The following is a 113,627-nucleotide window of genomic DNA, read 5'->3' as shown; positions in this document are numbered from 1 at the left end:
CTGGGAGTGAGCCGCCGGGCGCGCACGGGGGCGTAACTTGCGTCACAGATGGCCCAGTTACGTCCCCCTCGTGAAGCCGTGCACAAGCGGCCGCCTACGATGGGCCCGTGCCAAAGCTGACCCCCACCGACGCCGCGCGGGCGCTGCGCAATCCGCTCGCCTTCATCGCCGAGTACTGGACTCCCACCCAGCGGACCGTCCAGCGCGCGGCCATGTCCGCCGTCGTCATGACGGTGCTCATCGTCTGCACCGGCGGCGCGGTGCGCCTGACCGGCTCGGGCCTCGGTTGCCCGACCTGGCCCAAGTGCACCGACCAGTCGCTGACCGCGACGAGCGAGATGGGCTTCCACGGAGCCATCGAGTTCGGCAACCGCATGCTCACCTACGTGCTGTGCGCCGCGGTCGGCTGGGCGATCATCGCCGCCCGCTCGCAGAAGCCGTGGCGGCGTCCGCTGACCCGGCTGGGCTGGGCCCAGTTCTGGATCGTGATGGGCAACGCGGTGCTCGGCGGCATCGTCGTCCTGGTCGGCCTCAACCCGTACACGGTGGCCGCCCACTTCGTCCTGACCACCACCCTCCTCACGGTCGCCGTCGTGATGTGGCAGCGCACCCGTGAGGGCGACTCCGAGCCGCGCCCGCTGGTCGGCAAGGCCATCAAGCAGCTGGTCTGGGCCCTGGTCGCGGCGGCCGCGCTGCTGATCCTCGTCGGCACGGTGGTGACCGGAGCGGGCCCGCACGCGGGCGACTCCAGCGACGTCCACCGGATGCCGCTCGACTGGGAGACGGTCGCGAAGGCGCACGCGGTCCTGGCCTGGATCGTGGTGACGCTGACCTTCGCGCTGTGGTTCGTCCTGAAGGCGGTCGACGCCCCCAAGGGCCCGCTGCACCGCACCCGCGACCTGTTCCTGATCCTGCTCGCGCAGGGTGTCATCGGCTACGTCCAGTACTTCACGGACCTGCCGGAGGTCCTGGTCGGCCTGCACATGCTGGGCTCTGCGCTGGTGTGGATCGGGGTGCTGCGCGTGGTGCTCTCGCTGCGCGAACGCCCGGTGACGGAGCCGGACCTCCTGTCGAAGCCGGGCCAGGAACTCTCGGCGGTCTGACGCCCCCGTACGGATTGGTCTGACGCCTCGTACGGGTTCGGAAACGCTCAGGCGGCTCCGAGCCCGTACACCCTCCGCGCCGTCCCGGACGCGATCATCCCGGCGACCCGCTGCGCGTCGCTCAGCGACCACGCCCCGTCGGCGACCCACTCCCCGAGCACCCGCCCGAGCGCCTGCCGGAACAGCCGCGCGCCCACGACATGCAGCTCGGGCAGCCCCTGCGCGCCGGTCGAGAACAGCAGCTTCCCGAACGGCGCCAGCTCCAGGAACTCCGCGAGCAGCCCCGCCGCCCGCGCCCCCGTACGGGCGAGCGCCGGCCCCAGGTCCGCGTAGACGTGCGGGAAGACGCCCGCCAGATGCGCCGCGTGCCGGTGGTACGGGTAGCCGTGCAGCAGCACCACGTCCGTGCCGAGCCCCGCCGTGGCGCGGGCGAACTCGGCGAGCGCCACCGGGTCCGTGTGGTCGAGGTGCCCCCAGCGCAGTTGCAGCGGGCGCCCTGATGCGACGGCGATCCACAGCAGGTGCCGCAGCAGCACCGGGTCCGTCAGGGCGCCGCCGACCTGCCGCCCCGCCAGCCACCGCCCAGCCGCGCCGCGCACCTCCCCGGGCCCCGGCGGCTGCGGCGCGAGCGCGAGCCCGTGGCGTACGCCGGCGACCGAGGTGAAGGCGACCGCGCCGGAGGCCGCGGCGTGCACCGATTCGGCGAGGTTGGCGAGGAAGGAGTCGACGGTCCCCGAGGTGTCCGCGACCTGCTCCGCGAGGAGTTCGAGGCGGATGATCTCGTGGGCCTCGCTCTGGGCCGCGGAGGCCAGCTCGGCGGGCCCGGTCAGATCGTCGGCGAGACCCGTGTCCACGAGATACGTGGTGATGCCGCTGCCGCGCAGCAGCCTGCGCCCCGCCTCGACGACGCCCAGCTCGCGGCGCCTTGCCAGATAGCGGGCGGGCGGACAGTGGGGTTCCAGACCGAGCAGCGGCGGGCACCAGCGGCGCACCGCGAACCCGGTCTGGGTGTCGAAGAAGGTGGTGCCGGGAGCGGGCGGCCCCTCACCCCGGCCGAGGTGGGCCTCGAAGGTGCCGAGGCCCAGCTCCGTACGCAGCACCCCATGGCAGTACTGATCCACGAGGGACGGCGTTTCGATCATCCGGGCTCCCCGTAGGTGGACCGTGCTCCTACAGTCCTAACGGGTGAACGGGCGCCTGGTGTTGCTCGACATCGGCCCCGCACAAACGCCCGATTCAGCCGCCGAGCTGGATGCCCGCCATCCGCTTCCATTCGTACGGGCCCGTCTCGACCTTGGCCGCGAAGTCGCCGTCGAAGTCCTCGTGGACGGTGATGCCCGCCTTCTCGACGGCCTTCTGCGCGACCTCGTACGTCGACGCGACCAGGTCGCCCCAGCCGCCGTCCTCGCCGACGAGCACGATGCGGGTGCCGTGCTCACCGATGTACGCGAGCTGTCCCTCGGCACCGCCGTGCGCCTTGGCGAACGCGCCGATCTGCTGGGCCAGCCTGGCCGCCCGGCGCTCGTCCTTGGCTGCCTTGCGGGGCGCCTCAATCGTCTGAGTCTCTGCCATGGACAGGATGCTACCGACGAGTAGCCGAACAAGCGATAAGTGGGGTGCGTGGCCTGGGCCACGCACCCCACTTATCGAGGACTTCTTATGAAGTTCAGCGCAGGAACGGATCCACCGCGATCGCCACGAACACCAGCGACACATAGGTGATGGACCAGTGGAACAGCCGCATCTCCTTGAGCTTCGCGCCCGTGACCTCGGCCTTGGCGCGGTTCTGCAGACCGTGCGCCTCCCACAGCCAGAACCCGCCGGCGAGCAGCGCGACCGCCGTGTAGAACCAGCCCGTGTAGCCGAGCGGCTGGAGCAGCAGCGAGACCGCCACCATCACCCAGCTGTAGGCGACGATCTGCCTGGCCACCACCTTGTTGGAGGCGAGGACCGGAAGCATCGGAACGCCCGCGCGCGCGTAGTCGTCCTTCACCTTCATGGAGAGCGGCCAGTAGTGCGGCGGCGTCCAGAAGAACATGACCCCGAAGAGGATGATGGGCGCCCACGACATGGAGTTCGTGACCGACGACCAGCCGATGAGGACGGGCAGGCAGCCCGCGATGCCGCCCCACACGATGTTCTGCGCCGTACGGCGCTTCAGGATCATCGTGTAGACGACTACGTAGAAGAGCAGTGCGCCCAGCGACAGCCAGGCGGACAGCCAGTTCACCGCGAAGCCGAACAGCAGCGTAGAGATCACCGCGAGGGCGATACCGAACGCCAGGCACTCGTTCGGGCTGACCATGCCGGTGACCAGCGGACGCTGCGACGTGCGCTCCATGAGGGCGTCGATGTCGCGGTCGTACCACATGTTCAGGGCGTTGGCGCCGCCCGCCGACAGGTAACCGCCGAGGCAGGTGATCAGCACGAGCCAGAGGTCGGGCACACCCTGTTCGGCAAGAAACATCACCGGAACCGTGGTGATGAGAAGCAGTTCGATGATTCGCGGCTTGGTCAGCGCCACGAATGCCTTGACTCGGGCCCCGAACGGCCGCTGACCCCGGCTGCTGCTCGTGCTGCTCGTCCCGAGCGCTCCCGGTGGACGGGATTCGACGGCCGTCACGCACACCCCTGACAGAGACTCCAGCGAGCCCCCGTTGCGGACCACTTGATGTGAAGTCCCGGTAAAGGCTCGCGCGTACCACGCCACTCTAGACGTTGCCCATACCCAGCCCTTCGTGGGGGTGGGTCGTGTTGGCCCGCATGCCGTAACGCCCCTTCCCACCCCACTTCCGGAGCCCGTCCGGATGAGCAATTCCGGCTACGAATGAGCCCCCATCTGAGCGGCCGCGTATTCACGTGTCGAAAGCGCGCCGATCCGCGTCAGGAGGCGGATCCGACAGACTCCCGGCAGTCTGGAATGACTCGAAAAAAAGCACGTTCCAGCGAGGGTAGGCTCGACAACGGCTGGTGACAGACGTCACCGGCATGAGACATGTGGAGAGGAGCCCTGACTCAGGGTGAGCACCAAGCCGACCACCACAGACTTCGAGTGGACCGATGTGGACCAGCGGGCCGTTGACACCGCTCGCGTCCTGGCCGCCGACGCCGTACAGAAGGTCGGCAACGGCCATCCCGGTACGGCGATGAGCCTGGCCCCGGCCGCGTACACCCTCTTTCAGAAGGTGATGCGACACGACCCGGCGGACGCCGACTGGGTCGGGCGGGACCGTTTCGTCCTGTCCGCGGGGCACTCGTCCCTGACCCTTTACATCCAGCTCTACCTGGCCGGCTTCGGCCTGGAGCTGGACGACCTGAAGGCGTTCCGCACCTGGGGCTCCAAGACGCCGGGCCACCCGGAGTACGGGCACACCACCGGTGTGGAGACCACCACGGGGCCGCTCGGCCAGGGTGTCGCCAACGCGGTGGGCATGGCCATGGCCGCCCGCTACGAGCGCGGCCTGTTCGACCCCGAGGCCGCCGCGGGCGAGAGCCCCTTCGACCACTACATCTACGCGATCGCCGGTGACGGCTGCCTCCAGGAGGGCATCTCCTCCGAGGCGTCGTCCATGGCCGGTCACCAGCAGCTCGGCAACCTGATCCTGCTGTGGGACGACAACCACATCTCGATCGAGGGCGACACCGAGACCGCGGTCTCCGAGGACACCTGCAAGCGCTACGAGGCCTACGGCTGGCACGTCCAGCGCGTCGAGCCGAAGGCCGACGGCGACCTCGACCCCGAGGCCCTCTACAACGCCATCGAGGCCGCCAAGGCCGTGACGGACAAGCCGTCCTTCATCGCGCTGCGCTCGATCATCGCCTGGCCCGCCCCGAACGCGCAGAACACCGAGGCCGCGCACGGCTCGGCGCTCGGCGACGACGAGGTGGCCGCCACCAAGCGCGTCCTCGGCTTCGACCCGGAGCAGTCCTTCGAGGTCGCAGGCGAGGTCATCAACCACACGCGCGGCGCCCTGGAGCGCGGCGCGCAGGCCAAGGCCGAGTGGGACAAGCAGCTCGCCGAGTGGCGCACCGCCAACCCGGAGCGCGCCGCCGAGTTCGACCGCATCAACGCGGGCGAGCTGCCGGCCGGCTGGGAGGAGAAGCTCCCCGTCTTCGAGACCGGCAAGGGTGTCGCCACCCGCGCCGCCTCCGGCAAGGTGCTCCAGGCGCTCGGCGGTGTGATCCCCGAGCTGTGGGGCGGCTCCGCCGACCTCGCGGGCTCGAACAACACGACGATCGACAAGACGTCGTCGTTCCTGCCCAAGGGCAACCCGCTGCCTGAGGCCGACCCGTACGGCCGCACGATCCACTTCGGTATCCGCGAGCACTCCATGGCCGCGGAGATGAACGGCATCGCGCTGCACGGCCACACGCGCATCTACGGCGGCACCTTCCTGGTGTTCTCCGACTACATGCGCAACTCCGTGCGCCTGTCGGCCCTCATGTCGCTGCCCGTCACCTACGTGTGGACGCACGACTCCGTCGGCCTCGGTGAGGACGGCCCGACGCACCAGCCGGTCGAGCACCTGGCCTCGCTGCGCGCGATCCCCGGCCTGAACGTCGTCCGCCCCGCGGACGCCAACGAGACGGCGATCGCCTGGCGCGAGATCCTCAGGCGCGGCAAGAAGGAGTACGGGGTCTCGCACCCGCACGGCCTGTCGCTGACCCGCCAGGGCGTGCCGACGTACGAGGCGAACGAGGACACCGTCAAGGGCGGCTACGTCCTGGTCGAGGCCTCCAAGGCCACGCCGGACCTGATCCTGATCGCCACCGGCTCCGAGGTGCACCTGGCCGTCGAGGCCCGCGAGCAGCTGGAGTCCGAGGGCATCGCCACCCGCGTCGTCTCGATGCCGTGTGTCGAGTGGTTCGACGAGCAGGAGCAGGGGTACCGGGACAGCGTCCTGCCGCCGTCGGTCAAGGCGCGCGTCGCGGTCGAGGCCGGGATCGGTCTGACCTGGCACCGCTTCGTCGGGGACGCCGGTCGCATCGTTTCGCTGGAGCACTTCGGCGCGTCCGCCGACGGCAAGGTCCTCTTCAAGGAGTTCGGCTTCACTGCGGAGAACGTGGCCGCAAAGGCCAAGGAATCTCTCGCCGCGGCCAAGCGCTGACGCCCATACACGACCTGTAGGAGATGCAATTTCCATGACAGACGCACTCAAGCGCCTCTCCGAAGAAGGCGTCGCGATCTGGCTGGACGACCTGTCGCGCAAGCGGATCACGTCCGGCAACCTCGCCGAGCTGATCGACGAGCAGCACGTCGTGGGCGTCACCACCAACCCCTCGATCTTCCAGAAGGCGATCTCGCAGGGTGACGGTTACGAGCAGCAGCTCGCCGACCTCGCCGCTCGCAAGGTCACCGTCGAAGAGGCCGTCCGCATGATCACGACGGCGGACGTCCGCGACGCCGCCGACATCCTGCGCCCGGTCTTCGACGCGACGGGCGGCCAGGACGGCCGCGTGTCGATCGAGGTCGACCCGCGCCTGGCGCACAACACCAAGGCGACGGTCGCCGAGGCCCGCCAGCTCGCGTGGCTGGTGGACCGGCCGAACACGCTGATCAAGATCCCGGCGACCAAGGCGGGCCTGCCCGCGATCACCGAGACGATCGGCAACGGGATCAGCGTCAACGTCACGCTGATCTTCTCCCTCGAGCGCTACCGCGAGGTCATGGACGCCTACCTGGCGGGCCTGGAGAAGGCCAAGGCCAAGGGCCTGGACCTGTCCCAGATCCACTCGGTCGCGTCCTTCTTCGTGTCCCGCGTGGACGCGGAGATCGACAAGCGGATCGACGCCCTCGGTACGGACGACGCCAAGGCGGCGCGCGGCAAGGCCGCCCTCGCCAACGCGCGGCTCGCCTACGAGGCGTACGAAGCGGTGTTCGGCAGCGACCGCTGGGCCGCGCTCGACAAGGCGCAGGCCAACAAGCAGCGCCCGCTGTGGGCCTCGACGGGCGTCAAGGACAAGGCGTACAAGGACACCCTGTACGTCGACGAGCTGGTCGCCCCGAACACGGTGAACACCATGCCGGAGGCCACGCTCGAGGCGACGGCCGACCACGGCCAGATCACGGGCAACACCGTCGCGGGCACGTACGACCAGGCCCGCGCCGACCTCGAGGCCGTCGAGAAGCTGGGGATCTCGTACGACGAGGTCGTGCAGCTCCTGGAGGACGAGGGCGTCGAGAAGTTCGAGGCGTCCTGGAACGACCTGCTGAAGTCGACCGAGGCGGAGCTCAAGCGCCTCGCCCCCTCGGAGGGCTGATCCCTTGACCGCACACGGAGCGAACAGCAACCCGCTCCGTGACGCCGCCGACCGACGGCTCCCGCGCATCGCGGGGCCGTCGGGTCTGGTGATTTTCGGCGTTACGGGCGATTTGTCACGTAAGAAGCTGATGCCTGCCGTTTACGACTTGGCGAACCGGGGTCTGCTCCCGCCCGGCTTCTCGCTCATCGGGTTCGCCCGTCGCGAGTGGCAGGACGAGGACTTCGCGCAGGAAGTGCACGACGCGGTCAAGCAGCACGCGCGCACGCCGTTTCGCGAGGAGGTCTGGCAGCAGCTCATCCAGGGGATGCGCTTCGTCCAGGGCAACTTCGACGACGACGAGGCGTTCGAGAACCTCAAGGCGACGATCAACGACCTGGACAAGTCGCAGGGCACGGGCGGGAACTTCGCGTTCTACCTCTCCGTACCCCCCAAGTTCTTCCCGCAGGTCGTGCAGCAGCTCAAGAAGCACGAACTCGCGGACGGCACCAACGGCTCGTGGCGGCGCGCCGTCATCGAGAAGCCGTTCGGCCACGATCTCGCCTCCGCCAAGGAGCTCAACGCGATCGTGCACGAGGTGTTCGACCCGGACCAGGTGTTCCGGATCGACCACTACCTCGGCAAGGAGACGGTGCAGAACATCCTGGCGCTGCGCTTCGCGAACCAGATGTTCGAGCCGATCTGGAACCGGTCGTACGTCGACCACATCCAGATCACGATGGCCGAGGACATCGGCATCGGCGGCCGCGCCGGCTACTACGACGGCATCGGCGCCGCCCGTGACGTCATCCAGAACCACCTGCTCCAGCTGATGGCGCTGACCGCGATGGAGGAGCCCGCCTCCTTCGACGCGGACGCGCTCGTCGCCGAGAAGGCCAAGGTGCTGGGCGCCGTGAAGCTGCCGAAGGACATCGGCAAGGACACGGTGTTCGCGCAGTACGCCGCCGGGTGGCAGGGCGGCGAGAAGGCCGTCGGCTACCTCCAGGAAGACGGCATCGACCCCAAGTCGAAGACCGACACGTACGCGGCCGTCAAGTTGGAGGTGGACAACCGCCGTTGGGCGGGCGTGCCCTTCTATCTGCGGACCGGCAAGCGACTCGGCCGCCGCGTCACCGAGATCGCCGTCGTCTTCCAGCGGGCGCCGCACTCCCCCTTCGACCACACGGCGACGGAGGAGCTGGGGCAGAACGCGATCGTCATCCGCGTCCAGCCGGACGAGGGCATCACGGTCCGCTTCGGCTCGAAGGTGCCGGGCACGTCGATGGAGATCCGGGACGTCTCGATGGACTTCGCCTACGGCGAGTCCTTCACCGAGTCGAGCCCCGAGGCGTACGAACGGCTCATCCTGGACGTCCTGTTGGGCGACGCCAACCTCTTCCCGCGCACGGAGGAGGTCGAGCTGTCCTGGAACATCCTCGACCCGATCGAGGACTACTGGGACAAGCACGGCAAGCCCGCGCAGTACCCGTCCGGCACGTGGGGGCCCGCCGAGGCGGACGAAATGCTCGCACGAGACGGACGGAGCTGGCGGCGCCCATGAAGATCGACCTGACGGACACCACGTCCAGCAAGATCAACAAAGCCTTGGTGAAGGGGCGCCGGGCGATCGGCACCCCCGCCGTCGGCATGGTGCTGACCCTCGTCATCGTCACCGACGAGGAGAACGCCTACGACGCCCTGAAGGCCGCCAACGAGGCCTCGCGCGAGCACCCCTCGCGCACCCTCGTGGTCATCAAGCGCATCTCGCGCTCCCCTCGCGACCGCACGAAGTCCCGGCTCGACGCCGAGGTTCGCGTGGGCGTCGAGGCGGGCACCGGCGAGACGGTCGTCCTGCGCCTGTACGGCGAGGTCGTCAACCACGCCCAGTCGGTCGTGCTTCCGCTGCTGCTGCCCGACGCCCCCACGGTCGTCTGGTGGCCCGTGGACGCGCCTCTGGACCCCGCGAACGACCCGCTGGGCGCCCTGGCCCAGCGCCGCGTCACGGACACGTACGCGGCCGAGCAGCCGGTTCACGAACTGGAGGCCAGGGCCGAGTCCTACGCCCCCGGGGACACGGACCTGTCCTGGACCCGGATCACGCCGTGGCGCTCGATGCTGGCCGCCGCGCTCGACCAGGTGACCTGCGACGTCACCTCGGTCGAGGTCGAGGGCGAGGAGTTCAACCCGAGCTGCGAGCTGCTCGCGATGTGGCTCGCGGACCGGCTCGACGTCCCGGTGCGGCGCAGCCTCTCGGCGGGCCCGGGCCTGACCGGCGTACGCCTGGAGTCCACCTGCGGCCCGATCGTCCTCGACCGGGCCGACGGCACCCTCGCCACGCTCTCCATCCAGGGCCAGCCGGACCGCGCGGTCGCGCTCAAGCGCCGCGAGACGTCCGAGCTGATCGCGGAGGAGCTGCGCCGGCTCGACCCGGACGACACGTACGCGGCCGCGCTGCGGTTCGGCGTGGACCGGCTGGGCGAGCCCGAGGAACAGACGACGGTGCCGGAGTCGGTGTCGTCGGCGGCCTCGGCCGCTCCGGCGGCGGCGCCCGCCCAGAAGGCGGCCGCGAAGAAGGCGCCGGCCAAGAAGGCCTCCACCAAGAAGGCCCCGGCCAAGAAGACAACGACGAAGTGAGCGCAGACAAGTGAGTGCAGCACCCCAACTCGTCGTCCACCGCGACAAGGAGCTGATGGCGCAGGCGGCCGCGGCCCGGCTGATCACCAAGATCGTCGACGCCCAGGCCGCCCGCGGCTCCGCCTCCGTCGTCCTGACGGGTGGCCGCAACGGCAACGGTCTGCTGGCCGCGCTGAAGGCGGCGCCCGCCCGGGACGCGATCGACTGGGGCCGCCTCGACCTGTGGTGGGGCGACGAACGGTTCCTGCCGGACGGCGACCCCGAGCGCAACTACACGCAGGCGAAGGAGGCGCTGCTCGACGCGGTGCCGCTCGACCCCGCGCGCGTGCACCCCATGCCCGCGTCGGACGGTCCCTTCGAGGTGGAGGCCGCGGCCGAGTCCTACGCGGCCGAGCTCGCGAACGCCGCGGGGCCCGAGGACCACGGCCCCGTGCCGACCTTCGACGTCCTGATGCTCGGCGTCGGCCCGGACACGCACGTCGCGTCGCTCTTCCCGGAGCTTCCGGCGGTCCGCGAGAGCGAGCGCACGGTCGTCGGCGTGCACGGCGCCCCCAAGCCCCCGCCCACCCGCACCACGCTCACGCTCCCGGCGATCCGGGCCGCGCGCGAGGTGTGGCTGCTGGCCGCGGGCGAGGACAAGGCGAAGGCGGCGGCGATCGCGCTCTCCGGCGCGGGCGAGATCCAGGCCCCGGCGGCGGGCGCGTACGGCCGCTCGCGCACGCTGTGGCTGCTGGACGCGGCCGCGGCTTCGCAGCTGCCGCCGGAGCTGTATCCGCCGGCTGTCGCGTAACAGCGGCTTACGTCATCGCGCAACAGCGGCTTACGTAGTCGAAGGGCCCCGCTTCTTTAAGAAGTGGGGCCTCACGCGTACTGCGGCACCCGGTAGTCGGACCCGTCGTTCTCCCGGACGAGGAGGCCGTCCGTGACGCAGTAGCGGCGCAGCGCCGCCGTGTCGTCGTGGACCGTACGCAGCGCCTCGTTGACCTCGCGCTCGCTGTAGGTGCGCTCGGCGTCGAAGAGGGTGCCCGTGAGGTGCACCAGGAGTTCGTGCCGGACGGCGGGCCGTACCGGTATGGCCGTCAGCCTGCCCCGGGAGAAGAATCCCGTGAGGTGGCGCGGAACGCCCGTGGTGGGCTCGGGGAGCCTGTGGTGGCGGAAGATCTCGGGCCCCGCCCGCAACGAGCCGTCGTCGAGGCGCTCGACGAGGCCGGCGCCGATCAGCCTGCCGAGGTGCTTGCGGGCCACCGGGGAGTCGGCCTCGCGCGGCGGGAGGTCGTCGAGGACGATGCGCGCGTAAAGCCTGAGTCGTTCGGGGTCGGCGAGCGCCGACATGAGCTGATCCACAGGGTGCCTCCCGGCAGGGTCACGGACGGGCAGTCTCACCCGCCGGAAGGACTTTGCGCACCCCAATAATGATTAAGGTCCCTAACGCCCCCGCAGCTCGCGGTACTTCGCGACCAGCGCCTTCGTCGACGTGTCGAGCCCCGGCACGTCCGCGCCCTCGGTGAGCGCCGGCTCCACCCGCTTGGCGAGCACCTTGCCGAGTTCGACGCCCCACTGGTCGAAGGAGTCGATGTTCCAGACGGCGCCCTGCACGAACACCTTGTGCTCGTAGAGGGCGACCAACTGGCCGAGCACGGACGGCGTGAGGTCCTTCGCGAGGATCGTGGTCGTCGGGTGGTTGCCCTTGAACGTCTTGTGCGGCACCAGCTCCTCGGGCACCCCCTCGGCGCGCACCTCGTCGGGCGTCTTGCCGAACGCGAGCGCCTGGGTCTGCGCGAAGAAGTTGGCCATGAGGAGGTCGTGCTGGGCGACGAGCCCCGGCAGCAGATCGGCGACGGGCTCCGCGAAGCCGATGAAGTCCGCCGGGATCAACTTCGTTCCCTGGTGGATGAGTTGGTAGTAGGCGTGCTGCCCGTTCGTGCCCGGCGTGCCCCACACCACGGGACCGGTCTGCCAGCGGACCTCCTCGCCGTTGCGCTGCACGTACTTGCCGTTCGACTCCATGTCGAGCTGCTGGAGGTACGCCGTGAACTTGGAGAGGTAGTGCGAGTACGGCAGCACGGCGTGCGACTGGGCGTCGTGGAAGTTGCCGTACCAGATGCCCAACAGGCCCATCAGCAGAGGGACGTTGGACTCGGCGGGTGCCGTGCGGAAGTGCTCGTCGACGAGGTGGAATCCGTCGAGCATCTCGCGGAAGCGGTCGGGACCGATCGCGATCATCAGCGCCAGGCCGATCGCGGAGTCGTACGAATAACGTCCGCCGACCCAGTCCCAGAACTCGAACATGTTGGCCGTGTCGATGCCGAACTCCGACACCTTCTCGGCGTTCGTCGAAAGCGCCACGAAGTGCTTGGCGACGGCTTCCTGACCGGCCCTCAGCTCGGTGAGCAGCCAGTTGCGCGCGGACGTCGCGTTGGTGATCGTCTCGATCGTGGTGAAGGTCTTCGAGGCGATGACGAACAGCGTCTCGGCCGGGTCCAGGTCCCGTACGGCCTCGTGCAGATCGGCCCCGTCGACGTTCGACACGAAGCGGACGGTGAGGTCGCGGTCGGCGAAGGAGCGCAGCACCTCGTACGCCATCGCGGGCCCGAGGTCGGAGCCGCCGATGCCGATGTTGACGACGTTCCTGATCCGCTTGCCCGTGTGCCCGGTCCACTCCCCCGACCTGACCCGGTCGGCGAAGGCGGCCATCTTGTCGAGCACGGCGTGCACGCCCGGCACCACGTTCTCACCGTCGACCTCGATCACCGCGTCACGCGGAGCACGCAGCGCGGTGTGCAGGACGGCCCGGTCCTCGGTCGTATTGATCTTCTCGCCGCGGAACATGGCGTCGCGCAGGCCGAACACATCGGTCGCGGCGGCCAGCTCGCGCAGCAGCCGCAGCGTCTCGCCGGTGACCAGGTGCTTGGAGTAGTCGACGTGCAGGTCACCGACCCGCAGCGTCCAGTCGGACCCGCGCGCGGGATCGGCCTCGAACAACTCCCGCAGCTGTACATCGCCCAGCTGTTCCCGGTGCTTGGCGAGCGCCTGCCATTCGGGCGTCTGGGTGAGTGCTGCCTGCTTGTCGGACGCGTTCATCTCGAACTTCAGCCTTCTCTCGTACCTGCGTACGTACGGTGCCCCGCTGCTCCCGTCCAACCTAATTGATCAGGGTGAATCGGGCCTTTCCGCAGCCACACGAAAGAGGTACGAGAAAGGGCCGGGCACCTTCTCAAGTGCCCGGCCCTTTTCGGTCGGTCAGATCTCGCCCCGCAGTTTCGCGAGCGCCTCGGCGAGGATGGCCTCGCCGTCCGCGTCGCTGCGCCGCTCGCGCACGTAGGCCAGATGCGTCTTGTACGGCTCCGTACGCGGCGGGTCCGGCGGGTTGTCCCGGTCCTGCCCGGCAGGGAAGCCGCAGCGCGGACAGTCCCAGGTCTCCGGCACCTGCGCGTCGGAGGCGAAGCTCGGCTGCGTCTCGTGCCCGTTCGAGCACCAGAAGGAGATGCGCAGGCGCGGCGCGGACTCGCCGCGCTCGGCCTCGCCCATCGGCCCCGCCCCGACCCGACTTCCTCGGATCGCGTTGCCACTTGCCACGGTCGTAACTCCCTGCGTGATGGTGCCGCGAAGCGTGTCGGCGTTCGCGCTTCGCCGCGGAGCGCCTCAGTCTACGTAAGGCCCAACGCGCGTCCAGTGCTTGGAGTTACATCGCTCCCCAGACGCAAGCCCCATGATAGGCCGCGTTGTTGAGCGCGTACCGAACATGGGGCTTTACGTGGGAGATATGCGGTTGTGCTGGGCCGGCCCGAAGGGTCGGGGCCCAAAAGTCAGTTGTTGATCTTCATCAGAATGCCGAGCACCACGATGCACGCGAACCACAGGAGACCGATCACGATCGTGATCCGGTCGAGGTTCCGCTCGGCGACCGAGGAGCCACCGACCGAGGACTGCATGCCGCCACCGAACATGTCGGAGAGGCCGCCACCCTTTCCCTTGTGCATCAGCACCAGGAGCATCAGCAGCAGGCTGAAGACGATCAGGGCGATCGAGAACCCCATAACCACGGCTGGACCAACTTCCTCGGAACTTTTCGGACGACGGGGCCGAAGCTCGGTGATGAGCCTCGGCCCCGCCAGGGTACGACGTATGGCGGCTAGCGCCTACTCGCTGCTCGTGTCACTGCTCGTGGAAGCGGACGATCTTGACGAACTCGTCGGCGTCCAGCGAGGCGCCGCCGATGAGCGCGCCGTCGATGTCGGGCTTGGACATGATCTCCGCGACGTTGCCGGACTTCACCGAGCCGCCGTACTGGATGCGGATCTTGTCGGCGACGTCCTGCGAGTACAGCTCGGCGAGCTTGCCGCGGATGGCCGCGCAGACCTCCTGCGCGTCGTCGGCGCCGCACACCTTGCCGGTGCCGATGGCCCACACGGGCTCGTACGCGACCACGATGGTCTCGGCCTGCTCGGCGGGGATGTCCTTGAGGCCGCCCTCGACCTGGGCGAGCGTGTGGGAGACGTGGTTGCCCGCCTCGCGGACGTCCAGCTCCTCACCGACGCACAGGATCGGCGTCAGGCCGTGCTTGTACGCGGCCTTCACCTTGCCGTTGACGATCTCGTCCGTCTCGTCGTGGTACTGGCGGCGCTCCGAGTGGCCGATCGCCACGAAGGTGCACTTGAGCTTGGCGAGCATCGGGCCGGAGATCTCACCGGTGTACGCGCCGGAGTCGTGCGCCGAGAGGTCCTGGGCGCCGTACTTGATCTTGAGCTTGTCGCCGTCGACCAGCGTCTGCACGGAGCGCAGGTCGGTGAACGGCGGAAGGACGGCGACCTCGACGGAGTCGTAGTCCTTGTCCGCGAGAGCGAAGGCGAGCTTCTGGACGTGCGCGATGGCCTCGAGGTGGTTGAGGTTCATCTTCCAGTTGCCCGCCATCAGCGGCGTGCGGCCCTGTACGGGAGCAGTCATGCGGGGTCAGTCCTCCAGTGCGGCGAGACCGGGCAGCGTCTTGCCCTCGAGGTACTCGAGGGAGGCGCCACCGCCGGTCGAGATGTGGCCGAATGCCTTCTCGTCGAAGCCCAGGGTACGGACCGCCGCGGCGGAGTCTCCGCCACCCACCACGGTGAAGCCGGGAGCGTCGATGAGGGCCTGGGCGACCGCCTTGGTGCCCTCGGCGTAGTCGGGGTGCTCGAAGACGCCCATCGGGCCGTTCCAGAACACGGTCTCGGCGTCGGCGAGCTTCGAGGCGTACAGCTTGCGGGTCTCGGGGCCGATGTCCAGGCCCTCCTGGTCGGCCGGGATGGCGTCCGCGGCGACGGTGGTGGGGTTGGCCGGCGCCTTGGTCTTCAGGTCGGGGAACTCCGCCGAGACCAGGACGTCGACCGGGAGCACGAGCTCCACGCCGTTCTTCTCGGCGCGCTCCATGTACTCGGTGACGGTCGGGATCTGGTCCTCCTGGAGGAGCGAGATACCGACCTCGTAGCCCTTGGCCTTGAGGAAGGTGTACGCCATGCCGCCGCCGATGAGGAGGCGGTCGGCCTTGCCGAGCAGCTGGTCGATGACGGCCAGCTTGTCGGAGACCTTGGCGCCGCCGAGCGCGACCACGTAGGGGCGCTTCACGTCGTCGGTGAGCTTCTTCAGGACGCCGACCTCGGTGGCGATGAGGTAGCCCGCGTAGTGCGGCAGCTTCTTCGGGAGGTCGTACACGGAGGCGTGCTTGCGGTGCACGGCGCCGAAACCGTCGCCTACGTAGACGTCGGCAAGGTTCGCGAGCTGCTCGGCGAAGTCGCCGCGCTCGGCGTCGTCCTTGCTCGTCTCGCCGGCGTTGAAGCGCAGGTTCTCGATGACGGCGACCTGGCCGGGCTCCAGGCCGTCCACGGCCTCGTTGGCCGCGGGGCCGACCGTGTCCTGGGCGAACGCGACCGGCTTGCCCAGCAGCTCACCGAGGCGCTCGGCGGCGGGCAGCAGGGAGAACTGCGGGTCCGGGGCGCCCTTCGGACGGCCCAGGTGGGAGGCGACGATCACCTTGGCGCCCTTGTCGGCCAGGGCCTTGACGGTGGGCAGGACGGCGCGGATGCGGCCGTCGTCGGTGATGAGGCCGTCGGCCAGCGGCACGTTGAGGTCGGCGCGGACGAACACCCGCTTCCCGTCGACCCCTTCGGCGAGAAGTTCCTCAATCGTCTTCATGGATGGGCTCCTTGAGAGGGCTGGTCGTGCACGTTCTTGAAGGCGAGCCTTGAAGGCTGAACCATGGCGGCTGACGCGCGAAGGGTCCGGACTGTCGCGCGGCATCGCGCGGGTCCGGACCCTTCGCTCACATCTGAGTGCCTTGCTGCTCCAGAACCTTAGAGGTTCAGAGCTGGCCGCCGACGAAGACCGTGAGGTCGACGAGACGGTTGGAGTAGCCCCACTCGTTGTCGTACCAGCCGAGGATCTTCACCGAGTTGCCCTCCTGGACCATGGTCAGGGAGGAGTCGAAGGTGCAGGAGGCCGGCTCGCCGACGATGTCCGAGGACACGATCGGGTCCTCGGTGTAGTACAGGATGCCCTTGAGTTCGCCGTCCGCGGCCTTCTTGAACGCGGCGTTGACCTCTTCCTTGGTGGTCTCGCGCTGCAGCTCCACGACCAGGTCGGTGGCCGAGCCGGTCGGGACCGGGACGCGCATCGCGATGCCGTCGAGCTTGCCCTTGAGCTGCGGCAGGACCAGGGCGGTGGCCTTGGCGGCGCCCGTCGTGGTCGGGATGATGTTCTCCGCGGCGGCACGCGCGCGACGCAGGTCGCTGTGCGGGAAGTCCAGGATGCGCTGGTCGTTCGTGTACGCGTGAACCGTCGTCATCAGGCCACGGTTGATGCCGAAGTTCTCGTCGAGAACCTTCGCCATCGGCGCCACACAGTTGGTGGTGCACGACGCGTTGGAGATGACGTGGTGGTTCGCCGGGTCGTACTGGTCCTGGTTGACGCCCATCACGATGGTGATGTCCTCTTCCTTGGCCGGAGCCGAGATGAGGACCTTCTTGGCGCCGCCGGCGATGTGCTTCTCGGCGTCGGCCTTCTTCGTGAAGATGCCCGTGGACTCGATCACGATGTCGACACCCAGCTGGCCCCACGGAATGTCGGCGGGGTTGCGCTCGGACAGCACCTTGATGGTGTGGCCGTCGACCGTGATGGTGTCCTCCGTGTGCGACACCTCGGCCTTGAGTCGGCCCAGGATGGTGTCGTACTTCAGGAGGTGTGCGGTGGTCGCGGTGTCACCCAGGTCGTTGACAGCCACGATCTCGATGTCTGCACCCTGGTCAAGGAGGGCGCGGAAATAATTGCGACCGATGCGGCCAAAGCCGTTGATGCCTACGCGGATCGTCACGAACCGATCTCCTCGTTGGTACGCCGGAGTATCGACGCCGGCGAGATTTATTTGGGATGTCCCCGACCGCCTCCGACCCTACCTCCCATAAGCGCTTGGGGTGACATCGAGCGACTCCATGCAGGACACAGCGACCCGTACTCGTGAGTAACGTACGGGTCGCCGTGTATTTCGCGGGTAATTCAGACCCCGATCAGTCGCTAATTGAGCGCAGGGCCTTTCTGATGAGCGCATTTCGATCGGCTGTCGCGGTGACATGTTCCAGACCGAATCCGAGGAGCACGGTGTCCGGCGTGCTGATCGCCCCGTAGGTCGTGAACAGGTCCTTGGCGAGCGCCCAGTCCTTCACAGCGGGCGGGCTGCCCGCGGGCGGCCCGGGGACGCTCCAGACGCCCAGGGACGTCTCGAAGCCCTCGGTCTCGGTGGCCTGTCCCCCGATGACGACGGAGGCGTTGTCGGCGCGCACGCCCTCGCCTCCGGTGCCGGGGTCGCTCACGTAACTCAGGGACACCTCGACGGACTTGCCGGCGTAGGCGCTCAGGTCGTACGTGACCGTCTTCCAGTCGTCCGAGGAGCCGGTGAGGCTGTTCCACTGGCCGGAGGTGCCGGAGTTGCCGCAGGCGGTGCCGCCCGGTGTCAGGTAGCGGGTGAGCGCCGGGTGGTCCTCGAGGAAGAAGCCGGCCTCGCACTCGGTGGGCACCTTGTTCGAGGTCAGGCCGTCCTTGTCCGGCAGGGTCGTCCAGTCCTCCGCACCGGTCGTGTGCGCCTCCAGGAGCACGTGGTCGTAGCCCGGTTCGGTGTCCCACAGGAGCTGCATCCGCAGGGTCGGCTGCTGGGCCGCGGTGACCCCGGTGAGGTCGATGGTGCGGGTCAGACGCTTGTACGCGTCGTCCGTGTGGACGGCGGCCGCCATGCCCGCGCCTTCGTACTGGCCGGCTCCCGCGCTCTTGAACTGCGGCAGCGTCGCGGAGGTCGCCTCGTACAGGCCCGCGCCGTTCAGCGGGTTGCCGGGGGCGTCGCCGAGGGACGCGGCGACGCCGTCGAGGGCGCCCGAGCCGTCGAAGCGGGTCGCCACAGGTGCGGCCGTGCGCGAGTAGGCGCCCAGGTAGTACTGGCTGAAGTCGTTCGTCGTGGTGTCGCCGATGTCGACGGAGCCGCCCGCCTTCTCGCCGGCCTCGACGAGCTTGCCGCCCTCGTTCAGGTAGTCGCGGATGGCGAGTTGGGTGGCGAGGGCCGGACGGTCGGCGCTCGTGTAGTGGACGACCGCCTTGAAGTGGCCGAGGACGGCGAGGGGGTCGGGAGCGCCCTGCTTCGCGACGTTCCAGACGACCGGGGAGCGGCCCGCCGCCTTGAGCGCCGCTACGTAGGCGGCCGATTGGACACCTGCGGCGTCGTTCTCCGCGACGACAAGTGTGTCGCCCTTGTCGCGCGCCGCGACGGTGTAGGTGAAGGGCTCGCTACTTGTGCGCTTTCCGGATTTCGTCCGTCCCGTGAACCACACCTCTACCTTGTCGCCGACATCGGCGTCCTCGACCTTCGCCCTATAGGCGTCGAAGTGCAGATTGTCTTCGCCGCCGTAGGTCTCGCCGCCCTTCCAGGCGCGCAATTCCTCATCGTGCGAACGGCCGCCATTGACGCGGTAGTTCAGCTCCTTGTCCCGCACGGACTTCCGTGCGATCACGGAGACTTCCTGGTCACCGCCGCGGGCGTACGAAGTCGTGAACTTCGCCGGGGTGAAGTCGGGCGCCTCCATGCCGACCGAGGACGACGGCTGGTCCGGGTGCGAGGCGGTCTCGGCGACCGACATCGCGAAGGGGATGTTCTTCTGGAACTCGGCCTGGATGAGCTTCTCGTCGTCCGGGAACGTGAAGACCGACGCGCAGTCCGCGGCGTTCCACGCATCGTTCGGGTCGACGTTCGAGGCGGTCTGGCAGGTGCTCATCTCGGGCGTGAACATCGAGACGCCGTTGACGTTGCCCGCGTGCCCGTCGGCCTCGCCGTTCGTCGTGTACAGCTCCGAGGAGACCTGCGGGTGGTAGCCGGGGATCGCGGACTTCTCCGGGGTGCCGGCGAGCGCCTTGTAGAGCACGTCGTCCGGGGTCGGTGTGGCGACCTGCCAGCCCACTCCGTAGAGCAGCAGTTCGGCGGCCGAGTGGTAGTTGATGGCGTAGTCGAAGCCGACGCGCTTCTCGAAGGCGTCGAGGGCCTTGGTCTCCGGCTCGGAGTTCGGACTCGCGCCGCGGTAGGTCTGGTTGGCGGGTTCGGGGGACGAACCCTCGTCGTCGTAGCCCCACTTGTAGGCGAAGTTGCGGTTGAGGTCGACGCCGTCGCCGGTGGTGTACTTGCCGTCGCCGTTGTTGTCGCGCATGTTCTTGCGCCACTGGCGGTTGGCCGCGTCCTTGAACGTCCAGTCGTAGCCGTCGGGGTTGGCGGAGAGGACGAACCACATCTCCGTGGAGTCGACGAGCTTCTTGACGCGCGCGTCCTTGGAGTAGTTGTCCACGTAGTGGTGCATCAGGCGGCGGGTCATCTCCGGGGTGATCCACTCGCGCGCGTGCTGGTTCGACATGTAGAGCACGGACGGCTTCGCGCCGTCCTTGACCTTCTTGGCGCCCTTGCTGAGCTTGAGCGCGAGGATGTCCTGGCCCTGGAGCGTCTTGCCGATGGAGACGACCTTGGTGAGGTCGGGGTGCTCCTGGCCGGTGCGGAGGATCTCCTCCTGGAGGCCGCCCTTGCCGCTGTACGGGCGGAAGACGCCGTCGCCCGCGGCCTTCACGCGCGACGCGGCCTTGGCGGTCAGCTTGTGCTCGGTGAGCTCGACGCCCTTCTTACGAAGGCCGTCCGCCTGCTTGTCGGTGAGGTAGACCTCGACCTTCGAAGTGCCCTTGTCGGGCGCCTGCTCGCCGAGTTCGTGGCCGTCCTGGCCGGCCTGGAGGAGCAGCGGTATCTGCTCCTTCGACACCTCGGCGCGGAACACCTTGACGGCGTCCGCGCCTGAACTCTCCTTGGCCGTGCCGTCGTCCGCGTGGGCGACGGGCGCCAGTGCGGCGCCTCCCACCCCCAGAACCAGCGCTCCGACAGCGAGGATCGATCTCGCTCTTCGTCCCGCGCCCGGTCCCGCTCTTCGACCCGCTCTTCGACCCGCTCTTCGACCCACTCTTCGACGCATGAGCCCCCCTTGCAGTTGTCTGCCACGGTTGTGGCGTGATGCCGCAGAAGCGAACAAGCGCCAGAATCGTGACAGTTCATGGTCAAGTCAAGGGGGCGTCCAAGGGGGCATCAACTCCCGTTCGCGGACGCGGAAAAGCCGGTGGCGGCGCCCGGGATCGGGCGCCGCCACCGGCTTTTCGGAGCTGTCGTGCGAATCAGCCCGCCATGTTCTCCGCGAGGCTCTCCGCCATCTCCTCCGTCATGTCGTCCGCCATCTCCTCCGTGATGTTGGACTCCGTGCCGGGGATGCCGAGGTCCTGGGCCCGCTTGTCCGCCATGGCCAGCAGGCGGCGGATGCGGCCCGCGACGGCGTCCTTGGTCAGCGGCGGGTCCGCGAGCGCGCCCAGCTCCTCCAGGGAGGCCTGCTTGTGCTCCATGCGCAGCCGGCCCGCCGCGGCGAGGTGCTCGGGCACGTCGTCGGCGAGGATCTCCAGGGCGCGCTGCACCCGGGCGCCGGCCGCGACCGCGGCGCGGGCGGAGCGGCGCAGGTTCGCGTCGTCGAAGTTCGCGAGGCGGTTCGCCGTGGCGCGGACCTCGCGGCGCATCCGCCGCTCCTCCCAGGCGAGCACCGACTCGTGCGCTCCCATGCGGGTGAGCAGGGCGCCGATCGCGTCGCCGTCGCGCACCACCACGCGGTCCACGCCACGCACCTCACGGGCCTTGCCCGCGATCTGCAGCCTGCGAGCGGCGCCGACCAGGGCGAGCGCCGCCTCCGGCCCCGGGCACGTCACCTCGAGCGAGCTGGAGCGCCCTGGCTCGGTGAGCGAGCCGTGCGCAAGGAACGCGCCACGCCAGGCCGCCTCGGCGTCGCAGGTGGCCCCCGAGACCACCTGCGGCGGCAGGCCCCGGATCGGACGGCCGCGGCCGTCCACCAGGCCCGTCTGGCGGGCCAGCTGGTCGCCGCCCGCCACCACTCGTACAACGAACCGGGAGCCGCGGCGCAGCCCGCCGGGCGCCATCACGATCAGCTCCGAGCTGTGCCCGAAGATCTCGAGAATGTCCCGCTTGAGCCGCCGTGCGGCCATCGCGGTGTCCAGCTCCGCCTCGATCACGATGCGGCCGCTCACCAGGTGAAGGCCGCCCGCAAACCGCAGAATGGCCGAGACCTCGGCCTTCCTGCAGCAGGTCCGGGTGACGGGAAGCCGGGAGATCTCGTCCTTCACCGCTGCCGTCATCGCCATGGGCCGATCCTTCCATGCATCCGAAAAATACGGTCGTACGCGGCGGCCAACAGCTCCGGGTCGTGCCGCGGAGTTCCGTCGGGCCTGGCCACCGGCGCCAGCTCGACCGCGGCACCGAAACGCTCCTTGGCGGCTTCGGTGAGGGACTCACGATCGGGCACGGCGGCCTCGTCGGCCAGCACCACGTCCAGGGCGAGTTTAGGTGCGTGTCGTCCCAAAACTTCCAAATGACGCTGCGGGGAGAACCCCTCAGTTTCTCCGGGTTGCGGCGCGAGGTTCAGCGAGAGGACCTTGCGGGCCTTCGTCTCGACCAGCGCGTCGAGCAACTCCGGGACCAGCAGGTGCGGAATCACGGAGGAGAACCAGGAGCCCGGGCCCAGCACCACCCAGTCCGCGTCGAGCACCGCGGCGACCGCTTCGGGGACGGCCGGCGGGTCGTGCGGCACCACGTGGACGGACTGGACCTCGCCGCGGGTCAGCGCGACCGTGGCCTGACCGCGCACCGTCTCGATGTCGTCCGGGCGTGTCGGATCGTGCCCCTTCACCAGTGCCTGGAGTTCCAGCGGGACGGCGGACATGGGCAGCACACGGCCCTGCGCGCCGAGCAGCTTGCCGACCAGGTCCAGGGCCTGCACATGGTCGCCGAGCTGCTCCCACAGGGCGACGATCAGCAGATTGCCGACCGCGTGCTCGTGCAGCTCGCCCTTGGACTGGAAGCGGTGCTGGATGACGCGGGCCCAGGTCTGGCCCCAGTCGTCGTCCCCGCACAGGGCCGCGAGGGCCTTGCGCAGATCGCCGGGCGGCAGCACGCCCAGTTCGTCGCGCAGGCGGCCGCTGGAGCCCCCGTCGTCGGCGACCGTGACGACGGCGGTGAGGTTGTTCGTGATGCGTCGCAGCGCGGCCAGGGACGCCGACAGGCCCATGCCGCCGCCCAGGGCCACCACCTTCGGGGTGGTGCCCTTGCCGGGCCTCACCGGCGAGGTCCTGCGGCGGATCCTGCTGGTGAGCCGCAGGGTACGTCCCGTCATTCCCGTCCCATGTCACGGTGGACGACCACGGTCTCCACGCCCTGCGCGGCGAGGCGGGCGGCGAGCTTCTCCGAGGTCGCGACGGAGCGGTGCTTGCCGCCCGTACAGCCGACGGCGATCGTCACGTAGCGCTTGCCCTCACGGCGGTAGCCCGCGGCGATCAGCTGGAGCAGCTCGGTGTAGCGGTCGAGGAACTCCTTGGCGCTTGGCTGCGAGAAGACGTAGTTCGACACCTCTTCGTTGAGCCCGGTGAAGGGGCGCAGCTCGGGGACCCAGTGCGGGTTCGGCAGGAAGCGCATGTCGACCACGAGGTCGGCGTCGACCGGCAGGCCGTACTTGAAGCCGAACGACATGACGGTGGCCCGCAGCTCGGGCTCCTCCTCGCCGGCGAACTGGGCGTCCATCTTGGCGCGCAGTTCGTGGACATTGAGGCTGGAGGTGTCGATGACCAGGTCCGCGTCGCCCCGCAGCTCGCGCAGCAGCTCGCGCTCGGCGTCGATGCCGTCGACGATGCGGCCGTCGCCCTGGAGGGGGTGCGGGCGGCGCACGGACTCGAAGCGGCGCACCAGGGCCTCGTCGGAGGACTCCAGGAAGACGATGCGCCGCGTGACGTGCTTGGCCTCCAGGTCCGCGAGGGACTGCCGGAGGTTGTCGAAGAAGCGTCGTCCCCGTACGTCGACGACGACCGCGATCCGCGCCACGTTGCCCTGCGAGCGGGCGCCGAGCTCCACCATGGTGGGGATCAGCGCGGGCGGCAGGTTGTCGACGACGAACCAGCCGAGGTCCTCCAGGCACTTCGCCGCCGTGGAGCGGCCCGCGCCCGACATCCCGGAGATGATCACGAGCTCGGGGATGGCGGCGTCGGGGACGCCCGGCGCCTCCGCGGTCTTGCCGGCTCCCGCCGCGGTGTCCTGGTCCGCGCCTGGTTCCGTACCTGGTTCTGTCCCTGATCCGGTGCCCGTGCTCACTTGTGCTCCGTGCTGTGGTTGCGGCTGTTCCTGTGCTGCGGGGCCCTGTGGCGTGCCGCTGGTGTCGCTGCTCTCGTGGTCCTGCTCGCTCATGACTCCTGCCCCCGTCGTTCCTCCGGGGCTCCCGCGCTGACGGGGTCCCCGCCGGTCGGCACGTCCGTCGTGCCGTCCTCGTCTTCCATGATCTCTCCGGTGGCCGTGTTCACCGCGGGCGCGGCGGGCGCCGCCTTGGCGAAGGCCACCACGATGGCCTCCGCCGTCTTGCGGCCTATGCCGGGGACCTCGCAGATCTGGTCGATGGTGGCGGCCCGCAGCCGCTTCACCGACCCGAAGTGCTTGAGCAGTGCCTGCTTGCGCGAGTCCCCGAGCCCCTGCACCTCGTCCAGCGGGCCCGCCCTGAAGCGCTTGGCCCGCTTGCTGCGCTGGTAGGTGATCGCGAAGCGGTGCGCCTCGTCACGGACGCGCTGGAGCAGATAGAGCCCCTCGCTGGTCCGGGGAAGGACCACGGGGTCCTCCTCGTCCGGCACCCAGACCTCTTCGAGGCGCTTGGCGAGGCCGCACACCGCGATGTCGTCGATGCCGAGCTCGTCCAGGGCCCGCTTGGCCGCCGCGACCTGCGGCTGCCCGCCGTCGACCACCACGAGCTGCGGCGGGTAGGCGAACTTCTTGGGCCGGCCGTCGTCCTCCGTGAGGCGCGACTCCTCGACCGCCGTCTCCTCACCCGCGTCCGGCTCCTCGTCCGACCAGTCGCGGGACTTCTCCTGAGCGGCGAGGTAGCGCTTGAAGCGGCGTGTGATGACCTCGTGCATGGACCGGACGTCGTCCTGTCCCTCGAAGCCCTTGATCTCGAAGCGGCGGTACTCGCTCTTGCGGGCGAGACCGTCCTCGAAGACGACCATGGAGGCCACGACGTCGTCGCCCTGGAGGTGCGAGATGTCGTAGCACTCGATGCGCAGCGGAGCGCTGTCCAGGTCGAGCGCGCCGGCGATCTCCTCCAGCGCGCGCGAGCGCGTGGTGAGGTCGGAGGCGCGCTTCGTCTTGTGCAGGACGAGCGATTGCTGCGCGTTCCTGTGGACCGTCTCCATGAGCGCCTTCTTGTCGCCCCGCTGCGGGATGCGCAACGACACGTTCGCCCCGCGGCGCTCCGTGAGCCAGGCCTGGACGGGCTCCAGGGGGTCGGGCAGCGCGGGGACGAGGACCTCCTTGGGGACGGCGTCCCCGGTCTCCTCCCCGTAGAGCTGCTGCAGCGCGTGCTCGACGAGGTCACCGCTGGTGACCGCCTCGACCTTGTCGGTGACCCAGCCGCGCTGGCCGCGCACGCGTCCGCCGCGCACGTGGAAGATCTGGACGGCCGCCTCCAGCTCGTCCTCGGCCAGGGCGATCAGGTCGGCGTCGGTGGCGTCGGTGAGGACGACCGCGCTCTTCTCCATGGCCTTCTTGAGCGCCTCGATGTCGTCGCGCAGGCGGGCCGCCCGCTCGTACTCCATCTCGTCGGCGGCCGCGGCCATGTCCTTCTCCAGGCGCCTGATGTACGTCCCCGTACGCCCCGCCATGAAGTCGCAGAATTCCTCGGCCAGTTCGCGGTGCTCCTCGGGCGTGACGCGGCCCACACAGGGCGCCGAGCACTTGCCGATGTAGCCGAGCAGGCAGGGGCGGCCGGTGCGCTCCGCGTTCTTGAACACGCCCTTGGAGCACGTGCGTACCGGGAAGACGCGCAGGAGCAGGTCCACGGTGTCGCGGATCGCCCACGCGTGCCCGTACGGACCGAAGTAGCGCACGCCCTTCTTCTTCTGGCCGCGCATCACCTGGACCCGCGGGAAGTCCTCGTTCATCGTCACCGCGAGGTACGGGTAGCTCTTGTCGTCGCGGTACTTGACGTTGAACCGGGGGTCGTACTCCTTGATCCAGGAGTACTCCAGCTGCAGCGCCTCGACCTCCGTGGACACCACCGTCCACTCCACGGACGCGGCCGTGGTGACCATCGTGCGCGTGCGGGGGTGCAGGTTCGCCAGGTCCTGGAAGTAGTTCGCCAGGCGCTGGCGCAGGCTTTTCGCCTTCCCGACGTAGATCACCCGGCGGTGCTCGTCGCGGAACCTGTACACCCCGGGAGAGTCGGGGATCTGTCCCGGCTTGGGGCGGTAGCTGGAGGGGTCGGCCATGTCAGACACCCTACTGGCGGTGTGTGACAGTTCGGGGTGCCCGGCGGCGGTGGCGCCCGGCACCCCGAAGTCTTGTCGGGGGCGGGGCGGCACGCTTCAATGCCGGGTGACTTGTTCCCAGTGACGGCCCGCGGGCGCAGCGCGCACAAGCAGGAGGCCCGGATGCGGCTCGGCGAATCACAAGTGAACGCGGCACAGGCACCGGACCTGGCGGGAGCCCTGCGCTCCGGTCCGTTCCACAGCGCCCTGCGGGCCGCGATCGTCGCCCGGCAACTGCCGCTGCACCGCGTACGGCACCATCTGGCCCGCCGAGGCGTCACCATCGGCCTGACCAGCCTGAGTTACTGGCAACAGGGCGCGCGGCGGCCGCAGCGGCCGGAGTCGATGCGGGCCGTGCGCGCCCTGGAGGAGATCCTCGAACTGCCCGAGGAATCGCTGATCCGACTGCTCGGTCCGGCCCCCGACGCGGCCGCGCCACGGCGCCCCGGGGCCCGTTCGTACGGTTCCCTCACCGAGGCGTCCGGGACCGTCGAGCGGCTCCTCGCGGAGCTGGGGTCCCCGCCGGACGGCGGGCCGCACACGGTCGGGCACCACGAGCGGGTGCGGATCGGGGCGCGCCGGCAGCTCCTCGGCCGGGACTCGCAGCAGATCGTGCGGGCGCACCGCGACGGCGTGGATCGTTATATGGCCGTCCACCATGGCGATCCGGGGTGTTCCCCGTCGGATGTGGCGGTGTACGCCATGGAGAACTGCCGTACGGGGCGGGTGCGTTGGGACGACGGGACGGGGGTCCTGGTCGCGGAGCTGCTCTTCGACGCGCGGCTGCGGGCCGGTGAAACCCACATGTTCCAGTACGGCTTCGAGGACGGTACGGCCAGGTCCTCCACCGAGTACGTCCGCGGGTTCGGCTCCGCCGGAGGGCAGTACGCGCTCCAGGTCCGGTTCGCGGACGACGCGCTGCCCGTGCGCTGCCACCGCTTCGCCCAGCGGTCGGCCGCGGGCCCGCGCGACGGCCGCCACGAACTCGCGCTGAGCGGATCCCACCGGTCGGTGCACATGGTGGAGCCGCAGGTGCGGGCGGGTCTCGTGGGCATCGGGTGGGACTGGGAGTGAGGGTCCGGAGGCCGGGAGTGCGGGGCCGGGTGTGATGGGGCCAGGAGTGGATCGTGCCCGGATGCAGGGTGTACGTGCCCGGGTCCGCGGCGTGCCTGCCCGGTTCGCGTGAGGCGGGTGCCGCGCTCGGCGTGAGGCTCTAGCGTCGACGTGGACCGCGGGCCTCGGGCCCACCGCACCCGCCACACACCCGCCCGCTCGAAAGGAAGCACCGTGATCGTCGTCGCCGGAGAGGCACTGATCGACCTCGTCCCACAGGGCGTGCCCACCGACGGCGGCCCCGTCACCGACGAACTGCCCGCCCTCGCCCCGCGGCTCGGCGGCGGCCCGTACAACACGGCGGTGGCGCTCGGCCGCCTCGGCTCGTCCGTGGCGTTCTGCTCGCGGGTGTCGCGGGACGCCTTCGGGGAGGCCCTGCTCGGCGGCCTGCGGGCGGCGGGAGTGGATGTGTCCCCGGTGCAGCGGGGCGACGAGCCGACGACGCTCGCCGTGGCCTCGATCGGCGCCGACGGCTCCGCCGGGTACTCGTTCTACGTGGAGGGGACCGCCGACCGGCTCTTCGCGGTGCCCGAGGCGCTGCCTGCGGGCACGCGCGCGGTGTCGTTCGGTACTTGCTCGCTGGTGCTCGAACCGGGCGCCACCGCGTACGAGGACGTGATGCGCTCGGCCGCCGCGCGGGGCGTGTGCACGGCGCTCGACCCGAACATCCGGGCCGGTCTGATCCCGGACGCGGACGCCTACCGGGCGCGCTTCAAGAGCTGGCTCGCGTCGACGACGTTGCTGAAGCTCTCCGAGGACGACGCCGAGTGGCTGGGCGGCACACCGCAGGAGTGGCTGGCCGCGGGGCCCGCCGCCGTGGTGATCACGCGCGGCGGGGAGGGGCTCACCGTGCTCACGCGGGACGGGGGCGAGTACTCGGTGCCGGGCGAGCGGGTCGACGTCGTGGACACGATCGGCGCCGGTGACACCGTCAACGCCGCGCTGCTGCACGGGCTTTCGCGCCAGGACGCCCTCTCCCCCGCCGGGATCGCCGGGCTCGGCGGCGACGACTGGTCCCGGCTGCTGCGGTTCGCCGCGCGGGCGGCGGCGGTCACGTGCTCCCGGGCGGGCGCGGAGCCGCCGCACGCGACCGAACTGGTGGGTCCGGCTTGGTGAGGCCCGGGGACCGGGGTCCTGCCTAGCGAGGACCGGAGGCCCGCCTTGCGAGGACCCGCCGAGCACTGAACGCGCAGCGCCCCGTGGGGAGTTCCCACGGGGCGCCGTCGCTCGTCCGTCGGCGGGGCCGGACCTCCGTCAGGCCTTGCGGGCCTTCCCGGTCGCCTTCTTGGCGGCGGGCTTCTTCGCCGCGGCCTTGGTGGACTTGGCCGCCGTCGCCGACTTCTTCGCGGCCGGCTTGGCGGCGGCCGCCTTCGCCGTGGCCGTCTTCTTGGCGGGCGCCTTCGTCGCCGCCACGGTCTTCTTCGCCGCCTTACGGGGGCGCGCCGCGGGCACGGCCGCGTCGCTGACCCGGTCGGCGCCGAGGACGTCGCGCAGGAACTTGCCGGTGTGGCTCGTCGGGACGGCCGCGACCTCCTCCGGAGTGCCCTCCGCGACCACGAGACCACCGCCGCTGCCGCCCTCGGGGCCCATGTCGACGATCCAGTCGGCGGTCTTGATGACATCGAGGTTGTGCTCGATGACGATCACCGTGTTGCCCTTGTCGACGAGGCCCGAGAGCACCGTGATGAGCTTGCTGATGTCCTCGAAGTGCAGACCGGTCGTCGGCTCGTCGAGCACGTACACCGTGCGACCCGTGGAACGCTTCTGCAGCTCGCTGGCGAGCTTCACGCGCTGCGCCTCACCACCGGAGAGCGTCGGCGCGGGCTGCCCGAGCCGGACGTAGCCGAGGCCCACGTCGTTGAGCGTCTTGAGGTGGCGGGCGATCGCAGGGACGGCCTCGAAGAAGCTCAGCGCCTCCTCGATCGGCATGTCCAGGACCTCGGAGATGGACTTGCCCTTGTAGTGGACCTCAAGGGTCTCCCGGTTGTAGCGCGCACCGTGGCAGACCTCGCACGGGACGTACACGTCCGGCAGGAAGTTCATCTCGATCTTGATGGTGCCGTCGCCCGAGCAGTTCTCGCAGCGGCCGCCCTTGACGTTGAACGAGAAGCGCCCCGGCAGGTAGCCGCGGACCTTCGCCTCGGTCGTCTCGGCGAACAGCTTGCGGACGTTGTCGAAGACTCCGGTGTACGTCGCCGGGTTCGACCGCGGGGTGCGGCCGATGGGCGACTGGTCGACGTGCACGACCTTATCGACGAGGTCGTCGCCGTCCACGCGCGTGTGCCGGCCGGGAACGGAGCGCGCCCCGTTCAACTCCCTTGCCAGGTGCGTGTACAGGATGTCGTTCACCAGCGTCGACTTGCCGGAGCCCGATACGCCGGTGACGGCCGTGAGGACGCCCAACGGGAACGACACGTCGATGTCCCGGAGGTTGTTCTCCTTGGCGCCGTGCACGGTGAGACGGCGTCCCGGGTCCACGGGCCGCCGGATGTCCGGCATCGCGATGGCCTTCTTGCCCGCCAGGTACTGGCCGGTCATCGACTCGGGGTTCGCCAGCAGCTCCTTCAACGGACCGCTGTGCACGACCTTGCCGCCGTGCTCGCCCGCGCCGGGGCCGATGTCGACGATCCAGTCGGCGACCTTGATCGTGTCCTCGTCGTGCTCGACCACGATGAGCGTGTTGCCCATGTCACGGAGCCGGACGAGCGTCTCGATGAGCCGGTGGTTGTCGCGCTGGTGCAGGCCGATGGACGGCTCGTCGAGCACGTACAGGACGCCGACGAGGCCGGACCCGATCTGTGTGGCGAGCCGGATGCGCTGGGCCTCGCCGCCGGAGAGCGTGCCCGCCGCGCGGTTGAGCGACAGATAGTCGAGGCCGACGTCGACCAGGAAGCGCAGCCGCTCGTTGACCTCCTTCAGGACGCGCTCGGCGATCTTCTTGTCGCGCGCGTTCAGCTTCAGCTCGCTCAGGAAGTCGGCGCAGTCGCTGATCGACATGGCCGAGACCTCGGCGATCGACTTCCCCATGACCGTGACGGCCAGGATCAGCGGCTTCAGTCGCGTGCCCTCACAGGTCGGGCAGGGCACCTCGCGCATGTAGCCCTCGAAGCGCTCGCGGCTCGCGTCCGACTCGGCCTCGCTGTGCCGGCGCTTCACGAACGGGACGGCGCCCTCGAACGGCGTCGTGTACCGGCGCTCGCGCCCGTACCGGTTGCGGTAGCGGACCTCGATCTGCGTCTTGTGGCCGTTCAGGAGCGCCTTCTTGGCGCGCTGCGGGAGGCCGGCGAAGGGGATGTCCGTACGGAAGCCGAGCGCGTCCGCGAGGGCGCCGATGAGGCGGCCGAAGTAGTCCTTCGTGTGCCCGTGCGACCACGGGTGGATGGCGCCCTCGTCGAGCGACTTGTCCTCGTCGGGAACGATCAGCTCGGGGTCGACCTCCATGCGCGTACCGATGCCGGTGCAGTCGGGGCAGGCGCCGAAGGGCGAGTTGAAGGAGAAGGAGCGCGGCTCCAGCTCCTCGAAGGACAGGTCGTCGTACGTGCAGTACAGGTGCTCCGAGTACATGCGCTCGCGCTCCGGGTCGTCCTCGGGGAGGTCGACGAAGTCGAGCACGACCATGCCGCCGGAGAGGCCGAGCGCGGTCTCCACGGAGTCGGTCAGTCGGCGCTTGGCGGAGCTCTTCACGGTGAGGCGGTCGACGACCACCTCGATCGTGTGCTTCTCCTGCTTCTTCAGCGTCGGCGGCTCGGACAGCTGGATCGTCTGCCCGTCCACGCGAGCTCGGGAGTAGCCCTTGGTCTGGAGGTCGCTGAAGAGGTCGACGAACTCGCCCTTGCGCTCGCGCACGAGCGGCGACAGGACCTGGAAGCGGCTGCCCTCGGGCAGCTCGAGGACCTTGTCGACGATGGCCTGCGGCGACTGGCGGGCGATGGGCCGGCCGCACTCCGGGCAGTGCGGCTTGCCGACGCGCGCGAAGAGCAGGCGCAGGTAGTCGTAGACCTCGGTGATGGTGCCGACCGTGGAGCGCGGGTTGCGCGACGTGGACTTCTGGTCGATCGAGACGGCCGGGGAGAGGCCCTCGATGAAGTCGACGTCCGGCTTGTCCATCTGGCCGAGGAACTGGCGGGCGTACGAGGACAGCGACTCGACGTAGCGGCGCTGCCCCTCGGCGAAGATCGTGTCGAACGCGAGGGAGGACTTACCGGAGCCCGACAGACCGGTGAAGACGATGAGGGAGTCGCGCGGGAGGTCGAGCGAGACATTCCGAAGATTGTGCTCGCGCGCGCCACGGACGATGAGACGGTCGGCCACGCCGGTCCGCACCTTTCTGGAGATAAGTGACAGGGGCGGGCCCCCGTCTCTCGAGGTCTGACTCTCGAGGCGCTCACGCCGTGATCGAGGCGGAGCGGCCCTGAGAAGGCTGTCCTTCGAAGACTAGAGGGAGCCACTGACAACGCCGGTCGGATTCCCTGGTTGGTAACAAACCCGGACTACCAAGAATGCCCGACGCCACCCTCGACCATATAGCACGTACATTCGATTCAGGCGGATCGTAGGCCTACGTAGGCCACCTTCACCCGAACGTGTCGCGGGGCTATCGTCGGCGCCATGAGTGATCATGTGCGCGACCTGGCGTCAGTACGCGAAGCGACCGACCGGCTGCTCGCCGCGGTCGGCACCCTGGACAACGCCGCCGTGGCCGAGCCGTCACGGCTTCCGGGGTGGAGCCGCGGGCACGTTCTCGCCCACCTCGCCCGCAACGCGGACGCGCTCGTCAATGTCCTCGAGGGCCGCCCCATGTACGAGAGCGCCCGGTCCCGCGACGCCGACATCGACCGGGACGCCCCGCGCGGACTGCGCGAGCAGCTCGGCGACGTACAGGACAGCGCCGAGCGTTTCCAGCGTCTTGGGGCCGAGGAGGCCGACTGGGGCCGCACGGTGGAGCTGCGCAACGGTGTGAAGGATCTCGCGTCGAACGTGCCGTTCCGGCGCTGGATCGAGGTCGAGCTGCACCACGTGGACCTCGGGATCGGATACGAACTGGAGGATCTCTCCGCCGAATTCACCCAGCGGGAGATCAACTTCCTCGCGAAGCGGTTCCGCGACCACCCCGGCCTGCCGCCCCTGCTGATCAAGCAGGACGACGGCCGGATGATCTCCACGGGAGCCGTGCAGAAGTTCTCCCTGGAGGAGATCAAGTCGGGCGCGAGCCCGGACCCGGAACTCGGCATCGTCGTCCGAGGCCGCCAGGCGGACCTGCTGGGCTGGCTCGCGGGCCGCAGGGACGGCAGCGGCCTCGGCGTCGACCGGGGCTCCCTGCCGCCACTGCCCCCGCTATAGGCTGAATCCATGACGTACAGCGGAGCGGTGAAGGTCGGCGGCCCGGCGGATGTGCACGAGTTGCAGGACCTGATGATCTCCAAGGTCGCGGTCGGGCCGATGGACAACAACGCCTACTTGTTGCGCTGCCGCGCGACCGATCAGCAGCTCCTGATCGACGCGGCCAACGAGCCGGAGACGCTGCGCAGCCTCATCGGCGAGGACGGCATCGCGGCCGTCGTCACCACCCACCGGCACGGAGACCACTGGCAGGCCCTCCAGGAGGTCGTGGAGGCGACCGGCGCGCGCACGTACGCGGGCCGCGAGGACGTCGAGGGGATCCCGGTGGCGACGGACGTCGCCGTCGACGACGGGGACACGATCGAGTTCGGCCGGATCACGCTCACGGCCCGCCACCTGGTCGGCCACACGCCCGGTTCGATCGCCCTGGTCTACGACGACCCGCACGGCCACCCGCACGTCTTCACCGGTGACTGCCTGTTCCCCGGTGGCGTGGGCAACACGTGGAAGGACCCCCAGGCCTTCGCGAGCCTCATCGACGACGTGGAGACGAAGATCTTCGGCACACTGCCGGACGAGACGTGGGTCTACCCGGGACACGGGAACGACACATCGCTGGGCGCCGAGCGACCGCACATCCAGGAGTGGCGCGAGCGGGGCTGGTGACCTGTAGGCGGGCCGTTTCGCCTCGGCCCGCCCTGTAGCGGCGTACTACGCCTGCGCCGTCCCCGGCGCGGCGAGCGCCGCCACCCGCTCGATGCCGAACGCGTATCCCTGCACGCCGCATCCGGCGATCACGCCGTCGGCGCGCAGCGATACGTAGGAGTGGTGCCGGAACTCCTCGCGCTGGTGGATGTTGGAGATGTGGACCTCCAGCACCGGCATGCCGTCACAGGTGTTGAGCGCGTCCAGGATCGCCACGGAGGTGTGCGAGTAGGCGGCGGGGTTGATGACGATGCCCACGTGGTTCTCGCGCGCCTCATGGATCCAGTCGACGAGCTCGCCCTCGTGGTTGGACTGCCGGAAGTCCACGGTGGCGCCGTGCGCGGCAGCCGCCTTCACGCACAGGGCCTCGACGTCGGCGAGGGTGTCGCGGCCGTAGATCTCCGGCTGGCGCTTGCCGAGCAGGTTCAGGTTCGGGCCGTTGAGAACCATGATCGGGGCGTTGGCGAGCGTGCGCGGCACGAGGGACCTCCGTAGAAGAGCGTTTGCTCCTTGAGGGTCTATCACGGCGCCACTACCGCCCGAAGGGCGGTGGGTACAGGACGGTCAGGGCGTGACGGCGAGCTCGATGTACGCGGCGAGGATCACCAGATGGACGCCGCCCTGAAGCGGTGTGGCACGGCCCGGAACGATGGTGAGGGTCGCGACCACCATGGTCAGCGCGAGCAGCACCATGTGGGTGGCGCCGAGCCCGAGGACGAGCGGCCCCGTCAGCCAGTACGAGGCGATGGCGACGGCCGGCACCGTGAGGCCGATGCTGGCCATGGACGAGCCGAGCGCGAGGTTGAGGCTGGTCTGCACGCGGTCCCTGCGAGCCGCGCGGAGCGCCGCGATGGTCTCGGGCAGCAGCACGAGCAGCGCGATGATCACGCCGACCACCGCCTGCGGCATGCCGGCCGCCGCCACCCCCTGCTCGATCGTCTTCGAGACGCCCTTGGTGAGTCCGACGACGGCGACCAGGGCGAGCGCGAGCAGGCCGAGGCTGAACAGGGCGGTCCGGGTGCTCGGCACGTCGGCGTGGTCGTCGGCGTCGATCACCTCGCCGTGCTTGGTGATCGGCAGGAAGTAGTCGCGGTGGCGCACGGTCTGCGTCGCGACGAAGAGCCCGTACAGGACCAGCGCGGCGACGGCCGAGAAGACCAACTGCGAGGTGGAGAACTCGGGGCCGAGCTTGCTGGTGGTGAAGGTCGGCAGGACCAGGCAGAGCGTCGCGAGCGTGGCCACGGTGGCGAGCGCTCCCCCGGTGCCCTCGGACTGGAAGATCGCCACGCGGTGCCGCAGCGCGGCCGCGAGCAGGCTGACGCCGACGATGCCGTTGCAGGTGATCATGACGGCGGCGAACACGGTGTCGCGGGCGAGCGTGGAGCTCTTGGCCCCGCCGTCGGCCATCAAGGTGACGATCAGCGCCACCTCGATGATCGTCACGGCCACCGCGAGCACGAGCGAGCCGAAGGGTTCACCGACCCGGTGGGCGACGACTTCCGCGTGGTGCACGGCTGCGAGCACGGAGGCCGCGAGGACCACCGCGACGACGGCGACCACCGCACCCGGCAGGTCGCGCCCCCAGGTGAACGCGAGCAGCACGATCGCGATCAGTGGCACGACCACGGTCCACTGCGTACTCAGCGCCCGCACTCTGGTGATCATTCATCGATGGTGCCGGTGGCGCGGCGGGGGCGCGACTCCGGCGGGGCGGCGGACGGGGTCAGAACACCGGGAGCGCAGGTCACTTGAGCTCGCGCGCGTCCTTGAGGTCGCAGTTGATGAAGGCCGGCGGGCGGCTGCACAGGGCCGAGAGGCGCTGGTTGAGCTCGGCCACCTCGGGGCGTTCGTTGCTGCGCATCGCGTCCTCGTAGGACTCGAACTCGATGACCGCGAGATAGCGGCCCGTGGTGTCCCGGTCCTTGAGCATCATGCGGTGCGTGGGGCCGCCCGATACGCCCTTCATCTGCTGCTCGAACGAATCGAGCAGCTCCCGCATCTCGCCGAACCGCTGGGACTCGAAGTCGATGATCTGGACGAACTTCATGGGGGCCTCCCCCGTCGTGCCCTCGCGCCCCCGCGGGACGCGCTCAGGACACAACGAAGCACCGGGAGGGGCACGCGGCAATCGGCCGCGCACCACTCCCGGTGCTGGTAATTCCTACGCTCGACGCCGTCAGGCCTCGATGCTGTCCTTCTGAGCCGCCTCGGCCGCTTCCCTCTCGGCCTGCTTCTTCGAGGCGATGAGGCTGGTGATCGTCGTAATGATCAGGACGCCGCAGATGACGGAGAGCGAGACCGGGATGGAGATCTCCGGTACGTGCACCCCGGACTCGTGCAGCGCGTGCAGGACCAGCTTCACGCCGATGAAGGCGAGGATCACCGACAGGCCGTAGCTGAGGTGGACCAGCTTCCTGAGCAGGCCGCCGATGAGGAAGTACAGCTGGCGCAGCCCCATCAGCGCGAACGCGTTGGCGGTGAAGACGATGTACGGGTCCTGGGTCAGACCGAAGATCGCCGGGATCGAGTCCATCGCGAACAGCACGTCGGTCATGCCGATGGCGAGCATGACGACCAGGAGCGGCGTCATGACCTTCTTGCCGTGCTGCTGGATGAAGAGCTTCGTGCCGTGGTACTGGTCCGCGACACCGAACTTCTTCTCGATCGACTTCAGGAGGCGGTTCTCCTCGAACTCCTCCTCTTCCTCGTCCGCCATGGCCTCCTTGATGAGCTTCCAGGCGGTGTAGATGAGGAAGGCACCGAAGATGTAGAAGACCCACGAGAAGTTGGCGATGACCGCCGCGCCCGCCGCGATGAAGATCGCTCGCAGGATCAGGGCGATGAGCACACCGAACAGCAGCACACGCTGCTGCAGCTGGGTGGGCACCGAGAACTTCGCCATGATCAGGATGAAGACGAAGAGGTTGTCGACACTGAGCGACTTCTCCGTGATGAAGCCCGCGAAGAACTCGCCGCCGGCCTGGCTGCTCCCCCAGATCATCACGCCGACGCCGAACAGCGCGGCGAGCACGATCCAGACGATGGTCCAGATGCCCGCTTCCTTGATCGATACGTCGTGGGGCTTTCGCCCGATGAAGAAGTCGACCGCGATGAGGGCGCACAGACCGAGAACGGTCAGCACCCACACAGTCATTGATACGTCCACTACTGCGCCTCCGGCGTCGTACGGCTACTGATCAGCGTCGTCGCTGCCGGAGGTCTCTTCCACCCGAGCGCCTTGGCGCGTCTCGGGCCGGCGCCCCGGGATCGACCGCCTTCTGGCCTGTCTTCCGTACTGACGGGAACGCCGCGTTGGAGTACTCCCCTCCGCGTCAAGGAGCGTACTCGAAACACCCATGAAAGGTAAAGGGAAAGGTAAAGCAGTCACCAAGTTCGCAGGTCAGAGGCCCCGCTCTCGACGGGCTTTCGTCACCTCCGCGAGCACCTGCCGCAGGATTCCACTGCCCGGCGGGACCGCCGGCGGCTCGTACGTCCATGCGTGGCCCACCCACGGGTCGGCGAGGTGCCCGTCGGGCACGGGCGTCAGGCGCAGCAGCGCGCGCCACAGCGGGTCGAGCAGCGGTCCGTACTCGGCGGCGTCCTCCCGGTCGGCCACGAGCATCAGGTGCACGCCGACCGGTGGCCCCTCGTCCGCGAGGTAGCGCAGCCGGTTGATGTCCCGGTCGTCGAAGCCGTGCGGGAAGTCGTGCACGACCAGGAGCTGCTCGGCAACGTCCAGATCCGGTGGCAGCGCGTCGGCCGCGCCCGCCCGGACCGCCATCTGCACGAGATCCACGCGCTCGGTCAGCCGGGTCAGCGTCTCCGCGACGCCCGCCGCTCCCCTGGCCGGCGGCCCGGCGAGCACGCCCGCGTCCACGAGCGGGGCGAGCGCGCCCGCGGCGGTGCCCGCCGGGTCGATGACGTGCACGCTGAACTCGCCCGCCGGATGGGCCGCGAGCAGCCGGGCTGCATGGAGGACGGCGGTGTGTGCGGCACGCGCGCGTAGTGCGTCGGCGTCGGCGGGGCCGTCGGCGGCGGACGGCCCCGCGTCGATCCACAGCCCGCGCTCCAGCGGCAGCCGTACGAGCATCGGGATACGCAGCCCGACACTCTCGCTCTCGGGCAGGCTCAGCTCCCCGAGGCGGACGGCCATGGGGGCCTCGGAGGGGCTGCGGTAGGCGTGCCAGCAGGGGCTGTCCCAGCCCGCGTACGCCGCCGGGAGCGCGGGCTCGACGGCCTCGCCCTCGGCGACGAGCTGCGCCAGGTCCCGGTCGAGTGCTTCCCTGGCCCGGTCGACCAGGGCACCGTGCCGGGCGCGGGCGGCCTCGCGCGCGGCGTCGCCCTGGCCTTGGAGGCGGCCGCGTGGATCGGCGGAGTCGGCGAGAAGCCCGTCGAGCTCGCGCTCCATGCGGGAGTCCGCGAAGTCGACGGCGCTGCGGTACGCGGCCGTGGTGCGGGCCAGATCCTCGAACATGCCCCACACCTGGTTGTAGAGCCGCTCCTCCAGGGACCAGCCCGCCGCGTCCCCTGCGACCGGCGTCGCGGGCTGCTGCGCCGGCGCGGGCGGTACGGGTTCCTGGCGGCCGGGGTGCGTGTAGTCGATGGGGCCGCCCGGCGCCGCAGCGGGCGCGGTGGCGGCCGGAGGCAGGGCGCCGGAGGCGTGGCCCGCGGTGGCCGCCGCGCGGACGGGGGACCCGCTCGTGTGGGCCCCGCCGGCAGGGGACCCGTCCGCGGTCTCCGAGGTACGCGGCGGGGGCGCCACCGCGCGGTCGCGGCCACGGGCGACGGCGTCGTGGATGGAGCTGGCGAGGGCCTGCGCGTCCGGCAGGCCCTGGTCGGCGAGGAGCCCGGCGAGGCCCTCGGCATAGCCCTGGCCCACGGCACGCACCTTCCAGGCGCTGTGTCTGCGGTAGAGCTCCAGGGCGACGACGGCCGACTCCGTGTCGAGGTCGGTGATCGTGTAGCTGGCCTCCTCCGCGCCGTCCAGCCCTCTGACGGCGACGAACGGGGCCGCCGCGGCGCCGAACCGTGCCGGACCTCCGCCGTCCACGGGCAGCGCGAGCAGCACGGTGACGCGGTGCACGTCCTGCGGCATCGCGTCCAGGTCGACGGCCAGCCGGTGGTCGGCCGCGGCCTGGCGCGGGACTTCGAGGCCCGGCAGCGCGGGCGCGCCGGGGTGGGCGATCCGGTCCGCGCCGCGCACGGCGCCCCGGTCGTCGGCGAGCGTGGCGCCAGCGACGACCGGGTGGCCGGACGACACCCGGATCTCCAGACGGGTCTGGGTGAGGGGGTGGTTCTGCCCCCTCACCAGTTCGGCCGCCATCGTGGGTCCGCTACAGGCTGGGCAGGATCGCGGGCATCAGATCCTGGAACGTACGGCCGTTGGCCGCCTCGCCCAGGGCCGTCATCTTCCAGCCGGAGCCCGCACGGTGCACCTTCGCCATGATCTGCGCCGTGTACTTGCCGCCGCCGTCGAGCGTGTAGCGGGCCAGCTCCTGCCCGTTCGTCTCGTCGACCAGGCGGCAGAACGCGTTCTGCACCTCCTGGAAGGTCTGCCCCGTGAAGGAGTTGACCGTGAAGACGATCTGGTCGACATGGACCGGGACACGCTCCAGGTCGACGACGATCGACTCGTCGTCGCCGCCCTGTCCGGCGCCGCCGACCAGGTTGTCACCGGTGTGCCGCACCGAGCCGTCGTCGCTGACGAGGTGGCGGAAGAAGACCACGTCGACAGGCTGCTTGTCGGCGAAGAGAACCGCTGACGCGTCGAGGTCGATCTCGCGCGTGCGGGTGCCGAACAGGCCGCGCCGAGGGGCCGCCTGCCAACCGAGTCCCATCCGTACCGCGGTGAGGGTGCCCCCGCCCTGCTTCTCCAGGCTGATGGCCTGACCCTTGGTCAAGTCGATGCCCACGCGCTGTCCCCTCTCGAACCGTCCCCTGTTGCCGCGCCATGTGCGCGGTGAGGGCCTGTCGCTTGGATCAGGCCCTGGCCCAAACCCTAGAGGGCGGCACTGACAACGCCGCTACCACGGGCGGGGTTTTGTGGCGGTCCTGCAACACACCCCCGGCACCCCGCCCGTCGTGGCAGGTCAGGCGATGCCTGCCTCCTTCATCTGCCGCAGTTCCTTCTTCATCTCCGACACCTCGTCGCGCAGCCGTGCCGCGACCTCGAACTGAAGGTCCGCGGCAGCGGCCCGCATCCGCTCGGTCATCTCCTCGATCTGCTCGGCCAGCTCGGCCGCGGGACGGTCGGTGGGAACCGTCTCGTCCGCCTTGCCGCGCTTCTTCTTGGCCGGTGCCTTCTCCGCCTTGCCGGCCGCGGGGACGGGGGCCTTGGCACCCTTTCCGTCCTTGCCGCCCTTGCGGTAACCGGTGCCGAGCAGTGCCTCCGTGTCGACGTCCTCACGCGCGATGGACGCCACGATGTCGTTGATCTTCTTACGGAGGGGCTGGGGGTCGATCCCGTTCGCCTCGTTGTACGCGACCTGCTTCTCGCGGCGGCGGTTCGTCTCGTCGATGGCCTTCTCCATCGCCGGAGTGATCTTGTCCGCGTACATGTGGACCTGACCCGAGACGTTTCGCGCCGCGCGGCCGATGGTCTGGATCAGCGACGTGCCGGAGCGCAGGAAGCCCTCCTTGTCGGCGTCGAGGATCGCGACCAGGGAGACCTCGGGCAGGTCGAGGCCCTCACGCAGCAGGTTGATGCCGACCAGCACGTCGTACTCGCCCGCGCGCAGCTCGCGCAGCAGCTCGACACGGCGCAGCGTGTCGACGTCGCTGTGCAGGTAGCGCACCTGGATGCCGAGCTCGATGAAGTAGTCGGTGAGGTCCTCGGCCATCTTCTTGGTGAGCGTGGTGACCAGGACGCGCTCGTCCTTCTCCGTGCGCGTACGGATCTCGTGCACCAGGTCGTCGATCTGGCCCTCGGTGGGCTTCACGACGACTTCCGGGTCGACGAGGCCGGTGGGGCGGATGATCTGCTCGACGTGACCGTCCGCGCGCGAGAGCTCGTAGTTGCCGGGGGTGGCCGACAGATAGACGGTCTGACCGATGCGCTCTTGGAACTCCTCCCACTTCAGGGGGCGGTTGTCGAGCGCGGACGGCAGGCGGAAGCCGTGGTCCACGAGGGTGCGCTTACGGGAGGCGTCGCCCTCGTACATGGCGCCGATCTGCGGCACGGTGACGTGCGACTCGTCGATCACCAGCAGGAAGTCGTCCGGGAAGTAGTCGAGCAGTGTGTTCGGCGGGGAGCCGGGCTCGCGGCCGTCGAAGTGCATCGAGTAGTTCTCCACGCCGGAGCAGGAGCCGATCTGGCGGAGCATCTCGAGGTCGTACGTGGTGCGCATGCGAAGGCGCTGGGCCTCCAGCATCTTGCCCTGCTTCTCGAGCTCGGCGAGGCGCTCCTCCAGCTCCTTCTCGATGTCGTTGGCCGCGCGCTCCAGGCGCTCGGGGCCGGCCACGTAGTGGGTCGCCGGGAAGATGTACAGCGAATCGTCGTCGCTGATGACCTCGCCGGTGAGGGGGTGGAGGGTGGAGAGCGATTCGATCTCGTCGCCGAACATCTCGATGCGGACCGCGAGCTCTTCGTAGACGGGGAAGATCTCGATGGTGTCGCCGCGCACCCGGAAGGTGCCGCGCTGGAACGCCACGTCGTTGCGCGTGTACTGAATGTCGACGAAGCGGCGCAGCATCTCGTCCCGGTCGATCTCGTCCCCGACCTTCAGGGGGACCATGCGGTCCACGTACTCCTGCGGAGTACCGAGGCCGTAGATGCAGGAGACGGAGGCGACCACCACGACGTCCCTGCGGGTCAGCAGCGAGTTCGTCGCGGAGTGGCGCAGGCGCTCCACCTCCTCGTTGATCGAGGAGTCCTTCTCGATGTACGTGTCCGACTGCGGCACGTACGCCTCGGGTTGGTAGTAGTCGTAGTACGAGACGAAGTACTCGACCGCGTTGTTCGGAAGCAGCTCGCGGAACTCGTTGGCCAGCTGGGCGGCCAGCGTCTTGTTCGGCGCCATCACGAGCGTGGGGCGCTGGAGCTTCTCGATCATCCACGCCGTGGTGGCGGACTTGCCGGTGCCGGTCGCGCCGAGCAGGACGACGTCCTTCTCGCCTCCGGTCACGCGCTTCTCCAGCTCGGCGATGGCCGCGGGCTGGTCACCGCTGGGCTGGTACGGGCTGACGACCTCGAAGGGTGCCACCGTGCGTTCGATCTTGGATACGGGCCGCATGGAATCAACCGTACGACCCACCACTGACAACCGGGCCCGAACCGCTGTGGGGCCCGGCCTTCAGGGGCTCCGGGTCACCAGTCCTGCGGTGCGCGGGACGCCGATCGCCCGAGGGGGCGGCGCAGGCGCGAGGCGGTCGGCGCGGGGGTCCCGAGCCGGTCCTTCGCCGCTCGGCTGTCACGCCAGTCGGGGCGGCCCGTGACCAGCATCGGGTCGAAGACGACGACCACCCCGGCCAGGAGCAGGAAGCTCAGCGGGCCGATCAGCATGGGCCCGAGGATGGCGGTGGCCGAGTCCCCGCCGAGGGAACCGGCGGCACCGGTGTGCGCGTGGACGCTGACCCCCGCCATCGCCATGTAGTGCATCCCCGAGACGGCGAGCCCCATGACGAGGCTCGCGCCGACGCTCCACATGATGCCCCGTACCTGGACGGCCGCCCACAGGGCGGCGGTCGCTGCCGCCATGGCGATGACCACGGAGGCGACCACGGTGAACGTGTTGTAACTGATCGTCCCGTGAAGACGCATTCCGGCCATTCCGAGATAGTGCATGGACGCCACTCCGAGGCCCGTGATGGTGCCTCCGGTGAACAGAGCGGCGCCGGTCGCGCCCTTGTAGCCGACGATGAAGACGCCGATGCCGACCATGAGGACGGCCACACCGAGACTCGCGAACGTCATCAGCGGGTCGTAGCGGATCGGCATGCCCTCCACGCTGAAACCCATCATCGCGATGAAGTGCATGGTCCAGATCCCGGAGCCGATCGCCGCGGAGCCCAGCGCGAGCCAACCCACCCGCCAGGTGTTGGCGACGAGCAGGGATCTGGTGGTGCAGCGCAGTCCCAGGGCCCCTCCGAGGCAGGCCATGAGGTAGGCCACGACCGGTGTGACGAGCCCGTAACTGAAGCCGTCGACCGAACCCTGCATGCGTGACAGCCCTTCCGCCTGGATTTCCGTGAGATGTGCAGCTCGTCCCTTCGCGCGCGGCGGCCGGGGCGACCGCGGGTGAGGCAGAGATTAAAGCGCACACGGGAACGTTCGAACGATTTTCCGGCAAAGAAACCGGCCGCACGACACGGGGGTCGACCGCACTTGAGTGACTCCATTCAACTCGTGACCATCCTGCGCCTACTTTTCGTTCGCTCTCAGCTGTCAATCTCGTACAGTCCGTGATCCCACGACGTATGAGGAGCACACGTGCACGCACGCGCAGCAGCCGCTCTGACCTCAGTGGCGGGCTCCGTCGTCATCGGTGTCCTGGTCCTGCCCACCGCCGCACAAGCCGCCCCCGCACACAACAGAACCGTGGTCGTCGCCCACCGCGGTGCCTCCGCGTACGCACCCGAGAACACCCTGGCAGCCATCGACAGGGCGCACGCCCTCGGCATCACCTGGGTCGAGAACGACGTGCAGCGCACCAAGGACGGCGCCCTGGTCGTCCTCCACGACACCACGCTGGCCCGCACCACCAACGTCGAGCAGGTCTATCCCGACCGCTCCCCGTGGAACGTGGCGGACTTCACCTCCGCCGAGATCGCCAAGCTGGACGCGGGCAGCTGGAAGGGCGCCGAGTACACCGGGTCGCGGATCCCGACGCTCCACCAGTACCTTCGGCGCGTCGACCACAACCACCAGAAGCTGCTCATGGAGATCAAGTCGCCCGAGCTGTACCCGGGCATCGAGGTGCAGATCCTGCGCGAGCTGCGCCGGGACGGCTGGCTCGACTCCTGGGACGTCCGCCACCGGCTGATCGTCCAGAGTTTCAGCGCGGACAGCGTGCGCACCGTGCACACGCTGCGCCCCGACATCAAGACCGGCTTCCTCGGCACACCCGCCGTCTCCGAGCTGCCCGCGTACGCGAAGTTCGCCGACCAGATCAATCCCTCGCACACGACGATCTCGGCGGACTACGTCAAGTCGGTGCACGCGCTCAAGGGCCCGCACGGCAAACCGCTCGAGTCCTACACCTGGACCGTGAACGACGCGAAGACCGCGCAGAAGGTGGCCGGCTTCGGCGTCGACGGGATCATCAGCAACGCCCCTGACGTGGTGCGCAAGGCCGTCGGCGGCTGACCCGCCGGGCGTTGTCAGTGCCCGGCCGTACCGTGGTCGGCATGAACGCCACTGGACCAAGCGAGACCACTCCCGCCGCGCCGCGGCAGGCCGTGTGGGCCGTCGTGCGCAGTGACATCGGCCCGCTGCTGCTCGCCGCGACGGACGCCGGTCTGGTGAACGTGGTCTTCCACGCCACCGACGCGGTGCGGGACAAGGCACTCGACCGGCTCGGCTCCCGCCTCGGGACCGAGCCCGTCGAGGCGCCCGAATCTCCCCTGCTCGCCGAGGCGATACGGCAGTTCGCGGAGTACTTCGCCGGCCGTCGGCGCGCGTTCGAGGTGCCGCTCGACTGGTCACTGATCTCCGGGTTCAACCGGGAGGTGCTGCGCGAGCTGTTCGCCGGGGTGCCGTACGGGGCGGTCGTCGGGTACGGGGATCTGGCCCACCGGGTCGGACAGCCGGGAGCCGCGCAGGCCGTGGGCCTCGCGATGGGGTCGAACCCGCTGCCGGTCGTGGTGCCGTGCCACCGGGTCGTGGAGCGCGACGGCGGGATCGGCGGCTTCGGGGGCGGACTCGAGACGAAGCGCAAGTTGCTCGCGCTGGAAGGGGTGTTGCCCGAGCCGTTGTTCTGAGACCTTCCTGGGGCGGGGCGGACGCGCGCGGTCCGCGGGGTTGATCGGGGCGGGGGTGTGCGTTGAGCACGGATGAGGGGCGGCTGGATCGGCCGAAGGCCGCGGAACCGGGGCCTGGTCCGGGGACCGGGCTGCTGCAGCAGCGTACGCAGCGGGTGCTCGTGGCCTCGCAGATATTGGGCGGGCTCGGGACCGCCACCGGGATCGCGCTGGCCGCCGTGCTCGCCAAGAAGGTCAGCGGGGACGAGGCGCTCTCCGGCCTCGCGTCCACGGCGAGCGTCGCGGGGACCGCGGTCCTGTCGGTGCCGTTGGCCGCGTTGATGAACGCGCGGGGGCGGCGGGCCGGCCTCGTACTGGCCTATCTGATCGGCACGCTGGGGGCCGTGGTCACCGTCGTCGCCGCGGTGATCGGGAGCTTTCCGCTGCTGCTCATCGGCCTGATGGGCTTCGGCGCGGCCTCGTCAGCCAACCTCCAGGCCCGGTACGCGGCGGCCGACCTGGCCGAGCCCGACCGGCGGGCCCGCGCCATCTCGACCGTCGTGTGGGCCACCACCATCGGCGCCGTCCTCGGCCCGAACATAGCGGCGCCCGCGGGCCGCAGCGTCGCCGGACTCGGCATACCGGCGGAGGCCGGACCGTTCGTGTGGGCGGCCGGGGTGTTCCTGATATCGGCGGCCGTGGTGCACGTACTGCTGCGCCCCGACCCGCTGTTGACCGCGCGGTCCCTGGCTCCCGCCGAGGACCAGTCGCCCGCCGCGCGCTCCGTGCGGGCGGGGTTCGCGGCCGTGTCCGCGTCTCCACGCGCGCGGCTCGCGCTGGTGACGGTGGCGGTGTCGCACACGGCGATGGTGTCCGTCATGTCGATGACCCCGGTGGACCTCGAACACCACGGCGCGGGCATCGAGTTGATCGGGCTCGTGATCAGTGGGCACATCGCGGGCATGTACGCGTTCTCGCCGGTGATGGGCCGTCTCGCCGACAAGTTCGGGCGCTTCACGGTGATCGGGCTCGCGGTGGGCCTGCTCGCGTGCGCGGCGCTGCTCGCCGGGACCGCGGGCGGGCATCACGGGCAGAGCGCGGCGGCGCTGTTCCTGCTGGGGCTCGGCTGGTCGGCGGGTCTCGTCGCGGGCTCCGCGCTGCTCACCGACTCCGTGCCGCAGGCCGCGCGGGCCGCCGCGCAGGGGCTCTCCGATCTGACCATGAGCCTGTCGGCGGGTATCGGCGGCGCGGCGGCGGGCCTCGTGATGGCGACGGCGAGCTACGCGTGGCTGAACCTGGCCGCGGCGTGCCTGCTGCTCCCGCTCGGGGCGTTGGCCCTGTTCACGCGGCGGGCCCAACGCCCGTAGCCGGAGTGGCGGGTCCAACACCCGTAGCGGGAGAGGACGTTCGTACGCGGGTCAGCTCAGGGTGATGTGGTACGCCTTGCGCAGTGTCTCGTGCACGGTCCACGTCGTCCGGTCGCCCTCGCGCAGCACGGCAGCCGTGCCGGGGCCGAGCTCCAGGTCCTCGCCGCCCTCGACGGCGACGGTGGCGCGGCCGCTGACGACCACGAACAGCTCGTTCGCCTCGGTGTCGGTGACCACGCCGGGCGTGATCTGCCAGATGCCGCGCAGCTGCTTGCCGTCGGCCGACTCCCACAGCACCTTGCCGGTCACCTCGGGGGTGCCGGAGACGATCTGGGCGGGGTCGAGCGGCTCGGGCTCGAGGTCCACGTCCGGGACACGGACGGCGAAGGAGCCGAGGGCGGTTGCGGGTGGTTGATCATTCGTGGTCATGGCCAGTCACCGTAGATGACCTGCGCCCCTCCTCTCACTGGACGGCCTGTGCCGTACGGGCCCTGCCGACTGGACGGCTCGTCGAGACTTCAACAACCCTGACCGGAAGGGTCCTCAGAAAGCCGTTTCGGTAGCAGACTCCGCCGTGCGCACAGCCGGAGCATCCCGCAGAGCGAGTCACGGAGCCGAAGGGACGGCGATCAGGCATGAGCGGAAACAGGGCAGTCGCATATCTCAAGCCGGGAGCGGTGGAGGTCAGGACCATCGAGCACCCGACGCTCGAACTGAAGGACGGGCCGGGGGTGGCGTCGGCGAACGTGGGCCGCACCTGTCGGCACGGCGTGATCCTCAAGGTGCTCGCCACCAACATCTGCGGCAGCGACCAGCACATGGTGCGCGGCCGCACCACGGCGCCCGAGGGCCTCGTCCTGGGGCACGAGATCACCGGCGAGATCGTGGAGAAGGGCCCGGACGTCGAGTTCCTGGACGTCGGGGACATCGTCTCCGTGCCGTTCAACATCGCCTGCGGACGGTGCCGCAACTGCAAGGAGCGCAAGACCGGCATCTGCCTGAACGTCAACCCGGCGCGGCCCGGGGCGGCTTACGGCTATGTCGACATGGGCGGCTGGGTCGGCGGTCAGGCCGAGTACGCCATGGTCCCCTACGCGGACTTCAACGCGCTGCGCTTCCCCGACGCCGACCAGGCGCGCGAGAAGCTCCTCGACCTGACCATGCTCTCCGACATCTTCCCGACCGGCTTCCACGGCGCGGTGACGGCGGGCACGAAGGTCGGTTCGACGGTGTACGTGGCCGGGGCAGGGCCCGTCGGGCTCGCGGCGGCGGCTTCGGCGCAGCTGCTCGGCGCGGCCGTCGTGATCGTCGGGGACATGAACGCCGAACGGCTCGCGCAGGCACGGAGTTTCGGCTGCGAGACGGTCGACCTCACGCGCGGCACGGTGGAGGAGCAGGTCGCCGAGATCCTCGGCGTCCCCGAGGTGGACGCGGCCGTGGACGCGGTCGGCTTCGAGGCCCGCGCGCACGGCCCGGACGCGCCCGAGGCGCCGGCCACGGTCCTCAACTCCCTGATGGGGCTCACGGCGGCCGGTGGCGCGCTCGGCATCCCCGGCCTGTACGTCACCGACGATCCGGGCGGCGTCGACCAGGACGCGCGCACCGGAACGCTCAAGGTGCGGCTCGGCCTCGGCTGGGCGAAGAGCCACCAGTTCACGACGGGGCAGTGTCCGGTGATGCAGTACAACCGGGGACTGATGATGGCGATCCTGCACGAGCGCGTGCACATCGCGAAGGCCGTCAACGCGACCGTGATCGGCATCGAGGACGCGCCGCGCGGCTACGCGGAGTTCGACCAGGGGGCGAGCCGTAAGTACGTACTCGATCCGCACGGTGTGCTGAGCGGCGTACGACCGGTCTGAGGCCGGTGACGCCGGTGAGGCCGTCCTGAGGGGCGGTCGGCCGAGGGAAGTGGGCTCCACGCGCGCGTGGGGCCCACTTTCCGGTTCGTGGCGCGTTTGGGGGCGACGCGCGTCCGCCAGGGATGTCAGTGGAGCAGGGGAAGATGTCAGAGGTGGCAGTCAACTGACCGGAGGCGGAGGCATGTTGATCGTTTCGGAGGAGGTGCGGGACGCGGTCGGGGCGGGGCGCCCGGTGGTGGCCCTCGAGTCGACGATCATCGCGCACGGGCTGCCGAGACCGCGCAATCTGCGGGTCGCGCACGAACTGGAGAAGCTCGTACGCGACGAGGGTGCCGTGCCCGCGACGATCGCGGTGCTCGACGGGCGGCCGCATGTCGGCCTGGACAAGCAGCAGTTGGAGCGGGTGGCGAACGACGACGCGATCCGCAAGCTCAGCCACCGCGATCTCCCACCGGCGCTGGCGACGGGCGCGAGCGGAGCGACGACCGTCTCGGCGACGGCGCTGCTCGCGTCGCTGGCCGGGTTGCGGGTGTTCGCCACGGGCGGGCTCGGCGGGGTGCACCGGGGGTGGACGCAGACGCAGGACGAGTCGGCGGACCTGGGACTGCTCGCGCGGACCCGGATCACCGTGGTGTGCGCCGGGGTCAAGTCGATCCTGGACGTGCCCGCGACGTTGCAGCGTCTGGAGACCCTGGGGGTGTCCGTGGCGGGCTATCGGACCGAGCGCTTCCCCGGCTTCTACCTCGCCGACTCGGGCGAGCCGGTGGACTGGACGCTGCGCTCTCCGGGCGAGGTGGCGGCCGTGATGCGGGCCCAGGACGACCTGGCGGCGGGCGATTCGGCGTTGATCCTCGCCAATCCCGTACCGGAAGCGGAGCAGTTGGATCCGGCGTTGCACGCGCGCGTGCTGGAGAGCGGGCTGCGGGAGTGCGAGCGGCAGGGCGTCGGAGGACAGGCCGTGACGCCGTTCTTGCTGGACTACTTGGCGCGGCGGACGAAGGGCGCGTCCTTGGAGGCCAACCTGGCGGCGGTACGCGGCAACGTGCGGCTCGCCGCGCGCGTCGCGGTGGCCTGGGCCGCGGTGTGACGGGGACCGTCGGCGGGGCGTTGCTGGTGGTCGGCGACGTCGTGACGGATGTCGTCGCGCGGCATCGTGGGCCGCTTGCGACGGGTACGGACACGGCGGCCCAGGTCCGTACGGTGCCGGGTGGCGCCGGGGCCAATGTGGCGTGCTGGGCGGCGTACCAGGGCTGCCGGGACGTCGTGTTGCTCGGGCGGGTCGGCGTGGATTCCGCGCGGTGGCACGAGGAGGAGCTCGTACGGTGCGGGGTGCGGCCGCGGCTCGTGGTGGACGCGGAGGCGCCGACCGGGACCGTGATCTGCCTCGTGGACGCGGGTGCCGGGGGTGAGCGGACGTTCTTGGCGGACGGTGGGGCTTCGCGGCGGGCGGGGCCCGAGGACTGGTCGCCGGAGTTGCTCGACGGGGTAGGGCTGCTCCATCTGTCCGGGTACCTGTGCTTCTCCGCCGCCGGGCGGGAGTTGGTGTCCGCCGCGGTGGCCGATGCACGCGCGCGTGGTGTGCCGGTGAGTCTGGATCCGGCGTCGACGGGCTTCCTGCGGGAGCTCGGGGTCGAGCGGTTCCTTGCGCTGGTCGACGGGGTGGAGGTGCTGGTGCCGAGCCGGGACGAGGCGGTCCTGCTGAGCGGGGAGCCGGGGGCGGCGGGTGCGGCGGGCGCGGCGGATGCGGCGGATGCGGCGGCGAAGTTGAGCGGGCGGTTTCCTGTGGTGGTGGTGAAGGAGGGGGCGGCGGGGGCGTGTGTGGCGCGGGGCGGGGTGGTGCGCGAGAGGGTGGGCGCGGCGGCGGGGGTCGTGGTGCGGGATTCCACGGGGGCGGGGGACGCTTTCACCGGAGCGGTGCTCGCTGCGCGGCTTCGGGGGGCGGGGTGGCGGGAGGCGGTGGGTGAGGGGTGCGGGGCCGGGGGCGTGGCGGTGGGGGTCGTGGGCGGGAGGCCACCCGGGCGGTGACTGGGCGGTGGGCCGGGCCCGGTGGGGCGGTTGCGCGGCACCGGGGTCCTGGAGCTGCGCCGGGGTGAACGCCCACGGGGCCGAGGCGCGGCACCGGGGCTTTGAGCTGCACCGGGGTGAACGCCCTCGGTGAGGGATTCGCGGCACCGGGGTTCGCGCTTTGCCGGGGTCGACGCCTGTCGTGACGGTTGCGCGGCACCGTGCGCCGCCTTGCCCACCCTGCCGCCCCAGGCGGCAGATTGCCCAAGTCGGGTGCGGCCGAACGCAGCGGGTAGGGAACCGTGGTGGGCGTTGCCCAAGTCGGGTGCGGTCGACCGCAGCGGGTAGGGAACCGTGGTGGGCGTTGCCCAAGTCGGGTGCAGCCGAACCCCATGGGTCGGGAGCCATGACGCGCCAGACTGCCCAGGGCGGGAGCAGCGTCGACCGCGACGGGCAGGGAGCCGTGGCCGGCGCCAGACTGCCCGAGGTGGGGCGGGCCTCGACCGTAACCGGTAGGGATCCGCGGCTGGTGGAGGTTGCCCATGGCGTGGTGCGGCACCCCATCGGGCCGACGCCCCGGAGGGGGCGGGTGGCTGGGAGATGAGCGGGGGGGCCGGGCCGGAGCCCCGAGGGCGTGACGCCGGTTCGGCACAATCAGCCCCGCCGGCGATTGAGGCGCGGGGTCCGGGGCGGAGCCCCGTGGCGTAGGGCGATCGACCACAACAGGCGGAGCCCCGTGGCGGAGGGCGATCGGCCGCAACAGGCGAAGAGCCGCGGCGCGGCAGATCGCGACAAGGCCCCGCCGGAAGCCCTACCCCTTCCGCCCCCACGCCGAGATCAGCGGCGCCGTCGCCAGGTCCATCGTGCCCTCGGCCACATTCGCCAGGTGCTGGTCGATCTCGGCGTCCGTCGCCAGGCCCGCCGTCACGAGCTGGGCGCGGATCTGCCCGACCGTCGCCGTCTCCAGCGCCGTACAGGCCGGTGACGCCAGCGGGAAGTACGCGTCCGCCTCGACCTGCCGCAGCCCCGCCGCACGCAGCAGCCCCGGCAGCTTGCGGCCGTAGGACAGGTCGGCGCCACGCTCGGCGAGCAGGGAACGGAAGCCGTGCCGCAGGCGGTTGGCCAGCTCCTGCGCGGGCCCCACCTCGTCCGGGCAGAGCAGGGGCTGAAGCGCCGGGTCGGCGTCCTCGATGAGCAGCCGCCCGCCGGGACGCAGCGCACGGATCATGGACGCCAACGCCCGCTCCCGGTCCGGGACATGGACCAGGACGAGCCGCGCGTGCACCAGGTCGAAGCTCTCCGCGGGCGGCTCGTCGACGCCGATGTCGTGGCGCCGCACCTCGACGGGCGTCCGGGGCGTGGCCGTCTGCCAGGACGTGTCGATGTCGGTGGCCAGGACCCGGCCGGTCGGCCCGACCTTCCGCGCGAGCCACGAGACCACCGACGTACCACCCGCCCCGACCTCCCAGCAGCGCCAGCCGGAACCGATACCGAGACGCTCGATGTGCCGGAACGTCGTGGGGTCGAAGAGGACCGAGAAGGCGTCGAAGCGCCGCCCCGCCTCCGGCTGCTGGTTGTCGAGGAGGTACGCGTGCTCGCCTGATCGCATCATGAACCGATCATCCCAGCCCAATCATTGGATACGGGACATTGCACAGCGGAACGGAGCACTCCGTTCCCACAGGGGTGGACACACTGTCGGTGACCGCTGGCAGACTGGCCCGCCAAGTCACCTTCGCGACGGAGACACGACGGAGACACGACGGAGACGCGGCGGAAGCACGCCGAATGCGGATGGGAAACGGGAGGGGCCGAGCATGTCGATGGCGGGCAATCTGCGAAAGGTCGGCGGTCTGCGCAGGGTGGGCCGCCTGCGCAAGGTCGCGCGGCTCGCGCGGCGCACGCCCAAGGTCGACCTGAGCCACCCGTCGCGCTCCCCGCTGGGTTCCGCGGTGGTCAACTGCGTGACCTATCGGGAGGGCGTGCGCGAGTCGGGCGACAGCGATCTCGTCGAGTCGGTGCGCGCGGTGCGCAAGGCGGCGGACGGATTCGTCTGGCTGGGGCTGCACGAGCCGTCGGAGCTGGAGTTCGCGGACATCGCCGAGCTGTTCGACCTGCACCCCTTGGCCGTCGAGGACGCGGTGCACGCGCACCAGCGACCCAAGGTGGAGCGGTACGGGCAGACGCTCTTCGCGGTCCTGAAGACGGTCTGCTACGTCGACCACGCGGAGCTCACCGCGACCAGCGAGGTGGTGGACACCGGCGAGATCATGGTGTTCCTCGGCCAGGACTTCGTGATCACGGTGCGGCACGGCAGACACGGCTCCCTCGGTCCCGTGCGCGAGCGCATCGAAGCGGACACTGAGCAGTTGGCCAAGGGCCCGGCGGCGGTGCTGCACGCGATCGCGGACAGCGTCGTCGACGACTACCTGACGGTGATCGACGAGGTCCAGGCGGACATCGACGAGGTCGAGGCGGACGTCTTCGCGCAGAACGGCGCGAAGGCCGACCCCGGCCGCATCTATCAACTCAAGCGCGAGCTGCTCGAGTTGAAGCGGGCCGTGGTGCCGCTGTCCCGGCCGATACAGGAGCTCTCGGGTCGCCCCTTCCCCGCCGTGCCGCCCGAGATACAGGCGTACTTCCGCGACGTGTCGGACCACTTGCTGCGGGCGGCGGAGCAGATAGCGTCCTTCGACGAACTGCTCAACTCGATCCTGCAGGCCCATCTGGCGCAGGTGACGGTCGCGCAGAACGAGGACATGCGCAAGATCACGGCGTGGGCCGCGATCGTGGCCGTGCCGACGATGGGCTGCGGCGTCTACGGCATGAACTTCGAGAACATGCCGGAGCTGCACTGGCGGTTCGGCTATCCGCTGATGATGTCCGTGATAGCGGTGATCTGTTTCGTGGTCTACCGGGGGTTCAAGCGCAACGGCTGGCTGTGAGCCACGGAGTCGCACGCGCACGGAGCCTCACCGCGCGGGACGGTCACCCGCTCCACGCCGGGTGGCGCGGGTCGTCCGCGCGGACGACGACGTCGGCGCTCGCCGCGGGGTCCGTCTCGGAGTCGTAACGCTCGAAGGCCGGGAGCGTCCACTGCTCGGACTCGGGCGTACGTCGCCGCAGCGCGCCCTGCGACAGGCTCACGTGAACGGTCAGGTCGAAGGGGAACCAGTGGTGCAGGAGGAGGGGGCCGTGCATCAACAACACTCCACCGGGCGGGAGTTGGACATAGCCGCTGCGGGTCGCGCGGTCCGTGACCGGGTCCCACAGGTCGGGCAGGACGCGGCCCGTGCCGTCCGGTTCGAGCGGTCCGAACACCTCGCGCCACAGGGCGCCCGTGTCGAACCAGCCGCTGTAGTACGCCTCGACGTCCCGGTGCCCGTACTCGAACCGGAGCGAGGCCGGGCGCAGAAAACCCTCCGTGCCGACCGTGAGCGAAGACCGGCCGCGAACGCGCAGGGCCTCGGAGACGAGCGCCGCGAGCTCGCCGGGGCGGGCGGCCGGCGCTCCGTCGAACGCGACCTTCACCCACGGGCCGCCGTCGGCCGGCTTCAGGTCGAGCAGCCGCTCGGCGAGGGTGTCGCCGAGCCGTTCCCAGGTGATCGCTTCGAGTCGCACGCACTCCATGATGCAGGGCACGCCCGGGCGGGCATCACGCCCGTATGACCAGAGCCACCCCACCACCACCCCCGCCCGGAGACACGCCGGTCGTCGCGCGCAGCCCCCTCGTCTTCCAGCCGGTCAACCGCAAGCGGTGCGGCGCCTGCCGTCGGGGGCCGCTCGGGCTCCTGACCCTGGAAGGCGGGCAGCCCCGCTGCCTGGACTGCGCCGACCTGGGACACCTCGTGTTCCTGCCGCGCGGGGACACGGCGCTGACCCGCAGGGCGCGCGAGGAGAGCGCGCTCTCGGCCGTCGTCGTGCGCTTCCATCGGCGGCGCGGGCGGTACGAGCGGCAGGGCGTGCTCGTCGAGGAGCAGGCGCTCGCGCGGGCCGAGGCGCGCTGCCTGGCCGACGCGGAGGCGCGGGCCCGGCGGCGGGCGCGGGACGCGGCGCGGCGGGCGGCGCAGGACGCGGTGTTCGTGGCGGAGTTCGCGGCGCGGATCCGGCGGCTGTTTCCCGGTTGCCCCGAGGACCGGGCGGCGGCGATCGCCGCGCATGCCGGGGCGCGCGGGAGCGGGCGGGTGGGCCGGAGTGCGGCGGGGCGGGCGCTGTCGGAGGGGGCGGTCGCGGCCGCGGTGCGGGCCGCCGTGCGCCATGTGGACACGCCCTACGACCGGCTGCTGATGGAGGGCGTGCCCCGGAGGGAGGCGCGGACCCGGGTGGCCGGGGCCGTGGCGGCGGTACTCGACGAGTGGCAGCGACGGACTCCCGCCCGTCCCACCGCTCCCGCCCCACCCACCGCACCCGTCACCCTCGACGACTCCACCGCCCCCGCCGCACTCCACGAAACCGCCACAACCGGCACCGTTCGCTCAATGTAATCGTGAAATCACTGTCCACAACCGACAAACTGCGGCATGATCCCTCCTGTAAGGGGGGCGCATGATCGAAGGTCCGTATTTCGCACTGGTCGTGCTGGGGGCGGTCTGGTGCGGGGTGAGCTCAGGGGTGTTCATCGCGTTCTCCACGTTCGTGATGCGCGGCCTTGGCGCGCTGCCCGCCGCGCAGGCGATCGCCGCGATGAACACCATCAATATCGCCGCCCTCGCGCCGCCGTTCATGGTGGTCTTTCTCGGCGCGGCGGTGCTGTGCGCGGTGATCGCGGTCGTGACGTTCGTGCTCTGGCCCGACGCGGGCACCGTCGAGCTGCTGCTCGGCTGCGCGCTGTATCTGGCGGGCACCTTCGGCGTGACGGTGCTGGCGAACGTGCCGCGCAACGCGGCGCTCGCCGGTCTCTCCGGCGACGAGGAGTCCGAGAGCAGCGCCGCGCAGTGGCGGACGTATCTCGCCGAGTGGGTGCGGTGGAACCACGTACGGGCCGCGACGGGCGCCGCGGCCTCGGGACTCTTCGTGCTCGCCCTGACCTGAGCTCGGGCGACCCGCGCCCACCCGACGTATCGTGACGAAAAGAGCCAGAGCCAGCAGTCACGGCGTAGGGAGACGGCCATGGCCGACCCCAAGGGCTTCCTCACCACACCCCGGCAGGACGCGCCGCGCCGCGCCGTCGGGGAGCGGGTCCGCGACTGGGACGAGGTGTACGTCCCCGGCGGCCTGCTGCCGATCGTCGAGGCGCAGGCCGACCGCTGCATGGACTGCGGGATCCCGTTCTGCCACGAGGCGTGCCCGCTGGGGAACCTGATCCCCGAGTGGAACGACCTGGTCTCGCGGGACGACTGGCAGGCGGCGAGCGAGCGCCTGCACGCCACGAACAACTTCCCGGAGTTCACCGGCCGCCTCTGCCCCGCCCCGTGCGAGGCGGGCTGCGTCCTCGCCATCAACCAGCCGGCCGTCACCATCAAGAACGTAGAGGTCGCCATCGCCGACCGGGCCTGGGACGAGGGCTTCGTCGGAGCGCAGCCGCCCGAGCGGCACAGCGGGCGGACCATCGCCGTGATCGGCTCGGGTCCCGCCGGGCTCGCGGCCGCGCAGCAGTTGACTCGGGCCGGGCACACGGTCGCCGTGTACGAGCGGGACGACCGGCCCGGCGGGCTGCTGCGCTACGGGATCCCCGCGTTCAAGATGGAGAAGCACCATCTGGACCGCCGGCTCGACCAGTTGGCCAAGGAGGGTGTGCGGTTCCGTACGTCGATGGAGATCGGCCGGGACCTCGAAGCCGCCGACCTGCGGTCCCGCTACGACGCCGTGATCATCGCGACCGGGGCCACGAAATGGCGCGAACTCGACGTTCCGGGCCGGGAGTTGGCAGGGGTCGAGCAGGCGATGGAGTACCTGCCGTGGGCCAACCGCACGTACGAGAACGGGAAGAACCCGCCGCGAGAGACCCAGGAGTCACACCTTTCCGCCACCGGCAAACACGTCGCCATCGTCGGCGGCGGCGACACCGGCGCCGACTGCCTGGGCACGGCGGTCCGCGAACGGGCCGCGTCCGTCACGCAGTTGGACATCTACGACAGGCCGGACGAGGCGCGCGACGAGGACGTCGAGCCCTGGCCGACGTACCCGAAGCTGTACCGGCTCTCCGCCGCGCACGAGGAGGCCGGTGAGCTGCGCACGGCTCCGGCGGCCGACGCGGACGCCCGGCTCTTCGCCGCCTCCACACTGCGCCTCACAGGGGACGCCGCGGGACATGTTCGTGCGCTGCACCTCGTGGAGGTGGACGCGGCGCGCCGGCCGCTGCCGGGAACGGGGCGGACGCTGCCCGCCGATCTGGTGCTGCTCGCGCTCGGCTTCCACGGGCCCGAGCGTCAACCCGGTGGCCTCATCGACCAGTTGGGCCTCGATGTGGATGAGCGGGGCCGTCTCGCGCGCGATGCCGCCTTCGCGACGGCTGTGCCGGGCGTGTTCGTCGCGGGTGACGCGGGGCGCGGCGCCTCACTCGTGGTGTGGGCGATCGCCGAGGGAAGGGCGGCGGCCGCCGCGGTGGACCGCTGGCTGACGGGGCGGACGCAACTGCCGGAGCCGATCGGGGCGCACGACCGCCCGATGACCGTCTGAGTGGCCCGGACCGCCCACCCGAACGCAGGCGATCCGTGGCGCGTCACGACAGCAGAAAGTCCGCGGCCCCCGACTTCGCCCCTTCGATGAACGCGGTGATCTCACCGATGGTGTAGATCAGCGCGGGCCCGTCCGGGTCCGAGGACTGACGTACGGCGACGCGCCCGTCGGCCAGCTTCATGGCTTCGAGGCAGTTGCCTCCGTTGCCGCCGCTCCACGGCTTGTGCCAGCCTTCGCTGCCGAGTTCGCGCGCGGGCATGCCGTTGTAGATCGGCTCGCCGTCGACGCCGCGTATTCGGTCCTTGATCGAGTCCATTCACAGCTCCTTGCGGAGATCGCGGAGGATCTCCTTTGTGCGTTGCGCCGTCGCGGCATGCGCCGCCATGCGGTCCATGACTTCCAGGTGGGTGGCCACCTCGGGGCGCGCGTCGAGGTAGACGGCGCCTGTCAGGTACTCGCTGTAGACCATGTCCGGCAGTTCTGACATGGCAAATCGGAACAGGACGAAGGGTCCGTACGTGCCCGGGTGCGGGCCCGCGGCGAACTCCGCGACCTGAAGCGTCACGTTCGGCAGCTCCATCGCCTCGAGCAGCCGGTCGATCTGGGCGCGCATCACGTCCATGTCGCCGACCGGGCGGCGCAGGGCGGTCTCGTCCATCACGACCCACAGGCGGGGCGCGTCCTCGCGGGTGAGCAGGGCCTGGCGCCGCATGCGCAGGGCGACGTGCCGCTCGACGACATCGGGGTCCTCGGCGAGCGCCCGCCCTATCGCGCCGGATTCCAGCACCCCGCGCGCGTAGTCCTCGGTCTGGAGCAGGCCGGGCACGAAGTGCGGGTCGTACGACCTGATGAGCCGGGCCGCGCCCTCCAGGCTCACGTACATGGAGAACCAGCCGGGCAGGATGTCGTGGTACCGCTGCCACCAGCCCGGCTTGTTCGCCTCCTCCGCGAGCTGCACGAAGGACGTGGTCTCTTCGTCGGCGACGCCGTAGGCCTTCAGGAGCAACTGGACGTACGGGATGCGCAGGGAGACCTCGGCGGTTTCCATGCGGCGGATCGTCGCGGCGGTCACGCGGAGTACTTTCGCGGCCTCCTCGCGCTTGAGTCCGGCGCTCTCGCGAAGGTCCTGCAGGCGGCGGCCGAGAACGACCTGGCCGACCGTCGGCGCGGACCGAGGTTCGCTCACGCCCCCTACCTCCCAGTAGTCCCGATGTCTGAATCCCGCCACTTTTCATCGCGGGAAAAGGTCCGAAAGACGTCCCTCACCGGCCGTTTCCCTGCGATTAGCCCCCGATGGGGGCCGCGTGGCGCGCTGCTGCGAGCAGTGTGCCATGCCCACTCCACACGGCATACGCCACTCTGCACTTTTCAGAGTGGCCCTTGCCAAGTGTTCATGGCGGGGAGATAGTGGCAAGCGTGACTCCGTCTGCGCCTTTAGGAACAGAAGCCGGCGAAACTACGCTCGGTGACCGTTCGGGTACCCCGACAGGGGCCCACCCGTCGGCTGCCCGTCGCAGCAGTTTCGAACTGGCTCCCCATCCGGGCTCCGCCGCTCAGGCCCGGCGCGTGACGCGTACCCACCTCAGTGCGTGGGGCGCGTGCGAGGACACCTGTGACGCGGCGGCCCTCGTCGTGTCCGAACTGGTCACGAACGCGATCGTGCACACCGCGAGCCGGCGCATCCACTGCGAACTGCGCGAGCTGCGCGACGACTCCGGTGACCGGCTGCGGATAGCGGTACGGGACGAGGGGTGCATTCCCGGTGACGCCCGCGCGGGCCGCGTCGCGCCCGAGGAGGAGCACGGCAGGGGGCTCCTTCTCGTGGCCGCTGTCGCCACGGCGTGGGGCGCCCAGGAGACCGGGCCCGGCCTCCTCGTCTGGGCCGAACTGCCCCGCGACGAACGGGAGCCGCAGCCGCCGGGCCCCGTCCCCGGCGCATCGGACGGCGCCGAATGGGCCTGGTGAACGCCCGCCCCTGTCGGACGGCGGGCGGAGGAACGACGAACGTGCGAAACGGGATCGGATGGGCGTGGTGACAACGGGCAAGCGGACGATGCACTTGAACTCGCTGGCCGGACTGGCCCGGGGGCGTCGCCCCCGGCGTCCGGAGCAGGCGGAGGCCCCGCGTCCGGGCTGCACGCCCCCCGTGCGGCTCAGCGTGCCCGCGGGCATGACCGCGCCGCTCGGCTGCGACGCCGTCGCGGTGCCCGAGGAGTTCGGCCGGGCGATGGCGAAGCGCCTGCCGCGGATGGGCTGTGTGTACGCGGACGGGGCGCACTGGTGGTGGCTCGTGCCCTCGGACTCCGATGTGTCCCTGGAGTGGCCCGCGCCCGCGCGCTACACGGCGGGCGCCCTGGTGCCGGACGTGCCGCGGGCACCCGCCCTGGTGCACCGTCCGGAGGGTTCGGTGCCGTACACGCCGCCGATTCCGCTGTATCTCGCGCTGTGCCGGGTCACGGGGACCACGCCGGTGTGGTCGCGTTCGGTCGGCGCCTCGTAGTTCGCAGTCCCCCTACGGGCAGCGTCAGCCCACGAGGTCGGCCACTGGCTCCCGCACGATCACCAGGAACGCGTCCGTCGCCAAGTCCATGACCACCTCGGCCGGTTGGCCCTCCTGGCGGCGCCGGTTCGCGTACTCCTCCGCGGGCCAGGAGCCGCGGGGCCCGCCTGCCGGGAATCGTCGCAGTACCACTCGTCCATTGACCATCGTCCGTCCCTGCCCCCGTGATCGTGCCGATGTACGGCGCCCCACGCGTCCGGGCGCTTCATGAGGGAGAACGCTGACAGGGGCACTCCCGGCTCGCAACGTGACGATAATGACACCGAGTTGATACGAGGTCAGGCCGCTCGGCCGATGTCTTCGGTCGACGTATTCGCCCTCAGTCGACGTATTCGTCGTGGTAGCGCACGCGCGCACTGCCCGCAGGGGCCCCGAGAGCCGACGCGCGCCCCTCCGGCCTCTCCCACTCCTCCTGACGGCCGAGAGCGGTGAGGTCCAGGAGGTTCGTGGTGAACCCGATGTGGTCCATGCCGCGCGCGAACGTCGAGTACGTGTGGAAGACCCGCTCCCCCTCACGCAGGAAGCAGCTGATCGCGGGCTGCTCCTGGAGAGCGCCGTCCTCGCCCGTGAACGTGGCGCCGAAGTCCACGTTGAAATCGCTGAGATGGGACGAGTACCAGGGCACCGTCCAGCCCATCCGCGCCTTGAACGGCAGGATCCGGGTGAACGGCGCGCGGGACACCGCCACGAACTCCGTACCGCGGGCCCGCAGATGCGCCAGGTGCCCGATCTGGTCGAGGAATCCGGAGCAGCTGGGGCAGCCCGCGTCCCAGTCGGGCGCGAACATGAAGTGGTAGACGACGAGTTGGGCGCGCCCCTCGAACAGGTCGAGCAGCTCCGACTTCCCGTCCGGGCCCTCGAAGACATACGACTTGTCGATCTCGACCATGGGCAACTCGCGGCGCCGCGTGTTCAGTTCGTCCCGCGCCCGGGTCGCCGCCTTCTCCAGGGCGAGCAGTTCCTCGCGCGCGGCGCGCCATTCCTCGCGCGTGACCACCTTCGGCAGCCCCATGGTTCCTCCTCGGGTCGTGTCTCTCGGAGGGGTGACCGGAGGGCTGTGCGGAACTCATCGCTTCGGCGAAAGTTTTTTGAAGCGGTCCTGATTTCCCGGAAGCGGCCCCGATTTCCTGGAAGCGGTCCTGATTCCTGAAGGAGCGCTGTCCTCCCGGCGGAGCCGCTGGCACGCTGGCCGCCCCGGCCCGTCCGGGCCGGCCCTAGGACGGAGCACACCATGCTCGTCGGTACCTGGAACCTGGAGAACCTCTACCGCCCCGGCGGCCCCTACGGCCCGCGCGACAAGGCCGCGTACGAGGCGAAACTTGCCTCGCTGGCCGCCACCGTGAACAGCCTGAGCCCCACCCTGCTCGGCGTGCAGGAGGTCGGCGACCCGGCGGCGCTCGACGATCTGGTGCAGCTGCTCGACGGCCGGTACGAGGTGCTGCTGTCCGAGTACCCGGACGAGCGCGGGATCCGGGTCGGCTTTCTCACCAGCGTGTTCATGAACGTGGTCGGCGACACCGCCGAGTTCCCGACCGACCTGCGCCCGGTGCAGGTCGACGACACGGGCAGGACCGCGGACCGGATGGGGCGGGGCGTGCTCGCCGTGCACTTCTCGACGCGGGCGACGTGGCTCACGGCCGCCGTCTGCCACCTCAAGTCGAAGCTGCTCGGGTACCCGGGCGGCAGGTTCTTCCCGCGCGACGAGGGCGAGCGGGCACGCTACGCGGCGTACGCGCTGCAACGGCGGGCGGCGGAGGCGGCCACCGTGCGCGCCTTCGCGAACACCCTCATCGGGGAGGGCGGTCAAGGCGTACGCGTCGCCGTCATGGGCGACTTCAACGACGAGGTAGCCGCCTCGACCACTCAGATCGTCCAGGGTCCGCCCGGCTCCGAGATCGGCACGCCCGGCTTCGACCACCCGGACAAGGGCGACGCGCGGCGGCTGTGGAACGTGGCGCCGCTGATCCCCGAGGAGCAGCGGTACTCACGGGTCCACGAGGGCCGCCGCGAGCTGATCGACCACGTCTTCGTCTCGCACGAGCTGCTCGGCCACGTCGTCCGCGCGGGCACCGGTCCGTCCCGGGAGCAGGCCGGCGCCGAGCTCGAGGCGCTGCCGTCGGTGAGCGACGATCCGGACGAGCGGCGGGACGCGCCGGGCTCCGACCACGCCCCGGTATGGGTCGACCTGCGCCCCTGAGCCCCTGAGCCCCTGTTACGCGGCTTACGCGGCGAGTTCCGCGAGCAGCACGTCGATCTTGCGCGCGTGCTGCTCGGGCACCCGCCCGGTGTCGTCGACCTGCACCGCGCACGCGGTCGTCGCGTCGACGAGCCGCTCCAGTACGACGGTCACCTGCCGCGAGCCGTCCGAGTGCCGCGCGAGCACCGGCAGTTCGGCGGCGGCGAGGTCGACGGCGGCCCGCGCCTGCGCGAGCGTCCGGTACGCCTCGCGGCGCAGCGCCCACCGCCCGTGCCGGTCGACGCCCTGCGCTCCCCCGGCGCCCTTGGCTCCTTCCTCGGATTCGCTCAGCACGTGCCGTACGTAGGCGCGGGCGGCGTCGTGCGCGACGTCGAGCCGCACCCGCACCCCGCCGCCGCGGTGCCCGCCCGGCAGCGGCAGATGCCCGGCGACCAGCACGATGGCGCAGGCCAGCAGCGTCTCGGTGATCCGGCCCCAGGACGCCATCGGCTCCCCGCCCACCATCACCAGGGACAGTACGAGGACGGTGACGACGGCGGTCTGCGCGGCGAAGTGCCGGGTGGCGACGGGGATCAGCGCCCCACAGGCGGCGACGAGCGCGACGAGCCCGAGGGGCTGGGGCAGCACGGCGGCGAGCCCCGCGAAGAGGACCGCGCCCGCGACGGTCCCGGCGGCCCGGCAGAGCGCGCGCGAGGCGAGCGGCCCGAGGTCCGGCTTCACGAGAAAGACGGCGGTGGCGGGGAGCCAGTACCAGTGCAGCGGGTGCAGGGCCTGGGCGACGGCGGCGCTGGCGCCGAAGGAGAGCCCGACCCGGACGCCGTACTCGCGCCCGGCGGGGCCGGTCACCCTGCGCAGCACCCCGCGCACGGACGCGCGCCGCCGGCCCGACGGCAGGTGGACGGCGGCCCCGTCGAAGGCCTCGGCGGCCCGCAGCAGCGCCTCGTCGAGGGCGCGAAGCCCCGCGCCGGCGCGGGCGGGAGCGGGCAGCGCGCCGGGCGCCTCCCCGGTCCGTACGGCGGCGGCGAGCCGGCGCGGCCCCTCCCCGGCGCGCGCGGGCACCGGGTCCCCGGTCCAGGCGAGCGCGGTGGCGGCCTCGGCGAGCGGGAGGGCGGCGGAGTACTGGCGGCGCAGGCGCCGGGTGGCCGCCGAGCGGCCGGGCCGCAGGGCGTCCTGCGCCTGGTCGAGGGCGGCGGTCAGCGCGGCGCGCCGGGCCTGGGCCTCGGGTCCGCCGACGGCGTCGAGCAGCCGGGCCACGGCCTCGTACACGGAGGCGACGGCGGCACGCTCACCGTCGTAGAGGTAGCCGAGCCCCTTCGTCCGTACGTTCGTGCGTACGGGAGAGGGCAGCAGCAGCCGCAGCAGGATCAGCCACGCCGCGCCCCCGGCGAACAGCAGCGCGCGCTGCCAGGCGGGCTCCGGCAGCGGCATCCCGGCGCCTATGGCGACGGTGACGAGGAACTGGGTCCCGGCGGAGGACGAGACGGGCCCGACGGCGCTGAAGGCGCCGCCCACGAGCCCGAGCACGGCGAAGAGGCAGGCGATGAGCGCTCCGGTCGGCAGCGCCCCGCCGATGAAGCTGCCGACGGTCATGCCGAGCGCCCCGGCGAGCGCGGGCCCGCCGAGCCGCGAGACGGCGGCGAGCCGCGGACCCGGCCGGTCGTTGACCCCGGCGAGCAGGGTCCCGAGCGCGAGCAGCACTCCGCTGGACGGCCGCCCGGCGGCGACGGCGACGAGCAGCAGCGGCCCGCCGGCCAGGGCCCCGCGCACGACGGCGGGCCACGGCACGGGAGCGCGCTGGGCGCGCAGGGCGTGGCTCAGCCAGGGCGGGAGCGAATGGGGGCGGCGCATGACGGTGAGCAGACTCCTGTCGTACGAACACGGAGGGTGCCGGGCGCCGTCGGCCAGCCTGAACTGGTTTCTCAAGCGTAAGCGGAGTTGTTGGAGGGGAGGAAACGGCGAGGTTTCCGGAATGTGACACTTGACCGTGCCCACGCGACGTACTCCCGACAACCATGGCGGCTGGCCGGATCTTCCCGGCGACACGGCCCTGACCATCCACGTCCCGGAGGCGGACACCCTGGTCCGCACCCCGTCGAGGGCCCACATCACGCTCCTGTACCCGTTCCTCCCGCTGGCCCGGATCACGCCGGAGACGGACGCCGACCTGCGCGCCCTGTTCTCGGCGACGCCCCCGCTCCCCCTCACCTTCGCCGAGGTACGCCGCTGGCCGGGCGTCCTCTACCTGCCCCCAACCCCTGACGACCCCCTCCGCTCCCTGACGAAGTCGCTACGGTCACGCTGGCCGGAGGCGGTCCCGTACCGCGGCATCTTCGGCGACGAGGGCCTCGACCCCCACCTCACGCTGGCGAGCGGCGCGGGCACGGACGACATCCCGGAGACGGAGTTCACACCGGCACTGCCGCTGCACGCGCGCGTGGAGTCGGTGAACCTGATCGTGACGGAGGGCGCGGGAACGGGCTGGCGCGACCTCCGCACGTACCCGCTGGGCGTCCCCGCCTAGTGAGCGTCGGCGACCGCCCGCGCCATCAACTCCCGGGCCCGGTCGACGAGTTCTTCGAGCGACAGCGCGGGGTCGGACACGATCTCGTCGATCCCCCGCAGCCCGGCCCGCTCCAACAGCCGCTTCTCGTTGGTCACCCACTCCCCGCGCACGGCGAGCACCGCGTGCCCCGCCTGCATCGCGGCACCGGCCACGGCCCCGAGGACCTCGGTGCGCCCACCGAGGGGCACGTTGTTCCCCTTCGCGTACTCGAGGGTGATCGAGGCACGCCCCCACCACACCTCGGGCGCGGCTTTGCGCAGCGCGGCCGGATACCCGTCGGGCCGGGGCGTGCGCCCGCGCAGCACACGGTTCACGGCCAACTCGGCGACAACGAGATACGACGGAATCCCGGCCAGATGAAACATCAACGGCTCAACGCGAAACCGCCCGTCCTCGGCCTCACTCAGCTCGTGCTCGACGACATCCAGATCCCGGTAGTGCACATCGACACGCCGTCCATCAACGGCCAGCCACGCCCCACCATTGAAGACACCACCACCCCAGCCGCCGATCTCGGAGACCTCGCCCTCCCACCCGACGTCCCGCAGGTGCCGGGGCTCGAACAGCCCCTCGCTCCCCCGGTAGTACACGGCCGTGTCCCAGTCACTCGCATCGGTGTGCGTACCTTGCGCCCGCGACCCACCCAGGGTCACGGCGTGCACCCCGGGCAACGCGTCGAGCCGGTCGGCGAGGCGGTCGAGGAAGACGTCGTCGGTGCCGGATTCAGCGATCATGCGGCCACGCTACGCCCGGGGCGGCCAGCCTTGATCGGCCACCCACGGGAACGGTGCGCAAGCTGCGCCGCTCACGTCAGGCTTCCCGGGCGGCCTACACGGACACCTGGGCTTCAACGTCTGCCTCACGTAGCACAGTTGTGGGATAGCGTGGCCTGGCGCGAAAGCTTCCTCCCCGGAGGGTGCTGGCCGAGGCCTGCGAACGCAGCGCCCTCAGCAGTCGGATACGCAGAGCCATGAGCTACGTGGCAGGGCCTCACAGAGGCCGGAACAGTTCCCAGGTTTGGGAACCCTCCCTGCCATCCGCCTCTGAAGGAGTTGCCTCACATGGTTCCCGTCGAGTACATGCCCAAGCGCCGGACCTGGATCCGCGACATCACCGTCGGCATCGCCGTCGGCTTGGGCGTGGACCTGGTGAAGGTGGTTGTGGAGAGCGCCGTGCACCTCATCGTCTGAAGGTGAGGCTGGGGATGGCCCGGGGGCCATCCCCTCTCGTATGTCATGCTCTGCGGTCCCCCCCCCGTAACCGTTCCGGGGTCATGAGCGGGCCGCTCACCGCACGCTTTCCGTACGTCAGAAACCTTCGGTGATCGTCAGCCGAACGGCGTGACCACGGGATAACGTACGAAGAGTCATCGCGGCCCGACGGGCTTCCTTTCAGGACATGCCCCCACCCGCACGAGATCTGTCGTGCCTGTGGGGAAATCCCTTTGTTGCTCCGAAAGTCCGCGTCCGCGCTGCGGCCACTTATCATGCCGACGGGACAGGCCCAGCTGCCACTCACGTCGAAGCTCATGGACGCGTACACGCGGTCACATCCCAACAAGAAGAAGCCGGGCGCCGGTCTCGTCGCCTCTTGGGAGGAAAGCCTCCCGGACGTCGTCGAATCCCTCCTTGACCAAGGGCTGGACGACGTGGAGGTCCTCGTCGAGTACGCAACGCCCGGCATGGCCGGCGAAGCGGACGTCATCCTCGCCGGAGTGCATCCGGTCACGAAAGACCTGTCCTACGTCGTCATCGAGTTGAAGCAATGGCGCAAGGCTGCTGTCTCACCGACCAACTCGATCGCCGTGGACGCGGGCTACGACAAGCTGAAGCTCCATCCTGTACGTCAGGTCCAGCGCTACTGCGAATATCTGGTGCAGAACCTCGCCCCGCTCCACGGGAACCGTGAACGGGTCGCAGGAGCAGCCCTGTTGCACAACGCCAGGGCAGAGGTCGCTCCCCTCTTCGAGTTGACACAGACCGACCACGGGCGACTGTTCACCCGCGACCAACTCGACGATTTCAGGCGATTCCTGTCCGCACGTCTGTCCACCGGTGAATCCGGATCCCGTGCCGCAGATGTCTTGTGCCAGGCTCAGCAATACGAAACCCCGTCCTCAAGCGAGGCCTTCAGCCGAGTCGGAAGCCCGCACCCCGTCTTCGCACTGCAGAAGGAACAGGAGATCGCGTTCCAGGAAGTACGACAGGCCGTGCGGGGCAGCGCACAAGGAAGGGACGCCTGCAAGAAGGTCATCATCATCCAGGGCGGTCCCGGCAGTGGAAAGACCGCAGTGGCCGTGGAACTCCTGCGCACTCTTCGCCAAGAGAACCACCACGTGGTGCACGCCAGTGGTTCCCGATCATTCACCAATAATCTACGCCAGGCTGCCATCGACTCTGCTCCGCGCGGACGTAAGGGCGCGGCTGAACGGCAAGCGCGTAAGGACTTCCGCTTCTTCCAGCAGTTCGGAGAAGTCGAGGAGAATGCCCTAGAGGTCCTGATCTGTGACGAGGCACACCGAATACGTCTGACATCGGATGGCCGTGACGTCAAGCGGTGGGTCAAGGAGCGCGGGTGGCCCCAGGCCGACGAGCTGATCCACGCCGCTGAAGTTCCTGTCTTCCTGCTCGACGACTGGCAGTCGTTGCGCCCCAACGAAGTCGGCACCGTGAAGTACCTCATCGAACGAGCCAATGCCCTTGGCTGCGACAGCGAAGTCATCGAGCTACCCGGAATGTTCCGGGCCGAGGGAAGCGCCGCGTTCCGTGACTGGGTGACGAAGCTGCTCACTCTCAAGCCAACCACTCCACGCCCTTGGGTTCCGGACGGTCGTATCGATGTCCGACTCGCCGAGACCCCCGAGGAAATGGAGACCTTTCTGGAAGAGCGGATCCATCAGGAGAGTCTCCAGGCTCGGATGACCGCAGGGTTCTGCTGGGAGTGGAAGACGCCCAAGAACGGCGAGCTTCTCCAGGAAGTGCGCATCGGCGACTGGCACCGACCTTGGAACGCGAAGGACGGCATACGGCTCGAGGACGTGCCTGAGTCCAGCCAATGGGCGACAGACCCGCGCGGGTTCGGACAGATCGGCTGCATCTACACCGCTCAGAACTTCGAGTTCGACTGGACCGGCGTCATCATCGGCCCCGACCTGGTGTGGCGTGACAACCGCTTCACCGTCGACCGCACCAAAACCCATGACAGCAAGCTGAAACCTGCTTCGGTGAGCGACGAACGCGTGGACGAGTTGGTACGGAACGCCTATCACGTTCTGCTGACGCGCGCTCGCAGCGGCATAGTGGTCTACGCCGAGGACGCGGACACACGCAATGCGCTGCGCACACTGATCAGCGGCACCGTTGCGGACAATCCGCTCAGCAGGCCTCCGAAGCGCAAGCTGCCCCCGGCGGCCACCCCCCTGGCGAAGGACGTGGCCGAACAGCTCGCGATAGAGTTCGAGTAATCGTCATAGCGGCCCGCCGGGCTTCCGCTCCGCCGAGGCGGACACAGAGGACACGCCCCCACCCGCACGAGTTCTTTCGTGCTGCCTGGGAGCATCTGTTGCTGTTCCGCGCCTCCGCCGCCGCGGTCGCCGCCGAGTGTCTGTCCGGTTCTCTTTTCCTGCGTATGACCGAGCAGTTCGCATACCTCCATGGCTACAGGCCCAGCGTCGCTGAGGCGCAATCATGGGAACGCAGCATCCCCGTCCTGGCGGGCGCGCTCAACGACGCAGGGCTCGGGCAGGTGGAGATGATCCTGGAGTACGGCCTCCCCCTCACCAGCAAGCGCGCCGATGCAGTACTGGCCGGCGTCCATCCGGCGACCGGTCAGCCCTCTTACGTCGTGGTCGAGTTGAAGCAGTGGAGCAATGCCGCGCCCGTGGACGACGCTCCATCCCTCTGCCAGATCGAGGCGTATGGTCGGCCCGTACTGAATCCGGTCGATCAAGTACGGGGATATGTCAAGTACTTGACCTCGTTCAATGCCTCTCTGGCCGACCACCCGAATCGCATTTGCGGTGCGGCCTTCCTTCACAACGCCTCCCAGTTCGGCGTCGGAGGCCTGTTCGAAGCCGACCAGAACGAGGCCGGCCAGCTCTTCATCGGCGAGCGGCGCGGCGAATTCATGGAGTTCCTGCGCTCGAAGCTGAGCCCGGCATCCGGTGCGCAGGCTGCCGACGAGCTACTCAATGCGAAGGTCGGCCCTTCAAAGCAGCTGATGGCTGTGGCAGCTCAAGAGGTACGCGACCGGGAGCAGTTCACTCTGCTAGACGAGCAACAGATCGCCTATCGGACGGTCCTGGAGGCGGTACGACGCGCAAAAGGGTCGGACCACAAGGAGGTCGTCGTAGTGACCGGCGGTCCCGGGACGGGCAAGAGCGTCATCGCACTGTCGCTCCTCGGGGAGCTGTATCGCCGCGGGACCACAGCACTACATGCGACGGGTTCCAGTTCCTTCACCACCACCATGCGTAAAGTGGCGGGTGCCCGCAAGCCTCAAGTGCGGGATCTCTTCAAGTACTTCAACAGCTTCATGACCGCCGAACGCAACGGCCTTGATGTCCTCATCTGCGACGAGGCGCACCGAATGCGCGAGACCTCCGCCAATCGGTATACCCGGGCTGCCCACCGCACCGGCAAGGCTCAGATCGAGGAACTGATCGACGCCGCACGCGTCCCGGTGTTCCTACTGGACGAGCACCAGGTCGTCCGTCCCGGCGAGATGGGGACGGTCGCGGAGATCAGGGCTGCGGCTTCCGCGAAGAACCTGTCATGCCAGGTCGTACCGCTGGACACGCAGTTCCGCTGCGGTGGCAGCGATTCCTATCTGCGTTGGGTGGTACGGCTGTTGGGCCTTGAGGAGGGCGGGGTACTGCCGTGGGAACCTGACGACAGGATGCAACTCCTCATCGCGGACACTCCCTCCGAGATGGAGCAATTCCTCGACGACCGACGAGGCCTCGGATACAGCGCACGCATGTCAGCCGGCTACTGCTGGAAATGGACGAAGAAGGTCCCGCCGGGGCAGGCCCTACCTACCGACGTCATCGTCGGGGGCTGGCAGCGACCGTGGAATGTGGCCGGCGACCGGGGGATCGCCGGGGCGCCGCCGGCCGCTCTCTGGGCCACCGACCCAGCCGGCTTCGGACAGGTCGGTTGCGTCTACACCGCACAGGGCTTCGAGTACGACTGGAGTGGCGTCATCATCGGCCCCGACCTCGTGTGGCGAGGAGACCACTGGGTCACTGATCGCACGGCGTCCAAGGATCCGGCCTTCAAGAGATCGACCCCGGATACCGATGTCGACCGCCTGATCCGCAATACGTACAAGGTCCTCCTCACACGTGGCATGGTCGGCACAGTCATCTACTCGACGGACGCGGAGACGCGGGCGAAACTGCGGGAACTTGTCGGGGCAGTGGAACGCGCTTCCGTGACGAGGTGACGGCGGTGGGCAAGAGCGCGAACCAGCCCCGCAGGGGCATGGGGTCTGTGACGTCTACACCCCGTGCGCTCTCCATGCGAGCCAACTCCCGCCCTAGCCTCGTCGGCCATGAGCTGGAAGAAGATCTGGCCGTATTGGGGTCTGATAGCGCTCGTCCTCGCCATCGCCGGCTGGCTCACATCCGACATCGGCCCAGCCGGACTGACGGCGCTCTTTGCGCTGAGTTGCCTCTGGTTCCTGTTCCAGGCGCCGAATTCGTGCGGCGCCCAGACACGGAGAAGTGGCGAGAAGTGCCGTAACAACGCCCATGGCGCCTTACGAGGGTGCCATCTCGAACAGCACAAATGGCAACGCGCACGGAGCCTGTTCATTCGCCCAACCCTGCGCCGCGCAGGGGGCGAACTGTTCTCCAGTCCGACCACGGGCCTCGCCAGCCTGGGAGCACTTGTCACACTCGTCTGCACGTTGACCACAACGGCGTTGGCAGCGGTAGGCAAGGGCGGTTCCTGACTTCAGGCCCGGCCTTACCCCCTCCGCGCGATGCAATGAACGAACGACGCCGGCCGCCCGCACGGACGACTAAGGAGTGCAGCCGCGTCCGCTGGTCAACGGTTCGCCTGAGCCCGCATGGCCGATCACACCACGCCCTCCGCCCGCTCCCGCCGGCACACCACCCCATACACCCCCGCCCCCACCGCCGTCCCGATGAACCACGAATACGCCGCCACCGAGTCGAAGTACGGGACCAACGCCAGCACCACCGCCAGCGCCGCCGACGGGACGAACGCCGCCAGGGCCTTCGGGTTCACCCCGTGGCGGTAGTAGTAGCGGGAGCCCGGTCGTGCGTCGAAGAGGGCCTCCGTGTCCACCCGGCCCCGCTTCACCCAGAAGTAGTCGAGCATCAGGATGCCGAAGAGTGGGCCCAGGAACGCGCCGAGGCCGCCCAGGAAGTAGTTCACGACGTCCGGGTTCGAGTAGAGGTTCCATGGCGTGACCAGGAGGGCCAGTACCGTCGAGATCGCGCCGCCCACCTTGAACGTGATCTTCTGCGGCCAGACGTTCGCCAAGTCGTACGCCGGGGACACGAAGTTGGCGACGATGTTCACGCCCATCGTGGCGATCGCGAAGGTCAGGGCGCCGAAGACCAGGACCCACGTGTTGCCGATCCTCGCCACCAGCATCGCCGGGTCGGTGATCGCCTCGCCGAAGACCTCCACGCTGCCCGCCGTGACGACAACGGAAAGGACGACGAAGGCGGTTGAGTTGATCGGCAGGCCCCAGAAGTTGCCGCGCTTCACCGTCCGGTAGTCCGGAGCGAAGCGGGAGAAGTCGCAGAAGTTGAGCATCAGGGTGCCGTACGTCGCGAGGATCAGGCCGATCGCGCCGAACCACTGGCGGAACTGTTCGCCCGTGGAGACCGGGTGTGGGGTCGAGGTGAGGGAGATCGTCCAGCCGGCCTTCGCCCAGATCCAGATCGCAAGCGCGAGCATCACCACCCAGATCGCGGGGCCGCAGAAGTCCTGGAACTTGCGGACCGACTCCATGCCGCGCGTGATGATCAGGGACTGGACCAGCCAGAGGAGCAGGAAGGAGGCCCAGCCCAGGGCGTGCAGGCCGAGGAAGGAGTGGTGCGTCCATGGCTTCGTTTCCGGGAACGCCGCCAGGATCATGACGTTCACCGCCACCGACGCCAGGTACGTCTGGATTCCGTACCACATGATGGCGATCACGGCCCGGACGAGCGCCGGGATGTTCGCTCCCCAGACGCCGAAGCTGATCCGGCTGACGACCGGGAACGGGACGCCGTGGCGCTGGCCGATGCGGCCCATCGCGTTGCAGCCGATGTAGATCAGGACGAAGCCGATGAGCAGTGCGGTGAAGACCTGCCAGGCGTTGAGGCCGAGCACCAACAGGCCTGCGGCGAACGTGTAGTTGCCGAGGTTGTGGACGTCGGACATCCACAGGGCGAAGAGGTCGTAGACCTTCCATTTGCGCTCGCGGGCCGGCGCCAGGTCCTCGTTGGTCAGGCGCGGATCGGGCGGCACAGGGGTGAGGGACTGGGGACGCACTGGCTCGGCCACGGACATGGCGCTCCTCCGGCGAGAAGGTTTGGTATACCAATACCGCGCGATGGTCCCGCTGCCGACACCGCCCGGCAATGTCCGTGCGGTTACATCTCCGTAAATCCACCCCGCTTCCCCTGCCCCTCGGGGACATCGACGAAGATGGACCCATGACGACGGCAGGATCGGTGGAGCCCCTGGGCGCGGTGCGCGAGCGCGTGCTCGCGGCCCTGCGCGAGGACATCATCGGCGGGCACCGGCGGCCGGGCGACCGGCTCGTCGAGCGGGAGCTCGCCGAGCGCTTCGGGGTGTCCCGGGTCCCCGTCCGCGAGGCGATCCGGGCGCTGCTCGCCGAGGGCTTCGTGACGTACGAGACGCCCCGCAGGGCCGTCGTGCGCACCCTGACCCGCACCGATGTCACCGAACTGTACGAGCTGCGCGAGGCCTTGGAGGTCTACGCCGCCGGGCTCGCCGCCGAGCGGGCCACCCCGGACGACCTCAAGGAGCTGGAAGGGCTGCTCGAACGGGCCACGCGGGCCACGCGCGAGGGCGACGCCGAGACCAACACGGACGTCAACTCCCGTTTCCACGACCGGCTGTTGGAGATGGCGCGCAACGAGCTCATCGTGTCCGTGATGCAGCCCGTCAGCGGCCGGCTGCGCTGGCTCACCCGGCGCGCCGAGGAATGGGCCCAACAGCTCGTCGAACACCGGGAGTTGTACGAGGCGATGGCCGGCGGCGACGCCGAGCGGGCGCGGGCCGTCGCCCTCACCCACGTCCGCACCAATCACCGCTTCACCGTGCGCCATCTCTTCGGCGACGACGACCCGACCGCGTAACAGCAGGAGTACTCGAACCCGTGCCAGCCACCACCCTCATCGGCGCCGCCCGCACCCGCCCCTGCACCCTCGTCGTGTGCCGGGGCTGCTGCTGCGGCGACGCCCGCAAGTACCCCGGCTACGACCACGACTGGCAGCTGGAGCGCTGGCAGGCGGCCGCGCGGGCCTCGCAGGGGCGGTTCGCCGTGCGCGTCGTCGACTGCCTGGGGCCGTGCGACCAGGCGAACGTCGTCGTCCTCCAGCCCTCCGCCCAGGGCCGCGCCCGCGGCGGGAAGGCCACGTGGATCGGCTGGTCGATGGGCGACGACGCGACCGACGAGGTCCTGGCGTGGGCGGAGGCCGGCGGGCCCGGTCTCGCGCCCGCCCCGATCGCCCTGGAACTGCAGTTCATCGAGGCGCAGGGCGAGCGCGTCAGGCGGCGCCGCTCCCGCTGAGCCGATCGGGCCCACTGGACCGGCCGCCCGGCCCGCCGACCCTGTCCAGGGCCGCGACCAGTTCATCGGTGATGCCGGGCGCACCCGCGTTGTGCCCCGCTTCGTCCACGACGATCAGCTCGGCGTCCGGCCAGGCCTGCGCGAGCCGCCACGGGATGCCGAGCAGGTTGCCCAGGTCCACCTTCCCCTGGACGATCACCGCCGGAAGCCCCTTCAGCAGCGGCAGGTCGCGCAGCACCGTGTCGGGCCCGTCGAGGAAGTGGTTGCGGGAGAAGTAGTGCGTGACGGTGCGGGCGAAGCCGTACCGGAAGTCCGGGTCCTGGTAGCGGGGGACGGAGCGCGGCGGCTGCGAGACGCACGCCGTCTCCCAGTCGGTCCAGGCGAGCGCCGCCCGCTCGCGCACGGCCGGGTCGGGCGACTCCAGGAGCCGGTTGTACGCGGCCGCGAGATCGCCGTCCCGCTCGCCGGTGGGCAGCCCGTCGAGGAACGCGGCGAACGCCTCCGGGAACACCGTGCCGAGGCCCCGCGTCAACAAGTCGACTTCTTCCTGGCTGCCCGTCGCCAGGCCCGTCAGGACCAGTTCGGAGACGGCGTCCCGGTGCGTCTGCGCGTACCGCAGGGCCAGCACGGACCCGAAGGACACGCCCCACACCAGCCAGCGCTCGATACCGAGGTGGGCGCGGAGCAGCTCCAGGTCGGCGATCAGCTTCGGCAGCGTATTGACGCTCATGTCGGTGTCGTACGCGCTCGCCGGCGGCGTGGAACGCCCCGCGCCACGCTGGTCGAGCAGCACGATCCGGTAGCGCTCCGGGTCGAACAGCCGCCGGGTGAAGGGCGCGGCCCCGGAGCCGGGCCCGCCGTGCAGCACGACGGCGGGCTTGCCCCGCGGATTTCCGCAGGTCTCCCAGTGGATCCGGTTGCCGTCACCCACGTCCAACAGACCCTGGGCATACGGTTCGAGAGGCGCATACAGAGGCATCCGGCGAACCTACTCCCCGCCCGCCGCGCGCCGCCTCGGAGTCAATGGACCTTGATGCCGCGCATCCGCCCGTACGCATACACGCAACCGGCGAGTGCCAGGTCGGACAGGAGCATGAAGCCGATGGAGTACGAGTTCTGCGCGCTGTAGATCGCGCCCATGACCAGCGGCGGGACGAAGCCGCCGAGACCGCCGATCGCGCCGACGATGCCGGTGACCGAGCCGACCTGGGACGGTGGGGTGACCTGTGCGACCAGGGCGAAGACGCTGCCGCTCGCGGTGCCGAGGCCCGCCGCCATGACCAGCAGGTCCAACGTGCCACCGGGCGCCAGAGACGGGTCGAAGGCCTGCACGATGGCGAACAGCGCGACCACCCCGAGCGCGCAGGCGGTGACGATCGCCGCGTGGATCCGGTCGGAGAGCCAGCCGCCGATGGGCCGGAAGATCACGGTGACGAGGGCGAACCCGGCGGCCTTGGTACCGGCGTCGACGGGGTCGAGTTCGTACCAGGTCTTCAGGTACGTGGGCAGATAGGTGCCGTACGCGACGATGCCGCCGAAGCCGATCGCGTACAGCGCCGACAGCTCCCAGGTCACCCGCAGCTTCCCGGCATCGCCGAGGCGCTCGCCGAGCGAGGTGGTGGGGATGACGCGGTCGGGGCGGTCGCTGATGAGGAACCAGGCGACCACGACGTACGCGGCGAGCGCGATCGCGACGATGTAGAACGGCAGGTTCTCGCCGTGCTTGGCGATGCGCGGCGTGAAGTACCCGGACAGCGCCACACCGCCCATGCCCATGCCGAAGATGCCGACCGCGGCGCCGCGCTTGGCGGGCGGGAACCAGGAGTTCACCAGCGGCACCCCGATGGCGAACGTGGTGCCGCCGAGGCCCAGCAGGAAGCCGACGAGGACCATGGCGAGATACGAGTCCCTGGCCACGGTCACGAGCAGCACGGGGATGATCGTCGCCGCGGTGACCAGCGGGAACATCAACTTGGCGCCGAACTTGTCGGTCAGGGCGCCGACCGGGATCCGGCCCAGCGAGCCGACGATCACCGGCACGGCCACCAGGAAGGACTGCTCGAACGAGCTGAGCCCCAGGGACTCGCCGAAGGCGCTGCCGAGCGGGGCGATGAGATTCCATGCCCAGAACGTGAGCGCGAAGCCCACGGTCGCCACGATGAGGTTGCGGTAGGCCGCCGCGGGCGGCTTGGACGTCGTCTCCTGCGCTGTCTGTGCTGCCACACGGCCACGCTAGGAAGCGGGCGGGCCCCCAGCCTGCGGAGTTGGGCCGAACGGGTGGAGCCCGGCGGCGCGCGCCGCGTCCCGCAGTACGCCGCGCAGCATCTCCGGGGTGAGCCGGCCGGTGAAGGTGTTGCGCTGGCTCACGTGGAAGCAGCCGAAGAGTTCCAGTCCGTCCAGGTCGACGCGGGCGCCGTGGGCGAAAGTGGGGCGTGGGCGCGGCACCGTCCAGCCGGCCTCGGCGAACGCCGGCAGCGCGGCCTGCCAGCCGAACGCGCCGAGCACGACGACCGCGCGCAGGGTGGGCCGCAGCAGGTGCAGCTCCTGGACCAGCCAGGGGCGGCAGGTGTCGCGTTCGGCCGGCGTCGGCTTGTTGGCGGGAGGCGCGCAGTGCACGGGCGACGTGATGCGGACGCCGTGCAGGGTCAGCCCGTCGTCGGCGCTCACGGCGTCCGGCCGGGACGCGAGCCCGATGTCGTACAGGGCCCGGTAGAGGACGTCGCCGGACCGGTCCCCCGTGAACATCCGGCCCGTGCGGTTGGCGCCGTGCGCGGCGGGCGCGAGGCCGACGATCAGGAGCGGCGCGTCGTGCGGGCCGAAGCCGGGCACCGGGCGCCCCCAGTACGTCCAGTCGGCGAAGGCGGCCCGCTTGGTGCGCGCGATTCCTCCCCGCTGCCAGCTCTCCCGCCACTCGACGAGCCGCGGGCAGGCCCGGCAGCCGCTGATCCGCTCGTCGAGTTCACCGAGACCGTCCATGCACCCGACGATAGGGGCTACGTGAACGCGGCCCCCAACGCGACGAACACGCAGATCAGCACCAAAAGGATCACCAGCAGCGGCCACACGAACCGCAGGTACTTGTCGTAGCCGACCTTGGCGAGGGCCACGCCGCCGATGGTGACGGCGGTCGTCGGCACCCACAGGTTCATCCAGCCGCTGGCCGCCTGCCACGCGGTGACGACGACCGCACGCGAGACGTCCGCGAAGTCGGCGAGCGGCGCGAGGATCGGCATGGCGAGGGTGGCGTGCCCGGACGTGGACGGGATGAGGAAGGCGAGCGGCAGGTTCACGAGGAAGACGATGATGGCGAAGACGCCGGACGCGGTGCCCTTCACGACGCCCTCGATCGCGTGCAGCACCGTGTCCGTGATCTTCGAGTTGTTCATGATGACCGTGACGCCGCGAGCGAGCAGGATGACGAGCGCGGGCGAGACGAAGTCGGCGGCGCCCTGGACGATCGTCGAGCTGAGCTTCTGCTCCCCCATCCGCGCGACGATCCCCACGAGCACGGCCGCGACCAGGAACAGCGCCGCCAACTGCGGGAAAGACCAGTCGAGTTCGAAGCCGTACGGGATCGCTTCGGCGTCGCCGGTCAGGGCGCTCGCCCAGGGCACCACCGAGAAGATCATGAAGGCGAAGACCAGCGCCGTGGCGACCAGAACACCCATGTGCAGACCGGTCAGTTCGGGCACATCGGCCGCCTCGGTGGCCGTCTCGTCGAGGTCCCGGTCCCCCGGCAGAAAGCCCGAGACCGAGCGCGCCGGATCGCTCCGCACCCGCTTCGCGTAACGGATGACGTACGCGATGGTGACCCCGGTCAGCACGATCCACATCGCGAACCGCAGCGCGATGCCGTCGCCCAGTGAGATGTCGGCGGCCGAGGAGGCGACGCCGGTCGCGAACGGGTTGACCGTCGAGCACAGCACGCCGACGCCCGCTCCGAGGATGATCGCGCCGACCGCCGTCATCCGGTCGTAGCCGAGCGCGAGCATCAGCGGCACGATCAGGCCGTAGAAGCCGAGCGTCTCCTCGGCGAAGCCCTCGACCGTGCCGAGTACGGAGAAGACGGCCATGACGCCCGCGATGAGCAGCGCACCGCGCTCGCGCAGCCGGTGGGCGAGGCGGCCGATACCGCGGTCGAGGGCGCCGGTCGCGAAGACGACGGTGATGAACGCGCCGATCGCGAGCACGAACAGAAAAACGCCCGCACTGCCGTACAGATCACCGGAGTTGTCGGGCGAGACGAGGGCGGTCTTCGGGTCCTGGATGCCGTAAAGGCCGTTGACGGGGGCGAGGAACAGGTCGTTGAGGCGGTCGACGAAGGACTGCCCGGAGTCGACGCGCTGATACGTGCCCTCGACGGGCGCGCCCTCACCGTTCCTGTCGTACTCCCCCGACGGGATCAGGAACGCGAGCAGCCAGATCGCGATCGTGACGACGGCGAGCACGGTGAGGGCGCTGGGGAAGGTGAACTTCCTCTTGGCCGGGGGCTGTTCGGGGGCCTCGGTGGTGTTCGCGGTGCTCATGAGCGGCTCCGGAAGTCGGCCGCGTACTCCCGCACGAACGCGCACATCGCGACGACCGTGGCGTGCAGTTCGGAGAACAGGACGCGTTCGTTGGGGGCGTGCAGGTTGCAGAGGTTGTCCTGCGCGCCGAAGAGCAGCACCTCGGCGCCCGGCGCGGCCTGCGCGAGGCCGTTGACCAGCGGGATGGAGCCGCCGGTCGCGACGTACGAGGCGTCGGTGCCCCACGCCTCCTTGAGCGCGGCGCGGGCGGCGCGGTAGGCGGGGCCACCGGTGTCCGCCTCGTATCCGGGCCCGGTGTCACCGGGCGTGACGGTGAGCGCGACGCCGAAGGGCTTGAGCGATCGCAGGTGCCGTACGAGGAGGTCCTGGGCCTCGCGCGGGTCCTGCTGGGGGTGGAAGCGCAGGTTCAGCTTGGCGCGGGCGTGCGGGACGACGGCCGACGCGGCGCCCGCCACGCTCGGTGCGTCGAGGCCGATGACGGTGATCGCGGGACCGCTCCAGAGGCGCTCGCCGAGGGTGCCGCTGCCGAGCAGCGGGAGGCCCTCCGCGACGCCGGCGAGCTCCCGGAACTCCTCGTCGGTGTAGCCGGCGCCGGTCCACCGGTCGCGGCGCAGCCCCTCGACGGCGACGTCCCCGTGCACGTCGTGCAGCGTGGACAGGGCCTTGAGGAGGACGAGCAGGGCGTCGGGGGCCGCGCCGCCGAACTCGCCGCTGTGGCGGGCCTCTTCGAGCGTGCGGACCTCGACGGTGACTTCCGCGGCGCCGCGCAGGCCGGTGGTGAGGGTCGGGGTGCCGGGCCGGAGATTGCCGAGATCGGCGATGACCATGGCGTCACAGGCGAACCGCTCGGGGTCGGTCGGCGGATAGCCGTCGAAGGGGCTGCCGTACTCCTCCTGCCCCTCGAACACGATCTTGACGCCGACGGGCGGGCGGCCGCCAAAAGCCCGCAGCATGCCCAGGTGCGCGATGACATTCGACTTGTCATCCGCGATACCACGGGCCCGCAGCCCGCCCTCGATCTCGGTCGGCTCGAAGGGCGGCGACTTCCACAGGCTCTCGTCGCCGGGCGGCTGCACGTCGTAGTGGGAGTAGAGCAGGACGGTCGGGGCGTCGGGCGTGGGCGGCGGGATCTCGCCGAAGATCACCGGCGCGGTGTCGGGCAGGTCGAGGGTCTCGATGCGCTCCACGCCCGCGTCCCGCAGCAGCCCGACGAGCAGGTCGTGTGCCTCGCGCACCGGCTCCTCCGGGTAGCCGGGGAAAGCAATGGACGGGATGGCGGCCAGCCGCTCCAGGTCGGACCGCAGCCCGTCCATCAGTCGGTCGACCGCGGCCCGTGGGTCGCCGGTCGGGTCGATGGCATCCGTGCCGTCCATGTCTCGTGTGCCCCTCGCTGTCGATTACGCGCTTTTCGCCCGGATTATCCGGGCTGAGCGGGGGCGGTTCGGCCGGGGCTCGCCGAGGGGTCGCGACAACGGGTTCGGGGCGGAGCACAGGCGGGGCTATCGTCGGACGCATGGCATCGCAGACACCGGGGACACCACAGGCGCCGGACGGGTCGGGCGGCGGCGGAAGCGTGCGGGTCGACAGCTGGATCTGGGCGGTACGCCTGGTCAAGACCCGCTCGGCGGGCGCCGCGGCCTGCAAGGGCGGACACGTCAAGGTCAACGGGACGAGCGTCAAGCCCGCCTACGCGCTGCGCATCGGCGACGAGGTGCGGGTGCGGCGGCCCGGCGAGCGCGAGCGCCTGGTGAAGGTCACGCGTCTGATCCGCAAGCGGGTCGGGGCGCCGGTCGCCGCCGAGGCCTACGTCGACAACTCCCCGCCGCCGCCCCCGCGCGAGGCGATCGCCCCGGTCCCCATCCGCGACCGCGGCACGGGCCGCCCGACGAAGCGCGACCGCCGGGAACTGGAACGCCTGCGCGACATCTTCGGCCAGGGGCAGGGGCCCAACTAGGCCTCCGCCTCAGGCACTTGAGCCACTTCACGCCCCCCCGGCGGCGATTGAGCCATATCAAGCCCCGCAGGGGCCGTCACGCCGGGACGGCCCGCACCCACGCCCCGTCCTCCGTCAGCACCCGGTCAACCTTCAAGTCGGCCCGCCCCAAGGCCTGTTCGAACTCCTCCGGGGTCAACGGACGGGCCCGATACGTCTGCGTCCACACCGCATCCGGGAACACGTACTCGACCTTCACCGACCTCACCCCGTCACCGACCGGCTCCGAGTAGAGCTTGCGGATCGTGAACCCGCCACCGGGCCCGGTCACCTCACGCGGCAGCCCCTCGTGCGCCCCCGGCCGCTCGCGCTGGATCAACACGCAGCCGTCGTCCGCCACATGGCGCCGACAGGCGGCCAGCATCCCCGCCCGCACGTCCGCGTCCCCGGTGTGGACGAGGATGGACCCGAGCAGCACCGCGTCGAACGTCTCACCGAGGTCGAGTCTCTCGATGGCGCTACGCACGGTACGCGCACCCCGGACCCGCTCCAGCATCTGAGGCGACTCGTCCACCGCCGTCACCCGAAACCCCCGCTCGACGAGCGGATGCGTCACGCGGCCGACCCCGCAGCCGAGTTCCAGCAGGGTCGCTCCGGCGGGCACGGCGTCCGCGACGACATCCGGCTCGTCCTCGACCGCGAGCCGCGAGTACAGCTCCACGGCACAGCCGTCCGGCGTGATCGCGCCCGGCCCCGTGCCCTCGTATCCCGTACGCATCTCAAGACCCATGCAGGCCCAACGAACCGCCCGCGGGCCCCGTTCCCGCCCTACGCCGCTTCACCCGTGAGTGGCATGCTGGGAGGTGCCGCACCCCGAGGGGATGGTGACCATGCGCCCGACGCCCCCGCCGCACTTCGTCCGCACCGGTGACGAGCCGGTCACGGCCCGCAGCCCGCTGCGCCTGCGGCTCGGCCTGGCACTGTTCGGGCTGGTGTGGACCGTCTTCGGCACCGTCGCGTTCCTGCTCGCGCACCGTCCGTGGTGGGCGCTGGCCTGCGGAATCCTGTGGCTGATCACGACGGTCGACCTGTTCATGATCCTTCGGCACATCCGCCAGGGCCCGCACTACCAGCCGGGCCGGGACGTTCCGCCGTACCACAAGCCCCGGTAGCGGACCTCAGTCGTCGAAGCGGGCCGCCGCCAGGTAGTCCGGCTGCGGGTCGAGCGCGGCGGCGAGGCGGAAGTGCCGCCGGGCCTGCTGCGGGCGCGACCACCGCTCGTACGTCCTGGCAAGCGCGAAGTGCGCGAACGCGTTGTCCGGCTCGCGCTCCAGGACGATCGTGAACTCCAGCTCGGCCGCCCGCAGTTGCGCGGCGGCGAAGAACGCGCGGGCCCGCAGCAGCCGGGCCGCCGTGTGCTCCGGGTAGACGGCGAGCACGTCGTCCAGGAGCTTCACCGCTCCGCGCGGATCGCGCGCGGCCAAGAGCTGCTCGGCGGCGCGATAGTCGATGACGTGCGTCTCCGGGGTGGCATCGGGCACGACGAACCTCCTCCTGGTGTCGACAAGGTCAACACCATGGACCGTAGGGGCTATTCCTGCCCGCGGCCCCCACGGAGAACACGTGCACGGACCACGGGCCCGAACACGCGGTGCGATCAGCGCGAGCGGCTCAGTGACACGGTGAGCACCATGCCCACGAGCACGAGCAGGGCTCCGGCGATCATGAAGGCACGGTCCACGCCGGGCCGTTCGCCCCCGAGCAGCACGGTCTCGCGCGGGTCCTCGGTGTCGTACGCGACGCTGACGACCCCGCCGGCGGGCAGCGGCCGCCGTTTGCTGGGCGGCACCGGGGAGACGACCTCGACGACCCGCCCGTCGCCCGTCTCGAACTGGAGCAGCGGCCGCTCCGACCCCGGCTGCGGCGGTTTGACGAGGGCCTGCGCGATGTTCCCCGCGTCCCGCACGCGACGGCTGCGCTGAAGTCCGTAGGCGCCCGCGACCAGCGCCACCAGGCCGCCGAGCGCGGTGCAGGCGGCGAGGACGATCACGCGGTCGCGGCACGCGCCCGGCGCGCCAGCTCCGCCCAGACCTCGTCGACCCGCGCCCTCAACCGCTCCAGCGGTACGTCGTTGTCGATCACGATGTCGGCGAGCTCCAGCCGCTTCTCGCGGGTGGCCTGCGCGGACATCCGGGCCCGCGCGTCCTCCTCGCTCATGCCGCGCAGCCGGGTGAGGCGGTCGAGCTGGGTCCCGGCGCTCGCGTCGACGACGATCACCAGGTCGTAGAGCGGGGCAAGACCGTTCTCGGTGAGCAGTGGCACGTCGTGGACGACGACGGAGTCGGGGCCCGCAGTGGCCTCCAGCTCGGCGGAGCGGGTGCCGACCAGCGGGTGCACGATCTTGTTGAGCGTGGCCAGCTTGTCGGAGTCCGCGAACACGACCGAGCCGAGCTTCGGCCGGTCCAGGCTCCCGTCCGCGGCGAGCACCCCGGTGCCGAACGCCTCGACGACGGCCGCGAGCCCCTCGGTCCCGGGCTCGACCACCTCCCGCGCGATCTTGTCGGCGTCGATCAGCACGGCCCCCCGCTCCACGAGCAGCCGTGACACCTCACTCTTGCCGGCACCGATTCCGCCGGTCAGCCCCACCTTCAACATAAGCGGAAGCTTAGGGCCTGTGATCAGGCGTCGCCCTCGCGTTCCGCCAGGAACTTCTCGAACTCCTGGCCGATCTCGTCCGCCGACGGGATGTCCATCGGCTCCGCCAGCATGTTGCCCCGCTGGTCCGCTCCCGCGGACGCGTCGTACTGGTGCTCAAGGCCCTGGACCAGGGAGACCAGCTCCTCGTCGCCCTCCTGCACCTGCCGGTCGATCTCCGTCTGCGTACGGTGCGCGTCCGTGCGCAGCCCGTGCGCGACGCCCGGCAGCACCATGCCGGTCGCCGCCGTGATCGCCTCCAGGACGGTCAGCGCGGCGTCCGGGTACGCGGAGCGGGCGATGTAGTGCGGGACGTGCGCGGCGACGCCGAGGACGTCGTGCCCGGCCTCCATGAGGCGGTACTCGACGAGGGCCGCGGCGCTGCCCGGCACCTGCGCCTCCTCGAAGGGGCTGGCGTGCCCCGGCACCAGGTCGGTGCGGTTGCCGTGCGGGGTGAGGCCGACGGGGCGGGTGTGCGGGACGCCCATCGGGATCCCGTGGAAGTTCACCGCGAGGCGCACCCCGAGCCGCTCCGCGATCTGCCGCACGGCGGCCGCGAAACGCTCCCACTCGACGTCCGGCTCGGGCCCGGCGAGCAGCAGGAACGGCGCACCCGTCGCATCCTGCACGAGCCGCACCTCCAGCACCGGCTCCTCGTACTCGGTCCACCGGTCGCGGCGGAACGTGAGCAGCGGGCGGCGGGCCCGGTAGTCCACGAGCCGGTCGTGGTCGAAGCGGGCCACCACCTGGTGCGGCAGCGAGTCGATGAGCCGCTCGACGATCTGGTCGCCGGTCTCACCGGCGTCGATGTATCCGTCGAAGTGGTAGAGCATGACCAACCCGGCCGACTCCTGGGCAAGCGCCATGTCCACGGCGGCGAGCCCCTTCGGCTCCCATGAATACAGTTCCTGCGGATCAAGCACAGTGACCGCTCCTCCTCGTGTTCCACCACAAGAACGCACGGAACGGGTGCGGGCATTCCCGCCCGCACCCATTCTCAGCAGCCTCTTACGAACATAAGCAGCGCGTCAGTTGGCCATCACGCGCGCGTGCAGCTTGCCGACCGCCCGCCGCGCCGAGGTGAACGCCCCGTGCTGCCAGGCGTCCGTGTAGCTGAGCCAGTCGCCGGCGAAGTAGACGCGGCCCGTCGGCTCGTTGAGCGGCTTGTAGCGGGGGTCGTCGGGCCCGCCGGGGGTGTCGTGCCAGGCGGCCTCCAGGTGCGGGGTCTGCCGCCAGTGGTGCGAGAACGAGGTCGCCAGCTCGGTCCGGTACTTCTCGCCGTAGATCTTCACGCCCTGCGCGACGGCCCGCGCCTCGCGCGCCGCGGGGCTGAGCTTCGCGTACTTGTCGGCATCCGCGTCGTAGTTGTAGTAGCCGATCATGAGGCCGCGCTCGCCGTGGAACCCGTACGACGGGTGCCAGATGTGGCTGAGGTCCATATCGGTCTCGGTGATGCCGCCGTAGATCCGGTGGTCGGTCTCCCACCAGCGGCTCCGGTACTCCAGGCCGATCTTCCCCGCGGACTGCGGTGTGATGGCCTGCAGGGCGCTCTGCACGCCGGAGCCGAGGTTGTGCGGGATCTTGGCGAGGATGTTGGGCGGCAGCGCGCCCACGCAGTAGTCCGCCTCGACGACCCGGGTCCGCCCGCCCTGCGTATACGTGACGGAGACTCCGTCCCCCTTGTCCGTGATCTTCCCGACGACGGCCCCGGTCCGTATCCGCTCCGCGCCGATCGCCTTCGTCAGCGCCTTCGGTATCTGATCCATCCCGCCGACCGGCTGGAACATCAACATGGCCTGGTCGAAGCCGAATTCGAAGGAGAAGTAGCGCCCGACCCCACTGGCGAACACCTCGGACGCGGACGGCACGTCCCCGAGCACCGTGCCCGGCGCCCCGGTCGCGGCCGGCACCGCGGAGTACCCGCGCCGATCACTGCCCTCGTAGCTGAGCTTGTCCCCCAGCGACCCGAAGTCCTTCAGGAACTCCACGAGCCGATCCTGGTCGGCGGCGGTCAGCTCCTTGTCCAGGGCTCCCTTGTCGGAGGCCTTCGCGAGCAGCTCACTCACATACCCGTAGACGTCGGCCTTGGCGGTCCGGTACCGCACGGGCTTCGTCATCCCTGCGCCCTCGTTGAAGAGATACGCGTCAGCATTCGTATTGGTGAACACCTCGATGGGCACGCCGAGTTCACGACAGTAATCCAGGGTGACCATCCACTGCGGAAGTCTCGCCGGCCCCGCGTTCATGTACTGCCCGTCGCTGAACCGGGCGGTCTGCTTGTTCCCGTACGTGTCGACGGTCGAATCGCCGCCTCGCACCGTGAAGTTGCGCCCACCGGTCCGGCCCCTGGCCTCCAGGACCGTGCAGTCGTAGCCGGCCTTGCCCAGCTCGTACGCGGTGGCGAGCCCGGCGATGCCGCCACCCACGATCACGACCTTCGCGGCGCCGCGACCGCTCAGCGAGAAGTCCCCCGACCGCGGCGCCCGATAAGGCAGTTCACGCTGCGCCGCCTGCGCGGTGGGCGCGAGCCCGAGCGCCCCCATGGTGGCGAACATGGCCCCGGCTCCCCCACTGACCCCCACACTCCGCAAAAACGCCCGCCGACTACTGCCACCAACGTTTGCCTGTGCTGCTGCCATGACCCCGGCTCCCCTCAGATCGCACTCGACCTCAACGACCCGGGGATCGTGCCAACGCCTTGTTACACCCCACCCCCACTTGGTGTATCCCCCACGTTTCCCTTGGGGCGGGTACTTAAGGGGCGCGGGGAACTGCGCGCGCAACCACGCCTGACGTCACACAGCCAACGACCCACCCCAATGTGGCCCAGGGCAAAAAAACAACGGTGGGGCCCGCACCCAAAGGTGCGAGCCCCACCGCTAACTACCTGCTAGCGCAGAGCGTTTCAGCTCTGGCCCCCCGCCAGCTTCTCGCGAAGCGCGGCAAGCGCCTCGTCCGAGGCGAGCGCGCCGGAGTTGTCGGCCGTCTCCGAGGAGTACGAACCGCCGCCGCCACCGCTGCCACCGGAGGCGGCCGGAGCCGCACCACCGGCGGGAGCCGCGGCACCCTCGGCCTCGGCCTGAGCGTCGGCCTCGCGGGACTTGATGACCTGAGCCTGGTGCTGCTCGAAGCGCTGCTGCGCCTCGGCGTACTGGGTCTCCCAGGCCTCGCGCTGGGTGTCGAAGCCCTCGAGCCAGTCGTTGGTCTCGGGGTCGAAGCCCTCGGGGTAGATGTAGTTGCCCTGGTCGTCGTAGGACGCGGCCATGCCGTACAGGGTCGGGTCGAACTCGACGGCCGACGGGTCGGCGCCGAAGGCCTCGTTGGCCTGCTTCAGCGAGAGGCTGATGCGGCGACGCTCGAGGTCGATGTCGATGACCTTGACGAAGATCTCGTCGTTGACCTGGACGACCTGCTCCGGGATCTCCACGTGGCGCTCGGCCAGCTCGGAGATGTGGACCAGACCCTCGATGCCCTCGTCGACGCGGACGAACGCACCGAACGGAACCAGCTTCGTGACCTTGCCGGGAACGACCTGGCCGATCTGGTGCGTACGGGCGAACTGCTGCCACGGGTCTTCCTGCGTCGCCTTCAGCGACAGGGAGACACGCTCGCGGTCCATGTCGACGTCGAGAACCTCGACGGTGACTTCCTGGCCGACCTCGACAACCTCGGACGGGTGGTCGATGTGCTTCCAGGAGAGCTCGGAGACGTGGACGAGACCGTCGACGCCACCCAGGTCCACGAAGGCACCGAAGTTGACGATCGAGGAAACGACGCCGGAGCGGACCTGACCCTTCTGCAGGGTGGTGAGGAACGTCTGGCGGACCTCGGACTGGGTCTGCTCGAGCCAGGCACGGCGGGACAGGACCACGTTGTTGCGGTTCTTGTCCAGCTCGATGATCTTCGCCTCGAGCTCCTTGCCCACGTAAGGCTGAAGGTCGCGAACGCGGCGCATCTCGACGAGGGAGGCCGGCAGGAAGCCACGGAGGCCGATGTCGAGGATGAGACCACCCTTGACGACCTCGATGACGGTACCGGTGACGATCCCGTCCTCTTCCTTGATCTTCTCGATCGTGCCCCAGGCACGCTCGTACTGAGCGCGCTTCTTGGACAGGATCAGACGGCCTTCCTTGTCCTCCTTCTGGAGAACCAGGGCCTCGATCTCGTCGCCGACGGCCACGACCTCGTTCGGGTCGACGTCGTGCTTGATCGAGAGCTCTCGGCTCGGGATGACACCTTCGGTCTTGTAACCGATGTCGAGGAGAACCTCGTCCCGGTCAACCTTGACGATGACGCCGTCGACGATGTCGCCATCGTTGAAGTACTTGATCGTCTCGTCGATGGCGGCGAGGAAAGCTTCCTCGTTACCGATGTCGTTGACCGCAACCTGCGGGGTGGTGGCGGTGGTCTCGGTGCTGCTCGTCATGTGGGAAAGGGCTCCGGCGGACATTGAAAGTCGGTGGGTACTGCTACGCCGGGAGCCCGTTTCGCTCTGAAGAAGCCGGACAGCCTTGGAAGCGCCGAATCCGAACTTCCCGAAGGAACCGGTGGCGCCTCGATCAACCGAGGGGACATGCAACAGATGCGAGCACAGCCTGCTATGTCCGAGGTGCGCAGGCCCGCAGCGCAACTTGTAGCATACGGGGGCAGCCCGACAGGGTCAATGCGCGAAGGCGCACACCCGGGGCGGATCGCCGCATACCCGGCAGAAAAGCCGTCACGCGAGGCCACTCACACCGCAAGGCCCGCACATTATTACGAGGGAGCCGATCATCCAAGAGTCCGGACCTATGGAAGCGCACGACTCCCCCTCTACGGTCGACGACGAGTCGACGGCGACCCGGCGGGACGCGGACACCGCGGAGAGCTCGCGGGCCAACCGCGGCTGGTGGGACAGGAACGCGGACGACTACCAGGTGGAGCACGGCACGTTCCTCGGCGACGACCGTTTCGTGTGGTGCCCCGAGGGGCTCGACGAGATGGAGGCCGAGCTGCTCGGTCCGCTCGACGACCTCGCGGGCAAGGACGTCCTGGAGATCGGGGCGGGCGCCGCGCAGTGCTCGCGCTGGCTGCTCGCCCAGGGCGCGCGCCCCGTCGCCCTCGACCTCTCGCACCGGCAGCTCCAGCACGCGCTGCGCATCGACGGCGGCAAGGTGCCGCTCGTGGAGGCGGACGCCGGGGTGCTCCCCTTCAAGGACGGCTCCTTCGACCTGGCCTGCTCCGCGTACGGGGCGCTCCCCTTCATCGCGGACCAGGTGCAGGTGCTGCGCGAGGTGCACCGCGTGCTGCGGCCCGGCGGTCGGTTCGTCTTCTCCGTCACGCACCCGATCCGCTGGGCGTTCCCCGACGAGCCGGGCCCCGAGGGCCTGTCCGTCTCCGCCTCGTACTTCGACCGCACTCCTTATGTGGAGCAGGACGAGGAGGGGCGGGCCGTGTACGTCGAGCACCACCGGACCGTCGGGGACCGGGTGCGGGACGTGGTGGCGGGCGGCTTCCGGCTCGTCGACCTCGTGGAGCCGGAGTGGCCCGAGTGGAACACGCAGGAGTGGGGCGGCTGGTCGCCGCTGCGTGGGAACCTGATCCCGGGTACGTCGATCTTCGTGTGCGAGCGAGACTGACCGTGTGATCCGTTACGACACCCTGCAAGCCCTCCCCGTACGTTCCGCGCTGCCCGCTCTGGCCTCCGCGCTCGACGCGGACGGCGTCGCGGTGCTCGTGGCGCCGCCCGGCACCGGTAAGACGACGCTCGTACCGCTGGTGCTGGCCGGGCTGCTCGACGAGGACGCTCCCGTACGCCGTGTGGTGGTTGCCGAGCCGCGGCGGATCGCGGCGCGGGCCGCGGCGCGTCGGATGGCGTGGCTGCTCGGCGAGAAGGTCGGGGAGCGGGTCGGGTACACGGTGCGCGGCGAGCGCGTCGTCGGGCCGCGCACCCGCGTCGAGGTGGTCAAGACGGGGGTGCTGCTGCAACGGCTGCAGCGGGACCAGGAGCTCCGCGGCGTCGACGCCATGATGCTCGACGAGGTGCACGAGCGGCACCTGGACGCGGACACCGTGGCCGCCTTCCTGTGGGACGTACGCGAGGCGCTGCGGCCGGAGCTGAAGCTGGTCGCGGCGTCCGCGACCACGGACGCCGAGGGGTGGGCATCGCTCCTCGGGGGTGCTCCGGTCGTCGAGGCCGAGGGCGTCTCGTACCCGGTGGACGTGGTGTGGGCGCCGCCCGCGCGTCCGGTGCGGCCGCCGCACGGGATGCGGGTGGATCCGGCGCTGCTCACGCATGTGGCGTCCGTGGTGCGGCGTGCGCTCGCCGAGCGGGACGGGGACGTGCTGTGTTTCCTGCCGGGCGTCGGGGAGATCGCGCGGGTGGCCGGGCAGTTGGGCGCCTTGGGCGAGGTGGACGTGCTGCAGGTGCACGGGCGGGCGCCGGCCGCCGTGCAGGACGCGGTGCTGTCGGCGGGTGCGCGGCGGCGGGTCGTGCTGGCCACGGCCGTCGCCGAGTCGTCGTTGACCGTGCCGGGGGTGCGGGTCGTCGTGGACGCGGGGCTCGCGCGGGAGCCGCGGGTGGACCACGCGCGCGGGTTGAGCGCGCTGACGACCGTACGGGCTTCCAGGGCGGCCGGGACGCAGCGGGCGGGGCGGGCCGGGCGTGAGGCGCCGGGTGTGGTGTACCGGTGCTGGGACGAGGCGGAGGACGGCCGTCTTCCGCGCTTCCCCTCCCCCGAGATCAAGGTGGCGGACCTGACGGCGTTCGCGCTCCAAGTGGCGTGCTGGGGCGACCCGGACGCGTCGGGGCTCGCGCTGCTCGACGCTCCTCCCGGCGGGGCGATGGCGGCGGCCCGGTCCGTGCTGTCCGCCGTTGGCGCGGTGGACGACGGGCGCGCCACGGAACGGGGGGCGCGGCTGGCACGGCTCGGGCTGCACCCTCGGCTGGGGCGGGCCCTGGTGGACGCGGCTCCCGTGGTGGGCGCGCAGCGGGCGGCGGAGGTCGTGGCGTTGTTGAGCGAGGAGCCGCCGCGGGAGTACGGGGACGATCTCGGCGGGGCGTTGCGTGCCGCTCGGCGAGGGCGTGACGCGTATGCCGGGCGGTGGGCGCGTGAGGTTCGGCGGCTGACGCGCCTGGCGCAGGACGGGACGACCGCACCGGCCACCCGTGACACCGAACCGGACGATCACGTCGCCGGGACCGTCGCCGCGCTCGCGTTTCCCGAGCGGGTCGCCCGGCGCGTCGGAGGGTCGCTGCTCATGGTTTCCGGGACCCGCGCCGACGTTCCCGACGGCTCCGCGCTGCGGGACGCCGAGTGGGTGGCCGTCGCCGTCGCCGACCGGCCCGTGGGGGCCGGGCACGCGCGCGTGCGGCTCGGCGCGGCCGTGGACGAGGAGGTCGCCCGATGGGCCGCCGCGCCGCTGCTTCAGGAGGGCGACGAAGTGGCGTGGGCGGGCGGCGAGTTGGTGGCCCGGCACGTCACCCGGCTCGGCGCCGTCGAACTCGCCGTACGCCCCCTCAAGAACCCCGCCCCCGGCCTCGTACGGGACGCTCTGCTCGAAGGGTTGCGGCGGGAGGGGCTCGGGCTGCTGCGGTGGAGCAGGGACGCCGTGGCGCTGCGGGAGCGGCTGGCGTTTCTGCGGCGGCACGTCGGGGAGCCCTGGCCGGACGTGAGCGACGATGCGCTCCACGCGCGCGTGGACGAGTGGCTGGAGCCGGAGTTGAGCGCGGCGCGGCGCCGGGCGGACCTCGGGCGGATCGACGCCGGGGAGGCGCTGCGGCGGCTGCTGCCGTGGGCGGGCGGCCAGGCGGCGCGCCTGGACGAGCTGGCACCGGAGCGCCTCGAGGTGCCGAGCGGCTCGCGGGTGCGGCTCGACTACTCCGATCCCGAACAGCCGGTACTGGCCGTGAAGTTGCAGGAGATGTTCGGGCTGCGCGAGACGCCGCGGGTGGCCGGGGTCCCCGTGCTCGTACACCTGTTGTCGCCGGCCGGGCGGCCCGCGGCCGTCACCGCGGACCTCGCCTCGTTCTGGGGTGACGGCTACCGCTCCGTACGGGCCGATCTGCGCGGCCGCTACCCCAAGCACCCGTGGCCCGAGGACCCGGCGGCGGCCGAGCCCACGCGGCACACGAACGCCCGCCTCAGACGCTGACCGGGTCCGGCTCCGGCTCGGCCACCGGCGTCTCCTCCGGCTCGCCGGGGCGCCGGCTGCGCGCCTCCAGCCACAGCGACAGCGCGAGCAGCACCACGCCGAGGGCGAGGAAGCCCCACGGCAGGTAGGACGTCAGCAGGAGGACCAGGACGCGCTGGGACTTGACCAGGTCGACCGTCGACTCGATGAAGTCGGGGCGCATCTTCACGTCGCCGGCGAAGGCGGTGACCTTCTTGTCGGGGTCGCCGGCGAGCAGGGTGCCGCCGCGCATCTGCTCCTTGTGCTGCTCCTCGCCGTAGACGGGGGCGCCGGTGGTCGGGTCGACCAGGAAGGTGCGGACGGTCGAGTACCACATCTGCGTGCCGGTCTTGGCGACGGACTCCGGAGTGATGCCCTTCACGGGCAGCTTCTTGGGGAAGGGAACCTTCGTCCAGGGGATGGTCTGCTCGAAGCGGTAGATCTCCAGGCCGTGGAAGTTCTCGGTGCCCTTGTAGTGGATGGGGCGGGTGACGCGGGCGCGCGCGTCGAAGTACTCGTAGTCGCGCGGCTCCGTCAGGAAGGGCCACTTGAACTCGATGCCCTCGCGCTTGACGGGGTCGCCGTCGACCGATTCGCCCTTGGCGTGCACGGGCGCGGAGCTGTGGGCGTCGAAGATGTACCGCTCGGGGATCTCGGTGACCATCTTGCCGTCGGGTCCCACGCCGTAGGTCAGGCCGTCCCAGACGACGACATCGCGCCCGGCGGTCTCCTCCACCTTGTTCGAGGCCTCCACGTTGCCCTTGAGGGTCTGCACGATGCTGAGCTTGGGGACCTTCTTCTCCTTCATGGTCCCGTAGTCGATCAGAGTCGCGTTCTTCGCCTCCAGGACCATGGTCTGGTACTGGCTCGGCGGGATCTTCGCGAGGCGCGGGAACGCGTACCAGCGCATCAGCGGGGACATCGCCGTGAAGAACACGGCGAAGGCGAGCAGGATCAGGCTGGCCTTGCGGCGCATCGCGGCGGCCCTCCTCAGCTACGGGTGTTTGGGCACGGAGTGCAGCAGCGGTTTCGGGGATGTCTCGCCCGGCGGGGCACCGACCGCGGTCATGGTGAGGACCAGGGCGAGCGCCGCGGCGAGACCGATCGCCGCGGCGACGAGTGCGCGCATGTCCGACCTCCCTGCAGCCTTGCGGCACACGGAATCTGATGAGGCGTCAGGCCTCTGGGTCGGTGCACCGTAGCAACGCGGAGCGGGAATGAGAACACGTTGTACGAGACGTAGTTGAGCCCCCGACCATGTGCGGTCAGGGGCTCAACTCGGGGCCGTGCGGCAGGTGTTACGAGGACGCGGCCGCGGTCACCTTCAGCTCGACGTCCACCGTCGCGCCGCCCGTCGTGGTGACGCGCAGCAGGAACGTGCCGGTCGTGTCGTCCGCGTACAGCTTCGGCAGCGTGAAGTGCCCGTCGGCGCCGGCCTTCAGGCCCTTGAGGCTGCGGATCGTCTTGCCGTCCGCGTCCTTGAAGTAGGGGCCCTTGTCCGCCTCGGTCGCGTCGTCCTTGGACGTGATGAGGGTCGCTGTCGCGGCGACGCCGTCGGCCGCTGCGCCCTTGTACGTGGCCTTCAGCTCGACGGCCTTGTCGAAGGTGCCGCCCGCCTCGCAGGTCAGCGCGTCGGCGCCGACCCGCTCCAGCTTGTCGGCGCGCGCGGTGACCGTCGCCGTGTGGTCGGGTCCTGTCACACTGCGGCCGACGACGGTGGTGCTGACCTTGAACTGGCCGGTCTTCTTCCCCGCCTTGAGCGCCGGCGCGGTGGCCACGCCCGAGCTGTTCGTGGTGACGGTGGCGCTGGTGGCGCCGCCGGAGAACGTGGCGTCCGTGGCGCCGACGATCGTGAAGCGGATCTTCGCGGAGCCGACGGCGGAGCCCGCCGCGTTCTTCGCCTTCACCTTGACCCGCGCGCTGAAGGAGTCGTCCTGCAAGGCGGTGAGGGTGCCGGTGCCCGCGTCGGCGAGCTTGGTGACGGAGGCGGTGGGGCTGGTGGTGGGCGGCGGGGTGGTCTCGCCGGGGCTCGTCGAACCGCCACCGCCGGTGTTCCCGCCGGGGGTGGTCGAACCGCCGCCACCGGGGGCCGTCGAGCCGCCGCCGGCCGGAGGCTTGGACGGGGCCTTCGTGGTCGGCGAGTGCGACGGGCGGTCGGAGTTCCGGTGGGAGGGGCTCGGCGACGGGCTCGCGCCGCTCGTGCCGCCGCCGCTCGGGTGCTTGGGCAGCACGCCGGTGCCGTCGGGGACCGAGTGGGAGTTCTTGCGGTAGTACTCCAGCCACTTCAGGACGGTGGCGAGGTAGTCCGAGGAGTTGTTGTAGCTGAGGATCGCCTTGTTGAGGTCCAAGGCGTTCGACAGGTCGCGGTCGGCGCGGCACAGGTAGTGGCCCGCGGCGAGGGCGGCGTCGTAGACGTTGTTCGGGTCCTTCTTGCCGTCACCGTTGCCGTCGCGGCCCGCCCACTCCCAGGTGGAGGGGATGAACTGCATGGGGCCCACGGCGCGGTCGTGGACCGTGTCGCCGTCGTAGGAGCCGCCGTCGGTGTCGGTGATCTTCGCGAAGCCGTTGCCGTCCAGGGGCGGCCCCGTGATCGCCTTGATCGTGTTGCCGTCCTTGTCGACGTCGCCGCCGTCGGCCTGGCCGGACTCGACCTTGCCGATCGCGGCGAGCAGTTGCCAGTCCAGATTGCAGCCGGGCTTCGTGGTGCCTATCTCGGCGGCGGCCTTCTTGTAGGCGTCGAGGACGGTCGCGGGTATGCCGGAGTCGCCGCTCTTCCCGCCCGTGCCGGGCGAGGTGGTCGGGTCGTCGGTGGGGCTGTCCAGCGGCGGCAGGTCGGTGTAGTAGTCCGGGCCCGTCGCCGAGTCCGGCGGAGTGTCGTCGGAGCGGTCCGCCGCGGAATTGCCGCCGTCCGGGTGCGGAGGGCTCACTCCGGGTGCCTGGGACGCGGACAGGGCCGCCACCGCCGCGGCGGCGACCGCGGCCGTCATGACTCCTCTGCGCAGTCGCCTGCCGAATACCGCCGCCATGCCGCGAGCCCTCCCCTTGTCGCCTGTACCGATCCGCCGTGCTCCCCCAGCGCGTGGATCCCGCCGACCCTACGACAACTTCCGCCGCACAGACACCCGTTCGTGCCCGGTATTGACCGAATAGCCAGGTGAAGGGTGTCGTACGATTCCACGCTCGCACGTACCGGACGACAGGGGGCCACGTGCCGTTCACCATCAGCCATGCCGCGGCCGTGCTGCCTTTTGTACGACGGGACGGTTCGGGGCGCGGTCCGCTCGTTCCCGCGCTGCTCGTCGCGGGGTCGTTCGCGCCCGACCTCACGTACTACGCGGCGGGCGTGCTGCCGGGGGCGATGGGATTCGGCTCGTTCACGCACTCGTTCACGGGTGTATTCACGGTGGACGTGGGGCTCGCGCTCGCGGTGGTGGCCGTGTGGCGGCTGATCCGGGAGCCGGTGCTCGGGCTCTTGCCGGGGCGGGTGCGGGGCCGGGTGGGGGCGGTGGTCCGGGCTTCTGGGCGGCGTACGGGATGGTGGCCGCTGTGGTGGTACGTCTCCGCGGCGCTCGGCGCCACGACGCACATCGTGTGGGACGCCTTCACGCACCCGGGCCGCTGGGGGGTGCGCCTCTTCCCCGTCCTCGGCGAGACGTTCGCCGGCTCCCCGCTCTACTGGTACGTCCAGTACGCCGGTTCGGCCGCCGCACTCGCCGTGCTCGCCGCGTTCGCGTGGTGGACGGTACGGGGTGCCACCCCCGCCCCGGCACCACCCACCGGGAGGCGGTGGCTCGCGTGGACCCTGATCGCGGGCTGCGCGTGTGTCGCGGGCGCGCTGCGGGTGACGAACTGGCTGTCGTACGTGAACGGGGCCGGCCTCACCTGGCAACCGTGGGAGATCATCCCGGCCCTCTGCTTCGGAGCGGGGGCGGGCCTCGCCGTGGGGGTGGTGCTGTACGCGCTGGTGAGCCACGTCAGGCCGCGCACCTCTAGCCCCGCCGGCGAGCACAGCCACTTCCAGCCCCGCCAGCGCGCACAGCCGCCTCAAGTCCCACCGACGAGTCCAGCCAATTCAAGCCCCGCCGGCGATTGAGGCGCGGGGTCCGGGGCAGAGCCCCGATCTTTCCAGCCCCGCTCTTGGACGAGAGCCCGCGGGGCCCGGGGCGGAGCCCCGCGACGTAAGCCGGGCGCGGGCCGCGACAACGCAACCCGCACCCGACCACCGGAGGCTAATGCGCCGCAGACTCCCAGTCCGACCCAAGCCCCACCGACACATCCAGCGGCGCCCGAAGCGTGACCGCCCCGGCCATCTCGCGCCGCACCAGCTCCTCCGCCGCGGCCGCCTCACCCGGCGCGATCTCCAGCACGATTTCGTCGTGGACCTGAAGCAGCATCCGCGACTTGAGCTTCGCCTCCGTGAGCGCCTTGTCGACGTTCAGCATCGCGATCTTCACGATGTCCGCCGCGGTGCCCTGGATCGGCGCGTTGAGCGCCATCCGCTCGGCCATCTCCCTGCGCTGCCGGTTGTCCGAGTTCAGGTCCGGCAGATAGCGGCGGCGCCCCAGCATCGTCTCCGTGTACCCGGTGGCGCGCGCCTCGTCGACGGCCCGCCGCAGGTAGTCCCGCACTCCGCCGAACCGCTCGAAGTACGTGTCCATCAGGCCCCGCGCCTCGCCCGGGTCGATGCCCAGCTGACCGGAGAGACCGAAGGCGGAGAGGCCGTACGCGAGCCCGTACGACATCGCCTTGATCTTGCGGCGCATCTCCGCGTCGACCGCGTCCCGCTCCACTCCGAAGACCTGCGAGGCCACCGTCGTGTGCAGGTCCTCGCCGGAGTTGAACGCCTCCAGGAGGCCCTCGTCCTCCGACAGGTGCGCCATGACGCGCAGTTCGATCTGGCTGTAGTCGGCCGTCATCAGCGACTCGTAGCCCTCACCGACGACGAACCCCCGCCGGATGGCGCGGCCCTCGTCGGTGCGGACCGGAATGTTCTGCAGGTTCGGGTCGGTCGACGACAGTCGTCCCGTCGCCGCCACCGTCTGGTTGAACGTGGTGTGGATGCGCCCGTCCGCCGCGATCGTCTTGATCAGGCCCTCGACGGTGACACGGAGCTTGGCCTGCTCACGGTGGCGCAGCATGATCACGGGGAGTTCGTGGTCGGTCTGCGTGGCCAGCCAGGCGAGCGCGTCGGCGTCCGTCGTGTACCCGGTCTTGGTCTTCTTCGTCTTCGGAAGGTCGAGTTCCTCGAAGAAGACGGCCTGGAGCTGCTTGGGGGAGCCGAGGTTGAACTCGTGCCCGACGGCGTCGTGCGCCTCCTTCACCGCCTGCTGCACGGCGCCCGCGAACATCTGCTCCATCGACTCCAGGTGGGCGCGGTCGGCTGCGATGCCGTGCCGCTCCAGGCGCGCGAGGAGCGTGGACGTGGGCAGCTCGATGTCGGTGAGCAGATCGGCCGCGCCGACCTCCTTGAGGCGCTCACCGAAGGCCTCGCCCAGGTCGAGGATCGCGCGGGCCTGCACCATGAGGGCGTCGGCCTCGGCCTGGTCGTCCTCGTCGGTACCGAACGCGAGTTGACCGTCGGCCGCGCCGGCCGGGGCCAGCTCGCGGCCCAGGTACTCCAGCGACAGCGCGTCGAGCGCGAAGGAGCGGCGGCCCGGCTTGACCAGGTACGCGGCGAGCGCCGTGTCCATGGTGATGCCGTCGACGCTCCAGCCGTGCTCGGCGAAGACCCGCATCACGGACTTGGCGTTGTGCAGCACCTTCGGCTTCTTCGCGTCGGCGAGCCACGTGGCGAAGGCCTTCTCGTCGGCCTCGTCCAGCGTCGACGGGTCGAACCAGGCGGCCTCTCCCCCGGCGGCGGCCAGCGCGACCTCGGTGACCGAGCCCGTGCCGAGCGACCAGGTGTCGACGGACGCGAGACCCAGGACGGCCTTGCCGTGCTCGGCCAGCCACGACGCGACCTCGCCCGTGGTGAGCACCTTCCCGTCGAGCTCGACGCCCGGCTCGGCCGGGGTCTCCTCGGCCTGCTCGGCCCCCGGGTCGACGGCGAACAGGCGCTCGCGCAGCGACGGGTTACGGATCTCCAGCGTGTCCAGGATCATCGCGATCGCCGTACGGTCGTACGCCTCGCGCCCCAGGTCGGCGACCGTCTTCGGCAGCTCGACGTCGCGCACCATCTCGGTGAGCCGCCGGTTCAGCTTCACGGCCTCGATGTGGTCCCGGAAGTTCTGCCCCGCCTTGCCCTTGACCTCATCGGCGCGCTCGACCAACTCCGCGAACGAACCGAACTGGTTGATCCACTTCGCGGCCGTCTTCTCGCCGACTCCGGGGATGCCCGGCAGGTTGTCCGACGGGTCGCCGCGCAGCGCCGCGAAGTCCGGGTACTGGGCCGGCGTGAGCCCGTACTTCTCCTCGACCTTCTCCGGCGTGAACCGCGTGAGCTCGGAGACGCCCTTGGTGGGGTACAGCACCGTCACGTTCTCCGAGACGAGCTGGAAGGAGTCCCGGTCGCCGGTGACGATGAGCACCTCGAAGCCCGCGGCCTCGGCCTGCGTGGCGAGCGTCGCGATGACGTCGTCGGCCTCGAAGCCGTCGACCGCGAAGCGCGGCGTGTGCATCGCGTCGAGCAGCTCGCCGATCAGCTCGACCTGGCCCTTGAACTCGTCCGGAGTCTTCGACCTGTTCGCCTTGTACTCGGTGAACTCCTCGGAGCGCCACGTCTTGCGGGACACGTCGAACGCCACCGCGAAGTGCGTGGGCTCCTCGTCGCGCAGCGTGTTCGCCAGCATCGACGCGAAACCGTAGATCGCGTTCGTCGGCTGCCCCGTCGCCGTCGTGAAGTTCTCCGCGGGCAGCGCGAAGAATGCCCGGTACGCCAGCGAGTGCCCGTCCATGAGCATCAGGCGGGGGCGCCCGCCCGAGCTGCTGTCTGCTGCCTTCGCCACCGGATCCACCGTCTTCTGCGTCGTCTTTGGCGTATTCGCTGCTGCTTTCTCTGCCACGTCCCCGATCCTGCCAGACCCCACTGACAGCGCGGCCCACCCCGGACCGCCACCGGCGTTGTCACACCCTCGTGCGAAGATCGGAGACGTAGCTCACAGCACTGCTCAGCAGGACGCACAGCAGCACCGCAGGACCGCTCAAAGGGGAGCCACCCATGGCAAGCAAGCCGCCCGCATCCGACCCGGTACAGGACGCGCCGCAGGTCGCGGCGCCGCAGCACCATGCCGCCGGGCTCCCCGCCGTGAAGCACTCGCTCAAGATGGCCCGCGAGCAGATGGGCGTGAAGCGGACCGCGCTGACGCTGCTGCGCGTCAACCAGAAGGACGGCTTCGACTGCCCCGGCTGCGCCTGGCCCGAGCCGGAGCACCGGCACGCGGCGGAATTCTGTGAGAACGGGGCGAAGGCGGTCGCCGAGGAGGCCACGCTGCGCCGCGTGACGCCGGAGTTCTTCGCCGCGCACCCGGTCGCCGACCTCGCGACGCGCTCCGGGTACTGGCTGGGCCAGCAGGGCCGGCTCACGCATCCCATGTATCTGGAGGAGGGCGGCACCCATTACGAGCCCGTCTCGTGGGAGCGCGCCTTCGACATCATCGGCAAGGAACTCGAAGCCCTCGCCTCCCCCGACGAGGCCGTCTTCTACACCTCGGGGCGCACCAGCAACGAGGCGGCGTTCCTCTACCAGCTGTTCGCCCGCGAGTTCGGCACGAACAACCTGCCCGACTGTTCGAACATGTGCCACGAGTCGTCCGGCTCCGCGCTCACGGAAACCATCGGCATCGGCAAGGGCAGCGTCCTCCTGGAGGACCTCTACAAGTCGGACCTGATCATCGTCGCCGGGCAGAACCCGGGCACGAACCATCCGCGCATGCTCTCCGCCCTGGAGAAGGCGAAGGCCGGCGGCGCGAAGATCATCTCGATCAATCCGCTGCCGGAGGCGGGGCTCGAGAAGTTCAAGAACCCGCAGACCCCGAAGGGGATGACCAAGGGCGCCGCGCTCAACGATCTGTTCCTGCAGATCAGGCTCGGCGGCGACCAGGCCCTCTTCCGCCTCCTCAACAAGATGATCCTGGAGACTGAGGGCGCCACCGACGACGTCTTCATCGCCGAGCACACCCACGGCTACGAGGAGTTCGCGAAGGCCGCGCGCGCCGCCGACTGGGACGAGACGCTCGCGGCGACCGGCCTGTCCCGCGCCGACATCGAGCGCACCCTGGAGATGGTCCTCGCCTCCAAGCGCACCGTCGTGTGCTGGGCCATGGGCCTCACCCAGCACAAGCACTCCGTGCCGACGATCCGCGAAGTGGTCAACTTCCTGCTGCTGCGCGGCAACATCGGGCGGGCAGGCGCCGGCGTCTGCCCCGTGCGCGGTCACTCCAATGTGCAGGGCGACCGCACGATGGGCATCTTCGAGCGCCCCGCCCCCGCGTTCCTCGACGCCCTGGAGAAGGAGTTCGGCTTCGCCCCGCCCCGCGAGCACGGCTTCGACGTCGTGCGCGCCATCCGCGCCCTGCGCGACGGTCAGGCGAAGGTCTTCTTCGCCATGGGCGGCAACTTCGTATCCGCCTCCCCCGACACGGACGTCACCGAGTCGGCCATGCGCCGCGCCCGCCTCACCGTCCACGTCTCCACGAAGCTGAACCGCTCGCACACCGTCACCGGCGCCCGCGCCCTGATCCTGCCCACCCTCGGCCGCACCGAGCGCGACCTCCAGGGCAGCGGCGAGCAGTTCGTCACCGTCGAGGACTCCATGGGCATGGTGCACGCCTCCCGCGGCCGCCTGGACCCGGCGAGCCGGCACCTGCTGTCCGAGCCGGCGATCGTCGCCCGCCTGGCCCGCCGCGTCCTCGGCGCCGAATCGGCCACGCCCTGGGAGGAGTTCGAGAAGGACTACGCGACGGTCCGCGACCGCATCGCGCGCGTAGTGCCCGGCTTCGAGGACTTCAACAAGAAGGTCGCCGATCCGGACGGGTTCGCGCTCCCGCACGCCCCGCGCGACGAGCGCCGCTTCCCCACCACCACCGGCAAGGCCAACTTCACGGCCGCGCCCGTCGAGTACCCGCGCGTACCCGAGGGCCGCCTGCTCCTGCAGACGCTGCGCTCGCACGACCAGTACAACACCACGATCTACGGCCTCGACGACCGCTACCGCGGCATCAAGAACGGCCGCCGCGTCGTCCTCGTCAACGCCGACGACGCCAAGGACCTCGACCTCGCCGACGGCTCCTACGTGGACCTCGTGAGCGAGTGGGAGGACGGCGTCGAGCGGCGCGCGCCCGGCTTCCGCGTCGTGCACTACCCGACGGCCCGCGGCTGCGCGGCCGCCTACTACCCGGAGACGAACGTGCTGGTGCCGCTGGACGCCACCGCCGACACCAGCAACACACCCGCGAGCAAGTCCGTCGTGGTCCGCCTGGAACAATCCAGGACCGACTGAGCGTTTGCTCAGCCACGTGGGCGGCTCAAGCCGGCCACGCGGACGACTCAAGCCACGTAGACGACTCAAGCAAGGCACGACGAACGGAGCCGGGCGCCATGGGCGAGCAGAACCACACGCAGTTCCCGCAAGAGGTCATCGACGAGTACGCGGCACTCGGCATCGACCTCGTCGCCCTGTTCTCCGCCGGCCACCTCGGCACGCGCATGGGCATCGAGATGAAGGAGGCCTCGGCCGAGCGCGTCGTCGGCACCATGCCCGTCGAGGGCAACACCCAGCCCTACGGACTGCTGCACGGCGGCGCCTCCGCCGTGCTCGCCGAGACCCTCGGCTCCGTCGGCGCGATGCTGCACGGCGGCAGCGGCAAGATCGCCGTCGGCGTCGACCTGAACTGCACGCACCACCGCGGCGCCCGCTCCGGCCTCGTCACCGGCGTCGCCACCCCGCTGCACCGCGGCCGCTCCACGGCGACGTACGAGATCGTCATCACCGACGAGCAGGACAGACGGGTCTGCTCGGCCCGCCTGACCTGCATGCTCAAGGAAGTCCCGGACGCGCCCACCGCGTAGCGGAGGAAGTTCCGGGCCGCCCACCGCATGACGGAGGGCGGCCCGGCGCCTACCGCTCGGCGGTCGGCGCCACCGGCAGCGTCACCGCACTGTCCCCGGCGCGCACGGTCATCCTCGTGCCCGCCGGGTAGCGCAGCGTGTAGTCGTAATCGGTCGAGATCAGGACGACACCGAGCCGGTGCCCCGCCTTGAAGACATAGTCCTCGGGCTGCATGTCCCACTTCAGCCGGTACTCGCGGCCCTCGACGACCTTCGACTGACGCGCGTACGACACCCGGTTGCGGGCATCGAGCCAGCCCCGCGTCACGATCTTGTAGTCGGCGGTCTCGGTGCGGTGCTTCGAGCGGTACGCGCACCCCGTCTCACCCGCGAGACCCGGCACGCCCTCGCCGTAGCAGACCTGCTGCGAGGTGTCGGTGACCGTGCCGGAGGTGGCGCGGGTGTCCCGCCCGTAGTCGACGAGCAGCGCGGTCACGTACGGCGACGTACCGGCCAGCGAGGCCCGCACATCGACCTCTGGCACGCCGTTGAGCCGGACGTCCTTGTCCAGCGCCCCCGTCGTGTACGCGAGCCGGTTCGGGTTCGCGTCGTCCGGCGACGTCACCAGCTTCTCCGCGGCGACCGTGCGGCCCGCGTCGGTCAGCGACTGCACGCGCTTGGCGCCCGCCTTGCTCCCCAGCGTGCCGTCGGCGCGCATCCGAAGCGTCGTCGAGCGGGTGCCCGGCGCCGGCCAGTCGCTCTGCTGCTTCCACCCGAAGTCGGCCTGCTCGACGTCGACCCGGGGCTCCTTCGTGACGCCGTTGTCGATGCCGTACAGATAGTGGTCGAACCAGTGGTGGACCTGGCTCAGCCACTCCTCCATGCGCAGCGGCATCGGATTGGCGTGCCCGGCCTGGTGCAGCCACAGCTTGCGCGGCACATGGTTCTTCTTCAGCGCCTCCCACAACTGGTCCGCGTTCTTCGTCTTCACGTTCCAGTCGTTGAGGCCGTGCACGACGAACGTCGCCGCCTTGATCCGGCGCGCGTCCTTCAGATAGTCGCGCTCCTGCCAGTACGGCGACCAGTCACCGGTCACCCGGTCCTGATCACGCTCCAGCGAGTCGAGCACCGGCTTGCAGATCTCCCGGTCGGCCCGCGAGTACACGTACCTGGCGAGCACGTCGGTGTCCTCACCCTGGTACGTGCCGGGCGCCACGACACCGCCGTTCGCGCGGTAGTAGTCGTACCAGGAGGAGATCCCGGAGATCGGCACGATCGCCTTGAGGCCTTCAACTCCCGTACTGGCGACGGCGGTCGGCAGCGTGCCGTTGTAGGAGATGCCCATCATGGCGGAGTCACCGGTCGACCAGTCCGCGCGGATCGGATCGCCCTCGGTGTCCCAGCCCTTGGCGCGCCCGTTCAGCCAGTCGATCGCGGCCTTCGCGCCGAGCGTCTCATTGCGGCCCCCCGAGGTCGGACAGCCGGTGGAGTCGCCGGTACCGACGCTGTCGACCTCGGCCACGGCATAGCCGCGCGGCAGGAAGTAGTTGTCGTAGTACCCGCCGTACGCCACGGCAGGACCGGTCAACCCCGCCTTGTCCGGCGCCTGTTGGAATCGCCTGCCCGACTCCGGGAGACCGTCCTCGTCCAGGTCGACGACATGGTTCGGGACATCGTTGCCACCCGCCCAGTACGGGCTCGCCTCGACGATCGTGGCGACCTTCAGGCCCGCCGTCTCCGTCTCCTTGGGCCGCAGGATCCGCATGCGCACGGTGTCGCGCTTCCCGTCGCCGTCACTGTCGGCCTCCGTCTGCACGTCGACCTTCTGCAGCACGGCGTCCTCGCGCGAGAAGACGGGCTGCGTCTCACGATCCTTGATCCTCAACTCCGCCTGCCCGGCGGGTTGGACGGCATACGCGGACGGGGCGGCCACCGCCGCCACCAGCGCACACACCAGGGACAGGCCGAAGCGTCTCTTACCGGTGGATCTCACCATCGTGCCTCCAAGGGCGCGTTCGGGAGTTCACTCACGGGACGGGAGGTGACGTGAGGTATTCCATCGCGCCACGCCCCGTCCGGCCAGTGGGCGTCCCCAACTCGCATTCTCTGTACCGACATCGACCGAGGCGGCCCAACTCCCGGGCCCCGCCCCACCATTGGCGGACCCACCCCCTCCGCCCTACCGTCGAGCATGACCGGCATCGGGCCCGTCGAGCCGCACAAACCGGCGGCCGACAGCCACCCCCGCGCGCCGCACCCCACCGACATCGTCGGCGCCGACTCCCCACGCCCGTACGACCGTTGGAACGCACTACCCCCACGCAGGCGCCGCCTCGTCCTCGCCGGACTCGTCACCGCGGCCGCCGTCGCGGGCACCCTCCTGCTCCCCCGCCCCGAGCGGCCCGCCCCGGCGCCACCCGACCCCTGGCCCGCCCAGGTCACCCACCTGACGTACGAAGGATCACGCGGCGACACCTTCCGGTTCACCGTGCACATCGACCACGGCGGAACCGTGACGATCCGTCACATAAGGGCGGGAGACCCTCGATTGACGCTCACCTCCACACCACGCCCACCCATCGAAGCCACCCCGCGCTCCCCGGCCACCCTCACCGTACGGATCGACGTACGCGACTGCTCCGCCCTGCCCCGCGCCCTCGACATGACCTACCTGGACCTCACACTCACCAACCGGCGGGCCAGAGAACTGCACAGCTTCATCTTCGTCGAGCGCTACCCGCACGACCTGCTCACCCTGCTGCGCGCCCGCTGCAAAGAACCCCGCGCCGAACTCACACAGCGGTAACACTCGGTTACCTCTGCCGCAACGAAGCAATGCGAACGTCGCACCGCGTAGCCCTGTCGTCGCGCACGGGGCGCACCCGACCATGTCGATCTTGAGAACACCCCGCTCCACTACGGGACTTGAGGTGATCTTGGTCTGCGCCGCCCGGCCGGGACGCCCGGCATAACAAGAACGTCACAGCCTCTTCCGCACCCACGCTCCACCCCGCCACCTGCGCTTATAGTCACGGCCAGTCACCGCGCCGCCGGGCGCACCACTTGCACGGCCCCTGTACCACTCCGTACGGCCCGGCGAGACACACGGCCCCTGGACCAGGGGACCGCGCCAGGGAGAGGAATGATCGTGCGACACCGTTCTTTGCTCATACTCACTTCCGTGCTCACCACCGGAGCACTCACGCTCACCGCCTGCGGTTCGCGCGACGACGACAAGAAGTCCAGCGGCGGAGAGAACACCACCGTGGTCATCGGCGTCGACGCCCCGCTCAGCGGCGACCTCTCGGCCATCGGCATCGGCATCAAGAACTCCGTCGACCTGGCCGCGAAGACCGCCAACAAGAACAAAGAAGTCAACGGCGTCACCTTCAAGACCCAGCCGCTCGACGACGTCGCCAACCCCTCCACCGGCGGACAGAACGCCACCAAACTCGTCGGCGAGGACGACGTCCTCGGCGTCGTAGGACCGCTGAACTCCAGCGTCGCCCAGTCGATGCAGAAGACCTTCGCGTCCGCCAACCTGGTCCAGGTCTCCCCCGCGAACACCGCACCCGAACTCACCCAGGGCGCCAAGTACGCGACCAAGAAGGCGCGCCAGTTCGACACATACTTCCGCACCGCGACCACCGACGCGCTGCAGGGCCCCTACGCCGCCCAATACGCGTACAACACCCTCAAGTTGAAGACCGTCTACTCCGTCGACGACAAGAAGACCTACGGAGCGGGCCTCGCCCGCACCTTCCGCCAGGAATTCACCAAGCTCGGCGGCAAGGTCATCACCACCGACCACATCAACCCCGACGACCGCGACTTCGGCGCCATCGCCACAAAGATCAAGAACTCCAAGGCCGACTTCGTCTACTACGGCGGCGAATACCCGGCCGGCGCACCCCTGTCCAAGCAGATCAAGGACGCCGGAGCCAAGATCCCCGTCGTCGGCGGCGACGCCCTGCAGAGCGCCGACTACGTCAAGCTCGCCGGCAAGAACGCCGAAGGCGACTTCGCCACCTCCGTCGGCGCCCCGCCCGAGAAGCTCGACACCGCCAAGAAGTTCATCGCCGACTACAAGGCCGCCGGCTACGACGAGCCCTACGAGACCTACGGCGCCCTCTCCTACGACGCCGCCTGGACCATCATCCAGGCCGTCAAGCAGGTCATGGCCGACAACGACGGCAAGCTTCCCAGCGACCCCAAGGAAGCCCGCAAGAAGATCACCGAAGCCACCCAGAAGGTCTCCTTCAACGGCGTCACCGGCAACGTCGCCTTCGACCAGTACGGCGACACCACCAACCGCACCCTCACCGTGTACCAGGTCAAGGGCGGCAAGCACACCCCGGTCAAGACCGGCGAGCTGGAAGCGCAGTAACCAACAGGGAGCGCCCGGCACCCCGGACACTCCCCCAGCACCGAACCATGCGCGGGGGGCCCACCAACAGCCCCCCGCGCACCCGTACTTGACACCACCACCCACGGAGGCCCAGCGGTGCACGATCTGCCGCAACAGCTGGTCAACGGCCTGATCCTCGGAGCCCTGTACGGCCTCATAGCCGTCGGCTACACCATGGTCTACGGCATCATCCAGCTCATCAACTTCGCCCACGGCGAGATCTACATGATCGGCGGCTTCGGCGCCCTCACCATGTGGCTCTGGCTCCCCGGCGGAACATCCCTGACCGTCGCCCTGCCCCTCATGCTCCTGATGGGCATAGCCTGCTCCGTCCTCATCGCCGTCGGCGCGGAACGTTTCGCCTACCGGCCCCTCAGAAACGCCCCACGCCTCGCACCGCTCATCACCGCCATCGGCCTCTCCATCGCCCTCCAACAAGCCGTCTGGGCCTTCTACCCCGACGCCAAGGCCGACCGCACCTTCCCCCAGTTCGAGGGCGGCCCCATCGACCTCGGCGCCTTCACCCTCCAACGCGGCGACCTCTTCCTCATCATCGCCGCCCCCATCTGCATGGCAGGCCTCGCCTACTTCGTCGCCAAAACCCGCACAGGCCGCGCCATGCAAGCCACCTCCCAAGACCCCGACACCGCCAAGCTCATGGGCATCAACACCGACCGCATCGTCGTCACCGCCTTCGCCATCGGCGGCGCCTTCGCAGCCGTCGCCGCCATGGCCTACGGCCTCAAATACGGCCAAGTCGGCTTCAAAATGGGCTTCATCGCCGGCCTCAAAGCCTTCACCGCAGCCGTACTCGGCGGCATCGGCAACATCTACGGCGCCATGATCGGCGGCCTCACCCTCGGCCTCGCCGAAGCCCTCGCCACCGCCTACATCGGCGACATCCCCGGCATGGAACTCTTCGGCGGCGGAGCCTGGAAGGACGTCTGGGCCTTCGCCCTCCTCATCCTCGTCCTCCTGCTGAGGCCCCAAGGCCTACTCGGCGAACGCGTCTCGGACAGGGCGTGACCACCATGACCACAACCACAGCCACGGCCGGCGCCAAGACCGCCGCCCTCCCGCTCCCCGAAAAAGCCGCCCGCTACGGCACCACAGCCGGCGCCCTCCTCACCCTCGCCAGCACCTTCCTCGCCTGGACCTGGACCACCGAATTCCCCGGCGACCTCACCGTCACCGGCTACCCCGGCGGACTCCAAGTCCTCACCCTCGTCGGCGCACTCCTCACCCTGCTCCTCGCCCTCGCAGGACTCGGCACCCGCGGCCTCCAATGGCTCACCCCCGGCGGCACCACCGCCCCCACCCTCCTCCTCGCCCTCGGCACCCTCGGCACCACCGGCTACACCATGGGCGCCATCTCCGCGAAACTCGGCGGCACCGCCAACCTCGAACCCGGAGCCTGGATCGCGGGCATCGCAGCCCTCGCCACCACCCTCCTCGCCCTCGGCCTCCCCGCCGACATCCCCGACCCCGAAGCCACCAACCCCTGGCGCCGCTTCCGGGCCGCCCTCAAAGCCCCGGCCCCACGCCCCAGCACCATCAAGCTCCCCGCCTGGGCCGAAATCCTCCTCATCGCCATCGCCTTCGGCCTCGCCCTCTACGTCTTCACGTACGGCATCGACACCGAATACGGCGAACTCTTCGTCGGCTACCTCATCATCGTCGCCTTCGGCGCAGCAGGCCTCTCCAAAGCCGGCCTCCTCACCCGCATCACCGCACTCACCAACAAACACCGCAACATCAGCCTCACCGCAGCCTTCGTCGCCGCAGCAGCCTTCCCCTTCACCCAGACCAACGACACCTACACCAACGTCGCCGCCAACATCCTCGTCTTCGCCACCGTCGCCCTCGGCCTCAACGTCGTCGTCGGCCTCGCAGGACTCCTCGACCTCGGCTACGTCGCCTTCCTCGGCGTCGGCGCCTACGCCGCAGCCCTCGTCTCCGGCAGCCCCGACTCCACCATCGGCGTCCACTTCCCCTTCTGGGCAGCCGTACTCACCGGCGCAGCCGCATCCCTGGTCTTCGGCGTCGCCATCGGAGCCCCAACACTTCGGTTGCGCGGCGACTACCTCGCCATCGTCACCCTCGGCTTCGGCGAAATCTTCCGCATCACCATGAACAACCTCGACGGCGACTCAGGACCCGACGTCACCAACGGCCCCAACGGCATCCCCAACATCCCCGACCTCAAAATCTTCGGCTTCGACCTCGGCGAAACCCACACCGTCCTCGGCGTCGACCTCGGCCGCTTCGCCAACTACTACCTGTTGATGCTGTTCTTCACGATCATCGTCGTGACCGTCTTCCGCCGCGCCAGCGCCAGCCGCATCGGCCGCGCCTGGGTCGCCATCCGCGAAGACGAAACAGCCGCCCGCGCCATGGGCATCAACGCCTTCCGCCTCAAACTCCTCGCCTTCGCCCTCGGCGCCTCCCTCGCAGGCATGGCCGGCAGCGTCCAGGCCCACGTCCAGTACTCGGTCACCCCCGACCAGTACAAATTCGTGGAAAACGCACCACCCAACTCCGCATTCCTGCTCGCCGCAGTCATCCTCGGCGGCATGGGAACCGTCAGCGGCCCCCTCATCGGCGCGGCCCTGCTCTACCTCATCCCGGCGAAACTCCAATTCATCGGCGACTACCAACTCCTCCTCTTCGGCATCGCGTTGATCCTCCTCATGCGCTTCCGCCCCGAAGGCCTCGTCGCCGACAAACGCCGGCAACTCGAATTCCACGACACCGGCCAACTCGACGTCCCCGAACAAACAGGCCTCACCGGCGCCGGTACGGCACCCACCAAGGCCGGAGCGTGACCACCATGACCACAGCGACGACCAACACGGTGCTCCAGGCAAGCGGCGTCACCATGCGCTTCGGCGGCCTCACCGCCGTACGAAACGTCGACCTCAACGTCGACCAAGGCGAAATCGTCGGCCTCATCGGCCCCAACGGCGCCGGAAAAACCACCTTCTTCAACTGCCTCACCGGCCTCTACGTCCCCACCGAAGGCAAAGTCTCCTACCAAGGCAACACCCTGCCGCCCCAACCCCACCTCGTCACCCAGGCAGGCGTCGCCCGCACCTTCCAGAACATCCGCCTCTTCGCCAACATGACCGTCCTTGAGAACGTGTTGGTGGGTCGCCACACGAGGACCAAAGAAGGCCTGTGGTCGGCCCTCCTCCGCGGCCCCGGCTTCCGCAAAGCCGAACGCGGCAGCGAAGAACGCGCCATGGAACTCCTCGACTTCATCGGCCTCTCCCACAAACGCGACCACCTCGCCCGCAACCTCCCCTACGGAGAACAGCGCAAGCTGGAAATCGCGAGGGCACTGGCGAGTGAGCCAGGACTCCTACTGCTCGACGAGCCGACAGCGGGCATGAACCCCCAAGAGACGCGCGCCACCGAAGAGCTGGTCGTCGCCATCCGCGACATGGGCATCGCCGTCCTCGTCATCGAGCACGACATGCGCTTCATCTTCAACCTCTGCGACCGCGTCGCCGTACTCGTCCAAGGCGAAAAACTCGTCGAAGGCACCAGCGAAGAAGTCCAGGGCGACGAACGCGTCATCGCCGCCTACCTCGGCACCCCCTTCGAAGGCGCCCCCGAAGACACCGCGATCGAAGAAGTCCAGGCCGCGGAAGCCCAGGCCGGCGGGGAAGGAAACGACCAGTGACCGCACTGCTCGAGGTCGAGGACCTCAAGGTCGCCTACGGCAAGATCGAAGCCGTCAAAGGCATCTCCTTCAGCGTCGAAGAAGGCCAGGTCGTCACCCTGATCGGCACCAACGGCGCCGGCAAGACAACCACCCTGCGCACCCTCTCCGGACTGCTGAAACCTTCGGGCGGCAAGATCAGCTTCGCCGGGGAACCGCTGGCGTCCGTCCCCGCGCACAAGATCGTCGCGATGGGGCTGGCGCACTCCCCCGAAGGCCGCCGCATCTTCCCCCGCCTCACCATCGCGGAGAACCTGCAACTCGGCGCGTTCCTCCGCCGCGACCAGGCGGCCGTCGAAAAGGACATGCAGCGGGCGTACGAGCTGTTCCCGATCCTCGGGGAGCGAAGGAAGCAGGCGGCGGGAACGCTGTCGGGCGGCGAGCAGCAAATGCTGGCCATGGGGCGGGCGTTGATGTCCCAACCGAAGCTGCTGATGCTCGACGAGCCTTCGATGGGTCTGTCGCCGATCATGATGCAGAAGATCATGTCGACGATCTCGGAACTCAAGGCCCAAGGAACGACCATCCTGCTGGTCGAACAGAACGCCCAAGCGGCACTGTCACTCGCCGACCAAGGCCACGTCATGGAAGTCGGCTCCATCGTCCTCTCCGGCAGCGGCGAAGACCTCCTCCACGACGAATCCGTACGGAAGGCCTACCTCGGCGAGGACTGATGGCTTTACGTGCTGTACGTGCTTTACGTGAATGTGGCTGAGGCCCGCACCCCTGAACCGGGATGCGGGCCTCACACACGTAACGGACGACGTCAGCCCTTCGACGCCTTCTTCTCCTCGGCATCCTGAATGACCGCCTCGGCCACCTGCTGCATCGACAACCGGCGATCCATCGACGTCTTCTGAATCCAACGGAACGCGGCGGGCTCGGTCAGCCCGTACTCCGTCTGCAGAACCGACTTCGCCCGGTCCACCAGCTTCCGCGTCTCAAGACGCTGCGTAAGGTCCGCGACCTCGTTCTCCAGCGTCTTCAGCTCCGTGAAGCGCGACACGGCCATCTCGATCGCCGGAACGACGTCACTCTTACTGAACGGCTTCACCAGATACGCCATCGCACCGGCGTCGCGCGCACGCTCCACCAGATCGCGCTGCGAGAACGCGGTCAGCATCAGAACAGGGGCAATCGACTCACCGGCGATCTTCTCCGCCGCACTGATGCCGTCCATCTTCGGCATCTTCACGTCGAGGATCACCAGGTCGGGCTTGTGCTCACGGGCCAGCTCGACGGCCTGCTCGCCGTCGCCGGCCTCGCCCACGACGGAGTAGCCCTCTTCCTCGAGCATCTCTTTGAGGTCGAGGCGGATGAGGGCCTCGTCCTCGGCGATGACGACGCGGGTCGTCAGCGGCGGGACGTGCGACTTGTCGTCGTCGACTGCGTCTACGGGCTCGGGCGTCTCGGGGGCGGTCACGGGGGCGCTCCTTGGTTATGCAGGGCGGGGGTGCTGCTTACAAGAGCCTACCTAGCTGCGATATGGTGGTCGCGCAGCGGGTCGAGGTTAACCTTCGATCCTGCGGGCCCCGGTAGCCCAATTGGCAGCAGGCAATGGATTCAAAACCCATACAGTGTCGGTTCGAGTCCGACCCGGGGCACTTTTCCTTCGATTCGAAGGTTGCCAACCCGAAGCGGATGTTCACGTTCTCGTGAACATCCGCTTTTTGCTGTGTGTCGCGGCACGCCGCCACACACAGTGACCACATGTACGACATGGGTACACGTAAGCGGGCGCTGGCGCTGGTCGCGCAGGGGCGCAGTCTGAACTCGGTGAGCAAGGAGACCGGCGTCTCGCGCGCCGCGATCCGTGCTTGGCAGACACGCATCGAGCCGCTGCCGCGGATGCAGCCCCAGGCGACGCCCTGCGTCCGATGCAGACCGGCACCTGGGCTCCCCACCGATGCAGCGGCATACAGCTATCTCCTGGGCCTCTACCTCGGCGATGGCTGCATCAGTCCGGGGATGCGCTACGGCTACTTCCTGCGGATCGCCTGCGCCAACGTCTATCCCGGCCTCATCGACGGATGCGCCGCCGCCATGCAAGCCATCAATCCGAGCGGCAAGTCCGCCCGCGTACAGGCCGTCGGGTACGTCTCAGTCGTGGGCTACAGCAGGCACTGGCCCTGCCTCTTCCCCCAGCACGGCCCCGGCAAGAAGCATGAGCGCACGATCACCCTCGCCCCTTGGCAACAGGAGATCGTCGATGCCCACCCGTGGGAATTCATCCGGGGCCTCGTCCACTCCGACGGATGTCGGATCACGAACTGGACGACCCGGATCATCAGCGGTGAGCGCAAGCGCTACGAGTACCCGCGGTACTTCTTCACCAACACGTCCATCGACATCATCCAGCTCTACACGGACACCCTGGACCGCCTCGGTGTCGAGTGGAAAACGCTCAACCAGAGCCGAGCCGCAGTCACCATCTCGGTCGCCCGCAAAGGAGCCGTCGCCCTGATGGACGCCCACGTAGGTCCCAAGTACTGACCCCGCAATAGGACCCGTCACACCCGCCCCGCCCACCCCCTGGGACCTGCCCCAATTCCCCCAGGAACCCTTGACCGCCCCACCCGCCTCGACGGACGTTCGGGTTCACACCCACCACCCGTCCGAAGAGGTACGCATGAGCCCGATCAACCGGCGCCGCTTCGTCGCGGCCGCGGCAGGTGCCGCCGCGGCTGCCGTTGCCGTGAGCCCGGAGTCCGCGTTTGCCGCACACAGACCCGGCGGCGGCCATGCCACCTCAGGGGACAGCATCAGCGCGACGGACGAGGGCGACTTGAACTACGACGACGACACCGACTTCACCAACGCCGACAAGGGCTTCATCGCGGCGCTCACGCCAGGCGTGATCAAGAACGCGGACGGCAAGGTCGTCTGGGACGCCGACGGGTACGACTTCCTCAAGAAAGACGCCCCCGCAACCGCCAGCAAGAGCTTGTGGCGGCAGTCGCAGCTCGTCAGCAAGCAGGGGCTGTACAAGGTCACCGACCGGATCTACCAGGTGCGCGGTCTCGATCTGTCGAACATGACGATCGTCGAGGGCGATACCGGCCTCATCGTCATCGATCCGCTGATCTCCGCCGAGACGGCCGCCGCCGCGCTGAAGCTGTACCGGGAGCACCGTGACGCCGCGGACAAGAAGGTCACGGCGCTGATCTACACGCACCCGCACGTCGATCACTTCGGTGGCGCGTACGGGATCCTGCCGGACGGGGCCGGCGACGTACCGGTCGTCGCGCCCGAGGGGTTCCTGGAGCACGCCGTCTCGGAGAACGTGTACGCGGGTACGGCGATGACGCGCCGTTCCTCGTACATGTATGGCGCGCGGCTGCCCAAGTCGGCGCAGGGGCAGATCGGTTGTGGTCTCGGGCAGAACGTGTCGCTGGGGACGGTCGGGCTCATCCCGCCGACGAAGAGCGTCACCAGGACCGGGCAGGTCGAGACGTTCGACGGGGTGCGGGTCGAGTTTCAGATGACGCCGGGGACCGAGGCGCCGGCCGAGATGAACTTTGTCTTCCCTGATCTGCGTGCGGTGTGCATGGCGGAGAACGCGACGCACACGATGCACAACATCATCACGCTGCGTGGTGCGCAGGTGCGGGATGCCCGTGAGTGGGCGCATTACCTCAACGAATCGATCGACCTGTTCGCGGATCGGGTGGATGTGGCGTTCGCGTCGCATCACTGGCCGACGTGGGGTGGCGAGGAGATCTCCGAACTCCTCACGCAGCAGCGGGACTTGTATGCGTACATGCATGATCAGACGCTTCGGATGATCAATATCGGGATGACCGGTAGGGAGATCGCCGAGGAGATCAAGCTGCCGCCGGCCCTCGACGTGTGGGCGAACCGCGGTTACTACGGTTCGCTGAGTCACAACGTGAAGGGGATCTATCAGCGGTACATGGGTTGGTTCGATGCGAATCCGGCTCACCTCTGGGAGCACACGCCGGTCGATGAGGCGAAGCGGTACGTGAAGGCCCTGGGTGGGCGGACGGCGACGGTCGCCAAGGCGAAGGGGTTCGCGAAGGACGGCGACCTGCGGTTCGCCGCTACGTTGCTGAATCACGTCGTGTTCGCGGATCCGGATCACAAGGCCGCCAAGTCCGAACTGGCCGCGATCTACACGAAGTTGGGGTACGCGACCGAGAACGCGGTGTGGCGGAATTTCTATCTCACGGGTGCGATGGAGCTGACGGACGGGGTCAAGACGGGCAGCTCGACGTCGGTGAGTCCGACGATGATGATGGCGCTGAGCATCGACCAGCTGATCGATTCGGTCGCGATTCGGATCAATGGGCCCAAGGCGTGGGATCTGAAGTTGAAGATGGACTGGAGTTTCCCGGCGCTGGACGTCGTCTATCACCTGACGTTGCAGAACGGCGTGTTGACGTACAAGAGCGATGACAAGGCCGACAGCGGTGCGGGTGTGACGCTGTCCATGACCAAGCCGCAGCTGCTCGCCTTGTTGGGCGGGAAGGGACTTGGGGACATCGAGGTGTCGGGTGATGCGTCGCTGCTGCAGAAGTTGCTGGGCGTGGTCGAGAAGCCGGATCCGGGTTTCGCGATCGTGACCCCGTAGTCGTGATCCCGTAGTCGTGATCCCGTAGTCGTGGCCCCCATAGTCGTCCTGGGCATGTACGGGGTTCATGCCCAGGAACGTGCGTAGGGGCCGCACCCTTTACCAACGGGTCTGCGGCCCCAACTACGTACAGCTAACTGCTACTTGGGGCTATCGTCCTCGCCGATGTGGTGGATGCGGACGAGGTTCGTGGAGCCGGGGACGCCGGGAGGGGAGCCGGCCGTGATGACGACGATGTCGCCCTTTTTGCAGCGGCCGATCTTCAGGAGTTGTTCGTCGACCTGGGCGACCATGGCGTCGGTGGAGTCGACGTGCGGGCCGAGGAAGGTCTCTACGCCCCATGTGAGGTTGAGCTGTGAGCGCGTCGCCGTGTCCGGGGTGAAGGCGAGCAGTGGGATCGGGGAGCGGTAGCGGGAGAGGCGGCGGACGGTGTCGCCGGATTGGGTGAAGGCGACGAGGAATTTCGCGCCGAGGAAGTCGCCCATTTCGGCTGCGGCGCGGGCGACTGCTCCGCCTTGGGTGCGGGGTTTGTTGCGTTCGGTGAGGGGCGGGAGGCCCTTGGCGAGGATGTCTTCTTCGGCTGCGGTGACGATGCGGCCCATGACCTTGACGGTTTCGATCGCGTATTTTCCGACGCTGGTTTCACCGGAAAGCATGACGGCGTCGGTGCCGTCGATGACGGCGTTGGCGACGTCGCTCGCTTCTGCGCGTGTGGGGCGGGAGTTGTCGATCATCGAGTCGAGCATTTGGGTCGCGACGATGACGGGTTTGGCGTTGCGCTTGGCGAGTTTGATGGCGCGCTTTTGGACGATCGGGACTTGTTCGAGGGGCATTTCGACGCCGAGGTCGCCGCGGGCGACCATGATGCCGTCGAATGCGGCGACGATGTCGTCGATGTTGTCGACGGCTTGGGGTTTTTCCACCTTGGCGATGACGGGGAGGTGGCGGCCTTCTTCGGTCATGATGCGGTGGACGTCTTCGATGTCGCGGCCGCTGCGGACGAAGGAGAGCGCGATGATGTCGGCTCCGGTGCGCAGGGCCCAGCGGAGGTCGGCTTCGTCCTTGTCGGAGAGGGCGGGGACGGAGACGGCGACTCCGGGGAGGTTGAGGCCCTTGTGGTCGGAGACCATGCCGCCTTCGATGACGCGGGTGCGGACGCGGGGTCCGTCGACCGCGGTGACTTCGAGGGTGACTTTGCCGTCGTCGACGAGGATGCGTTCGCCGGTGGTGACGTCTTGGGCGAGGCCGTCGTAGGTGGTGCCGCAGGTTTGGCGGTCTCCTTGGATGCCGCTTTCGACGGTGATGGTGAACTCGTCGCCGCGTTCGAGTAGTACGGGTCCTTCGCTGAATCGGCCGAGTCGGATCTTCGGGCCTTGAAGGTCGGCGAGGATTCCGACGCTGCGGCCGGTCTCGTCGGAGGCCTTTCGCACGCGCTGGTAGCGCTCCTCGTGTTCGGCGTAGGTGCCGTGGCTGAGGTTGAAGCGGGCTACGTCCATTCCGGCTTCGACGAGTGCTTTGATCTGCTCGTACGAGTCGGTGGCGGGGCCCAGGGTGCAGACGATCTTTGCTCGGCGCATGCTTTCGAGCCTAAACCTTACCGACGGGTAGAGATTTGGTCGGTCATGACTACTCAACAACCTTTGGGTGAAGGGCTATTGACAAGGCTTGAATATGGGCGACGGTGCGCTCTGATGAGCGAATCGGAGGGCCTC

General features: G+C 69.8%; 100 protein-coding genes and 1 tRNA gene (2 of these 101 running past the window's edge). 47 read left to right on the top strand and 54 right to left on the bottom strand.

Translation table 11 applies throughout. From position 1 onward, the window contains the following. Positions 1 to 10: the 3' end of an ABC transporter permease gene (locus tag ACOKM3_RS30690; RefSeq protein WP_426904255.1), read on the top strand. The gene continues 776 nt to the left of window position 1, outside the view; 10 of the gene's 786 nt are visible here — the last part of the coding sequence; the start codon falls outside the window, past its left edge; its stop codon occupies positions 8 to 10. Between the two features lie 97 nt (positions 11 to 107). Continuing rightward, positions 108 to 1,103 carry a COX15/CtaA family protein gene (locus ACOKM3_RS30685; RefSeq protein ID WP_426904254.1) on the top strand — a complete coding sequence of 332 codons (996 nt, stop codon included), beginning with the start codon at positions 108 to 110 and terminating at the stop codon, positions 1,101 to 1,103. Positions 1,104 to 1,150: 47 nt separating this feature from the next. Here the strand turns inward: ACOKM3_RS30685 and ACOKM3_RS30680 are convergent, their stop codons facing one another. From ACOKM3_RS30680 to ACOKM3_RS30670, 3 genes are all read right to left on the bottom strand, one after another. Further along, a complete protein-coding gene (locus tag ACOKM3_RS30680; RefSeq protein WP_426904253.1) occupies positions 1,151 to 2,245 on the bottom strand; it encodes an amidohydrolase family protein in 1,095 nt (364 codons plus the stop codon). Positions 2,246 to 2,339: 94 nt separating this feature from the next. Then, positions 2,340 to 2,675, bottom strand: a complete 336-nt coding sequence (locus ACOKM3_RS30675) for a hypothetical protein (protein ID WP_426904252.1) — start codon at positions 2,673 to 2,675, stop codon at positions 2,340 to 2,342. A 94-nt stretch (positions 2,676 to 2,769) separates the two neighbouring features. Further along, the gene (locus ACOKM3_RS30670) at positions 2,770 to 3,732 is read right to left on the bottom strand and encodes a heme o synthase (RefSeq protein WP_426906942.1); all 963 of its coding nucleotides are present in this window, start codon (positions 3,730 to 3,732) and stop codon (positions 2,770 to 2,772) included. Positions 3,733 to 4,123: 391 nt separating this feature from the next. Here ACOKM3_RS30670 and tkt point away from each other — a divergent pair, with 391 nt between their 5' ends. From tkt to pgl, 5 genes are read left to right on the top strand one after another with little or no spacing between them, the layout of a single operon-like run. After that, complete coding sequence (gene tkt, locus ACOKM3_RS30665) at positions 4,124 to 6,211, top strand: transketolase (protein WP_426904251.1); 2,088 nt, start codon at positions 4,124 to 4,126, stop codon at positions 6,209 to 6,211. Positions 6,212 to 6,245: 34 nt separating this feature from the next. Beyond that, the gene (gene tal, locus ACOKM3_RS30660; RefSeq protein WP_426904250.1) at positions 6,246 to 7,364 is read left to right on the top strand and encodes a transaldolase; all 1,119 of its coding nucleotides are present in this window, start codon (positions 6,246 to 6,248) and stop codon (positions 7,362 to 7,364) included. A gap of 4 nt (positions 7,365 to 7,368) precedes the next feature. Next, positions 7,369 to 8,904 carry a glucose-6-phosphate dehydrogenase gene (zwf, locus tag ACOKM3_RS30655; protein ID WP_426904249.1) on the top strand — a complete coding sequence of 512 codons (1,536 nt, stop codon included), beginning with the start codon at positions 7,369 to 7,371 and terminating at the stop codon, positions 8,902 to 8,904. Further along, on the top strand, positions 8,901 to 9,977 hold the full coding sequence (opcA, locus tag ACOKM3_RS30650; RefSeq protein WP_426904248.1) for a glucose-6-phosphate dehydrogenase assembly protein OpcA: 1,077 nt from the start codon (positions 8,901 to 8,903) through the stop codon (positions 9,975 to 9,977). Before zwf ends, opcA begins: the two co-directional genes overlap by 4 nt. Before the next feature lie 10 nt (positions 9,978 to 9,987). Continuing rightward, a complete protein-coding gene (gene pgl / locus ACOKM3_RS30645) occupies positions 9,988 to 10,767 on the top strand; it encodes a 6-phosphogluconolactonase (protein WP_426904247.1) in 780 nt (259 codons plus the stop codon). A gap of 71 nt (positions 10,768 to 10,838) precedes the next feature. Here the strand turns inward: pgl and ACOKM3_RS30640 are convergent, their stop codons facing one another. The 12 genes from ACOKM3_RS30640 to uvrC form a co-directional block, all read right to left on the bottom strand. Continuing rightward, positions 10,839 to 11,060 (bottom strand): DUF2087 domain-containing protein, encoded by a 222-nt coding sequence (locus tag ACOKM3_RS30640; protein ID WP_266725553.1) that lies wholly within the window; start codon positions 11,058 to 11,060, stop codon positions 10,839 to 10,841. A gap of 342 nt (positions 11,061 to 11,402) precedes the next feature. After that, positions 11,403 to 13,058 (bottom strand): glucose-6-phosphate isomerase, encoded by a 1,656-nt coding sequence (gene pgi, locus ACOKM3_RS30635; RefSeq protein WP_426904246.1) that lies wholly within the window; start codon positions 13,056 to 13,058, stop codon positions 11,403 to 11,405. Between the two features lie 159 nt (positions 13,059 to 13,217). Continuing rightward, entirely contained in the window at positions 13,218 to 13,553 is a 336-nt protein-coding gene (locus tag ACOKM3_RS30630; protein WP_003976875.1) for an RNA polymerase-binding protein RbpA, read from the bottom strand. Between the two features lie 230 nt (positions 13,554 to 13,783). Then, entirely contained in the window at positions 13,784 to 14,014 is a 231-nt protein-coding gene (gene secG / locus ACOKM3_RS30625; protein WP_018533286.1) for a preprotein translocase subunit SecG, read from the bottom strand. 118 nt (positions 14,015 to 14,132) lie between these two features. Beyond that, positions 14,133 to 14,888, bottom strand: a complete 756-nt coding sequence (gene tpiA / locus ACOKM3_RS30620) for a triose-phosphate isomerase (protein ID WP_426906941.1) — start codon at positions 14,886 to 14,888, stop codon at positions 14,133 to 14,135. A 39-nt stretch (positions 14,889 to 14,927) separates the two neighbouring features. Continuing rightward, positions 14,928 to 16,139, bottom strand: a complete 1,212-nt coding sequence (locus ACOKM3_RS30615; RefSeq protein WP_426904245.1) for a phosphoglycerate kinase — start codon at positions 16,137 to 16,139, stop codon at positions 14,928 to 14,930. A gap of 166 nt (positions 16,140 to 16,305) precedes the next feature. Further along, positions 16,306 to 17,313 (bottom strand): type I glyceraldehyde-3-phosphate dehydrogenase, encoded by a 1,008-nt coding sequence (gene gap / locus ACOKM3_RS30610; RefSeq protein WP_426904244.1) that lies wholly within the window; start codon positions 17,311 to 17,313, stop codon positions 16,306 to 16,308. Between the two features lie 193 nt (positions 17,314 to 17,506). Next, a complete protein-coding gene (locus tag ACOKM3_RS30605; protein WP_426904243.1) occupies positions 17,507 to 20,482 on the bottom strand; it encodes a M14 family metallopeptidase in 2,976 nt (991 codons plus the stop codon). Between the two features lie 196 nt (positions 20,483 to 20,678). After that, the gene (gene whiA, locus ACOKM3_RS30600; RefSeq protein ID WP_426904242.1) at positions 20,679 to 21,704 is read right to left on the bottom strand and encodes a DNA-binding protein WhiA; all 1,026 of its coding nucleotides are present in this window, start codon (positions 21,702 to 21,704) and stop codon (positions 20,679 to 20,681) included. After that, positions 21,695 to 22,732 (bottom strand): gluconeogenesis factor YvcK family protein, encoded by a 1,038-nt coding sequence (locus ACOKM3_RS30595; protein WP_426904241.1) that lies wholly within the window; start codon positions 22,730 to 22,732, stop codon positions 21,695 to 21,697. The genes whiA and ACOKM3_RS30595 overlap by 10 nt, the downstream gene beginning before the upstream one ends. Next, positions 22,729 to 23,793, bottom strand: a complete 1,065-nt coding sequence (gene rapZ, locus ACOKM3_RS30590; RefSeq protein ID WP_426904240.1) for an RNase adapter RapZ — start codon at positions 23,791 to 23,793, stop codon at positions 22,729 to 22,731. The genes ACOKM3_RS30595 and rapZ overlap by 4 nt, the downstream gene beginning before the upstream one ends. Beyond that, positions 23,790 to 25,859, bottom strand: a complete 2,070-nt coding sequence (uvrC, locus tag ACOKM3_RS30585) for an excinuclease ABC subunit UvrC (RefSeq protein ID WP_426904239.1) — start codon at positions 25,857 to 25,859, stop codon at positions 23,790 to 23,792. The genes rapZ and uvrC overlap by 4 nt, the downstream gene beginning before the upstream one ends. Before the next feature lie 162 nt (positions 25,860 to 26,021). Here uvrC and ACOKM3_RS30580 point away from each other — a divergent pair, with 162 nt between their 5' ends. Beyond that, on the top strand, positions 26,022 to 26,972 hold the full coding sequence (locus ACOKM3_RS30580) for a hypothetical protein (protein WP_426906940.1): 951 nt from the start codon (positions 26,022 to 26,024) through the stop codon (positions 26,970 to 26,972). A gap of 213 nt (positions 26,973 to 27,185) precedes the next feature. Next, the gene (locus ACOKM3_RS30575) at positions 27,186 to 28,127 is read left to right on the top strand and encodes a carbohydrate kinase family protein (RefSeq protein WP_426904238.1); all 942 of its coding nucleotides are present in this window, start codon (positions 27,186 to 27,188) and stop codon (positions 28,125 to 28,127) included. Between the two features lie 138 nt (positions 28,128 to 28,265). Here the strand turns inward: ACOKM3_RS30575 and uvrA are convergent, their stop codons facing one another. After that, positions 28,266 to 31,322 (bottom strand): excinuclease ABC subunit UvrA, encoded by a 3,057-nt coding sequence (gene uvrA / locus ACOKM3_RS30570; protein WP_426904237.1) that lies wholly within the window; start codon positions 31,320 to 31,322, stop codon positions 28,266 to 28,268. A 297-nt stretch (positions 31,323 to 31,619) separates the two neighbouring features. Here uvrA and ACOKM3_RS30565 point away from each other — a divergent pair, with 297 nt between their 5' ends. Together ACOKM3_RS30565 and ACOKM3_RS30560 are read left to right on the top strand one after the other, a co-directional pair. Continuing rightward, positions 31,620 to 32,351 carry a maleylpyruvate isomerase family mycothiol-dependent enzyme gene (locus ACOKM3_RS30565; protein WP_426904236.1) on the top strand — a complete coding sequence of 244 codons (732 nt, stop codon included), beginning with the start codon at positions 31,620 to 31,622 and terminating at the stop codon, positions 32,349 to 32,351. 9 nt (positions 32,352 to 32,360) lie between these two features. Beyond that, positions 32,361 to 33,017, top strand: a complete 657-nt coding sequence (locus ACOKM3_RS30560; RefSeq protein ID WP_426904235.1) for an MBL fold metallo-hydrolase — start codon at positions 32,361 to 32,363, stop codon at positions 33,015 to 33,017. Between the two features lie 45 nt (positions 33,018 to 33,062). Here ACOKM3_RS30560 and aroQ read toward each other — a convergent pair whose 3' ends face one another. The 8 genes from aroQ to ACOKM3_RS30520 all read right to left on the bottom strand — a co-directional run bounded on the left by aroQ (position 33,063) and on the right by ACOKM3_RS30520 (position 42,213). Continuing rightward, complete coding sequence (gene aroQ, locus ACOKM3_RS30555) at positions 33,063 to 33,536, bottom strand: type II 3-dehydroquinate dehydratase (protein ID WP_426904234.1); 474 nt, start codon at positions 33,534 to 33,536, stop codon at positions 33,063 to 33,065. Between the two features lie 84 nt (positions 33,537 to 33,620). After that, positions 33,621 to 34,721, bottom strand: coding sequence for a calcium:cation antiporter (locus ACOKM3_RS30550; protein ID WP_426904233.1), 1,101 nt, complete (start codon positions 34,719 to 34,721; stop codon positions 33,621 to 33,623). A 79-nt stretch (positions 34,722 to 34,800) separates the two neighbouring features. Continuing rightward, positions 34,801 to 35,103, bottom strand: a complete 303-nt coding sequence (locus ACOKM3_RS30545; protein WP_426904232.1) for a hypothetical protein — start codon at positions 35,101 to 35,103, stop codon at positions 34,801 to 34,803. Between the two features lie 129 nt (positions 35,104 to 35,232). Then, on the bottom strand, positions 35,233 to 36,222 hold the full coding sequence (locus tag ACOKM3_RS30540) for a TerC family protein (RefSeq protein WP_426904230.1): 990 nt from the start codon (positions 36,220 to 36,222) through the stop codon (positions 35,233 to 35,235). 234 nt (positions 36,223 to 36,456) lie between these two features. Then, entirely contained in the window at positions 36,457 to 38,379 is a 1,923-nt protein-coding gene (locus tag ACOKM3_RS30535) for a TerD family protein (protein ID WP_426904229.1), read from the bottom strand. Positions 38,380 to 38,389: 10 nt separating this feature from the next. Further along, positions 38,390 to 38,968 carry a TerD family protein gene (locus tag ACOKM3_RS30530; RefSeq protein WP_426904227.1) on the bottom strand — a complete coding sequence of 193 codons (579 nt, stop codon included), beginning with the start codon at positions 38,966 to 38,968 and terminating at the stop codon, positions 38,390 to 38,392. A gap of 177 nt (positions 38,969 to 39,145) precedes the next feature. Further along, positions 39,146 to 41,287, bottom strand: coding sequence for an excinuclease ABC subunit UvrB (gene uvrB / locus ACOKM3_RS30525; RefSeq protein WP_426904226.1), 2,142 nt, complete (start codon positions 41,285 to 41,287; stop codon positions 39,146 to 39,148). 74 nt (positions 41,288 to 41,361) lie between these two features. Then, positions 41,362 to 42,213 (bottom strand): MHYT domain-containing protein, encoded by an 852-nt coding sequence (locus ACOKM3_RS30520; RefSeq protein ID WP_426904225.1) that lies wholly within the window; start codon positions 42,211 to 42,213, stop codon positions 41,362 to 41,364. Between the two features lie 270 nt (positions 42,214 to 42,483). On the opposite strand from ACOKM3_RS30520, the gene ACOKM3_RS30515 reads away from it, so the two are divergent. The 3 genes from ACOKM3_RS30515 to ACOKM3_RS30505 all read left to right on the top strand — a co-directional run bounded on the left by ACOKM3_RS30515 (position 42,484) and on the right by ACOKM3_RS30505 (position 45,319). Beyond that, entirely contained in the window at positions 42,484 to 43,359 is an 876-nt protein-coding gene (locus ACOKM3_RS30515; protein ID WP_426904224.1) for a glycerophosphodiester phosphodiesterase, read from the top strand. 41 nt (positions 43,360 to 43,400) lie between these two features. Then, a complete protein-coding gene (locus ACOKM3_RS30510; RefSeq protein ID WP_426904223.1) occupies positions 43,401 to 43,973 on the top strand; it encodes a methylated-DNA--[protein]-cysteine S-methyltransferase in 573 nt (190 codons plus the stop codon). Positions 43,974 to 44,035: 62 nt separating this feature from the next. Then, complete coding sequence (locus ACOKM3_RS30505) at positions 44,036 to 45,319, top strand: MFS transporter (protein WP_426904222.1); 1,284 nt, start codon at positions 44,036 to 44,038, stop codon at positions 45,317 to 45,319. A 51-nt stretch (positions 45,320 to 45,370) separates the two neighbouring features. On the opposite strand, the gene ACOKM3_RS30500 is transcribed toward ACOKM3_RS30505, so the two are convergent. Continuing rightward, on the bottom strand, positions 45,371 to 45,748 hold the full coding sequence (locus tag ACOKM3_RS30500) for a cupin domain-containing protein (protein ID WP_426904221.1): 378 nt from the start codon (positions 45,746 to 45,748) through the stop codon (positions 45,371 to 45,373). A 206-nt stretch (positions 45,749 to 45,954) separates the two neighbouring features. Between ACOKM3_RS30500 and fdhA the strand changes: the two genes are divergently transcribed. The 3 genes from fdhA to ACOKM3_RS30485 all read left to right on the top strand — a co-directional run bounded on the left by fdhA (position 45,955) and on the right by ACOKM3_RS30485 (position 49,206). After that, positions 45,955 to 47,181, top strand: coding sequence for a formaldehyde dehydrogenase, glutathione-independent (gene fdhA, locus ACOKM3_RS30495; protein ID WP_426904220.1), 1,227 nt, complete (start codon positions 45,955 to 45,957; stop codon positions 47,179 to 47,181). A 181-nt stretch (positions 47,182 to 47,362) separates the two neighbouring features. Beyond that, positions 47,363 to 48,268: a pseudouridine-5'-phosphate glycosidase gene (locus ACOKM3_RS30490; RefSeq protein ID WP_426904219.1), complete on the top strand. Its 906-nt coding sequence runs from the start codon at positions 47,363 to 47,365 to the stop codon at positions 48,266 to 48,268. Next, entirely contained in the window at positions 48,265 to 49,206 is a 942-nt protein-coding gene (locus tag ACOKM3_RS30485) for a carbohydrate kinase family protein (RefSeq protein ID WP_426904218.1), read from the top strand. Before ACOKM3_RS30490 ends, ACOKM3_RS30485 begins: the two co-directional genes overlap by 4 nt. A gap of 790 nt (positions 49,207 to 49,996) precedes the next feature. Here ACOKM3_RS30485 and ACOKM3_RS30480 read toward each other — a convergent pair. Next, positions 49,997 to 50,797: a methyltransferase domain-containing protein gene (locus ACOKM3_RS30480; RefSeq protein WP_426904217.1), complete on the bottom strand. Its 801-nt coding sequence runs from the start codon at positions 50,795 to 50,797 to the stop codon at positions 49,997 to 49,999. Positions 50,798 to 51,002: 205 nt separating this feature from the next. Between ACOKM3_RS30480 and ACOKM3_RS30475 the strand changes: the two genes are divergently transcribed. Next, entirely contained in the window at positions 51,003 to 52,130 is a 1,128-nt protein-coding gene (locus tag ACOKM3_RS30475; protein ID WP_426904216.1) for a magnesium and cobalt transport protein CorA, read from the top strand. Positions 52,131 to 52,173: 43 nt separating this feature from the next. On the opposite strand, the gene ACOKM3_RS30470 is transcribed toward ACOKM3_RS30475, so the two are convergent. Then, complete coding sequence (locus ACOKM3_RS30470; RefSeq protein ID WP_426904215.1) at positions 52,174 to 52,815, bottom strand: nucleoside/nucleotide kinase family protein; 642 nt, start codon at positions 52,813 to 52,815, stop codon at positions 52,174 to 52,176. 35 nt (positions 52,816 to 52,850) lie between these two features. Here ACOKM3_RS30470 and ACOKM3_RS30465 point away from each other — a divergent pair, with 35 nt between their 5' ends. The 3 genes from ACOKM3_RS30465 (at position 52,851) to ACOKM3_RS30455 (ending at position 55,803) form a co-directional block, all read left to right on the top strand. Further along, positions 52,851 to 53,669: a DUF2293 domain-containing protein gene (locus ACOKM3_RS30465; RefSeq protein ID WP_426904214.1), complete on the top strand. Its 819-nt coding sequence runs from the start codon at positions 52,851 to 52,853 to the stop codon at positions 53,667 to 53,669. A 61-nt stretch (positions 53,670 to 53,730) separates the two neighbouring features. Next, the gene (locus ACOKM3_RS30460) at positions 53,731 to 54,216 is read left to right on the top strand and encodes an anthrone oxygenase family protein (RefSeq protein ID WP_426904213.1); all 486 of its coding nucleotides are present in this window, start codon (positions 53,731 to 53,733) and stop codon (positions 54,214 to 54,216) included. A gap of 78 nt (positions 54,217 to 54,294) precedes the next feature. Beyond that, positions 54,295 to 55,803, top strand: a complete 1,509-nt coding sequence (locus ACOKM3_RS30455) for a glutamate synthase subunit beta (RefSeq protein WP_426904212.1) — start codon at positions 54,295 to 54,297, stop codon at positions 55,801 to 55,803. A gap of 43 nt (positions 55,804 to 55,846) precedes the next feature. Here the strand turns inward: ACOKM3_RS30455 and ACOKM3_RS30450 are convergent, their stop codons facing one another. Then, the gene (locus ACOKM3_RS30450) at positions 55,847 to 56,119 is read right to left on the bottom strand and encodes a DUF397 domain-containing protein (protein WP_266720810.1); all 273 of its coding nucleotides are present in this window, start codon (positions 56,117 to 56,119) and stop codon (positions 55,847 to 55,849) included. Then, positions 56,120 to 56,989: a helix-turn-helix domain-containing protein gene (locus ACOKM3_RS30445; RefSeq protein ID WP_426904211.1), complete on the bottom strand. Its 870-nt coding sequence runs from the start codon at positions 56,987 to 56,989 to the stop codon at positions 56,120 to 56,122. A 380-nt stretch (positions 56,990 to 57,369) separates the two neighbouring features. Here ACOKM3_RS30445 and ACOKM3_RS30440 point away from each other — a divergent pair, with 380 nt between their 5' ends. Together ACOKM3_RS30440 and ACOKM3_RS30435 are read left to right on the top strand one after the other, a co-directional pair. Further along, on the top strand, positions 57,370 to 57,768 hold the full coding sequence (locus ACOKM3_RS30440; RefSeq protein WP_426904210.1) for an ATP-binding protein: 399 nt from the start codon (positions 57,370 to 57,372) through the stop codon (positions 57,766 to 57,768). A 58-nt stretch (positions 57,769 to 57,826) separates the two neighbouring features. Beyond that, positions 57,827 to 58,303 carry a hypothetical protein gene (locus tag ACOKM3_RS30435; protein ID WP_426904209.1) on the top strand — a complete coding sequence of 159 codons (477 nt, stop codon included), beginning with the start codon at positions 57,827 to 57,829 and terminating at the stop codon, positions 58,301 to 58,303. A 24-nt stretch (positions 58,304 to 58,327) separates the two neighbouring features. On the opposite strand, the gene ACOKM3_RS30430 is transcribed toward ACOKM3_RS30435, so the two are convergent. Together ACOKM3_RS30430 and ACOKM3_RS30425 are read right to left on the bottom strand one after the other, a co-directional pair. Next, positions 58,328 to 58,510, bottom strand: a complete 183-nt coding sequence (locus tag ACOKM3_RS30430) for a hypothetical protein (RefSeq protein ID WP_426904208.1) — start codon at positions 58,508 to 58,510, stop codon at positions 58,328 to 58,330. Positions 58,511 to 58,682: 172 nt separating this feature from the next. Beyond that, a complete protein-coding gene (locus ACOKM3_RS30425; protein WP_426904207.1) occupies positions 58,683 to 59,375 on the bottom strand; it encodes a DUF899 domain-containing protein in 693 nt (230 codons plus the stop codon). 219 nt (positions 59,376 to 59,594) lie between these two features. Here ACOKM3_RS30425 and ACOKM3_RS30420 point away from each other — a divergent pair, with 219 nt between their 5' ends. Beyond that, a complete protein-coding gene (locus ACOKM3_RS30420) occupies positions 59,595 to 60,560 on the top strand; it encodes an endonuclease/exonuclease/phosphatase family protein (protein ID WP_426904206.1) in 966 nt (321 codons plus the stop codon). A 24-nt stretch (positions 60,561 to 60,584) separates the two neighbouring features. Here the strand turns inward: ACOKM3_RS30420 and ACOKM3_RS30415 are convergent, their stop codons facing one another. Beyond that, positions 60,585 to 62,408 (bottom strand): FUSC family protein, encoded by a 1,824-nt coding sequence (locus tag ACOKM3_RS30415; protein WP_426904205.1) that lies wholly within the window; start codon positions 62,406 to 62,408, stop codon positions 60,585 to 60,587. Positions 62,409 to 62,544: 136 nt separating this feature from the next. Here ACOKM3_RS30415 and ACOKM3_RS30410 point away from each other — a divergent pair, with 136 nt between their 5' ends. Further along, on the top strand, positions 62,545 to 63,081 hold the full coding sequence (locus tag ACOKM3_RS30410) for a 2'-5' RNA ligase family protein (protein ID WP_426904204.1): 537 nt from the start codon (positions 62,545 to 62,547) through the stop codon (positions 63,079 to 63,081). Here the strand turns inward: ACOKM3_RS30410 and ACOKM3_RS30405 are convergent. After that, entirely contained in the window at positions 63,078 to 63,857 is a 780-nt protein-coding gene (locus tag ACOKM3_RS30405; RefSeq protein WP_426904203.1) for a nucleotidyltransferase domain-containing protein, read from the bottom strand. The two genes, ACOKM3_RS30410 and ACOKM3_RS30405, sit on opposite strands and share 4 nt — an antisense overlap. 327 nt (positions 63,858 to 64,184) lie before the next feature. Here ACOKM3_RS30405 and ACOKM3_RS30400 point away from each other — a divergent pair, with 327 nt between their 5' ends. The 4 genes from ACOKM3_RS30400 to ACOKM3_RS30385 all read left to right on the top strand — a co-directional run bounded on the left by ACOKM3_RS30400 (position 64,185) and on the right by ACOKM3_RS30385 (position 69,078). Further along, positions 64,185 to 64,313, top strand: a complete 129-nt coding sequence (locus tag ACOKM3_RS30400) for a DUF6408 family protein (RefSeq protein ID WP_426904202.1) — start codon at positions 64,185 to 64,187, stop codon at positions 64,311 to 64,313. Between the two features lie 338 nt (positions 64,314 to 64,651). After that, the gene (locus ACOKM3_RS30395) at positions 64,652 to 66,586 is read left to right on the top strand and encodes a DNA/RNA helicase domain-containing protein (RefSeq protein ID WP_426904201.1); all 1,935 of its coding nucleotides are present in this window, start codon (positions 64,652 to 64,654) and stop codon (positions 66,584 to 66,586) included. A gap of 98 nt (positions 66,587 to 66,684) precedes the next feature. Further along, on the top strand, positions 66,685 to 68,568 hold the full coding sequence (locus ACOKM3_RS30390; protein ID WP_426904200.1) for a DNA/RNA helicase domain-containing protein: 1,884 nt from the start codon (positions 66,685 to 66,687) through the stop codon (positions 68,566 to 68,568). A gap of 108 nt (positions 68,569 to 68,676) precedes the next feature. Next, positions 68,677 to 69,078 (top strand): hypothetical protein, encoded by a 402-nt coding sequence (locus ACOKM3_RS30385; RefSeq protein WP_426904199.1) that lies wholly within the window; start codon positions 68,677 to 68,679, stop codon positions 69,076 to 69,078. Between the two features lie 125 nt (positions 69,079 to 69,203). Here the strand turns inward: ACOKM3_RS30385 and ACOKM3_RS30380 are convergent, their stop codons facing one another. After that, on the bottom strand, positions 69,204 to 70,655 hold the full coding sequence (locus ACOKM3_RS30380) for an NCS1 family nucleobase:cation symporter-1 (protein WP_426904198.1): 1,452 nt from the start codon (positions 70,653 to 70,655) through the stop codon (positions 69,204 to 69,206). 146 nt (positions 70,656 to 70,801) lie between these two features. On the opposite strand from ACOKM3_RS30380, the gene ACOKM3_RS30375 reads away from it, so the two are divergent. Then, positions 70,802 to 71,470 (top strand): GntR family transcriptional regulator, encoded by a 669-nt coding sequence (locus ACOKM3_RS30375; RefSeq protein WP_426904197.1) that lies wholly within the window; start codon positions 70,802 to 70,804, stop codon positions 71,468 to 71,470. A gap of 20 nt (positions 71,471 to 71,490) precedes the next feature. Beyond that, positions 71,491 to 71,904 (top strand): (2Fe-2S) ferredoxin domain-containing protein, encoded by a 414-nt coding sequence (locus tag ACOKM3_RS30370; RefSeq protein ID WP_426904196.1) that lies wholly within the window; start codon positions 71,491 to 71,493, stop codon positions 71,902 to 71,904. Here ACOKM3_RS30370 and pip read toward each other — a convergent pair. Genes pip through ACOKM3_RS30345 form a run of 5 tightly spaced genes read right to left on the bottom strand, consistent with a single transcriptional unit; the run spans position 71,882 to position 77,803 of the window. Continuing rightward, positions 71,882 to 72,883 carry a prolyl aminopeptidase gene (pip, locus tag ACOKM3_RS30365; protein WP_426904195.1) on the bottom strand — a complete coding sequence of 334 codons (1,002 nt, stop codon included), beginning with the start codon at positions 72,881 to 72,883 and terminating at the stop codon, positions 71,882 to 71,884. The two genes, ACOKM3_RS30370 and pip, sit on opposite strands and share 23 nt — an antisense overlap. A 41-nt stretch (positions 72,884 to 72,924) precedes the next feature. After that, complete coding sequence (locus ACOKM3_RS30360) at positions 72,925 to 74,127, bottom strand: MFS transporter (RefSeq protein WP_426904194.1); 1,203 nt, start codon at positions 74,125 to 74,127, stop codon at positions 72,925 to 72,927. Between the two features lie 9 nt (positions 74,128 to 74,136). After that, the gene (locus tag ACOKM3_RS30355; RefSeq protein ID WP_426904193.1) at positions 74,137 to 74,880 is read right to left on the bottom strand and encodes a uracil-DNA glycosylase; all 744 of its coding nucleotides are present in this window, start codon (positions 74,878 to 74,880) and stop codon (positions 74,137 to 74,139) included. Between the two features lie 17 nt (positions 74,881 to 74,897). Then, entirely contained in the window at positions 74,898 to 76,430 is a 1,533-nt protein-coding gene (locus tag ACOKM3_RS30350; protein WP_426904192.1) for a YfcC family protein, read from the bottom strand. Beyond that, positions 76,427 to 77,803 (bottom strand): M20/M25/M40 family metallo-hydrolase, encoded by a 1,377-nt coding sequence (locus ACOKM3_RS30345; RefSeq protein ID WP_426904191.1) that lies wholly within the window; start codon positions 77,801 to 77,803, stop codon positions 76,427 to 76,429. The genes ACOKM3_RS30350 and ACOKM3_RS30345 overlap by 4 nt, the downstream gene beginning before the upstream one ends. A 140-nt stretch (positions 77,804 to 77,943) precedes the next feature. Between ACOKM3_RS30345 and ACOKM3_RS30340 the strand changes: the two genes are divergently transcribed. Beyond that, entirely contained in the window at positions 77,944 to 78,384 is a 441-nt protein-coding gene (locus ACOKM3_RS30340) for an RNA-binding S4 domain-containing protein (RefSeq protein ID WP_426904190.1), read from the top strand. Positions 78,385 to 78,460: 76 nt separating this feature from the next. On the opposite strand, the gene ACOKM3_RS30335 is transcribed toward ACOKM3_RS30340, so the two are convergent. Beyond that, a complete protein-coding gene (locus tag ACOKM3_RS30335; RefSeq protein ID WP_426904189.1) occupies positions 78,461 to 79,141 on the bottom strand; it encodes a methyltransferase in 681 nt (226 codons plus the stop codon). Between the two features lie 112 nt (positions 79,142 to 79,253). Here ACOKM3_RS30335 and ACOKM3_RS30330 point away from each other — a divergent pair, with 112 nt between their 5' ends. Next, positions 79,254 to 79,535 carry a DUF6343 family protein gene (locus ACOKM3_RS30330; RefSeq protein WP_426904188.1) on the top strand — a complete coding sequence of 94 codons (282 nt, stop codon included), beginning with the start codon at positions 79,254 to 79,256 and terminating at the stop codon, positions 79,533 to 79,535. 6 nt (positions 79,536 to 79,541) lie between these two features. Here the strand turns inward: ACOKM3_RS30330 and ACOKM3_RS30325 are convergent, their stop codons facing one another. The 6 genes from ACOKM3_RS30325 to rpsA all read right to left on the bottom strand — a co-directional run bounded on the left by ACOKM3_RS30325 (position 79,542) and on the right by rpsA (position 85,483). Next, the gene (locus ACOKM3_RS30325; RefSeq protein ID WP_426904187.1) at positions 79,542 to 79,904 is read right to left on the bottom strand and encodes a tetratricopeptide repeat protein; all 363 of its coding nucleotides are present in this window, start codon (positions 79,902 to 79,904) and stop codon (positions 79,542 to 79,544) included. Between the two features lie 116 nt (positions 79,905 to 80,020). Further along, positions 80,021 to 80,413 carry a hypothetical protein gene (locus ACOKM3_RS30320; RefSeq protein ID WP_426904186.1) on the bottom strand — a complete coding sequence of 131 codons (393 nt, stop codon included), beginning with the start codon at positions 80,411 to 80,413 and terminating at the stop codon, positions 80,021 to 80,023. Further along, on the bottom strand, positions 80,410 to 81,018 hold the full coding sequence (gene coaE / locus ACOKM3_RS30315) for a dephospho-CoA kinase (RefSeq protein WP_426904185.1): 609 nt from the start codon (positions 81,016 to 81,018) through the stop codon (positions 80,410 to 80,412). Before coaE ends, ACOKM3_RS30320 begins: the two co-directional genes overlap by 4 nt. Before the next feature lie 23 nt (positions 81,019 to 81,041). Further along, the gene (locus ACOKM3_RS30310) at positions 81,042 to 81,980 is read right to left on the bottom strand and encodes a PAC2 family protein (protein WP_426904184.1); all 939 of its coding nucleotides are present in this window, start codon (positions 81,978 to 81,980) and stop codon (positions 81,042 to 81,044) included. A 105-nt stretch (positions 81,981 to 82,085) separates the two neighbouring features. After that, a complete protein-coding gene (locus tag ACOKM3_RS30305; RefSeq protein WP_426904183.1) occupies positions 82,086 to 83,612 on the bottom strand; it encodes a flavin monoamine oxidase family protein in 1,527 nt (508 codons plus the stop codon). A gap of 350 nt (positions 83,613 to 83,962) precedes the next feature. Continuing rightward, positions 83,963 to 85,483 (bottom strand): 30S ribosomal protein S1, encoded by a 1,521-nt coding sequence (gene rpsA, locus ACOKM3_RS30300; RefSeq protein ID WP_426904182.1) that lies wholly within the window; start codon positions 85,481 to 85,483, stop codon positions 83,963 to 83,965. Between the two features lie 364 nt (positions 85,484 to 85,847). On the opposite strand from rpsA, the gene ACOKM3_RS30295 reads away from it, so the two are divergent. Both ACOKM3_RS30295 and hrpB read left to right on the top strand, forming a co-directional pair. Then, the gene (locus ACOKM3_RS30295) at positions 85,848 to 86,675 is read left to right on the top strand and encodes a class I SAM-dependent methyltransferase (protein WP_426904181.1); all 828 of its coding nucleotides are present in this window, start codon (positions 85,848 to 85,850) and stop codon (positions 86,673 to 86,675) included. Positions 86,676 to 86,679: 4 nt separating this feature from the next. Then, entirely contained in the window at positions 86,680 to 89,190 is a 2,511-nt protein-coding gene (gene hrpB, locus ACOKM3_RS30290) for an ATP-dependent helicase HrpB (RefSeq protein ID WP_426904180.1), read from the top strand. Here hrpB and ACOKM3_RS30285 read toward each other — a convergent pair. The 3 genes from ACOKM3_RS30285 to ACOKM3_RS30275 form a co-directional block, all read right to left on the bottom strand. After that, positions 89,180 to 90,184 (bottom strand): PorA family protein, encoded by a 1,005-nt coding sequence (locus tag ACOKM3_RS30285; RefSeq protein ID WP_426904179.1) that lies wholly within the window; start codon positions 90,182 to 90,184, stop codon positions 89,180 to 89,182. The genes hrpB and ACOKM3_RS30285 overlap by 11 nt on opposite strands. A gap of 18 nt (positions 90,185 to 90,202) precedes the next feature. Then, a complete protein-coding gene (locus ACOKM3_RS30280) occupies positions 90,203 to 90,337 on the bottom strand; it encodes an SPW_0924 family protein (protein ID WP_266720761.1) in 135 nt (44 codons plus the stop codon). A 169-nt stretch (positions 90,338 to 90,506) separates the two neighbouring features. Then, positions 90,507 to 92,234 carry a lytic transglycosylase domain-containing protein gene (locus ACOKM3_RS30275; RefSeq protein WP_426904178.1) on the bottom strand — a complete coding sequence of 576 codons (1,728 nt, stop codon included), beginning with the start codon at positions 92,232 to 92,234 and terminating at the stop codon, positions 90,507 to 90,509. 182 nt (positions 92,235 to 92,416) lie between these two features. On the opposite strand from ACOKM3_RS30275, the gene ACOKM3_RS30270 reads away from it, so the two are divergent. Beyond that, on the top strand, positions 92,417 to 93,301 hold the full coding sequence (locus ACOKM3_RS30270) for a DUF4184 family protein (protein ID WP_426904177.1): 885 nt from the start codon (positions 92,417 to 92,419) through the stop codon (positions 93,299 to 93,301). Between the two features lie 136 nt (positions 93,302 to 93,437). Here ACOKM3_RS30270 and polA read toward each other — a convergent pair whose 3' ends face one another. Beyond that, entirely contained in the window at positions 93,438 to 96,107 is a 2,670-nt protein-coding gene (polA, locus tag ACOKM3_RS30265) for a DNA polymerase I (protein WP_426906939.1), read from the bottom strand. Between the two features lie 257 nt (positions 96,108 to 96,364). On the opposite strand from polA, the gene ACOKM3_RS30260 reads away from it, so the two are divergent. Together ACOKM3_RS30260 and ACOKM3_RS30255 are read left to right on the top strand one after the other, a co-directional pair. Next, entirely contained in the window at positions 96,365 to 98,644 is a 2,280-nt protein-coding gene (locus ACOKM3_RS30260) for an FdhF/YdeP family oxidoreductase (protein WP_426904176.1), read from the top strand. Between the two features lie 98 nt (positions 98,645 to 98,742). Further along, positions 98,743 to 99,213: a hotdog fold thioesterase gene (locus ACOKM3_RS30255; protein WP_403849512.1), complete on the top strand. Its 471-nt coding sequence runs from the start codon at positions 98,743 to 98,745 to the stop codon at positions 99,211 to 99,213. A 49-nt stretch (positions 99,214 to 99,262) separates the two neighbouring features. Here ACOKM3_RS30255 and ACOKM3_RS30250 read toward each other — a convergent pair whose 3' ends face one another. Next, positions 99,263 to 101,188, bottom strand: coding sequence for a Xaa-Pro dipeptidyl-peptidase (locus ACOKM3_RS30250; RefSeq protein WP_426904175.1), 1,926 nt, complete (start codon positions 101,186 to 101,188; stop codon positions 99,263 to 99,265). A gap of 195 nt (positions 101,189 to 101,383) precedes the next feature. Here ACOKM3_RS30250 and ACOKM3_RS30245 point away from each other — a divergent pair, with 195 nt between their 5' ends. The 6 genes from ACOKM3_RS30245 to ACOKM3_RS30220 all read left to right on the top strand — a co-directional run bounded on the left by ACOKM3_RS30245 (position 101,384) and on the right by ACOKM3_RS30220 (position 107,998). Next, a complete protein-coding gene (locus ACOKM3_RS30245; RefSeq protein ID WP_426904174.1) occupies positions 101,384 to 101,998 on the top strand; it encodes a hypothetical protein in 615 nt (204 codons plus the stop codon). Positions 101,999 to 102,334: 336 nt separating this feature from the next. Next, positions 102,335 to 103,579: a branched-chain amino acid ABC transporter substrate-binding protein gene (locus ACOKM3_RS30240; RefSeq protein ID WP_426904173.1), complete on the top strand. Its 1,245-nt coding sequence runs from the start codon at positions 102,335 to 102,337 to the stop codon at positions 103,577 to 103,579. Positions 103,580 to 103,696: 117 nt separating this feature from the next. Further along, on the top strand, positions 103,697 to 104,626 hold the full coding sequence (locus ACOKM3_RS30235; RefSeq protein ID WP_426904172.1) for a branched-chain amino acid ABC transporter permease: 930 nt from the start codon (positions 103,697 to 103,699) through the stop codon (positions 104,624 to 104,626). Positions 104,627 to 104,631: 5 nt separating this feature from the next. Next, positions 104,632 to 106,425, top strand: a complete 1,794-nt coding sequence (locus ACOKM3_RS30230) for a branched-chain amino acid ABC transporter permease (protein WP_426904171.1) — start codon at positions 104,632 to 104,634, stop codon at positions 106,423 to 106,425. A gap of 5 nt (positions 106,426 to 106,430) precedes the next feature. Further along, entirely contained in the window at positions 106,431 to 107,285 is an 855-nt protein-coding gene (locus tag ACOKM3_RS30225; RefSeq protein WP_426906938.1) for an ABC transporter ATP-binding protein, read from the top strand. Continuing rightward, positions 107,282 to 107,998: an ABC transporter ATP-binding protein gene (locus ACOKM3_RS30220; RefSeq protein ID WP_426904170.1), complete on the top strand. Its 717-nt coding sequence runs from the start codon at positions 107,282 to 107,284 to the stop codon at positions 107,996 to 107,998. The genes ACOKM3_RS30225 and ACOKM3_RS30220 overlap by 4 nt, the downstream gene beginning before the upstream one ends. 92 nt (positions 107,999 to 108,090) lie before the next feature. On the opposite strand, the gene ACOKM3_RS30215 is transcribed toward ACOKM3_RS30220, so the two are convergent. Further along, positions 108,091 to 108,747: an ANTAR domain-containing response regulator gene (locus ACOKM3_RS30215; protein ID WP_266720737.1), complete on the bottom strand. Its 657-nt coding sequence runs from the start codon at positions 108,745 to 108,747 to the stop codon at positions 108,091 to 108,093. A gap of 106 nt (positions 108,748 to 108,853) precedes the next feature. On the opposite strand from ACOKM3_RS30215, the gene ACOKM3_RS30210 reads away from it, so the two are divergent. From ACOKM3_RS30210 to ACOKM3_RS30200, 3 genes are all read left to right on the top strand, one after another. Further along, positions 108,854 to 108,928 (top strand) — tRNA-Leu (locus ACOKM3_RS30210). Positions 108,929 to 109,034: 106 nt separating this feature from the next. Then, positions 109,035 to 109,817 (top strand): transcriptional regulator, encoded by a 783-nt coding sequence (locus ACOKM3_RS30205; protein ID WP_426904169.1) that lies wholly within the window; start codon positions 109,035 to 109,037, stop codon positions 109,815 to 109,817. Positions 109,818 to 109,953: 136 nt separating this feature from the next. Then, positions 109,954 to 111,915: an alkyl/aryl-sulfatase gene (locus tag ACOKM3_RS30200; RefSeq protein ID WP_426904168.1), complete on the top strand. Its 1,962-nt coding sequence runs from the start codon at positions 109,954 to 109,956 to the stop codon at positions 111,913 to 111,915. 140 nt (positions 111,916 to 112,055) lie between these two features. On the opposite strand, the gene pyk is transcribed toward ACOKM3_RS30200, so the two are convergent. Together pyk and ACOKM3_RS30190 are read right to left on the bottom strand one after the other, a co-directional pair. After that, positions 112,056 to 113,492, bottom strand: a complete 1,437-nt coding sequence (gene pyk / locus ACOKM3_RS30195; protein ID WP_426904167.1) for a pyruvate kinase — start codon at positions 113,490 to 113,492, stop codon at positions 112,056 to 112,058. Positions 113,493 to 113,625: 133 nt separating this feature from the next. Next, positions 113,626 to 113,627 carry a 2-nt sliver of an SIMPL domain-containing protein gene (locus ACOKM3_RS30190; protein WP_426904166.1) on the bottom strand. Its footprint extends 694 nt past the window's final position, so only 2 of the gene's 696 nt are visible here; its start codon lies off the right edge, out of view — the gene reads right to left on this strand; the stop codon is cut by the window's right edge — 2 of its three bases fall inside, at positions 113,626 to 113,627.

It is taken from the genome of Streptomyces nidicola, from assembly GCF_050106155.1.
In the GTDB taxonomy this organism is placed as follows: Bacteria; Actinomycetota; Actinomycetes; order Streptomycetales; family Streptomycetaceae; genus Streptomyces.
The sequence above is the reverse complement of the archived record's forward strand: the minus strand, read 5'-3'. Positions and strand labels throughout refer to the sequence as shown.

Excerpts from the sequence above, each read along its gene's own strand:
- ACOKM3_RS30680 (WP_426904253.1), bottom strand. The coding sequence starts at position 2,245 with ATGATCGAAACGCCGTCCCTCGTGGATCAGTACTGCCATGGGGTGCTG.
- ACOKM3_RS30675 (WP_426904252.1), bottom strand. The coding sequence starts at position 2,675 with ATGGCAGAGACTCAGACGATTGAGGCGCCCCGCAAGGCAGCCAAGGAC.
- tal (WP_426904250.1), top strand. The coding sequence starts at position 6,246 with ATGACAGACGCACTCAAGCGCCTCTCCGAAGAAGGCGTCGCGATCTGG.
- opcA (WP_426904248.1), top strand. The coding sequence starts at position 8,901 with ATGAAGATCGACCTGACGGACACCACGTCCAGCAAGATCAACAAAGCC.
- pgi (WP_426904246.1), bottom strand. The coding sequence starts at position 13,058 with ATGAACGCGTCCGACAAGCAGGCAGCACTCACCCAGACGCCCGAATGG.
- secG (WP_018533286.1), bottom strand. The coding sequence starts at position 14,014 with ATGGGGTTCTCGATCGCCCTGATCGTCTTCAGCCTGCTGCTGATGCTC.
- tpiA (WP_426906941.1), bottom strand. The coding sequence starts at position 14,888 with ATGGCGGGCAACTGGAAGATGAACCTCAACCACCTCGAGGCCATCGCG.
- ACOKM3_RS30615 (WP_426904245.1), bottom strand. The coding sequence starts at position 16,139 with ATGAAGACGATTGAGGAACTTCTCGCCGAAGGGGTCGACGGGAAGCGG.
- ACOKM3_RS30605 (WP_426904243.1), bottom strand. The coding sequence starts at position 20,482 with ATGCGTCGAAGAGTGGGTCGAAGAGCGGGTCGAAGAGCGGGTCGAAGA.
- whiA (WP_426904242.1), bottom strand. The coding sequence starts at position 21,704 with ATGGCGATGACGGCAGCGGTGAAGGACGAGATCTCCCGGCTTCCCGTC.
- ACOKM3_RS30595 (WP_426904241.1), bottom strand. The coding sequence starts at position 22,732 with ATGACGGGACGTACCCTGCGGCTCACCAGCAGGATCCGCCGCAGGACC.
- rapZ (WP_426904240.1), bottom strand. The coding sequence starts at position 23,793 with ATGAGCGAGCAGGACCACGAGAGCAGCGACACCAGCGGCACGCCACAG.
- uvrC (WP_426904239.1), bottom strand. The coding sequence starts at position 25,859 with ATGGCCGACCCCTCCAGCTACCGCCCCAAGCCGGGACAGATCCCCGAC.
- ACOKM3_RS30580 (WP_426906940.1), top strand. The coding sequence starts at position 26,022 with ATGCGGCTCGGCGAATCACAAGTGAACGCGGCACAGGCACCGGACCTG.
- ACOKM3_RS30565 (WP_426904236.1), top strand. The coding sequence starts at position 31,620 with ATGAGTGATCATGTGCGCGACCTGGCGTCAGTACGCGAAGCGACCGAC.
- ACOKM3_RS30560 (WP_426904235.1), top strand. The coding sequence starts at position 32,361 with ATGACGTACAGCGGAGCGGTGAAGGTCGGCGGCCCGGCGGATGTGCAC.
- ACOKM3_RS30550 (WP_426904233.1), bottom strand. The coding sequence starts at position 34,721 with ATGATCACCAGAGTGCGGGCGCTGAGTACGCAGTGGACCGTGGTCGTG.
- ACOKM3_RS30545 (WP_426904232.1), bottom strand. The coding sequence starts at position 35,103 with ATGAAGTTCGTCCAGATCATCGACTTCGAGTCCCAGCGGTTCGGCGAG.
- ACOKM3_RS30535 (WP_426904229.1), bottom strand. The coding sequence starts at position 38,379 with ATGGCGGCCGAACTGGTGAGGGGGCAGAACCACCCCCTCACCCAGACC.
- uvrB (WP_426904226.1), bottom strand. The coding sequence starts at position 41,287 with ATGCGGCCCGTATCCAAGATCGAACGCACGGTGGCACCCTTCGAGGTC.
- ACOKM3_RS30520 (WP_426904225.1), bottom strand. The coding sequence starts at position 42,213 with ATGCAGGGTTCGGTCGACGGCTTCAGTTACGGGCTCGTCACACCGGTC.
- ACOKM3_RS30510 (WP_426904223.1), top strand. The coding sequence starts at position 43,401 with ATGAACGCCACTGGACCAAGCGAGACCACTCCCGCCGCGCCGCGGCAG.
- ACOKM3_RS30500 (WP_426904221.1), bottom strand. The coding sequence starts at position 45,748 with ATGACCACGAATGATCAACCACCCGCAACCGCCCTCGGCTCCTTCGCC.
- fdhA (WP_426904220.1), top strand. The coding sequence starts at position 45,955 with ATGAGCGGAAACAGGGCAGTCGCATATCTCAAGCCGGGAGCGGTGGAG.
- ACOKM3_RS30490 (WP_426904219.1), top strand. The coding sequence starts at position 47,363 with ATGTTGATCGTTTCGGAGGAGGTGCGGGACGCGGTCGGGGCGGGGCGC.
- ACOKM3_RS30480 (WP_426904217.1), bottom strand. The coding sequence starts at position 50,797 with ATGATGCGATCAGGCGAGCACGCGTACCTCCTCGACAACCAGCAGCCG.
- ACOKM3_RS30475 (WP_426904216.1), top strand. The coding sequence starts at position 51,003 with ATGTCGATGGCGGGCAATCTGCGAAAGGTCGGCGGTCTGCGCAGGGTG.
- ACOKM3_RS30470 (WP_426904215.1), bottom strand. The coding sequence starts at position 52,815 with ATGGAGTGCGTGCGACTCGAAGCGATCACCTGGGAACGGCTCGGCGAC.
- ACOKM3_RS30465 (WP_426904214.1), top strand. The coding sequence starts at position 52,851 with ATGACCAGAGCCACCCCACCACCACCCCCGCCCGGAGACACGCCGGTC.
- ACOKM3_RS30460 (WP_426904213.1), top strand. The coding sequence starts at position 53,731 with ATGATCGAAGGTCCGTATTTCGCACTGGTCGTGCTGGGGGCGGTCTGG.
- ACOKM3_RS30455 (WP_426904212.1), top strand. The coding sequence starts at position 54,295 with ATGGCCGACCCCAAGGGCTTCCTCACCACACCCCGGCAGGACGCGCCG.
- ACOKM3_RS30450 (WP_266720810.1), bottom strand. The coding sequence starts at position 56,119 with ATGGACTCGATCAAGGACCGAATACGCGGCGTCGACGGCGAGCCGATC.
- ACOKM3_RS30435 (WP_426904209.1), top strand. The coding sequence starts at position 57,827 with ATGGGCGTGGTGACAACGGGCAAGCGGACGATGCACTTGAACTCGCTG.
- ACOKM3_RS30430 (WP_426904208.1), bottom strand. The coding sequence starts at position 58,510 with ATGGTCAATGGACGAGTGGTACTGCGACGATTCCCGGCAGGCGGGCCC.
- ACOKM3_RS30425 (WP_426904207.1), bottom strand. The coding sequence starts at position 59,375 with ATGGGGCTGCCGAAGGTGGTCACGCGCGAGGAATGGCGCGCCGCGCGC.
- ACOKM3_RS30420 (WP_426904206.1), top strand. The coding sequence starts at position 59,595 with ATGCTCGTCGGTACCTGGAACCTGGAGAACCTCTACCGCCCCGGCGGC.
- ACOKM3_RS30415 (WP_426904205.1), bottom strand. The coding sequence starts at position 62,408 with ATGCGCCGCCCCCATTCGCTCCCGCCCTGGCTGAGCCACGCCCTGCGC.
- ACOKM3_RS30405 (WP_426904203.1), bottom strand. The coding sequence starts at position 63,857 with ATGATCGCTGAATCCGGCACCGACGACGTCTTCCTCGACCGCCTCGCC.
- ACOKM3_RS30400 (WP_426904202.1), top strand. The coding sequence starts at position 64,185 with ATGGTTCCCGTCGAGTACATGCCCAAGCGCCGGACCTGGATCCGCGAC.
- ACOKM3_RS30395 (WP_426904201.1), top strand. The coding sequence starts at position 64,652 with ATGGACGCGTACACGCGGTCACATCCCAACAAGAAGAAGCCGGGCGCC.
- ACOKM3_RS30385 (WP_426904199.1), top strand. The coding sequence starts at position 68,677 with ATGAGCTGGAAGAAGATCTGGCCGTATTGGGGTCTGATAGCGCTCGTC.
- ACOKM3_RS30380 (WP_426904198.1), bottom strand. The coding sequence starts at position 70,655 with ATGTCCGTGGCCGAGCCAGTGCGTCCCCAGTCCCTCACCCCTGTGCCG.
- ACOKM3_RS30375 (WP_426904197.1), top strand. The coding sequence starts at position 70,802 with ATGACGACGGCAGGATCGGTGGAGCCCCTGGGCGCGGTGCGCGAGCGC.
- pip (WP_426904195.1), bottom strand. The coding sequence starts at position 72,883 with ATGCCTCTGTATGCGCCTCTCGAACCGTATGCCCAGGGTCTGTTGGAC.
- ACOKM3_RS30355 (WP_426904193.1), bottom strand. The coding sequence starts at position 74,880 with ATGGACGGTCTCGGTGAACTCGACGAGCGGATCAGCGGCTGCCGGGCC.
- ACOKM3_RS30350 (WP_426904192.1), bottom strand. The coding sequence starts at position 76,430 with ATGAGCACCGCGAACACCACCGAGGCCCCCGAACAGCCCCCGGCCAAG.
- ACOKM3_RS30345 (WP_426904191.1), bottom strand. The coding sequence starts at position 77,803 with ATGGACGGCACGGATGCCATCGACCCGACCGGCGACCCACGGGCCGCG.
- ACOKM3_RS30340 (WP_426904190.1), top strand. The coding sequence starts at position 77,944 with ATGGCATCGCAGACACCGGGGACACCACAGGCGCCGGACGGGTCGGGC.
- ACOKM3_RS30335 (WP_426904189.1), bottom strand. The coding sequence starts at position 79,141 with ATGCGTACGGGATACGAGGGCACGGGGCCGGGCGCGATCACGCCGGAC.
- ACOKM3_RS30330 (WP_426904188.1), top strand. The coding sequence starts at position 79,254 with ATGCGCCCGACGCCCCCGCCGCACTTCGTCCGCACCGGTGACGAGCCG.
- coaE (WP_426904185.1), bottom strand. The coding sequence starts at position 81,018 with ATGTTGAAGGTGGGGCTGACCGGCGGAATCGGTGCCGGCAAGAGTGAG.
- ACOKM3_RS30305 (WP_426904183.1), bottom strand. The coding sequence starts at position 83,612 with ATGTTCGCCACCATGGGGGCGCTCGGGCTCGCGCCCACCGCGCAGGCG.
- rpsA (WP_426904182.1), bottom strand. The coding sequence starts at position 85,483 with ATGACGAGCAGCACCGAGACCACCGCCACCACCCCGCAGGTTGCGGTC.
- ACOKM3_RS30295 (WP_426904181.1), top strand. The coding sequence starts at position 85,848 with ATGGAAGCGCACGACTCCCCCTCTACGGTCGACGACGAGTCGACGGCG.
- ACOKM3_RS30285 (WP_426904179.1), bottom strand. The coding sequence starts at position 90,184 with ATGCGCCGCAAGGCCAGCCTGATCCTGCTCGCCTTCGCCGTGTTCTTC.
- ACOKM3_RS30280 (WP_266720761.1), bottom strand. The coding sequence starts at position 90,337 with ATGCGCGCACTCGTCGCCGCGGCGATCGGTCTCGCCGCGGCGCTCGCC.
- ACOKM3_RS30275 (WP_426904178.1), bottom strand. The coding sequence starts at position 92,234 with ATGGCGGCGGTATTCGGCAGGCGACTGCGCAGAGGAGTCATGACGGCC.
- polA (WP_426906939.1), bottom strand. The coding sequence starts at position 96,107 with ATGCTCATGGACGGGCACTCGCTGGCGTACCGGGCATTCTTCGCGCTG.
- ACOKM3_RS30260 (WP_426904176.1), top strand. The coding sequence starts at position 96,365 with ATGGCAAGCAAGCCGCCCGCATCCGACCCGGTACAGGACGCGCCGCAG.
- ACOKM3_RS30255 (WP_403849512.1), top strand. The coding sequence starts at position 98,743 with ATGGGCGAGCAGAACCACACGCAGTTCCCGCAAGAGGTCATCGACGAG.
- ACOKM3_RS30250 (WP_426904175.1), bottom strand. The coding sequence starts at position 101,188 with ATGGTGAGATCCACCGGTAAGAGACGCTTCGGCCTGTCCCTGGTGTGT.
- ACOKM3_RS30245 (WP_426904174.1), top strand. The coding sequence starts at position 101,384 with ATGACCGGCATCGGGCCCGTCGAGCCGCACAAACCGGCGGCCGACAGC.
- ACOKM3_RS30240 (WP_426904173.1), top strand. The coding sequence starts at position 102,335 with ATGATCGTGCGACACCGTTCTTTGCTCATACTCACTTCCGTGCTCACC.
- ACOKM3_RS30230 (WP_426904171.1), top strand. The coding sequence starts at position 104,632 with ATGACCACAACCACAGCCACGGCCGGCGCCAAGACCGCCGCCCTCCCG.
- ACOKM3_RS30225 (WP_426906938.1), top strand. The coding sequence starts at position 106,431 with ATGACCACAGCGACGACCAACACGGTGCTCCAGGCAAGCGGCGTCACC.
- ACOKM3_RS30205 (WP_426904169.1), top strand. The coding sequence starts at position 109,035 with ATGTACGACATGGGTACACGTAAGCGGGCGCTGGCGCTGGTCGCGCAG.
- ACOKM3_RS30200 (WP_426904168.1), top strand. The coding sequence starts at position 109,954 with ATGAGCCCGATCAACCGGCGCCGCTTCGTCGCGGCCGCGGCAGGTGCC.
- pyk (WP_426904167.1), bottom strand. The coding sequence starts at position 113,492 with ATGCGCCGAGCAAAGATCGTCTGCACCCTGGGCCCCGCCACCGACTCG.